The organism is Rubrivivax albus, from assembly GCF_004016515.1.
Classification (GTDB): domain Bacteria; phylum Pseudomonadota; class Gammaproteobacteria; order Burkholderiales; family Burkholderiaceae_C; genus Rubrivivax; species Rubrivivax albus.
The window spans coordinates 1,240,516-1,339,087 of sequence record NZ_SACT01000001.1 but is presented as its reverse complement, the minus strand read 5'-3'; the positions used below and the strand labels follow the sequence as shown (position 1 = coordinate 1,339,087).

Sequence of the window (98,572 nt, the reverse complement as noted above, 5' to 3'; positions counted from 1 at the left end):
AGGGGCAAAAAAACCGTGCTTTGCGACTGAAAGCAGGCGATTTTGAGGGGTTGACTTTCAGGATACGGAAAAATGCGGCTACAGCCGCTGAACAGGTTCGGACGCTGGGGAGTATTTCAGCAGCCTGCTAAGCACATAATTGCTCACAGCCAAACTATCAGGTCAAGTCTGCTTTTATTATTTTTAAGCGTGCATAATAAGCCCTACACAAATTGGGAGATATATCATGAAAGGCTGGCTTTTTCTTGTTATCGCAATAGTTGGCGAAGTAATCGCAACATCCGCATTAAAATCTAGCGAGGGCTTTACTAAGCTTGCCCCTTCCGCCGTTGTCATAATCGGTTATGGCATCGCATTTTATTTTCTTTCTCTGGTTCTGAAATCCATCCCTGTCGGTGTTGCTTATGCAGTCTGGTCGGGACTCGGCGTCGTCATAATTACAGCCATTGCCTGGTTGCTTCATGGGCAAAAGCTTGATGCGTGGGGCTTTGTAGGTATGGGGCTCATAATTGCTGCCTTTTTGCTCGCCCGATCCCCATCGTGGAAGTCGCTGCGGAGGCCGACGCCATGGTGACGGTGTTCGGCATTCTGAATCTCACCGAGGACTCCTTCTTCGATGAGAGCCGGCGGCTAGACCCCGCCGGCGCTGTCACCGCGGCGATCGAAATGCTGCGAGTCGGATCAGACGTCGTGGATGTCGGACCGGCCGCCAGCCATCCGGACGCGAGGCCTGTATCGCCGGCCGATGAGATCAGACGTATTGCGCCGCTCTTAGACGCCCTGTCCGATCAGATGCACCGTGTTTCAATCGACAGCTTCCAACCGGAAACCCAGCGCTATGCGCTCAAGCGCGGCGTGGGCTACCTGAACGATATCCAAGGATTTCCTGACCCTGCGCTCTATCCCGATATTGCTGAGGCGGACTGCAGGCTGGTGGTTATGCACTCAGCGCAGCGGGATGGCATCGCCACCCGCACCGGTCACCTTCGACCCGAAGACGCGCTCGACGAGATTGTGCGGTTCTTCGAGGCGCGGGTTTCCGCCTTGCGACGGAGCGGGGTCGCTGCCGACCGGCTCATCCTCGATCCGGGGATGGGATTTTTCTTGAGCCCCGCACCGGAAACATCGCTGCACGTGCTGTCGAACCTTCAAAAGCTGAAGTCGGCGTTGGGGCTTCCGCTATTGGTCTCGGTGTCGCGGAAATCCTTCTTGGGCGCCACCGTTGGCCTTCCTGTAAAGGATCTGGGTCCAGCGAGCCTTGCGGCGGAACTTCACGCGATCGGCAATGGCGCTGACTACGTCCGCACCCACGCGCCTGGAGATCTGCGAAGCGCAATCACCTTCTCGGAAACCCTCGCGAAATTTCGCAGTCGCGACGCCAGAGACCGAGGGTTAGATCATGCCTAGCATTCACCTTCCGGCCGCCCGCTAGCGGACCCTGGTCAGGTTCCGCGAAGGTGGGCGCAGACATGCTGGGCTCGTCAGGATCAAACTGCACTATGAGGCGGCGGTTCATACCGCGCCAGGGGAGCGAATGGACAGCGAGGAGCCTCCGAACGTTCGGGTCGCCTGCTCGGGTGATATCGACGAGGTTGTGCGGCTGATGCACGACGCTGCGGCGTGGATGTCCGCCAAGGGAACGCCCGCCTGGGACGTCGCGCGGATCGACCGGACATTCGCGGAGACCTTCGTCCTGAGATCCGAGCTCCTAGTCGCGAGTTGCAGCGACGGCATCGTCGGCTGTTGCACCTTGTCGGCCGAGGATCCCGAGTTCTGGCCCGACGCCCTCAAGGGGGAGGCCGCATATCTGCACAAGCTCGCGGTGCGACGGACACATGCGGGCCGGGGTGTCAGCTCCGCGCTGATCGAGGCTTGCCGCCATGCCGCGCGAACGCAGGGGTGCGCCAAGCTGCGGCTCGACTGCCACCCGAACCTGCGTGGCCTATACGAGCGGCTCGGATTCACCCACGTCGACACTTTCAATCCCGGCTGGGATCCAACCTTCATCGCAGAACGCCTAGAACTCGAAATCTAACGTCCGTTCGGGCATCGAGGTCCATGTCGGGGTGGGACGGGCCCGTGGCTTCAAGATCACTTGCAGTCCGACCGCGATGTCTTGGTTGCGCGAGAGGTTGTCGACAGACACGCGCCCGAACCTGCGCCGCGAGATGGAGGATAGGAAGCGCCGCTTCGACCTGCGCGAGGACGTCTATCCGTTCATCAAGGACAAGCTGCGCTTCGCCAGCGGCATCTTTGGCGGAATCCACGTCTTCACTGGCTCGGCCGACGTGCCGGACGATTGGCAACTGCGCCTTGTGGTGCTCGCTCCCGAGGCCACCTTCTCGCGCTCGGCGCAAGCTGCGGCGATCGACGCAGCTACCGCGATATTGAAGACCCGAGGCGACCAGCCGCGGCAGAAGCAGAACCGGCTGATCTTCCTGGCTCCCGACTCCGACTCGATGTCGCGGCTCAAAGACCAAGTCACTTCGGTGCTGGCCTGGAAGTCCATCGTCGACGACGTGAAGGAGGGGCGCCTCAACCTCGACGTCCACCAAAGTAAACTCGCAGGCCACAGCCACGACCAAACGTCGGAGGCCTTGAGCCGCATGATGCGCGAGACCTACAAGTGGCTCTTGGCGCCGTTGCAGGAGGCCAAGCCGGGCAAAGGCATCGGCGAGCTGCAATGGGACCACTTCCAGATCAATCCGGCCGCGGTCAACCGCATCGAAGAGATCGAGAAGGTTCTGCGCGAGCACGAGCTTCTCATCACAGAGTGGGCTCCCATCCACCTGGCGAAGATGCTGCAAGCGTGGTTCTGGAAGGAAGGCCAGCCTGCCGTGTCGGCAGTCGATGCTTGGCAGAAGACCTGCTGCTACCTCTATCTGCCCCGGCTCAAAGATGACCACGTTCTGCGCAACACCATAGGAGCGGGCGTCTCGTCGCGCGACTTCTTCGGCGTCGCCTATGGCGAGGAAGATGGCCGCTATCAAGGCTTCCACTTCGGAGAGCAGACGACGGTGATTTTCGATGACGCTCTGTTGCTCGTCGAACCTTCGTCGGCATCTCAGTTTGCGGATCTGTTGGCGAAGGAAAAGGCGGAGCGCGAGGCCAAGGCGAAAGGCGATGCTGGCGGCCAGGGCGGCGGAGCCGGAGGCGGAGCAGGCTTGGGCGGCGATGGCAGCGGCGGGGCCGGGGCCGGAGGCGGTAGCGGTGGAGGAGCAGCAGGCGGGGGCGGCAACCCGCCCAAGACGCCCGCGGCGAAGAAGACAGTGTTCTTCGGCCAGGTCGAGCTCGATCCGGTCAAGGCCAAGCTCCAGTTTTCAGATGTCGCCGAAGAGGTACTCATGCTCTTCACCTCCAAGCCTGGCGTGAAGGTCAAGGTCAGCCTGGAAATTCAGGCGGAGGCGCCGGCGGGTTTCGACGAGTCGACCCAGCGAGCGGCCCGCGAAAACTGTAATCAGCTCAAATTCAAAAATCACGGCTTCGAGGACTGATGGCCCTCATAGGCCGGAAGCTCGCCTACCCGTTCAATTGGTACGGCGCCAAAACCCCGATTTTTCGCCACCCCCTTCCTGCCGTACCACGACGAAAAAGTCAGGAGGTTCTGAGACGAAACTGGGTTTGAGACGGGTTTCGGGCGAATTTTCCTGAAGCGCAGTCAGGAGCCCATAGCAAAAAGCCCCGCGTGGTGCGGGGCTCTGAGCGCCTTCAAACTTGGCTGAGCAAGTTAGCAGGACTTGTTTTGGCGGAAAGGGAGGGATTCGAACCCTCGGTACTGCATACACAGTACGCCGGATTTCGAATCCGGTGCATTCGACCACTCTGCCACCTTTCCTGCGTGTGGTCTCGCGCGAAGCGAAGCCGAGGATTGTAGCTCAGCCGGTGAACTGGACCGTCAGGCCGCTCAGGTGGTCATCGTCCAGCCGCGTCGTCCAGGTCTCGCCCACCGCCACGGGCCAGGCGTCGGTCAGTGTCCCGGTGGTCACGCACTCGCCAGCCCGTACACGCACGCCCGGTGTCTGGTCGGCCATCGCCGTCAGCCAGGTCCTGAGCGCGCTGAGCGGTCCGTCGAGCACGTTGGCGCCCTGCCCACGATCGCGCTCGACGCCGTCACGGGTCAGCACCACGCCCAGTGCCGCCAACTTTGCTGCCGGCCGGGTGAAGGCCTGCAACGGCACGCGGGGCCCGACGATCAGGCGGCCGTGCAGGCCGAAGTCGGCCACCGGTGCCGCCGGGCCATCGAAGCGCCAGCCGACATGCGTGTGCACGATCTCGATGCCGTGGGCGACCCAGTCGATGCAGGCCGCGAGTTCGCCCTCGTCCATGCCCGGTTGCGGGTCGCGCTGGAAGCCGAACACGATCTCGGGCTCCAGCCGCGGCTCGACCAGGCCGGCCAGCGACACCTCGCCCACCGTGCCCTCCAGCAGCGTCAGCGTGTCGTCCCACACCCGACCCCAGATCGGCTGGTGCACACCGTAGCGGGGCCAGATGCCACGGTTGGTGAAGCCGATCTTCCAGCCGCGTGGCGTGCGTCCATCGGCCCGCAGGCGCTGCTCCGACAGCGCCGAAACCTTCCAGGCCGTGGCCAGGTCCAGATCAGCCGGCAGCACCAGCGGCCGGCCCTGCGCGCGCGCAGCGAGCAGCGCCTCGGCCATCGCCGCCGGGCTCACGGGCGCAGCACCTCGGCGCCACCGAGCCAGGGCCGCAGCGCCGCCGGCACGGCGATGCTGCCGTCTGGCTGCTGGTGGTTCTCCAGCACCGCCACCAGCGCCCGGCCCACGGCCAGGCCCGAGCCGTTGAGCGTGTGCACGTACTCGGGCTTGCCGGCGGCGTTGCGGTAGCGCGCCATCATGCGCCGCGCCTGGAACGGCCCGCAGTCGCTGCAACTGCTGATTTCGCGGTACGTGCCCTGTGCCGGCAGCCAGACCTCCAGGTCGTAGGTCTTGGTGGCGCCGAAGCCCATGTCACCGCTGCACAGCAGCACCACGCGGTAGGGCAGCTCCAGCGCCTGCAGGATGGCCTCCGCATGGCCCACCATCTGTTCCAGCGCCGCCGCGCTGTCTTCGGGCTTCGTGACCTGGACCATCTCGACCTTGTCGAACTGGTGCTGGCGGATCATGCCGCGCGTGTCGCGCCCGGCGCTGCCGGCCTCGCTGCGGAAGCAGGGGCTGTGCGCCGTCAGCTTCACCGGCAGCTGTGCGGCGTCCAGGATCTGCTCGCGCACGGTGTTGGTCAGGCTGATCTCGCTGGTGCTGATCAGGTACTGCTCGGCCTGTGCCTCGTCACCGCCACGCAGCACCCAGAACATGTCCTCCTTGAACTTGGGCAGCTGGCCCGTGCCTTCGAGGATCTCGCGGTTGACGATGTAGGGCGTATAGCACTCGGTGTAGCCGTGCTGCTGGGTCTGCGTGTCCAGCATGAACTGCGCGAGCGCCCGGTGCAGCCGCGCGGCCGGGCCACGCAGGAAGCTGAAGCGCGCCCCGGCGAGCTTCACGCCGGTGTCGAAGTCCAGGCCCAGTGGCGCGCCCAGGTCCACGTGGTCCTTGACCGAGAAATCGAAGCTGCGCGGCGCGCCCCAGCGGCGCACCTCGACGTTGCCGTTCTCGTCGGCGCCATCGGGCACGTCGGCCTGCGGCAGGTTGGGCAGCTGCATCAGCATCTGCTGCAGCTCGTCCTGAATCTGCGCCAGGCGATCGGCGCCGGCCTTCATCTCGTCGCCAATGCCGCCCACCTCGGCCATCAGAGCCGACGCGTCCTCACCCTTGCCCTTGGCGACGCCGATCTGCTTGCTCAGGCTGTTGCGGCGCGCCTGCAACTGCTCGGTGGCAGTCTGGATCTGCTTGCGCTCGGCCTCCAGGGCCTGGAAGCGCGGCACGTCGAGGAAAGGCTGCGGCTGCTTGCGGCGGCTGAGCTGGGTGACGACGGCATCGAGGTCGCGGCGCAGCAGGGTGATGTCGAGCATGGGAATCTCCGTGTTGGGGCAGTCTGGGCCCCGCGGGTCGGGCCGGCGGGGCCGCGGGGCAGGCGGCAGGACGTCACGGCGGGCCGGGTGGGCCCGCCGGGTCAAGATCGGCTGGAGGCCCCGGCCGACGTGTCGGCGGCGGCAAGCGCGGCGGCTTCGGCCATGCTGCGGTCGCCCAGCCCGCGCGGCAGCGGGAAGTGCACGGTCTCGGTCACGCCGTCCATCTTGCGCACCGCGGTGGCCCCCAACTCGCGCAGGCGCAGGATCACCTGCTGCACCAGCACGTCGGGCGCCGAGGCGCCGGCGGTCAGGCCCACGCGCTGGCGGCCCTCGAACCACTGGGGCTGCAGGTCGGCCGCGGCGTCGATCATGTAGGCCGGCGTGCCCAGGCGCTGGGCCAGCTCGCGCAGGCGGTTGCTGTTGCTGCTGGTGGGGCTGCCGACGACGATGACCACGTCCACCGCCGGCGCCAGCAGCTTGACCGCGTCCTGCCGGTTCTGGGTGGCGTAGCAGATGTCCTGCTTCTTGGGTTCGCGCACGTGCGGAAACGTTGCCTTCACCGCGGCCAGGATCTCGGCGGCGTCGTCGACGCTGAGCGTGGTCTGGGTCACGACGGCGAGCTTGTCGCCGCGCGGATGCACGCGGGCCACGTCGGCCACGTCCTCGACGAGGTAGATGCCGTCGCTGAGCTGGCCCATGGTGCCCTCGACCTCGGGATGCCCCTTGTGGCCGATCATCAGGAACTCGTAGCCTTCCTTGGCCAGCTTGGCCACCTCGACGTGCACCTTGGTGACGAGCGGGCAGGTGGCGTCGAAGACCTGGAAACCGCGCCGCGCCGCCTCAGCGCGCACCGCCTTGGGCACACCGTGGGCGCTGAAGACCAGTGTGGCGCCTGGCGGCACGTCGGCCAGGTCCTCGATGAAGATCGCACCCTTGGCCTTCAGGTCGGCCACCACGTAGGTGTTGTGCACGATCTCGTGGCGCACGTAGATCGGCGCGCCGAAGCGCTGCAGCGCACGTTCGACGATCTCGATGGCACGGTCGACGCCGGCGCAGAAGCCGCGCGGCTCGGCCAGCAGCACCTCCTGCAGGGTGTCGGGCTGGGTCATTGGCGTACCTTCGCCCCTGACGGGCTCCGGAGTGAGCGCTTGGGAGCGGCCCGGCGCACTCACAGCACCCCCAGCAGCTGCACCTCGAAGCGCACGGGCTGGCCGGCGAGCGGGTGGTTGAAGTCGAACAGCAGCGAGTCTTCCCCCACCTCGCGCACGACGCCGGCGTAGGCGCCCTGGCCATCGGGCGTGGGGAACTGCACCACGTCGCCGACGTGGTACTCGGCGTCGGGATCGCCCAGTTCGCGCAGCAGGGCCCGCTTCACGCGCTGCAGCAACTCGGGGTTGCGGTCGCCGAAGGCGGCGCCGGGCGCCAGTTCGAAGCGCTCGTGCGCGCCCTCGGCCAGGCCGACGAGCAGCGACTCGATGGCCGGGGCCAGTTGCCCGCTGCCCAGCGACAGCGTGGCCGGCTTGTCGGCGAAGGTGGAGACCACGTCGGCGCCATCGGGCCCGCTGAGGCGGTAATGCAGGGTCAGGAACGACCCGGGCTGCACGGTGTTCACGAGGGGTATTCGGCGCGGCGGGGCGCACGGATAGACTGGGCCGTCATTCTACGAAACCCGCCCTGACCCCATGGGACCCAAGCAGCTGCCCGCCGACCAGCGCCCGCGCGAGAAGCTGCTCGCGCGCGGTGCCGGCGCGCTGGCCGACACCGAGTTGCTGGCGCTGCTACTGCGAACAGGGCTGGCGGGCCGCGACGTGTTCGGGCTGGCGCAGGACGTGCTGGACCACTGCGGCGGCTTTGCCGGCCTGCTGCAGCACGACCCGGCCGGCCTGCACGACGTCAAGGGCCTGGGCCCGGCCAAGGTGGCGGAGCTGGCAGCCGTGGCCGAGATCGCGCGCCGGGCACTGGCCCAGCAGATGGCGCAACGCCCGGTGTTCGACGCGCCGCAGAAGGTCAAGGACTACCTGGCGCTGCAACTGGCCGGCCGGCCGCAGGAGGTCTTCGCGGTGCTCTTCCTCGACGGCCAGCACCGCCTGATCCTGTGGCGCGAACTGTTCCAGGGCACGCTCACGCAGACCAGCGTGTATCCGCGCGAGGTGGTCAAGGCAGCACTGGCCCACAACGCCGCGGCCGTCATCCTGGCCCACAACCACCCGTCTGGTGTGGCTGAGCCGTCGCGCGCCGACGAGTACCTGACAGCGACCCTCAAGAGCGCACTGGCCCTGGTGGACGTGCGCGTGCTCGACCACATCGTCGTCGGCCGCGGGCAGACCGTGTCGCTGGCGGAAAGGGGCCTGCTGTGAAGGCCGGTTCGCTGCAGGAACTGGGCGCCCTGCGTGAGGCGCTGCGCCGCCGTCAGGCCGAGGATCGCGCCGCGGCCGAACGCGAACGCGCCCGGCGCGAGGCCGAAGCCGCGCAGCGCGAGGCCTTCGCCCGCGCCGTCGGCCCAGTGCACGCCCTGCCCGACCGGGGCCGCGCACTGGTCTCGCCACCGCGCCCGGCGCCGGAACCGCTGCAGCGTCAGGCCGACGAGCGCGCTGCCCTGCAGCAGGCCCTGTCCGACGAGGTCGACGTCGAGTCGCTGCTGCTCACCGACGACGGGCTGAGCTTCCGCCGGCCCGGCGTGGTGCCAGACGTGGTGGCGAGGCTGCGCCGCGGCCAGTGGTCCATCCAGGGCCAGATCGACCTGCATGGCCACACACGCGAGGAAGCGCGCGAGGCGCTGGCCGCCTTCGTGCGCGAGAGCCACCAGCAGGGCCGACGCTGCCTGCGCGTGGTACACGGCAAGGGACATGGCTCCCCGGGCAAGCGCCCGGTGCTCAAGGCCAAGGTGCAGCGCTGGCTGGCGCAATGCACCGAGGTGGTGGCCTTCACCCAGGCCAGCGGTCACGAAGGCGGCGCGGGTGCCCTGATCGTGCTGCTGGATCGACGGCGTTGACCGCTGGCGTGAGGACGCCGGCGGTCAGTCCGGCCGGTTGCGCATCCAGTCGGCCGTGCCCATGAAGGCCTGGGTCAGGCGCTGCGCCAGGGCATCGTCGACACCCTCCTCCTCCATCGCGCGGATCATGCAGGCCATCCACTGGTCGCGCTCGGCGCTGCCGATCGGGTACGGCAGGTGTCGTGCACGCAGCCGTGGGTGGCCGAAGCGCTGCTGGTACAGGTCGGGCCCGCCCAGCCAGCCGCTGAGGAACCAGTGCAGCTTGTCGCGCGAGCCCGAGAGGTCCTGCGGGTGCAGCGCGCGCAGGGGGGCCAGCACCGGTTCCAGGTCCATCAGGTCGTAGAAGCGGTCCACCAGGCGGCGCACGCCGGCATCGCCCCCGAGCAGGGCGTACGGGGTCGCGGCCTCGCTCACCGGCCGGCCAGCATGCGGGTGGCCGTCTGCACGAGACCCAGCGCTGCTGCGCAACCTGGCAGGTGCTCCAGCAGCAGTTCGCGCCGCAGCACGCTTTCGCGAACCGCCGGGTCGGACGGCACCTCGCCCAGCAACTGCAGGTGGACGGGCCCGTCCAGCGTGGGGTTCACGTAGCGGTCCACCACCTGCTGCAGTTGCTGGCGCACGGTGCGCCCGTCGCCGAGCCGCCGCGCCTGGTTGACCACCACCTGCAGTTCACGCCGACCCTGCGTGGTCGCCAGCACCTTGATCGTCGCGTAGGCGTCGGTCAGCGAGGTCGGCTCGGGCGTGGCGACGACGATCACGTCGTCGGCCAGCGACACGGTGTACAGCACCACGTCTGAGATGCCCGCGCCAGTGTCCAGCAGCACGTGGTCGTAGCGCGGTGCCACCTGCTCGATGACCTTCTGCAACTGCTCGCGCACCTCAGGGGTCATGCGCGAGTACTCGACCATGCCCGAGCCGGCCAGCAACACCGAGAAGCCGCCGGGCGCGGGCAGGATCGCGTCGTCTAGCTTCGCGTTGCCGCTGAAGACGTCGTGCAGCGTGATCTTCGGGAACAGATTCAGCACCACGTCCAGGTTGGCCAGGCCGAGGTCGGCGTCGAGCACCAGCACACGCCGGCCCTGACGGGCCAGCGCCGCCGCCAGGTTGGCCGCGACGAAGGTCTTTCCGACACCGCCCTTGCCGCTGGTGACGGCCGTGATGCGTGATGCGCGCGCGTTCATTCGAAGTCCAGGAACTGCGAGGTCTCGAAGAGCATGCGACGCTCCTCGCTGCTGACCAGCGAGACGGCGGTAGGCTCCAGGCAGACGAGGTTGCGGCCGCGCCCCTTGGCGCGGTAGAGCTGCTGATCGGCACGCTCGAGCCACAGGTGGGCACTGGAGCGTACCCACTGCGGCGCAAACGCGCCCCCGATGCTGACCGTGGCGCTGATCCGCTCGCCGGGCGCCACCTGGATCGGAAGCGCCTCCACACGACGGCGGATGCGCTCGGCCACGGCCTCGCCGAAGGCCGGCGCACAGTTGGGCAGCACGATGGCGTATTCCTCGCCGCCGGTGCGCGCCACCAGGTCCATGGGACGGACGCATTCGTTGAGGACGCCGGCCACGGCGCGGATGACCCCGTCGCCCGCACCATGGCCCCAGGTGTCGTTGACGCGCTTGAAGTGGTCGATGTCCAGCACCAGCAGCAGTGCAGGTTCGCCGCTGCGCGCGACGCGGTCGATCTCGCGTGCCAGGGCCAGCTCGAAGCTGCGCCGGTTGGCCAGGCCCGTCAGCGGATCACGGCTGGACAGGTCCACCAGCGCGTCCACCAGCGCCTGCAGGTACGGCACGCTGCCCACGGGTGCCGTCGGCTCCGCGACGCCGGCCTGCATCAGCAGCTTGCGTGCGTTGTCCAGCCGCAGTTCCGTCGATGAGCTCGAGCAGTCCACGAAGGCGTCGGGTTGTAACAGTGGGCGCAGTCTATCAGTGCGCTGTCAGCTGCCCGGTCAGAGATGAGGGCCATGCAGGGGCCTGATCGAGCGATCGATGTCGGCGGCACCGCGGACACTGGCAAGACCCCGGGATCCCGTCATGACCACCTTGCCCACCGCCCCCATCGCCGTCGAGTCCGAGTTCAGCTTCTCCGCTGCCGACTTCGAACGCGTGCGCCAGCTGATCTACCAGCGCGCCGGCATCAGCCTGCACGCTGGCAAGCAGGCCATGGTCTACAGCCGCCTGTCCCGCCGCCTGCGGGAGACCGGGCACCGCAGCTTTGCCGACTACCTGCAATGGCTGGAGCGCGCCCAGGGACCGCAGGCCGACGCCGAATGGCAGGAGTTCGTCAACTGCCTGACCACCAACCTGACGGCCTTTTTCCGCGAGGAGCACCACTTCCACGCCTTGGTGCAGGACCTGCATGCGATGTCGGCCCGGCGTGCAGGCAAGCCCATCCGCATCTGGTGCAATGCCGCCTCCACCGGCGAGGAGCCCTATTCGCTGGCCATGACGGCGCTGGAGGCTCTGGGCGCCCAGGCACCGGTGCGCATCCTGGCCAGCGACATCGACACCAAGGTGCTGGAGACTGCCCGCCGCGGCGTCTACGCCGCCGACAGCCGCGGCCTGGAGCCGGAACGGCTGAAACGCCACTTCCTGCGCGGCACCGGTACCAACGCCGGCCACATCCGGGCGCGCCCTGAGCTGGCCCGGCTGCTGGACTTCCGCCCGTTCAACCTGATGTCGCCCAGCTGGAGCAGCCTGGGTGACCCATTCGACATCGTGTTCTGCCGCAACGTGATGATCTATTTCGACAATCCCACGCAGCGCAAGGTGCTCGAGCGCATGCATGCGGTGATGAACCCGGGCGGGCTGCTCTACGTGGGCCACTCGGAGAACTTCACCGAGTCGCGCGACCTCTTCCGCCTGCGCGGCAAGACCATCTACGAGAAGGTCTGACGCACGCTCGCCGGACACCTCAAGTCTCACGGCCCGCGGCCGACATCCAGACATGACCTCCGTGGCCCCCCTCGCCGCGCCCCGCCCTGCGCTGGGCAGCACGCCGCGCCTGCAGCGGCTTAAGTCCGCCTCACGGCGGCCCGGCGAGGCGTCGTTCTTCTTCTACGACGCCCACTTCAAGAACGAGGCGGTCAAGATCCTGCCCGGCGAATACTTCGTGCACGACGAGGACATCCTCATCATGACCACGCTGGGCTCGTGCATCGCCGCCTGCATCTGGGACCGCCAGCTGCGCATCGGCGGCATGAACCACTTCATGCTGCCCGAGGGCAGCGGTACCGGCGCCGACGCCGGCCGCTACGGCAGCTACGCTATGGAACTGCTGATCAACGAGCTGGTCAAGCGCGGCGCCACGCGCTCGACGATGGAGGCCAAGGTCTTCGGCGGTGGCGCGGTGATCAGCGGCATGAACAGCATCAACGTGGGCGAGCGCAACACCAAGTTCGTGCTCGACTATCTGTCCACCGAGCGCATCACCGTCGTCTCCAAGGACGTGATGGATGTCTACCCGCGCAAGGTGTGCTTCCTGCCGCACAGCGGCAAGGCCATGGTCAAGCGCCTGGCCGCCACCAACACCGACGCCCTGCTGGCCCAGGAGCGCGCCGCAGCGGCCAAGCCGGTGCCCGCCGCATCCGCGGCCGGCTCGGTGGACCTGTTCTGAACAGAGGAACCCATGGCGAAGACCCGCGTCATCGTCGTCGACGACTCGGCCCTCGTGCGCGGGTTGCTGTCGGAGATCATCAATCGCCAGCCGGACATGCAGTGCATCGGCGCCGCAGCCGACCCGCTGGTCGCGCGCGAGATGATCCGCAACCTCAACCCGGACGTCATCACGCTGGACGTGGAGATGCCGCGCATGGACGGCATCGACTTCCTCTCGCGGCTGATGCGGCTGCGGCCGATGCCGGTGGTGATGGTCTCCACGCTGACCGAGCGCGGCGCCGAGGTCACGATGAAGGCGCTGGAGCTGGGCGCGGTGGACTTCGTCGCCAAGCCCAAGATCGGCGTGTCCGACGGCCTGCGCCAACTGGGTGAGGACATCACCGACAAGATCCGCACGGCCGCACGTGCCCAGGTACGCCGGCTGTCGGCGCCGGCGCCTGCAGCGCCAGGCACGGTGGCGGCCAAGCCGGCGCCGTCGTCACTCGGTCGTCTGTCGACGGAGAAGATACTCTTCATCGGCGCCTCCACCGGCGGCACCGAAGCCACCCGCGAGGTGCTGGTGAACCTGCCGGCCGACTTCCCGGCGGTGATGATCACCCAGCACATGCCGCCCGGCTTCACGAAGAGCTATGCCGCGCGGCTGGACAGCCTGTGCCGCATCAGGGTCAAGGAGGCCAGTGACGGCGAACGGGTGATCCCGGGCCACGCCTACATCGCCCCGGGCGGGCTGCACCTGTCGGTGGAACGCTCGGGCGCCAACTACGTGGCCCGCGTCCGCGACGGCGAACCGGTCAACCGCCACAAGCCCTCGGTGGAGGTGCTGTTCGACTCCGCCGCACGCGTGGTCGGCCCCAACGCCCTGGGCGTGATGCTCACCGGCATGGGCGCAGACGGCGCGCGTGCGATGAAGACCATGCGCGACGCCGGCAGTTGGAACGTCTGCCAGGACGAGGCCAGCTGCGTGGTCTTCGGCATGCCGCGCGAGGCTATCGCCCACGGGGCGGCGCACGAGGTGATGCCGCTGACGCGCATTGCGCCGGCACTGATCGAGCGCCTGCGCAGCACCGCCGGGCTGCACACCAGCCGGGTCTGACGGCAAACGCAGGAGACCGCGCCCGGCGTCGGCACGCCGGTCCGGTCGTCGCCGACCCCAGGCGTGGCCCCCGTCGCCGGCGAACGCCTGCCCCCCCGTGAGTCCGGGGAGCAGCCTGTGCGCCCCGCTGTCGTGGCGGCCGACGCCTGCGATGATGCGCGCCGCACGCTGCCATGGCCGACCGGACCGCCCCACTTCCCTGGCGTCTTCGCCTGCTCGGCACATTTGCCCTCGAGCGCGGAACGCAACGCCTGACGCGCTTGCACAGTCGCGCCGCGGTGCTTCTGCTGGCACGCCTGGCGCTGGAGCCACACGTTGCGCACGCGCGTGAGATGCTGGCCGAGTGGCTGTGGCCACACGCCGACGCCGCCACCGGTCGCGCACGCCTGCGGCAGACGCTCAGCACGCTCAAGGCCACGCTGGAACGCCCGGCCGATGGCACACGTTCGATCGCCATCCTGGCCGACCGGCTGACGCTGCAGCTGGCACCGGGTGCGGTCGTCTGCGACGTTGTGCGATTCGAATCCGCAGCCCGCGACGGTGACCGGGCCGCTGCGGCAGCGGCCTGGGGTGGCGAGTTGCTGCCCGGCCACTACGACGAATGGGTGCTGGACCTGCGCCGGCGCTTACAGGCCCTTGTCGACAGGCTGGATCTCGAGGCCCACTCGATGCGTTGCAGCGAGCCTCCATCCAGGGGCCCGAGCACCGCCCCGGACGATGGCCTGCCCCAATACCTGACGCCGCTGATCGGCGGCGAGTCGGCCGTGCGCGCCCTGGCTGACGCTGCGGCCAAGACGCGCTGGCTCGTCGTCCTCGGCCGTGGCGGCCTGGGCAAAACCCGCCTGTCGGTGCAGGCCGCACGCAGCCTGCTCGCCGACGGGCAGATTGATACCGCACGGTTCGTGGCCTGGGCCGGCTGCACGACGGTCCACGACGCAGTGTCCCGGGTGCGCCTGGCGTTGACCCAGGGCAGCGCGCCAGCGGCGCATGCGCGGGCCGACACCGCCGCCCTGCTCGATGCAGCGGCCGACATGGCGATGGTGGCACTGGCGGGTCGCCGAGCGCTCCTGCAGTTGGACAATGCCGAACAGTTGCCGGACGCCGCGCTGGCGCTGGTGCCTCGCCTGCTCGCACGCCTGCCAGGCTTGCGCGTCATCGTCACCACCCGCCGCGCCCTGGCGACCGACGGTGCCCGCACCTGGTGTCCCCGGCCGCTCCCCGCGGACGGCCCGGCCAGCGCGGCACTGCAGTTGTTCATCGACCGCGCGCGTGCCGTAAGGCCGGACTTCCAGTGCCACCCGGGGAACGAAGCGGCCATACGGTCGATCTTGCGCAGGCTCGAAGGCCTGCCGCTGGCCATCGAGCTGGCGGCCGCCAAGGTGCGCATGTTGCCGCCCGCCCAACTGGCCGAACACCTGGACGAAGAGGGGGCCGAACGTTGGCGCCTGTTGGCCCGGCGCGGCCCCGGTGTGATGGACGAACCCCGTCATGCGTCGCTCGATGCGGTGGTGGCCACGAGCCTGGCGCTGCTGACGCCTGCCGCGCGGCGTCTGCTGGACCTGATGGCCTCGGCCCGGGCACCGGTGTGCCTGGCGCTGGCGCAGCATCACCCGGCGGCGAACCCGCCGGTGGAGCCGGCCTGGCAAGAACTGGTGGCCGACAGCCTGCTGGTAGAGGCCGGGGACGATGGCCATGGCCGCTGGTGCACACTGCCCGAGCCGGTACGCGATCTGGTGCTCGAGCCTCTGGCCGACCCCGAAGTGGCCACCCTTCAGGCAGGCTGGGCCGACGCGCTCGCGTCCTGGGCCGGCACCCTGGCACCTGCCTGGCCGCTGCCGCGGGTGGAGCAGGCGCTGCCGCTGCTGCTGTCGCTGCTGGCGGACACCAGCCTGGCGGCCGACGACGCAGAGCAGCGCACCCGGCACCTGATGCTCGCCTTCGCGCCGGCCTGGCAGGAACGCCATCCGCCGGCCTCGGCCCTGGACGCGCTCGACCGTGCCGTGGACGGCATGGCCACGCGTCCGCAACCCGGGCAGGACAGCGCCGTGGCCGCCGCGGCCACCGTGCTGGCCACGAGCCTGGACCTCGCTGCAGGGCGCGGTGCCCGTGCCCGCGAGCTCGCGAGTCGGATCGACCTCGACGCACTGGAGCACGCGCCCGCCCGCGCTCAGGCACGGCTGCTCCAGGCCCGCGTGGCCTGGCGCGTGGACGCCGACGCCGTCGGCGCCCGCGCCCGACTGGCCCAGGCGCGAACCGAAGCGCCCGATCATCCGGCCACGATGGCGGCACTGCTGAGCCTGGAGGCCACGCTGGCCAACGAGGCCGACCGCGATCCAGCGCGCGCCGCAGACGCCTATCGGATGGCGCTGCACTGGCTGGCCGCCGAACCCCGGGCCCATGCCCATGCCCGGCGGGGCCTGCGCTACAACGTCGCCATCACGGCGATTTACCACGGCAATGCCGGCACCGCGCTGCCCGACCTGGCAGCGTTGGCCACCGAGGCACGTGCAGTCGGCGACCGCCACCTGCTGTCGCAGGTGCTCAACGCCACCGGCAGTGCGCTGGATCTGCTGGGCCGCACGGCCGACGCAGAACAGGCGACGCGGGCCGCACTGACCGAGGCCTGGGCCACCCTGGAGACCGAGAACGTGCTCTACGCGCTGTGGAACCTGGGCCCGCTGGCGCTGGCGCAAGGCGATGCGCGGCGCGCGGCACGCCTGATGGGCTTTGCCGACCGCTTCTGGCGCATGCACTTCGGGGCGCTGGCGGCGCAGGATGCGCGCGACGTGGCGCGAACGCGCCGCCGCTGCCGCCTGCAACTGGGGCGTGAAGCCGGCCAGCGGGCGTGGGACGAGGGCGCAGCGCTGCCACTGGCCAGCGCCGTGTCGCTGGCGCTGGCTTGACGGCGCTCAGGCAGAGGTGCGGCGCCGGCGGGCCATCCAGCCCAGCGTGGCCAGTCCGGCTGCCAGCAAGGCGCCCGTGGTCGGCTCCGGGATGGGCGCGGAGAAGGCGTCGGCGCTGATGCTGAGGTTGTCCACCGCGTAGCTCGCGCCGGGCACGAACCCGTTGAAGGTGTAGCTCGACAGGGAGAGCCGCATGTCGCGCGTCTCGGTGGTGTCGGCGAGCGTGACCCACTCGCTGCCGGCCAGGAACTGCAGGCGAAGCTGCTCGCCGCTGCGCCACAGGCGCACCGTGCCACCGTCATCCAGGGGGTTGAACGGGCCGAAGCTGCAGCAGGCGCCGGCCGCGGCCGCGTACAGGTACTGCTCCTGGGCATAGCCGATGGTGGAGCCGAAGGCCGGACCTTCGCCCACCGGCGTCACGCTGAGCCCGAAGCGGTCGCCGCCGCCGAAGGTCGACGACCAGCCGGTGACGTCGTAGTCCATCCGCACGTCGAAGTCCCCCTGCAGCAGTGGCGCCAACGTCAGCAAGGCGTTGCCGCCATTGCCGCGCACGAACACCAGCCGGCCCTCGTCGACGAACCAGGTGTTGCCGGCGTCGTCCAGTGTCCAGAGCGACGGGTTCAGGCTGCCGTCGAAGTCCTCCAGGAGGCTGGCGGCGTGTGCGCCCGTGGCCAGGGACAACAGCGCGACGGCCAGGGCTGCGCGTGGCGAGTGTGGCGTGGTGGTGGGCATCGTCGACCTGCCTGGTGAAGTTCGGAATGACAGGATGCTGGCCGCCCACCGTTCGGCAAACGTTGCGGAACGCCCCCCGCGTCCGCGGGGTCCCAGTCACAGGAACAGCTGCTGCAGGTCCGACAGAAAGTCGAAGCCACGCGCCGTGGGCCGCGCATGGGTCAGATCCACCGCCAGCAGCCCGCGCCGCTCGGCCTCGGCCAGCGCCAGCTCGATGGCCGACAGCGGCAGCCCGGTGCGCTCTCTGAAGTCCTGCAGCGCAAAGCCTTCACGCAGGCGCAGCGCATTGAGCATGAACTCGAACGGCAGGGCCTCGCGGGCCACCTCGTCCTCGTTGGACAGTGCGCGCCCGGCCAGCGCTTCTGCCATGTAGCGCGCCGGCTCGCGCCACTTCACCTGGCGCACCACGCGGTGCGGAAAGCTCAGCTTGCCATGCGCGCCGGCGCCGATGCCCAGGTAGTCGCCGAACTGCCAGTAGTTCAGGTTGTGCGCGCAGCGGTGGCCGGGCCGCGCGAAGGCCGAGACCTCGTAGCGCTGCAGGCCCACCGTGCCCGTGGTGTCGACGATGAGGTCGAGCATGGCGCTGGCGGTGTCGTCGTCGGGCAGCACCGGCGGCCGGTTGGCGAAGACGGTGTTCGGCTCCAGCGTCAGGTGGTAGATCGACAGGTGCGGCGGCTCAAACGACAGCGCTGTCGCGAGATCTTGCTGCAGCGCCGCTTCGTCCTGGCCGGGCAGCGCGTACATCAGGTCGAGATTGAAGGTGTCGAAGGCATCGGCCGCCTCGGCCACCGCGGCACGCGACTGCGCCCCGTCGTGCACGCGGCCGATGCGTTTCAGCGCCGCGTCGTCGAAACTCTGAACGCCGATCGACAGCCGCGTCACGCCTGCGGCGCGAAAGGCGCGGAAGCGTTCGCGCTCGAAGGTGCCGGGGTTGGCCTCCAGCGTGACCTCGCAGCCCGGCTCCAGCGGCAGCAGGGCGCGCACGTCGGCCAGCAGGCGGTCGATGCCCTCGGGGCTGAACAGGCTGGGGGTGCCGCCACCGATGAACACGCTGTGGATGCGCCGGCTCCAGACCAGGGGCAGCGACTGTTCCAGGTCCGCACGCAACGCATCGAGGTAGCGCGCCTCGGGCAGATCGCCCTTGGACTCGTGCGAGTTGAAGTCGCAGTAGGGGCACTTGCGCAGACACCAGGGCAGGTGCACGTAGAGCGACAGGGGCGGCGGCGCGCCCAGCTGCAGCGTGCCCGGGCGCAGGTAGTGCTCCACGGCTGTCTGACCGGCGCGCGAGCCTAAAGGCCCCAGGCCTGCTGCATCAGCGTGCGCATCTGCTGCGCCGCCAGCGCCCGGTGGCTGTGCCGGTTCTTCACGTCGGCCGGCAGTTCGGCCACGCTGCTGCCGAGTGCAGGAATCCACATCAGCGGGTCGTAGCCGAAGCCGCCCTGCCCGCGTGGCGCCGCCAGGATCTCGCCCTCCCAGCGGCCGAAGGCGATCAGCGGCTCCGGGTCGTCGGCGTGGCGCAGTGCCACCAGCACGCTGACGAAGCGCGCGCGCCGGTCGGCCTGGCCCGCCAGTCGTTCGAGCAGCCAGGCGTTGTTGGCGGCATCCTGCACGCGCCGCGTGGCTTCGCGATCGCCCTGCGCCGGCACCACGCCGGCGGCATGGGCCGACACCACGCCGGGCGCACCGCCCAGCGCCGAGACGCACAGTCCGGAGTCGTCGGCGATGGCCGGCGCCTGGGCGGCGCGCGCGGCATGGCGGGCCTTGGCCAGCGCGTTCTCGACGAAGGTGAGGTGGGGTTCCTCGGCTTCCGTCACGCCCAGCGCGCCCTGCGCCACCAGCGCCAGCGGCAGGCCATCGAACAGCACCTGCAGTTCCGCCAGCTTCTTGGCGTTGTTGGACGCCAGCACCAGGCGCATGGCCGCCGCCGCGGTGTTCAGGCGGCCAGCGCTGCGCGCTGCAGCGCCACCAGCTCGCGAATGCCCTGGTCGGCCAGGCCCAGCAGGGCATCCATCTCGGCCCGCGTGAACGGCGTGCCCTCGGCCGTGCCCTGCACCTCCACAAAGCCGCCGCTGCCGGTCATCACCACGTTCATGTCGGTGTCGCAGCCGGCATCTTCCACGTACTCGAGGTCGAGCATCGGCGTGCCCTGCACGATGCCCACCGACACGGCAGCGACGGCGTCGCGGATGGGGCTGGCGGTGATGCGGCCCTGGTCGAGCAGCCAGCGCACTGCGTCGGACGCCGCCACCCAAGCCCCGGTGATGGCCGCGGTGCGTGTGCCGCCGTCGGCCTGCAGCACGTCACAGTCGAGGTGGATGGTGCGCTCGCCCAGCGCCGACAGGTCGAACACCGCGCGCAGCGAGCGCCCGATCAGCCGCTGGATCTCCTGCGTGCGGCCGCTCTGCTTGCCGCGTGCGGCTTCGCGGTCGCTTCGGGTGTGGGTGCTGCGCGGCAGCATGCCGTATTCGGCCGTCACCCAGCCCTCGCCGCTGCCGCGCTTGTGCGGCGGCACGCGCTCCTCCACCGACGCGGTGCAGAGCACCTTGGTGTCGCCGAAAGCGACCAGCACCGAGCCTTCGGCATGCATGGTGTAACGGCGAAGAAGCTGCACAGGGCGCAGCGCATCGGCGCGGCGGCCCGCGGTTCGTTCAAACATCGGTGGTCCTATTTGCGCTTCTGGGACGAGCGCTGGATGGCTTCGTTGATCTCGCGGATCGAACGTTCGATCTCGGCTTCGTCGAGGTCGTCCGCCGCGTCGCCCAGGCTGGCCTGGATGGTGGATGCGAAGACCTCGTCGCCGAGATCCTTGGTGGACACCTGGGGCACGGCGTCGGTGTCCTCGGCCGACTCCCACTCGACGGCGAGCACGGTGACGTTGTCGCTCTTGGCACCGGCCGTGCGCAGGGCTCGCTCGACCAGTTCCGGTACCGCATCGGCGATCGGCCGCGACGCCAGCTGCTCGGTGATGTCGCCGTCGCTGACGCTGCCCCAGAGGCCGTCGGAACACAGCAGCACGCGGTCACCAGGCTGCATCAGCAGCGGCCCGGCGGTGTCGACCACCGGCTTGCCCGGACTGCCCAGGCAGGTGAAGAGCACGTTGCGGTTGAAGCGCTCGCCCATCGGCACCACCTGCGAGAGCGTCTCCTGCAGTTCGCTGTAGGAGTGGTCCCGCGTGCGGGCGATGAGCTTGTCACCGCGCACCAGGTAGAGCCGCGAATCGCCGCAATGCGCCCAGTAGGCCGTCTTGCCCTGCAGCAGGCAGGCCACGACCGTGGTGCGCGGCGTGTCCATCAGCGCACGCTCGGTGGCATAGCGCAGCAGCTGGTGGTGGCCCGCGATGATGGCTTCCTGCAGGAAGCGCAGCGGGTCGGCCAGCACCGGCTTGGCCTCCTTCTGGAAGCGGGCGGCCAGGGTCTGCAGCGCGAGCTGGCTGGCGACCTCGCCCTCCGGGTGCCCGCCCATACCGTCGGCCAGCGCGAACAGGCCCGAATCCCGCGTGTAGCAGTAGCCCATGCGGTCTTCGTTCTTTTCCCGGCCGCCCTTGCGCGAGACCTGATAGACGGCAAACCTCATCCGCGTCGCCTCGACGTTCGGCCTGCCGCTTCGGGCAGCACGGGGGTGGTCCCGGGCTGGCGCACCGGGCGGATCGAACGCAGGCGCCCCATGCTCAGGCTTTCTGACCGTTCTTGAGGGTTTCGATCTGCAGCTTCAGCCGTTCACTGAAGCTGAGCTTGGTGTAGCGGCGCTCGGTCTCGCGGCTGAGTTCCTTCTGCAGCGCGAACACGCTCTGCGGCCGGCTCAGCGGGTCGAGCGACATGCACCATTCCGTGACCTCGATCAGGTTGTCGGAGTACACGTTGCGCAGGCGGGAGAGGCTCAGCGCCAGTCGATCCTTTTCGAGCCGCTGCGGCGCGTCGTTGGGCGGGTAGCCCTGCATGCAGGCGTAGATGCAGGCGCCGATGGCGTAGATGTCGGTCCAGGGGCCCAGCGCCCCATCCCGGCGGTACATCTCCGGTGCAGCAAAACCCGGCGTGTACATCGGCCGGATGAAGTTGCCTTCCTTGCTCAGCACCTCGCGCGCGGCGCCGAAGTCCAGCAGCACGGCCTTGTTGTCGTTGGTGACGAAGATGTTGGCCGGCTTGATGTCCAGGTGCAGCATCTTGTGCTGGTGCACGATGCGCAGGCCACGCAGGATCTCGTCGAACAGGCTGCGGATGGTGCTCTCGCGGAATACCTTGTCGCGCTTGAGGTCGCGCGCGGTGACGATGAAATCCTGCAGCGTGTCGCCCTGCAGGTAGTTCATCACCATGTACACGGTCTCGTTCTCGCGGAAGAAGTTCAGCACCGAGACCACGCTCGGATGGCTGATCTGCGCGAGGCTGCGCCCTTCCTCGAAGAAGCTCTTCAGGCCCAGGCGGTACAGCGGCTGCTTGTCGGGCTTGATGGTGGGCTTGAGTTCACCGGCACGCCGGTCGGCCAGCGACGCGGGCAGGTACTCCTTGAGCGCCACCAGGTGCCGCTGCTCGTCCTCCGCCAGGTAGACCACGCCGAAACCACCTGCGGCCAGCTTCTTGACGACCGTGTAGCCGCCGACCACGGTGCCGGCGGGCAACGGGGCTGGTTTGGTCTTGGGCGGCGACATAATGACTGGTTTGGACGTGGAATCAGCGATGGCAGTCTACAGCATGACCGGTTACGGAAGCGCCTCCAGCGGGGCGCCTGCGACCGGCCCATCTGGGGATGGCGCAGGCGGCGTGACCGTGGACATCCGCTCGGTCAACGGCCGCTTCCTGGACCTGGTCCTGAGGCTGCCGGACGACCTGCGGGGGCTGGAACCGGCGCTGCGCGAACTGCTCGGCGGCGCCGTCCGGCGCGGCAAGATCGAACTGCGCCTGAACGTTCAGAAGGATGCCGACGCCGGATGGCCTCAGCCTTCGCCGGACCAGCTCAGCCGGCTCTCCCAGCTGGAGTCCGGTGTGCGCTGCTGGCTGCCGACGGCGGTCCCGCTGTCGGTGCACGAGGTGTTGCAGTGGTGCCGGGGCGGCACCCCGGCCGCGAAGCAGGACGGGGCCGCGATGGCGGCGGCGCGCCTGGCCGTGGCCGACTTCGTGGCCGCGCGTGAACGCGAAGGCGCCCGGCTGGCGACGCTGCTGCGCGATCAGATCACGCACCTGCGCACGCTGGTGGCGCAGGCCGAACCCCTGATCCCGGACGTCGTGGCACGGCAGCAGCAGCGTTTCCTGGACCGCTGGAACGAGGCCCTGGCCCAGGCCAATGGTGGCGCTGCCGTATCGGCCGAGGCGATTCAGGAGCGTGCGCTCAACGAAGCGACGGCATTCGCCATCCGCATCGACGTGGCCGAGGAACTCGCGCGGCTGCGGTCCCACCTCGACGAGGTCGAGCGCCTGCTCGACCGCGGCGGCGAACTCGGCAAGCGGCTGGACTTCCTGATGCAGGAACTCCACCGCGAGGCCAACACGCTGGGCAGCAAGTCCGCCGCGCTGGAACTGACCAACATCTCGGTGGACATGAAGGTGGCCATCGAGCAGATGCGCGAACAGGTGCAGAACATCGAGTAGCCGGGGCAGAAGACCCTGGACCCGCAGCGGCAGCCACCAACGGCAGCCAAGTCAGGAAGTTGCAACGTGTGGCGGGGTCGCGACCCGGCGCCTTGGCCTCACTCCCACTCTATTGTCAACAGGCAGGCGCTTCTCATAGGCAAGAGCCGAGCTTTGTTGGCCGGAAATCGGTCGGATACCGACATCGCGACCGTCGCGCGGCGATGCATGACAACGGTCGTCCTGATGACCTGGGGCGATGAGGACCGCTTCTGGCATGGCGGCAAGGCGAAACATGCCGTTCTGGCGCAAGGTTGACGGTATCGGAACTGCCGTCCCGCGAGCCAATGACGGTATCGCGAGCAGGCGCCTTTCTCGAAGGACAAGCTGAGCCTAAGGTCGAAGGCCCGTGACAGGTCCCGGCGCGATGTCCGGCGGTCGTCATTCCCGATGAGCCTGTGCATGACGCCAGCCGAGTTCGGCCAACGGCCGAACACGTGCGGCAGCGGCAGTGGCACGGGTGTTGGATGCTGTGCCTTGCCGTGCGCGATGGGCGACGCCTTGCAGGATCGACGCCACCCGGAAGAGGTTGTAGGCCAGGTAGTAGGACCAGTCGTGGCGGATCGCGTCCGCATCCCACGCCATGCGCCGCGCATAGGCCTGCACGTACGCCGCTTCGCTTGGGATGCCTTCGGTCAGTGGATCCAGGCCCAGCAGCCCGCGGCCCTCCGCGTGCGGGATGTGCCAAGCCATACAGTGGTAACTGAAATCGGCCAGCGCATGGCCGCGGGTGGACAGTTCCCAATCCAGCAAGGCCACTACCCGCGGTTCGCTCGGGTGGAAGATCAGGTTGTCCAGGCGATAGTCGCCGTGCACGATGGCCTCTGCCTGCGTGCTGTGCGCGCTTTCTGGTAGGTGTGCCGGGAGCCAGTCCATCAGGCGATCCATCGCGACGATCTCTTCGGTCGTCGTCGCCCGGTACTGGCCGCTCCAGCGTTCGACCTGCCGCGCCACGTAACGCTCGGGCCGCCCGAAATCCTGCAGGCCAAGCCCCACGGCGTCCAGCCGGTGCAGTGATGCGAGCACGCGATTCATCTCGTCGTAGACGGCCGCTCGTTGAGGGGCAGGCAGATCGGTCAGCGTCTGATCCCAGAAGACGCGGCCTTCGACATGCGCCATGATGTAGAAGGCCCGACCGATGACGGCCTCGTCCTCGCACAGCGCATGCACGCGAGGCACGGGCACCTCGGTCGGCGCCAGCGCCTGCATCACCCTGAACTCACGCTCGATCGCATGGGCCGTCGGCAGCAGGCGCGCCGCCGGCGCGGGTTTGGCGCGCAGCACGTAGCGACGCGTCGGTGTCTGCAGCAGGTAGGTCGGATTCGACTGCCCGCCGTCGAACTTCCGCACCGTCAGCGGCCCGCCGCAGCCGTCGACGTGGTCGCGCATCCATCGCGCAAGTGCCGATGCGTCGAGGCGATGCCCTTGCTCGGCCAGGTCGACCGATTCGGTTCGAGGCTGCACGGGCTGCCGCCGGCAGTTGCCCGAGATCAGCGCTCGACGATCACGACGTCCTGCCCGTCGGCGACGCCGTCGCCTTCGGTGACGCGGACCTCACGCACGGTGCCGGCGCAGGTCGCGGTGATGGGAATCTCCATCTTCATCGACTCGATGAGGATCAACGTATCGTCGGCGGCAACCTGCGCGCCGGGCGCCACCAGCACCTGGAACACGGTGCCGGTGACTTCTGAACGGATGGTTTCGAGGGCCATGGAGACTCCTGAAGGTGGACGAACCGTCTGACCCGACTCAGGCGGGCGATACGCCCGGCCACGCAGTCGGGGCGAGGCGATACAACGCGACAGCGTTGTCCACCAAGACCTGCCGGCGCGCGTGCGGATCCGGCAGCCAGTCGTGGAGCAGCGCCAGCAAGTCCGCATAGGGCGGCGCGGGCGCCTGCAGATTGACGTGCGGCCAGTCGGATCCCCACAGCACGCGCTCAGGCGCGTGCTGTGCCAGGGCACGTGCCAGGGGCGTCACGTCGCCGTACGGATAGGTGGTGGTCTGCGACAGGCGCATCGGCGCCGACAGCTTGACCCAGACATGGCCTCGGTCGAGCAGGCGGCGCAGGCAGTCGAACGCAGGGTGCCGCGTGCCGATGGCGGCCGGGATGCGCGCCATGTGATCGATCACGAGCGGCACTGGCAATGCCTGCAGTTCGGCCTCCAGCATCAGGAGCTGATCGGCCTCCACATGCAGTTGCGCATGCCAGCCACGCTCGGCCAGGCAGGCCACCCACTGCGGCTGCAAGGCCATGCCGGCTCGTGCCGTGCGGGTGTACGAAAACCTCAGCCCACAGACCCCCGTCCGATGCCATGTGTCGAGCTCGTGCGCCGCAGGTTGTTCGAGGGGTGGCAGTACCACGCCTCGAAAGCGTGTCGGGTGCTGCGCCAGGGCGTCCAGCGTGCGCCGGTTGTCCCGACCGCTCACCGCGGCGTGCACGATCACCGCATGCTGGAGGCCGGCAGCGTCCATGCAGGCCAGCAGATGGTCCGGTCTATCGTCCGGCACGGCATACGGCGCGTCGGCGTCGACGGGGTACCGCGCCAGCGGCCCGAACACGTGTACATGCGAGTCGCAGGCACCCCGGGGCACCCAGGTCTGCAGGGGTGCCTGCGGGGTCACTTGTTCGTGCTCGCCGCGCCGGTCGCCTGGATCAGCTTGCCGTAGCGCGCGTATTCGCTGTTCACAAAAGCGGCGAACCCCGCCGCCGGCAGGTAGCCTTGCGGCACCCGCAGATTGCGCAGGATCTGCTCAAACTCGGGGGTGTGTGTCGCCGCGGCGCAGGCATTCGACAGCCGATCGACGATGGCCGCCGGCGTGCCCTTGGGCACGATCAGGCCGCCCCAGCCCGCCGAGTTCAGCGTGTAGCCTTGCTCCTTGAAGGTCGCCACATCGGGCAGCGCCGGGTTGCGCTCGCTCTGCAGAATGCCCAGTGCTCGCAGACGTGGCGCCAGTTGCACGTAGGTCTGCACGCCGGCCACCCAGCCGGTGATCTCGCCCCCCAAGGCAAGGCGAGCCGCATCGGAGTCGCCCTTCGACGGCACGTGCAGCCACTGGAAGCCGGCCAGCTGGCCGAACTCGACGGCCGCCAGATGCGGCAGCGAACCGATGCCGGTGGACGACATGACCACCTTGTCGGGGTTGGCCTTCGCGAAGTCGACGAACTCCCTGAGCGTCTTGAACGGCGAGCTTTCCGGCACCACCAGCACCTGCGGCGTGACATGGGTGCGGCAGACGTAGGTGAAGTCGTCGACGCCGTAGCTCAGCTTGGCCATGTGCGGCTGGGTCGTGAGCGGCCCCACCGTGGTGATGCCGATGGTGCGGCCGTCGGGTGCCGCGCGGGCCACCCGCGCGGTGCCGATCGTGCCGCCAGCACCCGGCATGTTCATGATGACCAGCGCTTCGCCCCCAAGGGAGTCCTTCATCCCGTTCTGCAGCGCACGCGCGATCGGATCGACGCTGCCGCCTGGGGGAAAGGGCACGATCAGCTCGATGTTGTTCCCGGCGGTTTGCGCACCAGCGCCAATGGCGAGGGTGCATGCAATGGCCAACAGGGCGGTCTTGAGGCAGCCGACTTTCATCCAACGTCTCCTTTCATGGTTGTGCCCGCCCGGCAGGACGGGTGGCTTGCAGCACTTCATAGGCGTCTTCGATCCAGTCGCACAGGATCGACCGCGTCTCCCGGGGGTCGATCACGTCCAAGATGCCGAACTTCTCGGCCGTGCGGAACGGCGAGGCGAGGCGGTGGTAATAGGCTTCGATCTCGTCGCGCCTGGCCGCAGGGTTCTCGGCCTGCGCGATCTCGGCGCGGTAGGCCGCGGCAACGCCGCCTTCGATGGGAATCGATCCCCATCTCGCGGATGGCCACGCAAAGCGGTGGTTCAGCTGCGGGAAGAACTTAGGCGCGTGCAGACCGCCCGCCATGCCGAAGGCGCGGCGCATGATGATCGACACCCACGGCACGCGGATGGTCTCGATGGTGGTCATCACGCGCACGGCACCGAGCAGGGTGCCAGCCAGTTCGGCCTCCGGGCCGGTGGCGTTGCCCGGCTGGTCGACCAGGTTCACCACGGGCAGGCCGAACGTGTCGCAGAGCTTGGCCAGTCGTTCGACCTTCCACGCGGCCGCCAGCGTCATGGCGCCGCCGGCCACCCGCGGGTCCCCGCACATCAACGCGATCGGATAGCCGTCCAGCCGAGCCAGCCCGGTGATGATCGAGCCACCCTGGTAGCGGCCGATCTCGAAGAAGGAACCCGCATCGACGATCGACGCAATGATCCGGCGCGCGTCGAAGACCCGACGCCGGTCCTTCGGGATGGCGTTCTTCAGCCAGTCGTCCGCGCGGTCCGGGTCGTCGCTGCAGGCCTCGCGCCGCGGAAGGGCGGCTGCATGCTGTGGCAGATACGACAGGAAGCGACGCACCTGCTCGAAGGCATCCTCCTCCGACGTAGCTTCGTTGTGCACCAAAGCGCTGCGGCGATGCACCTGATAGCCACCGAGTTCGTTTTTTTCGATCTCGATGCCATAGGCCTGCTTGACCACGGGCGGCCCGGCTGCGAACACCTGGGCCTGGTCGCGCACCATGACCGAGAAGTGCGTCAGCAGCACCTTCATGGCCCCGAGGCCGGCGCACGAGCCCAGCGCGACGCCGACGACCGGCACCGTTCGAAGCAGTTCCACCACCGGCCAGTTCGGGTATCCCGGAATCTTGCTGCTGCCCTGTTGCTCCAGGAGCTTGACGCTGCCACCGGCGGTGTCCACCAGACGTATCAGCGGCAAGCGCATCGTCATCGCCATGCGCTCGGCATAGATCCACTTGTCGGAGATGGTGGCTTCCGACGAACCGGCGCGCAGCGAGTAGTCGTCGGCCGAGGCCACGACCTTGCGGCCGCCGACGCGGCCCGTGCCGATGATCGCGTTGACCGGGCTCTGGGCGATGAACCTGCCCTGCGCGTCGTAGCTCGCCTTGCCGGCAATGCGGCCCATCTCGCGGAAGCTGCCGTCGTCCAGCAACACGTCGAGCCGCTCGCGCGCGTTCATCCGCCCCATGGACTTCATGCGCGCGAGGGCGTCCTCACCGCCCATGGCCCTGGACTGCTGTCGACGGGCGGCCAGTTCCTGCAGTTCCTCGGCCCACTCGCCGTCGGGGGGGAACTCCTGCTGTTTCAAGCGCTTCATCGTGTCGGCTCGGCTACGGTGCCGCGATCCATCAGTTGGTCGATCCGTGCATCGTCCAGACCCAGTTCGGCGAGCACGCGCCGGGTGTCGGCACCGGTGTCGGGGCCGGTGTGGCGCACCACGCCCGGCGTGCGTGACAGCCTAGGCACGACGCCGATCTGGGTGGTGTGACCCAGCTTGGGATGCGGCACCTGCAGCAGCATCTGTCGCGCCGCGTAGTGCGGATCCTGGTAGATGTCCGCGATGGTGTAGATGCGCGACGTGGGCACACCGGCGCCGCGGAGCAAGAGCTCCAATGCCGCGCCCTCGTGGCGCGACGTCCATTCGCCGATGTGCGCGTCCAGCGCCTTCATGTTCGCGGCGATGCCGCGTGCCTTGATGGTCGCGAAACGGGCGTCACTCAACAGTTCGGGCATCTGCATCAATGCGACCAGTCGGCCATAGACGGCGTCGCTGTTGGCCGCGATCAGGATCCAGCCACCGTCACCGGTCGGGTACAGGCTGTTGGGCGCCATCGTCGGCAGGTTGGGCCCCACGCGCGCCGGCACGAAGCCGGTCTTCTCGTAGGTGGGCACGTAGGACTCCATCTGCGAGAACGCGGTCTCGTACAGCGCGGCATCCACCACTTGACCCAGGCCGCTGCGCTGGCGTTCGTGCACCGCCACCAGCGCACCCATGGCGGCATACACGGCGGTCAGGTAGTCGGTGGTCGCCAGGGCCACCCGCGCCGGCGGACGGTCGGGGTCGCCCGTCATGTGCCGCACGCCGCCGAAGGCTTCGCAGATCGCGCCGTAGCCGGGCCGATCGGAGTAGGGGCCATCCTGCCCGTAGCCGCTGATGCGCACCATGATCAGCCTGGGGTTCAGCGCGGCCAGCGTGTCGTAGCCCAACCCCAGGCGTTCCATGACCCCGGGGCGATTGTTCTCGACCAGGATGTCGGCACGCCGGATCAGTTCGAGCGCGATGTCGCGCCCCTGCGGCGTCTTCAGATCGAGGGCGACCGAGCGTTTGCCACGCATCAGGCTCGCGGCGTAGAGCGACACGTCCTCGACGTGGAAGCCCATCTGCCGCGCCCCGTCGCCTTGCAGTGGTTCGACCTTCGTCACTTCGGCACCGAAATCCGCCAGCAGCCGAGCGCAGGCCGGGCCGGCGATCGTGCTGCAGATCTCCACCACCTTCAGGTCCTGCAACGGGCCTACTGGTTGTGGTTGTGTCACTGCCAATTGCGAGTTCTCCACGATGCAAGCACTCCTGGCGAGGCGGCTGCCGCGGTGGGTCGCGATGCCGTCTCGATTTCAGTCTAGGAAGAACTGGCTGATCCGTGAAACTCGAACTGTCGATGGACTTATCGATGAGATCGATAGATCTAGGTGGCTGTCCGTGAGCTGGAAGAAGGCGCTGCACGCTGAAGCCGCAGTGAAGCCGGACCTACACCCGGGCTCGCGTGTGTCAACATGCCAATAGGCGATGGTCCGTGCTGAAAGCAGGAGGCACGCGTGCTGGCGACGTGCGCAATCGAGCCCGGGTAGCCGGCAGCGGTCGGGGAAACTTGCGCCGTGGATGGGCTGATACAAGAGCGCCATGAACTTCTCGATCCGTCAGTTGCATGCGTTCCTTGCACTGGCCGAAACGCGCAACTTCACGCGCGCGGCGGCCAAGGTGCATCTATCGCAACCTGCGTTGAGCGCGGCGATCCGGTCATTGGAGGACAGCGTCGGCGCGCGGCTGTTCCATCGTGACACCCGCCACGTCGACCTGACGGCCGAGGGGCAAGCGTTCGAAGGTGCGGCCCGGCGCATCGTGCGCGAGGTGGATACCGGTCTGGACGGCGTTCGCGACGTGCTGGAGCGGCGACGCGGCAAGGTGGCCGTCGCGCTGCTGCCTTCGCTGGCCGCTGGCTGGCTGCCGCCGATCCTGGCGCTGTTCTGCGAGCGCTACCCCGACATCGAAGTGAAGGTCGACGATCTGCTCTCCGAGGCAGCCCAGGCGCGTGTGCTGGAGGGTCACGCCGACTTCGCGATCGTGGCCACCCCGCTCAATGAAGCCATGCTCGAGACGACGGAGTTCTGCAGCGACCACTTCGAACTCGTGTGCCGCCATGAACACCGCCTGGCGGCCTCGGACCACATCGCGCTGAAGGATCTTGCAGGCGAGCGGTTCATCTACCAGGTTCGCCACAGCATCGTCGGGCGCTACCTGGCCTCCAAGCTGCCTGCACATCAACCGCGCCAGACGATGGAGGTGCACCAGCTCGCCACCGTGATCGGCATGGTGCGCGCCGGGATCGGCATTGCGGCGATCCCCGAACTGAACCTCTACGACTTTCACCATCACGACCTGGCGCGCCGAAAGTTGCGGCTGCCGGGTCTCGTGCGACGACTGCATGTCGTGCAACCAAGGGGACGAACCCTGTCCTCCGCGGCCCAAGCATTGCTCGATCTGTGTGAGGTGCACAGGCCGCAGGCAAAGCTGCGTCGCTGATGAACACAACCGTGCGAACGTTCCTCGAAGGCTCGGGGCCGTGAGTCATGCGCGTGGCAATGGTACGCAGCATCTCGCTTGGCGAAGGACGGACAGAAGCCCTGGTCGAGCGCGCGTGGTGTCAATGTCACCGGCAGCCCACCGGGTCCTGGTCAGCCGTTTCCTGGCGCGGTGCCGAGGTCAAATCCGTCGACGCGCCCGCGTCATCACGCGGACCGCGGCTCACGTGCCGAAGCGTCGCGCCAGCGCCATGCGGTCCACCTTTTCCACCGAGGTGCGAGGCATGACGTCGATCAGGGTCACGGCCTTGGGCACCTTGTAGTTGGCCAGCCGTTCGCGGCACCACGCCAGCAGCTCCGCGGGGTCCAATGCCCCGCGGGGTTCGATGAAGGCATGGCCAACCTGGCCCCAATGTGCGTCGTCGACGCCGAGTACCGCGGCGGCGCGCACGTCCGGGTGCGTCTCGAGCAGCATCTCCACCTCGCGCGGGTAGACGTTGTAGCCGCCGGACTTGTACATATCCTTGCTCCGGCCGCGGAAAACCAGCCAGCCGTCGGGCCGCAGCAGGGCGCGGTCGCCGGTGCGCAGGTAGCCGTCGGCGGTGAAGGCCTCGGCGGTCGCCGTGGGGTTGTCCAGGTAGCCAGCGAACGGGTGCGGCAGGCGCACCTGCACCTCGCCTTCGCTGCCGGCGGGCAGCGGCTGGTCCTGCGCGTCGGCGATGCGCAGCTGCAGGCGCGGGTCGGGTCGGCCCGTGGTCTCCAGCAGCAACGCGGTGTCGCGCGTCGGCGGTGAATAGACGATGGGCCCGTTGCTCTCGGTCATGCCGTACTGCTGCGAGCACTGCGTCGCCGGCATGGCGACCAGCAGCTGCCGCAGCACCTCGGGCTGGATCGGCCCGGCCCCCCAGCCGACGAACTTCACCGACTGCAGCGGGGTGTGGGCGAAGTCGGGATGCGCCACCAGGCGCGCCAGCATCGGTGGCACGCCGCCCAGCACGTCCAGCCTCTCCTGCGCCACCGCGGCCAGCGTGGCCGCGGGGTCGAACTGCTCGCGCATCACCAGCAGGCCGCCGGCCACCAGCGACACCCCGATGCCGCTGGCCAGCGCGCCGATGTGGTTGACCGGCAGGTCCAGCATCTGCCGCACGTGCGGGATCGGACGCCGGTCGTGGTGCAGCGTGTGGGCCCGAAAGGCGAGCCCGGCGTGCGTGATCAGGGCGCCCTTCGGCCGGCCGGTCGAGCCGGACGTGAAGATCACGACCGCAGGTGACTGAGGGTCGAGCCGGGCCGTGGCGGCGACCCAGTGTGCGAGCGCCGAGTCGTCGTCGATGGCCGGCGGCAGGTCGCCTTCACCGAAGGCGGGGCCGAAGCGCAGCGTGGGCAGGCGCAGCGCGTCGGCGTGCGCCTCGAGGTCGGGCGTCATGTCACGGGCACCGTCGCGCACCACCGAGAGCAGCGCCTTGGGCCGGGTGTCGTCCAGCAGCTGGCGCTGTTCGTCTCGCCGGTAGCGGGGGTTGAGCCCGACGGGCACGGCACCGACCAGCCAGCAGGCCAGCAGGGCGATCACCGCTTCGGGCCGTGGCGTGAACATCGTGGCCACCCGGTCGCGTGGCTGCACGCCCAGGGCCTGCAGGCGGTCGGCGAGCGCGCTGGCCCGGGCCGCCATGGCGCGGTAGGTCAGCCGCACGTCGCCGAAGGCCATGGCCTCGAGGTCGCGCCCCGGTGCCAGCCAGGGCTGCACGGCATGCAGCAGCGACGGTGGCGGCGCGGGCACGGTCGCGGACACGGTCTCTGATGGCGCCATCATGCGGTGGCCTGGCTGGCGCGCATGGCGGCATCGCCCTGGACCACGTGCCAGGCGTCCTCGATCCAGTCGCACAGCACCATGCGGGTCTCGCGTGGGTCGATCACGTCGAGCACGCCGAACTTCTCGGCCGTGCGCATCGGCGAGGACAGGTTCAGGTAGTGGCGCTCCAGTTCGGCGCGGCGGGCAGCGGGGTCGGGCGCGGCCTCGATCTCGGCCTTGTGGGCCGCCATGACACCACCTTCGATGGGGATCGAGCCCCAGCGCGCCGATGGCCAGGCGAAACGGTGGTTCAGCCGGTCACCGCCCTTCGGGCCATGCAGCGAGCCGGCCATGCCGAAGCAGCGCCGCATCAGGATGGACACCCACGGCGAGCGGCAGCCGGCCAGCGTCTCGCCCACGCGCACCGCTCCCAGCAGCGTGGCCGCGAGCTCGGCCTCCGGGCCGGTGGCGTTGCCCGGCTGGTCCACGAAGTTCACCACCGGCAGCCCGAACTGGTGGCACAGCCGCACGTGGCGCTCCATCTTCTGCGCCGACTGCACCGTCATCGCCCCGCCCTGCACCTTCGGGTCGTTGGCCAGCACGCCCACCGGCACGCCGTTGAGGCGGCCGAGCATGGTGACCACCGACCCGGCCTGCCAGCGGCCGATCTCGAACAGGCTGTCGCGGTCCATCACGGCGGCCACGATGCGGCGTGGGTCGTGGATCTTGCGCCGGTCGTGGGGAATGGCGTCCTTCAGCCAGTCGTCGGCGCGGTTGGGGTCGTCGTCGCAGGCCGTCACCGGCGGCAGCTCGTACACGCTGCGCGGCAGGTACGACAGGAAGCGGCGGGCCTGCGCCAGCGCGTCGGCCTCGTCCACCGCCTCGTTGTGCACCATGGCGCTGCGGCGGTGCACCTTCCAGCCGCCGAGGTCGTTCTTGTCGATCTCCACGCCGTAGGCCTGGCGCACCACGTGCGGCCCGGCGGCCATGACCTGGGCCTGGTCGCGCACCATCACCGAGAAGTGCGAGCTCAGGACCTTGATGGCGCCCTGGCCCGCACAGGCCCCGAGCGCCACGCCCACTACCGGCACCGTGGCCAGCAGCTCGTGGGTCGGCCAGGTGGTGTACTCCGGCAGCTTGGTGCCGCCGATCTGCAGCAGGAGCTTGACGCTGCCGCCGGCCGAGTCCACCAGCCGCACCAGCGGCATGCGCAGCTGGTAGGCCAGGCGCTCGATGTAGATCCACTTGTCGGCGATGGTCGCTTCGGAACTGCCGGCGCGGATCGTGTAGTCGTCGACGTGCAGCGCCACCTTGCGGCCGTCGAGGCGGCCAGTGCCAATGATGGCGTTGGTGGGGTCCACGTGGGTGAACCGGCCGTCGGCGTCGTAGTGGCCCTTGCCGGCCAGTGCGCCCATCTCGTGGAAGCTGCCCGGGTCGACCAGGGCCGCGATGCGCGCTCGGGCGTCCATGCGGCCACTGGCGTGGAACCGGGCCAGCGCCTCGGGCCCGCCCATGGCCAGTGCGGCGTCGCGCCGGGCCTGAAGCTCCTGCAGCTCGGCAGCCCATTCGCCGCCGGGTTCGAATCGCTGGTCCCAGCGCACGGTCTTGCTCATGTCGGGTCTTCCAGGGTGGCGCACGCGCTGTCGCCGGGGTCTGTGACCTGGGGCGGTGCCGCCCCGGTCAGGGTCGACGCATTGAAGCATCCACCTCTAGAAATTGTCAACAATCACAACGTTGACGCAAACCCGAGGTCGAAGTCGGCTGGGCGGGTGCCTGACGCGCGCCACTGGCGGGTGGCCGCAGACCTGCCTTGGCCCCGCGGCCATCACGGACGCGGCGGCACCTCTGACCGGCACCCGGCCGATGCCCCCGCACTCGCCGGCCGGCTCAGGTTGGCGCCAGGCGGGTCGACGCTTCCTGGGCGGACTCTCGGGTGCGCTGGTGCACCAGGGCCACCACCTGCTCGGTGTCGCCACGCTCCATCGCCGCCAGGGCCAGCGTCCACAGCCGGATCGACTGCCGCCGCCGCTCCGGTGTGGCCAGCCCCAGGCGGCTGTAGCGCAGCGTCTGCAGCGAATGGCTGACGATCAGCCGCCGCAGCCGCTCGTTGCCGGCGAAGCTGCCGGTGATCTGGGTCAGTCGGTGCACCATCTCGGCATAGGCGGTGCCGTCATCGGGCGCGTCCACCAGCGATTGAAGGCGCCGCACGCCGGCCCGCATGACGGCCAGCAGCTCCGGCGGCCAGTGGTGGCCGATCCGGCGCACGGCCATCTCGTGCAGGCCGGCGCGCACCTCGAACAGCTCGCGCAGTTCGGTCGCCGACGGCGCCGAGACGATGGCGCCGCGGCGCGCCAGCACCGTCAGCAGGCCCTCGCGTTCGAGCAGCCGGATCGCTTCGCGCACCGGACCGCGGCTGACCCCGAACTCATCCGCCAGTTCCTGCTCGCCGACGCGCTCGCCCGGGTCGAGCTGGCCGCGCACGATGCGTTCGCCCACGCGCGCCGCGATCTGCTCGGGCACCGTGAGCGTGCCGCCGCGCGCGTCCGTGAAGAGCCGGAAGCTGATGACGCGCTCCCAGCGCGCCAGGGCGTCGTCGTCCGTGCTCGAGGTGTCCATGGCGGCTGCGGGCGGTCTTGGCAGGGGGCAGATTCTCGTTGATCCGGCCGGCTGTCCCGGGCGGCCGTAGATGTAGTTCGCCGTTCAGGGTAAGCACGAGGACAATCAGATTGTTGACAATCGTACAGTGCTGGCATGCATGAGATCCTCTCCGAAGTCACCGGCACCGTCTGGCAGGTCATGGCGCCGGTCGGCAGCCGGGTTGCCGAGGGCGACACCGTGCTCGTCGTCGAGTCGATGAAGATGGAGATCCCGGTGTGCGCGCCCTGTGCCGGCACCGTGGCGGCGCTCGACGTAGGTGAAGGCGACCCCGTGTCCGACGGCCAGCGGGTGGCAGCGATCGCGCCATGAAGCCGAGCCGTGACGGTGAACCCGCACCGCACTGGGAAGGTGCCGTCGCATTTCGCCTGTTTGCCGACCGGCCCCGACCCACGCTCACCGTGGCCGAGCAGATCGCCGCGCAGGTGGGCGAGCGCATCCTCGACGGCCGCCTGCCGCCGGGCGCGCGCCTGGACGAGCAGCACCTGGCCGGCGAATTCGGTGTCAGCCGCGGCACGCTGCGCGAAGCCACGCGGCTGCTCGAACGCGAAGGCCTGGTGCGCGTCATACCCCGGCATGGCGCGATGGTGACGGCGCTGAGCGCCGACGAACTGCGCGAGATCTACGAGGTCCGGGCTGCCCTGTTCGACAGCGTGCTGCGCAAGCTGGCGAAAACGCGACCCGCGGCCCTGTTCGCCCTGCAGCGCGATGGCGTGGCGCGGCTGCGCACGCTGGCCGATGGCGTACAGGACGGCGACGAGTACGCCGAGACGATGCACCGGCTGTTGCTGGTGACGGCCAGCCATGCCGGCAACCGGCGCCTGCAGCGCCTGCTGGCAGGCCTGTCGCTACAGACACTGCGCTACAGCAAGCTGGCCCTGCGCAGCGTGGCCCGCCGCCAGCGCTCGCTGGCCTTGTGGACGCAGGCGCTCGAGGCCCTGGAGCGCGGCGACGCCGACACCGTGGCCGCGCTGTCTGGCCTGCATTTCGAGGAGTCGGGCGCCGAGGCGGCGCGCCTGCTCGCAACAGACCCCGCACAGGAGACATGACATGACACTGCCCCTTGCCAGCCGGCGCCCCGCCGACGCCAGCGCCAACGGCGCGCGACCCGGGCCGCGTGGCCTGCGGGTGCGCCTGAGCACCGCCATGTCCGGCACGCTGCTGGCCGCAGCGGCCTGCGGCATCACCCTGGCCACGTTGCCGGCGGCGGTGCTGGCGCAGGGCACGGCGCTGCGCTTCACCACCAACGCGCCGTTGAAGTCGCCCTGGGGCGGACAGATCGAGCGGCTGGCAGCCACCGTCGCCGCGCAGAGCGGAGGCAGCGTCAAGATCGAGCCGTTCTACGGCGCCCAGCTGGGCAACGAACTGGACACCATCCAGCAGGTCGCGCGCGGTCGCATCGACATGGGCAGCTACTCGCTCGGTGCCGCCACGTCCGTGGTGCCGGAACTGCAGATGCTGATGTTGCCGTTCTACTTCGACAACGCAGCCCAGCTCGACTGCGTGCTCGACAAGCACATGGTCGGGCAGGTCGATGCGCTGTTCGCGGCCAAGGGGCTCAAGCTGCTGGGCATCAACGACGTGGGCGTCATCGACGTCGCGGGCAAGAAGTCGCTGGCGGACGTGGCCGCCGTGAAGGGGCTCAAGGGCACGGCCTACTCCCGCATCCAGGGCATGCTGTGGTCCGCGGTGGGGGCCAACTCCACCTTCATCCCGGTGCCGGAGTGGGCGTCGTCGCTGCAGACCGGGGTCATCGACTACACCACGTCGCCGGTGGCGGTGTACGTGCCCACCGGGCTGAACAAGGTCGCACCCGTCTACACGCGCCTGAACCTCTGGTACACGCCCGGCGTGATCCTGATGAACAAGGCCGCCTACGACCGACTGGGCGCCGAGCAGCGCGCGGCGCTGCAGCGCGCCTTCGAGGCCGAGTCGGCGCCGAAGCTGCGCGCCGAGATCCGCGCGGTGGAGGAGAAACTGCGCCAGGCCCACGTGGCCGCCGGTGGCCAGCTGGTGGACCTGACGCCCGCGCAACGTACGGCGTGGCGCCAGGTGGCCGCGGGCCTGTGGCCGGAGATGGTTTCCGCGGTGGGCGGGCAGGCCGCCGGCTTCCACCGCGCCGTCGAGACGGCCCGCGACAGCTGCCGGTGACCGACGCCCCACCCGCCGCGGTACCGCCGGCGGTGCGCACGCTGGCCGCCGGCTGGCACCGGGCCGAGTGCTGGCTGGCCATGGCCGCCTTCGCCTGCGTGGCCGCGCTGCTGATGTTCGACGTGCTGGGCCGCGAGGTGTTCGCGCCGCTGCTGCGTGCGCTGGGGGTGTCGGTGGGGGCGACCACGGTGCCGGGCGGTCCCAAGATCGCCGTGTTCGCGATGGTGGTGGGGGCATTCTGTGGTGTCGGCATCGCCACGGCCACCAACGCGCACCTGGTGCCGCGGGTGGGTTTCGGCTGGGTGCCGGCCGCCTGGGCCCCGGCGGTGGCCCGCGCCGGTGACCTGTTCACCGGCGTCTTCATGCTCGGCGTGGCCTGGTACGGCCTGCAGTTCGTGCTCGCGTCCAAGGGCACCAGCATGCGCGCCCCGGTGCTGAACTGGGAGGTGTGGCCCTTCCAGCTCGCTATCCCGGCCGGCTTCGCGTCGGCCGCCCTGCGCTACCTGATGTTCGCGGCCTGGCCGGGCCTGAAGCCGCCGCCGCCCGAGGTTCAGGAATGATGGCTGGTGCACGGCACCGGTGCAGCCGATGAGCGCGCTGGCGATCCTGCTCGGCGTGGCGGTGCTGCTGGTGCTGCGCCAGCCGCTGCTGGTGATCCTGCTGGCGCTGGCGGCGGCGGTGCAGCTGATTTGGGGCCGGGGCCAGCTCGACTACATCATCGAGGACATGTGGGTCGGGCTCGACAAGGAGCTGATCCTGTCGATCCCGTTGTTCCTGCTGTGTGGCGCGGTGATGACGCGCGGCAGCACCGCGCAGCGCATCATCGCCGTCATGGAGGCGCTCACACGCCGCCTGCCGGGCGGGCTGGGCGTGGCCTGCATCCTCACCTGCGCGCTGTTCGCGTCGATCTCGGGGTCGTCCATCGTCACCATGCTGGCCGTGGGCACCGTGATGTACCCGGCCATGCGCGACGCCGGCTACGACAACCGCTTCGCCCTCGGCGCGGTGATGGCCGGCGGCACGCTGGGCATCCTGATCCCGCCGTCGATCCCGATGATCCTCTACGGCCTGGTGACCGAATCCTCGATCACCGACCTGTTCCTGGCCGGCGTGGGACCGGGCCTGCTGCTGACGGTGGTGCTGTGCACCTATGCCATGTGGGTCAACCGCCGGCTGCCGACGCAGGCCTTCAGCGCCGCGGCGCTGCTGGTGGCCCTGCGCCACGGCGTCTGGGCGCTGCTGACGCCGGTGATCATCCTCGGCGGCATCTACTCCGGTTTCTTCACCACCACCGAGGCCGCCGCCGTGGGCCTGGCCTACGCGCTGCTGGTGGAGTCCCTGGTGCACCGCCACTTCGGCTGGGCAGACCTGCGGCACGCCGTGCTCGAGACCGCCAAGCTCGGCGGTTCACTGTTCCCGCTGCTGGCGGTGGCGCTGTCGCTGAACCTGGTGCTCATCGAGCACCGGGTACCGCAGGCGCTGGTCGAGAACGTCCAGGCCTGGATCGACAGCCCGGCCGCCTTCATCGTGCTGGTCAACCTGCTGTTGCTGGGCGTGGGCTGCCTGATGACCACCGGCGAAGCCATCCTGGTGCTCGCCCCGCTGCTGGCGCCGCTGGCCGAGGCCTACGGCTACGACAAGGTGGTCTTCGGCCTGATGATGATCCTGAACCTCGAGATCGGCTTCCTGACCCCGCCGGTGGGGCTGAACCTGATCGTCGCGCTGACGGCCTTCAAGCAACCGTTCGGCGAGATCTGCCGCGCGGCCGTGCCCTTCATCGTGCTGATGCTGGGGGTGCTGGCGGCCGTGGCCGTCGAGCCCCGCATTGCGATGGCGCTGGTGGGCCCCTGACGGGGCCAGCACCGACACGCGCACCCTACTGCCCCGGACCATGACCGAGCCCACCGACATCGACCGCAGCGAGCCCATCGTGGATGCCCACCATCACCTGTGGGACCTGTTCGCGCTGAACTACCCGTGGTCGAAGGCGCCGCCGCACGATGTCGGCTGGGGCGATACACGTCCGTTGTACGCCGACTACCTGGTGGGCCATCTGCGCCATGACGCCGAACGGCAGAATCTGATCAAGTCGGTGCACGTGCAGGCCAATGTCGACCCCACCGATCCGGTCCGCGAGACCGAATGGCTGGAGCGCGTGGCCGACCTGCCCGACTCGGCCGGCCTGCCCACGGCCATCGTCGCCTACGTCGACCTCAGTTCGCCGGCCGCTGCCGAGCACCTGGCCCGGCATGCGGCCCACCCCCGAGTGCGGGGCATCCGCCAGGTGCTCAACCGCCATGCGGACGCGCGCCTGAATCGCGCACCGGCCGACTTCCTGGCCGATCCACGGTGGCAGGCGCAGTTCGGCCTGTTGCGCAATCACGGCCTGAGCTTCGATGCCCAGGTCTACTGGCAACAGATGCCGGCACTGGCGGACCTGGCGCGCCGTCACCCCGACATTCCCATCGTGCTCGACCATGCCGGCATGCCCGTCGAACGCGACTCCCCGGCACTGGCCGGCTGGGCGCAGGGCATGCAGCTGCTTGCCACCTGCCCGAACGTCTGCGTCAAGCTCTCCGGCTACGGCATGAGCGACCTGCACTGGACGCCCGACTCCCTGCGCCGGTTCGTGCGTGATCCGATCGAGTGGTTCGGCCCCGACCGCGCCATGTTCGGCTCGAACTTTCCCGTCGACCGGCTGATGTCCAGCTACGACCGGCTGTGGGACACCTACCGCCTGTTGGTGGCGGACCTGTCCAGCCAGGACAGGCGCGCCCTGCTGCGCGGTACGGCCGAACGCTTCTACCGGATCTGACGCGCGCGGGGCTAGGCCCGCGCGACCCGGTACGTCGCCAGGGCGCACTCTCAGCGCGGGGCACCCCAAAAAACGGCCATGCAGTGGCGCGATGCGCGCCGCGTGCGCCGATGCGTCGTGGCGGGGAGGGGACGGGTCTCGATGCGGGCGAACGCGCGCCCGCGTGTTGCCTACGCGCGCAGAGGCGTCGACGCGCCGGGGGCGTCGCCCACGCCGCAGCCGGCGTGACCGTCGTCTGCTGGACACTCTAGTGGCCTCAAGCAATGCATGGTGGGGCGCTCACCTGGGTGTTCAGTAGCCCGGCATCCGGCGCAGCCAACGCACCTCCTTGTCGCGCCCTGCAGGTGCTCACGGGTACTCCAGGGCGCATCTGAAAACCCCCATGCGCCCATCCATCGGAGCGGCGAACCCGGTCAGCACTCGCTGTGGACATGGGTCAACTGGTTCGGCAGCAATTTCACGATGGCGTTGTGGCTCTGTGACCACGGCGGTCAACGCATGGACGGAGTGATCGGAGGGCACACCGGCAACGCATCAAGTACGCGGGTGTGATCACTCTGATTGCGTACATCCGGTGGCGATCAACAGGAGTGGACAGGACCCGCCAATCGAAATCGTCAAACGGGTCGATGGACGCTCGGATTGCGACAACATGCTCCATGGGTCTCGCTGAAGTGCATGTGATCGAAGCACGCTCGAATGCATGGTCGACTCCCGCATTGCGGCCTGATGCGACCGACGGCTCCTGGCCGATCGCAGGTACTCAGCACTTCACTGCGGCCTGCGGTAGACGCAACGAGCATCGGGCTTCAGCGTGCGTCGTCAGGCAGTCTCTCGTACCGTCAGATCGACTTCCCAAGCTGTCTTGACGAGGGTTCGGAGATTCGCCTCTACAAGGGGCGCTGGCCCGTTCACAATGCGGCCGGATCATCAACGATAGACTGCAAGCCTTTGATCTATAACACTTTTTCGACGCCCGTCACTCCCACTCTATTGTCAACAGGGAGGTCGCGCTCATAGGTAGATCGGGCACCGCGGCGGCCCGTCGGGAGCGAACTACCGACATTCTTACCGTCTGTGTATTGGCCGCTGGGAGACGTCCGGGTCGTCGGTCCGGTCCATCAGGACCGACAACTGGATTGCCATGCGGATCACTTGAAATCAACTGAGACGACATTGACGGTATCGACCTGCTTGTTCCGCAACCCGATGACGGTACCCGCAGCCGGGCTGACGGTATCGGCGATCTGCCCGCCCGAGCGATCCAGACGCAGAACCCTGTGTCAATGGTAGTCGTCCTCCAACTGGTGACGCACGGCGAGAACGGCCACCTGGCTGTCGTCCTCGATCTCGAACAACGCGACGTAGCCCGATCGTCCGAACGGCACGATCAGTTCGCGGAGAAACGGGCTTTGTCCGGCTTTACGGCACGTGAACGGCGACGTCTTCAGGGTGGCGATGCCTGATCGCAGCGCAGCGATCGCTTGACCCGGTAGCGCGAGGTCACCGCCATCGCGATTGAGCTCGCGTTCCAGCAGATGGTCGAAGAGCCGGCCCAAGTCCGCTTCGGCGTCCCGGGTCAGTCGGACCTTGAACGTCACTTGCCCGTCTTCACCACGCGCACACGCGCGGCGTCGAGCTTGCGTTGCAGTCCGTCGATCACCACGTCGGCATCGACGTAGTCACCCGTTCGCCGCGCGGCGTCGCGCGAGCGAAGCCCGCGTGCGATGAACTCGGCCTGCATGCGACGGCGTTCGACACTGGCACGCACCGAGGCTTCGACGAACTGGGATAGCGTCTCGCCCTCGGCCAGCACCGCTTCCACCTCGGCGCGGAAGTCGGGCTCGACTCGGATGGACGGGATGGTGGTCGTCTTCATGCCCGCAGTGTATCGCAATTGCGTCACGAGACGGCGGACCTCCCGGCATCGAGCACTCGACTCCGGCCAATGCCCGCTGCTCGTGGAAAGCGCGTCTGACCGGATCCGGCCACGAGGAGTCGCCAGCGGTCGGCGGCTTTAGAGCTCACCACCTGCGGGCGATCCGGGACCGCCCAGTGATCACAGTGCCGCTACCTCGTCGCCCGAAAGGGCTCGGGTGAAACGGCTGGCGGTTGGTCCAGCATCTGGTCCACCAGTAGTGCGGCCGAGCCCATGGCCAGCGTCAGACCGAGGTGTCCATGCCCCGTGTTCAGCCACAAGCCCTTGGGCCCCGCGGGGCCGACGAAGGGAAGCCCGTCGGCGCTCATGGGTCGAAGCCCCGCCCACGGGGTGCCCGACGAACGGTCGACGCGAGATGCAATCTCGGGGTACAGGCGTTGCAGCAGGGCGAACAGGTTGTCGAGCCGTCGCGCATCAAGCGAGAGGTCGTCACCCGCGAACTCGGCGGTTCCGACGGCGCGCAGCCGCCGGCCCAATGGCGTCACGGCAGCGTGCATGGCGTCGTCGATCACCGGTAACGAAGGCAGCGGCGTCAGGGACGACAGATGCCCCACATCGAAGGTGAGCGAGTAGCCCTTGGCGGGCCGGACCGCGAGCCGCAAGCCAAGTGGCCGCAGCAGCGCCCGGCTGCCGCAGCCACCGGCGACGACGACGCGGCGGGCTGCGATCCAGGCGCCTTCAGTCTCCACGCCAGTGACCTCTCCCTGCCAAACAACGATGCGCTGCGCCGCTACGGACGTGCGAACCTGCGCCCCGTTGGCCCTGGCCAGCCGGGCGAGTTCGCGCGTCAACGCGCAGGCATCGGCCGCCACGTCATCGGGAAAGTGGAGCGCTGCGGCGACCCTGCTGCTGGCCGCTGCCAGCGCGGGTTCGCGTTCGACGGCCTGCGCTGCGGACAACACGCTGAATCGCAATCCCAGAGCAGCCAGCCGCTGGGCGATTCCTTTCGGGCCGTGCAAGTCGCGCGGCCTCGCGAACAGCTTGAGGGTGCCGCCGAACGAGGCATCGCAGCGCAGGCCCTGCGAGCGGATCAGCTGCCGGGTCCGTTGGGTCGAGTCCAGCGCCAGACGAAAGCTGGCTTCGGTGGCCGCTGCATGCCGGGCGGGTGACGAATGGCGCAGAAAGCGCAGGCCCCAGCCCAGCAGGTCGGGCAGTGCGTGCAGGCGCAGCTTCATGGCCGCCGTCGGATCGACCAGCGACGCCATCAGGTGGCGGCCGACGCCCGGGCTGTTCCACGGGTCCGACATCGAAGGCGTCAGCATGCCGCCGTTGGCGAAGCTGGTTTCCGTTGCAAGCGCCTCCTTCGCCTCAAGCAGGAGCGCAGGCTCGCCGCGCGAGGCCAGTTCGTACAGGGTGGCCGCGCCCAGCAGGCCGCCGCCGATGACCACCGTGGGCAGGCTGCCGGACATCTGCCCGCGATCAGTGGGCCGCTTGCTGGTTGGGCGCTGGCGGTGGCAGCACCTTGCCCGGGTTCAGGATGCCTTTCGGGTCCCACGCTGCCTTCAGGCGGCGCATCAGGTCCACGCCCGCTTCGCCGAACTCATCCAGCAGAAGTTCGCGTTTGTGGCGGCCCACGCCGTGCTCGCCGGTGCAGGTGCCTCCGAACTGCAGTGCCCGCTGCATGGTGCGCTGGTTCAGCTGCTCGGCCGCCGCCATCTCGTCAGCATCGCCGGGGTGTGCCAGCACCAAGCAATGGAAGTTGCCATCGCCCACATGGCCGAACAGCGGGCAGGTCAATCCGGTTTCCCGGATGTCGATCAACGTCGCTTCGATGCAATCGCCAAGCTTGGACATGGGCACACAGGCGTCGGTGGTGAAGGCGCGTGCTCCCGGCTTCAGCTGCAGGCAGGCAAAGAAGGCATGGTGCCGGGCCGCCCACAGCCGCGAACGCTCCTCGGGGTTGGCCGACCACTCGAACGATCGGGCACCGTTGTCGCGGGCCAGCGCCTGCACCGTCTGCGCCTGTTCCTGCACCGATGCCGCGCTGCCGTGGAATTCGAGCATCAGCGTGGGTACCTCGGTCAGCCCGGTGCGGCTGTGGGCATTGACCGCCCGGATGGTCAAGGCGTCGACGAGTTCGGCGCGGGCCACCGGCACGCCGACCTGAACCGTCTGCATCACCGTGCGCACCGCGTCCAGCACGCTGTCGAAGCCGCACAGGGCCGCGGCGATCGTCTCGGGCTGCGGGTACAGCCGTACCGTCACTTCGGTGATGATGCCCAGAGTACCTTCGCTGCCGACGAAGATGCGGGTCAGGTCGTAGCCGGCCGACGACTTCTTCGTGATGCGCGAGGTGCGCAGCAGCCGAGCCTCAGCGGTGACGACGGTCAGGCTCAGGGTGTTCTCGCGCATCGTGCCGTAGCGGACCGCATTGGTGCCGGAAGCACGCGTGGCCGCCATGCCGCCGAGCGAGGCATCGGCGCCCGGGTCGATAGGGAAGAACAGCCCCAGGTGCCGGCACTCGGTGTTGAGTTGGGTACGCGTGGCGCCGGCCTGCACGGTGGCCGTCATGTTCTCGGCGTCGATCTCCAGTACGCGGTTCATGCGGCTCAGATCCAGGCACACGCCCCCCTCGAAGGCCAGGAAGTGGCCTTCGACCGAACTGCCCGCCCCGAAGGCGATCACCGGCGTGGCGTGCTCGTTGCAGGCCCGCACGACCGCGATGACGTCGTCCGTCGACTCTGCAAACACAACGGCATCGGGTGGCGTGGTCGGGTAGGGCGACTCGTCGCGCCCATGCTGGTCGCGCACGGCCTGCGCGGTGCTGAAGCGCTCGCTCAGGCGCTCGCGCAGCGCCGAGCTCAGCCCAAGTGGCAGCGGCATAGGGCAACGGGGCTCAATGGTCCCAGCGCAGGCTCACGCCGACGGTGCGCGGCCGCACCAGGAAGTAGTCCCGGTACGGATAGGCAGCATCGGCCAATGCGCCCACCACGCCGCGCTGGTCGGTGGCGTTGTTGGCAAAGAGCGTGAGCTCCCACGCATCGCGGGCCAGGCTCAGTCGAAGGTCCATCGTGGTGTAGCCCGGTGCCGACCCCGAGCCGGCGATATCGAAGTTGCGCGCACCGATCTGGCTGATGACCGAGCTGACCCTGCCTGAGGTTCCGGCAGGACCCGCGAAGCTGTAGCTCGGCGCCAGGGTCACCTGCGTGCGGGCGCTGCCGGGCAGCCGTGAGCCGCTGGGCACCTTGCCGGCCGGTCCGTCGTAGGCCACGGTCGTCTTGGCGTCGATGAAAGCCGCGGCCAAATCGACGCTGAAGCTCGGCGTGGCGCGCCACCCGACGCTCAGCTCCAGGCCCTTGCTCTTCGCGGCGCCGACATTGCTGGTGTCCAGGAAGCCGCCGTTGAGCGTGGTCACCTGCACGTTCTTCCAGTCGAGCAGGAACACAGTGGCGTCCACGCGCAGGTCCTTGCTTGGCAACAGGCGCACGCCGGTCTCGTAGTTCGTGAGCTTGTCGGACTTGTAGGGCGTCTGCGAACGGAAGTTGACGCCACCGAACCGGTACCCCTGCGAGACCAGCGCGTACCACTGGTGGGCACCGAACTTGTGGCGCAGCGTGGCCTTGGGCGTGAAGCCGTCTTCGCTGAGCGAGGGGCTCCTGAACGGCGCATTCGAGGGAAGGTTGGACAGGAACGCAATGTTGTAGTTCGTCTTGGTGCTGTACGCTCGTCCACCCAGCCCGACGGTCCAGGCCGGCGTGAGGTCGAAGTCGCCATCGAAGAAGAGCGCGTTCTCGCTCATCCGCGCCGTGCCGGTTTGCAGACCCAGCACGTCGTTGGGAAACAGGGCGCCCAGACCAGCGTCGACTGCCCCGACCGCGCGGATGGGGCCGTCCAGCTCGAAGCGGGTGCGCGAAATCAGCGCGCCGACCAAGTAGCGCAGCGGTCCTTGTTGTGAAGACGCCAGGCGGATCTCCTGTGAGACCATGTCCGAGTTCGAGGCCTCGTCGGCCACGTACGCCGGGAGCACGATGCCGCTGGGCCGGAAGGCCGGGTCAAATAGACGCGTCACGTCGCTGTGCGAGTCGTTCTCTTTCCGCCAATAGCCGGTGATCGAGGTCAGCGTGTGGGACCCCAGCTCCGCGTCGATGGTGACATTGGCGAAGTCGAGCGTCGAACGCCGTGTGCTGGCCGTCGGGTTGCTGGCCGTCAGTTGACGGGGGTCCGGAGCCACCGCCATGGTGTCGTCGAGCTGATTGCGCTGATGCATCACGTTCGCGGAGATGGTCAGCGACCTGTTCGGCTTCGCAAGCCCCGACAGTCGCGCCCCTGAGGTGTGGGACCGGTTGGCTCGTTCGGCCTGGGTGCCCAGGTTCTTGATCCACCCGGCATCGACACGATCGAACGCCATCACACGCACGCCGGCGACACCCTTCGCCAGCGGCTGGTTGCCCATCAGGTAGATCGCATGGTCGGTTCCACCGCCCACGACACGGCTGCCGGAGGCCAAGACACTGAAGGCCTGAGCCTGCAGTTCCGGTTCGGCCAGCAGGTACCGCACAGCGCCACCCAGCGACGATGACCCATACAGCGCGCCCTGCGGGCCTCGCAGTACTTCCATACGCTCGAGATCGAACGGTGCCACGTCGGCCGCGTTCATGAACGCGAACGGGTCGGTCATCGGCACGTCCTCGATGTAGATGCCGGTGGTGCTCTGCTGGAACCCGAGCGTCAGCGTGTTGGCGTTGGTGCCGATGCCTCGGATCGCCGGCACATTGCGGCCCGGATCGCCCTTGTTCACCTGCACACCGGGGGTGAGCTTGAAGGCCCCTTCCTGGTCGGCCACGCCGTTGGCCTCGAGCGCACTGCCCTGGATCACGCTGACCGTGCCCGCCACGTCCGCAGCCGGCTGCTTGCGCTTGTTGGCGGTGACAACGACGGTCTGGGTGTCGGATGATTCTGCAGCAGCCGCCACGGCGGCCTGGGCCCGGACCACGTCAGGCCCACAGACCAGCAGGCTGGCCACGGCGATGGCGTGCATGGCGGGAAACTGGACAATCCTACGGACGCTCATCGTTCACCTCGATCGCTTGGATGGGTCGCTCGAGCATAGGAGGCCTGTCGAAGACCGAACTTAGGCAGGCCGGCCAATGGGTTTGGGGAAGTGACCCGACACCGGGTATGCCCGTAGCCACGCAGCCAAAGCGAAGCGCCGATCCGCGGTAGCCCGGCAGCGGATGGCGCACCTACATTGAGCCCAGCACCGACAGAGGCCAAGATCGATGCGGATCGAAACCCGACTTCCTCATGGCACCAGCTACCTGCTGCCCATCCTCGGCGGCGAGGTTCGCCTTCGTCTGGACGTGATGCCGCCGGCCCCGATCGCGTTCGGGCCGCCGATGACGGACGGGCCGCATCCTCTGCTTCTGTTGCTCGACGCGGACCTGCACTACCCCGTTGCCGCCGGCCTGTCCCGGCTTCTGCAGGTGACCGGCGAGGTGCCACCGCACTGGGTGGTGGGCCTGGGCTTCGAAGGAGGTGAGGCCATCGACGTCTACGCCGAGCGCCGCATCCGCTATTTCAGCCCGTGGCCGATTGCACTGCCGGCACCCTACCCGCAGAACTGGGTCAGCGGCCAGGGGCTGCGCTTTCGCCAGGCGCTTGTGGAGGAGGTGCTGCCGTTCATCGAAGCGACCACCCAAGCGAAGCGATCTGCCTTCAACCTGATTGGCGTGTCGCTTGCAGGACTCTTCGTCACCCGCCTGCTGCGGGACGCGCCGACCCTGTTCAGGGGCTACGGGATCATCAGTCCGCGACTTGGTGACCAGGACCGCCGCATGATCCGCGAGTTCGACGGCCTGTCCGCCGGATGGTTGCCCCTGGACACGCGCATCGTGATCTGCGCGGGTGACCGTGAAGACGTGCCCGGCACCGATCTGGAGTCGATGACGGCCAACGCTGCAGAGCTGGCCGGAGCGCTACAGGGACTGCACGGCAACGTGCAACATCACGTTCATCCCGGTGAGACTCATGCGTCCGTGCTCGGTGCCGCCCTGTCCCGTTCCATCCGGGCGTTGATGGCGCTGGGTGAGCAGCCGAAGTAGCTGCTGAAAGCAGCCGTGAAGCTGCTGTGGTGCTTGTAACCGGTGAGGTAGGCAATCTCGGAGACCGTGTGCAGGCCTTCCTGCAGCAGCTTCATCGCCCTGTCCATCCGAAGCTGCATCCGGTGCTCCGAGATCGAAACACCGAAGTGTTGCCGATAGAGCTTGCGCAGCTTGGTCTCGGTGGTGGCCACTCGCACGGCGAGCGCGGGAATCGACAAGGCGTCTTCCAGGTGCAGTTCCACCAGGCTGCGCGCCGTGGCCAGCCTTTGTTGGTCTTGCCACTTTGCTTGCCGCGCATCGCTGGGCGGTTGCTCCGCACGTGCCAGCCACGGCAACATCAGGTTGCCCAACAGTTCGAGAGCCTTGCCTTCGAGCAGCATCGTCCCGAGCGGACTCGCTGGGTCCGTCCCGATGATCTCGTTGGCCGTCTTCACAGCCGCGCGATCCAGCGGCATGACCTGCGGCGCCGCGAAGACCTCCCGCAGCCGATCAACGCCGCCCGGAAGGCCGAAGTCGTCGGCAAGACGCTGGGGTGCGCACGATAGTCGTATGACTCTGAACGGAGAACCTGCGGGTAAGTGCGCCGCATAGGTGCGACCCGGCTCACGGATCGACAGGGACGCCTGCCCCGCCGCGAAGGCGTGAGCGCCGGCCTGCGCCCCTTCGCCGTCGCCTTCGGCTGTCCGTTCGACTTCCAGGCGTCCTGCCACCACGACGTGCAGCACAAACTCGTTGTTGCCTTCGCTGCTGATGCACAGCGGCGTCGTGGGGTCCATCTCCACGACGGCCAGGTCCATCCCATGCGACAGGCGGCACACCAGCCCCTGCCAGGCGGTCTTCTCCAGGCGGCCGCGCAAACGCACGACGCCCGGCCCGACGTCGATGATCTCGGCGCCACCTGTCGTGGTCCATGCGCGAGGCAGTCGCTTGCGGTCGCCCAATAGCTGCGCGATCGCATCGGCTGCATGCTCGTGACGATGCTGCGCGGAAGAACGGGCGTGTCTCAAATCGGATTCGGTCAGTCGGGTGCGCCAGATAACGGCCACTTGGGCCTGCGCACATTCTGATAAGGCATGCGGGCCACGTCAAAGCTCAGCGCGCCTGGGGCGCCGACGTAGATGACGCGAGATGCCAGCGGTGCAAACGCCGCGTGGAAGTGCTGCATCGACTTCAGGACGATGAGCCGTTGTTCCTGCAGCTTGCAGCCGAGCTGGGTGAACAGGTCCGTGTGCATGGCCTGGTTGCGCCCACTGACCAGGACGATCTGCACACCGGCGCTGTCGCCCGCGCCTTCAATCAGGGCGCAGTCGCCCATGGGCGTGGCCGACCCGCCCAGGCCGGTCATCACGAGGTTCTCGCGCAGGGCCATGACCGTGCAGCGCAGGTCCACCGGATCGCCCGATTCCGGCCCCATCTTGCCGCCGATGCGCAGATGAAGGTGGGACCCGACGCCTGCCTCGAACGCGACCCGGACGGCAATCGGGTCCCACAGCGGCCCGAACGCCGCCGGCCGGATCTGCCGCTCGAGCACGCGGCGCAGGATGAAGGTCGAATCCGACGGCGCGCCGCCGCCCGGGTTGTCGGCGCCATCGGCGAGCACCACCGGGCCGGCAGGGCTCACCAGGGCCTGGTCCAGCGCTTCGTCGATGGTCGGGTACACCACACGCAGTTGTTCCCGCATGTCGATCAACTGATCAGCCAGCCGGCGGGCACATCGCTGCGCGGCTGCGGCGTCGCCATCGGCGTAGACGAGCATCTGGGTGCCCATGTCCGCCACGTCGCCCCAAGGAAAGCCGTGCACGATCGAGATTGATACTATGCCGTCGCGGCCCTCCAGCGCCTTGATGCGTTCCACAAAGCCCCGTGCCGGTTCTCGTGTCGTGTGCATCGTGACGATCATCTGGCAGTCCACGACCGCCGCCACGGGCCTCAGGCGCCCGCGAGCCTGGGCCTCGCACAGGTGCAGCAGATCGAAGGCCCGCTCGGCGATGTCGGTGTGCGGGTATTCCTTGAACGCGACCAGCACGTTGGCGCATTCGACCATCGCCGGGCTGAGATGGCAGTGCGGGTCGAGCTCCGCGCCGACGACCACGTCGCGGCCCACCAAGGCCCGCACGCGGGACAGCAGGTCGCCTTCGCAGTCGGGGTAGCCGTCGGCCACCATCGCGCCGTGCAGGCCGAGCGCGACCACGTCCACCGGCATCGCGCGCTTCAGGTCTGCAAGCAGCTGATCCCGCAAGGACTCGTAGGTCGATCGCGTCGTCGGCCCGGCCGGTTGCGCCGCCGCGACCAGACCTTCGGCTAATTGCCAGCCCCGCTGCGGCGCCAGCTGCCGGGCGGCCCACAGCGGCCCGGCAAACAGGCTCATTTCACGCGGATGCGTACCAGCCGGAAAGTAGGCGAAGTCGCGGTAGGCCTGCATGCCCGTGGGCATGGACGCGAAGGTGTTCGTCTCGGTGGCGAGGGTGGCGGTGAAGACTTTCAAGGGCGCGATCCTCCGTTTACGGCCGCCGCTGTCGGTCGGATTGTCCGGTGCGGGTGTATCGCAGGCTTAGGCAAAGCGGGTGGATGCTTTGGGAGCCCCGTGCTCCGGGTTGGCGCGTCAGGCGATCGCTGGAACATTGAGGCGACATGAGTGTCGCCCACTACCCACCGCCTTCGACCACCACCTGGTCACCCCAGACAGACGCACCGATGACGGGCGCAGCGTTACTGATTCGTACCTTGCTCGACCTCGGGGTCGACACCGTGTTCGGCTATCCAGGCGGCGCCGTGCCGCCCTTGTTCGACGCTTTGCATGCAGAACCTCGTTCCTGATCGCCACCCACCCCGAGGAGCCGGAGAAGCGGGTGTTCGGCCGCGACCTGCTGGCCGTGCGCGTGCTGGACCCCGATGGCAGCAAGCTGCTGACCATCTACAACACGCACCTGAAAAGCCACTTCGTGCCCCATGACGAAGACCCGGTCGAAGGCGCGGCCCGGGCCAACGCACGCCGGCGGCGGCAGGCAGAGTCCATTGCCCGCATCCTGTCGGCCGAGGAGCGACGGGGTGCGAAGTTCATGCTCGTCGGCGACATGAACGACCCACCGGACAGCCCGTTCCTGGCCCCGATGCTCTCGGTCGACGGCGACCCGCTGGTCAACGCTTTGGCCGCCGCGGTCGAGACGCGGCCCGCCAAGGCCGAGACGCCAGGCCAGGGCCCGGGACCGGCCAGCCCCGTCTGGACCCACCGCTACAACCCGCCCGGGGCGGAGCCGCCCCGCTACGAACTGTTCGACCAGGTGTGGCTCTCCAGCACGCTGGCGCCCAGGCTGCTGTCAGCGCACATCGACCGGCGGACAAGACACGGCGGTGATGGCTCGGACCACGATCCTGCATGGGTGGTGCTGGATCTCTGAGCCCAGACGCCAGGCTCGTTACTGACCGTACCCAAGCGATTGACGGCAAGAAGCTTCAGGCGCCAAGGGTACCGAACCCCGCTTGCGCCGCGCGAGCCGCTGGGCCGGTCGTCCGCTGACCGGTCCTGGACATGCGGGGCCCTAAAACTCGGTTTCCCCACACCACCAACAGCGGAAGTAGCGCCACTGCGGGTCTCGCCCAACAAGGGCGCCCATTCAGGCAGCGGCGCCCCTTGGATCGGTGACGCACTCGGCATGCCTCGCCGCAGACACCGTTTGGACATAGCGGTGCTGGAGAGGCAGAAGCAACAACATGGACAGGAGCATGGCCAGACAAGTCACGCCCACCATCGCCAGCAACAGACCATTGGGCTGCTCCTTCAGGCGGTCGGACACCGCGCCGACCACGGCCGGTCCGAGCGAGCCCAGCACGATGTTGAGCGTGACCGCGATCGCCGCCAGCCGACCGCGCAGCGGCGCTGGCGCCATCTCCTGCAGCGCCAGCGGGAACAGGAGTGTCCCTGCCATCACGGTCGTCATGAAGAGTCCGACGCAGACGAACAGTTGCGTCGGAGACCGGGCCAACAGCACGCCTGCGGCCATCAGCAGCCCGAGCGCGGCGGCCGCCAGCAGGCTCATGGCCGGCAAACGCGGACCGAGGCGTGGCAACAGTTGCCGGTATCCCACCTGGGCGATCAGGAAGCCAGTCACGGTGGCCACGAGCATGGCCGCGCCCATCGTGTTGGCCACCTGCAAGGGCGTGGCCGACATCTGCCGCATTGCGACCACGGGGGCGAAGTTCATCACCGCGCCAATGCCGAGGACCATCGACGCGACGCCGAAGTAGAAGCTGGCGAACGCCAGCTTGTGGCGAGCCAGGAAGGGCAGCACCGCCGTGCCCGCTGGCGCGACGCTTGCGTCCCGACGGCTTGACGCCAGCGCATCCGGCACCTCGTCCGGTCCGGCCGCCCGCCGGGCGCGCAGGAGTGGCATCGTCAGGATCAGCGGCACCAGCACAAGGCCAGGCAGCGCAGCCGCCAGCAGGGTCAACCGCCAGTTGGACAGCGGCTGCAAGGCATCGGGCAGCAGGCCTCGCCAGGTGTCGACGGCAACGAGCAGCCAGCCGCACATTGCGACGACCAGACCCACGCCCAGCCGCCCCGCCAGCAGCATGAGCGAGTTGGCCAGATGCCGTTTCTGGCCGCGGAACAGCTCGGGGATCAGCGCCAGAGCGATGGCCATTGCCGCCGTCGCTGACCTTGTACGCCCGCTCGCGTGGCGCCAGGTCGCGCAGCTTGGCGTCCGTCAAACCCTGTCGAGCCTTCGCGCTTGCGGGCGTGGGGCGCGCCCGATCCGCCGAGATGTCCATGAGGTCTCCAATCCACTGCCTGTCGCAGGGCCGGGATACCGTCACGGAGTCCGACGGTATCGCCGATGGCCTGCAAGCGTAGGTGCTCGGATACCGTCAGATCAACCGTCAGAACGTCTGGGACCGCACTGGATCGTGCGAGACGCTTCTGGACTCTAAGTCCTTGTCCCTACAGTGAAATCGGATTGCTCTGGGATGACCGGAAACACCTTGGGACGATGTTGGCTCATTCCCACTCGATCGTCGCCGGCGGCTTGGAGCTCACGTCGTAGGTCACGCGGTTGATGCCGCGCACCTCGTTGATGATGCGGCCGGAGGTCTTCTTCAGCAGGCTGTACGGGAGCTCGGCCCAGTCCGCGGTCATGAAGTCGCTGGTCTGCACGGCGCGCAGGGCCACCACGTAGTCGTAGGTGCGGCCGTCGCCCATCACGCCCACGCTCTTGACCGGCAGGAAGACGGCAAAGGCCTGGCTGGTCAGGTCGTACCAGCTCCTGCCGGTGGCCGGGTCGATGGCGGCGCGCAGTTCGTCGATGAAGATGGCGTCGGCGCGCTGCAGCAGTTCGGCGTACTCGCGCTTGACCTCCCCCAGGATGCGCACGCCCAGGCCCGGGCCCGGGAACGGGTGGCGGTAGACCATCTCCGGCGGCAGGCCCAGGGCCACGCCAAGCTCGCGCACCTCGTCCTTGAACAGGTCGCGCAGCGGCTCCAGCAGCTTCAGCCCCAGCGTCTCGGGCAGGCCGCCGACGTTGTGGTGGCTCTTGATCGTGGTGGCCTTCTTGGTCTTGGCGCCGCCGGATTCGATGACGTCGGGGTAGATCGTGCCCTGGGCCAGCCACTTGGCGTTCGACAGCTTCTTCGCCTCGCGCTGGAAGACCTCGACGAACTCGCGGCCGATGATCTTGCGCTTCGCCTCGGGGTCGGACACACCCTGCAGGTGGCCGAGGAACTGCTCGCTCGCGTCCACGTGCACCACCTTGGCATGCAGCCGGCCGGCGAACATGTCCATCACCATCCGGCCTTCGTTCAGCCGCAGCAGGCCGTGGTCGACGAAGACGCAGGTGAGCTGGTCGCCGATGGCGCGGTGGATCAGCGCCGCAGCCACGCTGGAGTCGACGCCGCCGGACAGGCCCAGGATCACCTCCTCGTCGCCGACCTGCGCGCGGATGGCCTCGACCGCCTCGGCGATGTGGTCGCGCATCACCCAGTCGGGCTTGGCGCCGGCGATCTGCAGCACGAAGCGCTCGAGCATCGCGCGCCCCTGCGCCGTGTGCGTGACCTCCGGGTGGAACTGCACCGCGTAGTAGCCGCGCGCCTCGTCGGCCATGCCGGCGATCGGGCAGCTGGGCGTGCTGGCCATCAGCTTGAAGCCCGGCGGCAGCACGGTGACCTTGTCGCCGTGGCTCATCCACACCTTGAGCATGCCGTGACCCTCGGCGGTGCGGAAGTCCTCGATGCCGTCCAGCAGTTTCGTGTGGCCACGCGCGCGCACCTCGGCATAGCCGAACTCGCGGTGGTCGCTCCATTCCACGGTGCCGCCGAGCTGCGCCGCCATGGTCTGCATGCCGTAGCAGATGCCCAGCACCGGCACGCCCAGGTCCCACACCGCCTGCGGCGCGCGCAGCTGGTGGTCCTCGTAGGTGCTGGCGTGGCTGCCGCTGAGGATGATGGCCTTGGGCGCGAACTCGCGCACGAAGGCATCGTTGACGTCGTTCGGGTGGATCTCGCAATAGACGTGCGCCTCGCGCACGCGGCGCGCGATCAGCTGCGTGACCTGGGAGCCGAAGTCGAGGATGAGGATGCGGTCGTGGTTCATGCGGGCTGGGCCGCGGCTCGGCGCCGGGCGGTGAAGAAGCGGATCGCGATGACGGCGGCCGCCGCCTGCAGCAGCGCGCAGGCGAAGAACGGCAGGCCGATCAGCCAGTCGTCGGGTTGGCGGTGCGAGATCAGCACCAGCAGCGGCCCGGCCGTGGCCGGCGCCAGCACGGCCATCAGGCTGTTGACCGAGGCCAGGGCGCCCATGACCTCGCCCTGGCGCTCGGCGTCGGCGGCGTTGGACACGATGCTCTGCAGCGAGGCCGTCGCCCCGCCGCCCAGCAGGGTGCCGACAACGATGACGACGTACATCATCCAGCCCTCGGTGATGGCGCCGAAGGCGGCGTAGGTGACGGCGCCCATCGCCAGCCCCCACGCGGCCAGCCGGCGCGGCGAGAAGCGTTTGAGCAGGTGGCGCAGCAGCACGCCCTGCACCAGGGCCGACATCAACCCGACGACGAACAGCGACCAGCCCACCTCGGCCGGCCCCCAACCGAAGCGGAAGTGCGTGTACAGCACCCAGCTGGAGTGCATCGTGAACTGCGCCAGCGTGGCCAGCGCGATGGCCGCGGCCAGCCAGCCGATCCCGGGGTTGCGCGCCAGCGTCTGCATGGCCGCCAGCGGGTGGGCTCCACGCCAGGTGAAAGGGCGCCGGCGCGCCTTGGGCAGAGACTCCGGCAGCACGAAGTACCCGTACAGGCCGTTGGCCACGGCCAGCGCGCCGGCGGCAAAGAACGGCAGACGCACGTCGATGTCACCGAGCACGCCGCCCAGGGCGGGGCCGAGGATGAAGCCGACGCCAAACATCGCACCCACCAGGCCCATGCGCGCGGCCCGCTGCTCTGGCGTGGAAATGTCGGCCACGTAGGCGTTGGCGATGGCGGCGTTGGCCTGCATGGCGCCGGCCACCACGCGCACGGCCACCAGCATCCACAGCGCGGTGGCCAGACCGGTGACGAAGAAGCTCAGCGCCAGGCCGCTGAAGCCCAGCAGCAGCACGGGTCGGCGGCCGAAGCGGTCCGACAGCGCGCCGAGCACGGGCGCGGCGACGAAGTTGGCGGCACCGAAGGTGAAGGTCACGATGGCGAACCAGCGCGCCTGGGCCTCGGCGCCGTCGGTGAACTGGCCCACCATGTAGGGCAGTACCGGCACGATCAACCCGATCGCGATCATGTCGATCAGCACCGCGATCAGGATGAACGACATGGCCGCCCGCCTTTCGGCTGGGCGGCCATTCAAGGCCTCGGCGTTCAAGGTCAGTCGGCGCGGTAGTTCGGCGCTTCCTTGGTGATCTGCACGTCGTGCACGTGGCTTTCGCGGATGCCGGCGGTGGTGATCTGCACGAACTCCGCGCGCTCCTTCATCTCGTCGATGGTGCTGCAGCCGCAGTAGCCCATCGACGCCCTCAGGCCGCCGCCCATCTGGTGCACGATGGCGATCAGCGAACCCTTGTAGGGCACCCGACCCTCGATGCCCTCGGGCACCAGCTTGTCGGCATTCGGGTTCGTGGTCTCGTCGTTTTCCTGGAAGTAGCGGTCGGCCGAGCCGGCCTTCATGGCGCCGATGGAGCCCATGCCGCGGTAGCTCTTGTAGCTGCGGCCCTGGAACAGGATGACCTCGCCCGGCGCCTCTTCCGTGCCGGCGAACATGCCACCCATCATCACCGTGCTGGCGCCGGCGGCGATGGCCTTGGCGATGTCGCCGGAGTAGCGGATGCCGCCGTCGGCGATCAGCGGCACGCCGCTGCCCTTGAGCGCCGTGGCCACGTTGTCGATGGCGGTGATCTGCGGCACGCCGACGCCGGCGACGATGCGCGTGGTGCAGATCGAGCCCGGGCCGATGCCGACCTTGACCGCGTCGGCCCCGGCCTCGCACAGCGCCAGCGCGGCCGCGCCGGTGGCGATGTTGCCGCCGATGACGTCGACCTGCGGGTAGTTCCTCTTCACCCAGCGCACGCGCTCGATGACGCCGGCGCTGTGACCGTGGGCGGTGTCCACCACGATGGCGTCGACGCCGGCCTTGACCAGCAGTTCCACGCGTTCCTCGGTGCCCTCGCCCACGCCCACGGCGGCGCCGACGCGCAGCTTGCCTTGCGCATCACGGGCCGCATTGGGGAAGCTGGTCTGCTTGGTGATGTCCTTCACCGTCATCAGGCCGCGCAGCTCGAAGGCGCTGTTGACCACCAGCACGCGCTCCAGGCGGTGCTTGTGCATCAGTGCCTTGCCCTCGGCCAGCGATGCGCCTTCCAGCACGGTGACGAGGCGTTCGCGCGGTGTCATCACGTCGCGCACCGGAGCGTCGAGCCGGGTCTCGAAGCGCAGGTCGCGGTTGGTGACGATGCCCACCACGGTGCGCCCCTCGACCACCGGGAAGCCGGAGAAGCCGAACTGTTCCTGCAGCGCCATCACCTCGCGCACGGTCTGATCCGGCCGCACGGTGATCGGGTCGCGCAGCACGCCGGACTCGTAGCGCTTGACGCGCGCCACCTCGGCGGCCTGCTGCTGCGGCGTGAGATTCTTGTGCACGATGCCGATGCCGCCTTCCTGGGCGATGGTGATCGCCAGGCGGGCTTCGGTGACGGTGTCCATGGCCGCCGACACCAGCGGCAGGTTGAGCGCGATGTTGCGCGTCAGGCGGGTGGCAAGGGAGGTGTCGCGCGGCAACACCTGCGAGAACGCCGGCACCAACAACACATCGTCGAAGGTGAGCGCTTGGCCAAGAAGGCGCATGGGGAAAGCTCCAGACGCAAAGCACGATTATACGGACCGTTACCACGCCCCCTGCCGCGCGTGACGCATTGCACGCGAGCCCCGGTGCCGACGCGGCCTACACTTGCGGGATGACGATGCGCCCTGCCCTGACCGCGCTCACCGCCGCCCTGGCCCTGACCCTGCTGGCCGGGCCCGCCATGGCCCAGTGGAAGTGGAAGGACGCCAACGGGCGCATCACTGTCAGCGACCTGCCGCCGCCGCGCGACGTGCCGCCGCAGAACATCCTTCAGCGACCCGACCCGGCTGCGGCACGCGCAGCAGCTGCGTCGCCCGCTGCTTCGGCGGCGTCGGCCCCGGCCGTGGTGCCGCGCGTGGACCGCGAGCTGCAGGCCCGCAAGGACGCCGCCGCGCAGGAGCAGGCGGCCAAGGAGAAGGCCGAGGCCGCCAAGCTGGCAGAACAGCGCGCCGAGAACTGCCGCAATGCCCGCGCCCACCTGGCGGCGCTGGATTCCGGGCAGCGCATCGCGCGCTACAACGACAAGGGCGAGCGCGAGATCCTCGATGACCGCCAGCGCGCCGCCGAGACGCGCCGCGCACGCGAGGTCATCGCGTCGGACTGCCGCTGACGGCGCCACCCGTGCCGGTCTTGCCGCGCTTGCGGTAGCGCTGCCGGCGCGCTTCCTTGGGGTCCACGGTCAGCGGCCGGTAGACCTGAACCTGGTCCTGGTCGCGCAATGCCTGCCGCAGCGTGCAGGTCTTGAACCAGACGCCTACGTCCACCGTCGCCAGGTCCAGGCCATGGCGCGCCAGCACCCCGCTGTGCTGAAGCGCGTCCTGCACCGTGGCACCTTCATCCAGTTCCAGCGTCGTCAGGTCGACCTGGTCCGACGGCCCCGCCACCGGGCAGTGGACAACCTCAACGCGGACCATGCACCTGCTCCGCCCGCTGCACGAAGCTGTCGACGAAGGTGTTGGCCACGCGGTCGAACACAGGGCTGACCACGGCCTCCAGCGCCGGGCTGGCGAAGGCGTAGCGAAGGTCGAACTCGATCTTGCAGGCCTCGGCCTCGCTGCCGGGCCGGCCCAGCGGATGGAAGAGCCAGGTGCCGTCGAGCAGCGAGAACGGGCCGTCGACCAGCTGCACTTCCACCGAACGGCCCGGCACCTGCACGTTGCGGGTGGTGAAGGCGTGTCGCACCCCCATGTAGTGCAGGCCGATGCGCGCGGTCATGCCGTCGTCGTGCTGCGTCAGCACCTCGGCCCTGTCGCACCAGGGCAGGAAATCCGGGTAGCGGTCGACACCGGTCACCAGGTCGTACATCTCCTGCGGCGTGTACCAGAGCAGGACCGACTTCTTCACGTGCTTCACAATCGCGGATTCTAGTTTTCCCCCGCCCATGCCCCCGATCGCCGAAAACCGCCGCGCCCGCCACGAGTACCACATCGACGAGAAGTTCGAGGCGGGCGTGGTGCTGCAGGGCTGGGAGGTCAAGGCCATCCGCGCCGGCCAGGTGCAGCTGACCGACGGCTACGTGGTCATCCGCGACGGCGAGCTCTACCTGATCGGCCTGCGCATCAACGCACTGCGCACCGCGTCCACCCACGTGCACCCGGAGCCGGACCGCACGAAGAAGCTGCTGATGCACAAGGACGAGATCCGGCGGCTGATCGGCAAGGTGGAGCAGAAGGGCTTCACCCTGGTGCCGCTGGACCTGCACTACAAGGGCGGCCGCGTGAAGGCCGAGATCGCGCTGGCCAAGGGCAAGGCGCAGCACGACAAGCGCGAGAGCGAACGCGAGAAGGACTGGCAGCGGGAAAAGGGGCGCCTGATGCGCCACAAGATCTCGACCAAGTGACGCGCCGCCGGCTGCGGCTGGCGATCAACCCAGACCGGCGAGCGCCTGGGCCAGGTCAGCGCGCAGGGCTTCGTCCTCTTCGAGCCCGATCGAGAACCGCACCAGCGTGCCGTCGTACGGCACCGGGTTGCGCATGGCCTTCAGGTCGTAGGGCACGACCAGGCTCACTGGCCCGCCCCAGGAGTAGCCGAGCTTGAACAGCCGCAGCGCATCGCAGAAGCCGTCCACCTGGGCCGGTGTGTAGCGCGGTTCGAAGACCACAGAGAACAGCCCGGCCGCCGCCGTGCACAGGCTGCGCCAGTGCTCATGGCCCGGCGAGCCCTCCAAGGCCGGGTGCAGCACGCGCGCGATCTCCGGCCGCTGCTGCAGCCAGGCGGCCAGCGCGCGCGCGGCGCGGTCATGCGCGTGGTAGCGCAGCGCGATGCTGGGCAGCGAACGCAGCACCAGCTCCGCGTCGTTGGCCGCCACGCCCAGGCCCAGGCGCATGTGCGCCAGCTTGATCTTCAGGTGCAGCGCCTCGTCGCGCGTGGTGACCGAACCCATCAGCACGTCGCCGCCGCCGGAGGGGAACTTGGTCAACGCCTGCATCACGACGTCGCAGCCCAGGCCCTGGCCGAGGTCGAAGCCGTCGAAGGCGATGCCCGCGCCCCAGGTGTTGTCCAGCGCCGTGCGCACGCCACGCGCCCGGGCCACCGCCACCAGCCCGCGCAGGTCGGGGAACTCCATCGTCACCGACCCCGGCGCCTCCAGCCAGACCAGCTTCGTGGCCGGGCCGATCATCGCGTCAAGACCCGCGGCATCCAGCGGGTCGTAGAAGCGGTGCGTGATGCCCCAGCCGGCCAGCTGCTGCGCCGCGAAGTCCTTGCCGGGCCCGTAGGCGTTGGCCGGGATCAGCACCTCGTCGCCATGCTGCAGCAGCGCCATGTCCACCAGCGCGATGGCCGCCAGGCCGCTCGGGGCCAGCACGCACTGCAGGCCGTGCTCCAGGTGCGCGATGCGCTCCTCCAGCGTGAACGTGGTGGGCGTGCCGTGAAGGCCGTAGGTGTAGCCGTGCTTGTGCTTCCAGTCGCGGGCGCGCATCGCGGCCACGTTCGGGAAGATCACGGTCGAAGCCTTGAAGACCCCCGCCTGTGGCGCCTCGAAGCCGGCTGGCGGCTGGTACGGGTGATGGATCAGGGCGGTGGGGTCGTGGGCAGCCATGGTCGTCGTGCGGAGGATGCGGTCAGAACGGCACGCCGACGAGGTCATGCCCCTCGGCAGCCACGATGCGGGCGCGTGTGAACTCGCCCACCTTCAGCGTCTTCGATGCCTTCTCAGGCGGCAGCAGGCGCACCGTGCCGTCGATCTCCGGCGCATCGGCATAGCTGCGGCCGACACCGCCACGACGGCCCAGCGCCGGCGCGCTGTCCACCAGCACCTGCATCTCGGCGCCGATGCGCTGCTGCAGCTTGGCCGCGGACACCTCCTCGGCCACGGCCATGAAGCGCACGCGGCGCGCCTCGCGCTCCTCGGCCGGCAGCGCACCCGGCAGGTCGTTGGCCGTGGCGCCTTCGACGGGCGAGTAGGCAAAGCAGCCCGCGCGGTCGATGCGCGCCTCGCGCAGGAAGTCCAGCAGATGCTCGAACTCGGCCTCGGTCTCGCCCGGGAAGCCGGCGATGAAGGTCGAACGCACGACGATCTGCGGGCAGATCTCGCGCCAGCGCTGCAGCCGCTCGAGGTTGCGCTCGCCGCTGGCCGGGCGCTTCATGCGCCGGAGCACGTCGGGGTGGGCGTGCTGGAACGGCACGTCCAGGTACGGCAGGATGCGGCCGCTTGCCATCAGCGGCAGGATCTCGTCGACGTGCGGGTACGGATAGACGTAGTGCAGCCGCACCCAGGCGCCGTGCGCTTCGGCCAGGTCGCCAAGCTGCTCGCACAGCTCGAACAGCCGCGTCTTCACCGGCTTGCCGTCCCAGAAGCCGGTACGGTACTTCAGGTCCACGCCGTAGGCCGAGGTGTCCTGGCTGACGACCAGCAGCTCCTTCACGCCTGACTCGAACAGGGCGCGCGCCTCGCCGAGCACGTCGCCCATCGGGCGCGAGACCAGGTCGCCGCGCATGCTGGGGATGATGCAGAAGGTGCAGCGGTGGTTGCAGCCTTCGCTGATCTTCAGGTAGGCGTAGTGCCTGGGCGTGAGCTTGATGCCTGCGGCGGGGACCAGGTCCACGAACGGGTCGTGCGGCTTGGGCACGTGGCGGTGCACCGCGTCCATCACCTCCTGCGTGGCGTGCGGCCCGGTGACGGCCAGCACCTTGGGGTGCACCTGCTGCACCAGGGTGCCAGCGCCCTCCCCGCCATCCGTCGCGGGCTTGGCGCCCAGGCAGCCGGTGACGATGACCTTGCCGTTGGCGGCCAGGGCCTCGCCGATGGTGTCCAGGCTTTCCTGCACCGCGGCGTCGATGAAGCCGCAGGTGTTGACGATGACGAGGTCGGCGCCCTCGTAGGTCTTGCTGGTGCGGTAGCCCTCGGCGGCGAGCTGGGTGAGGATGAGCTCGGAATCGGTCAGCGCCTTGGGGCAGCCGAGCGAGACGAAGCCGACGGTGGGCGCGGTTTCAGGCATCACGCGATTTTCACCCAGCCCGGCGCCGGGGCCAGTGGCACGTGCGCCGCAGGGTTCAGCGCTTGGGCGGGAAGCCCGGGAACACCGCGCCGGCCTGCGTCATCTGTTCCTGCATCTTGTCGAACATGGCGCGCGACTGCTCCAGGTAGCTGCCCATCAGGTTCTGCATCAGCGGCGCCTGCCCGCTGACCAGCTGCTTCTGCATCTCGGCAAAGGCCTGCAGGTTGCGCTCGAGCATGCTGCCCATGGCCCCCTGCATCGTGTGGCCGTAGAAGCGGATGATGTTGGCCAGCATGGACGTGCTGAACATCGGCACGCCACCGGACTCCTCTTCCAGGATGATCTGCAGCAGGATGCTGCGCGTCAGGTCCTCGCCCGTCTTGGCGTCGCGCACCTCGAAGTCCTCGCCCGCCAGCACCATGCGCTTGACGTCGGCCAGCGTGATATAGCTGCTGCTGCGGGTGTCGTAGAGCCGGCGGTTGGGGTACTTCTTGAGGACGCGCGGCCCCTGTGCGGCCGCCTCGTCGGGCTTGGACGAAGCGTGTCGGGGCGACGGCATGCGCGGATCTCCTGCGGGCTGGACGTGGAACAATCCATTCTAGAAGGCGGTCTCGCCGGGCCCGCGGAGGGTTTCCCCCCGAGGATCAGCGGCAAAGGCCTCGATCGCCTGCGTGCACGGGCCGGGCATGCCCAGGCTGTCGTTGAGGTCGCCGTGCCCCAACGGCAGCGGCAGCACGGCGGCCGACCCGCCGCAGGCGCGCGCGCGCTCGGCGAATCCCTGCGCCGCGCGCCGCGCATCGTCGCGGGCTGCACCGTGCACCAGCAGCACCGGCGTGGCCGGCGGGCCGTCCAGCACCCGCGTGGCCGACACGGCGGCCCAGTAGGCGGGGTCGGGGCCGAAGACCGGGTCGTAGAAGCGGTAATGCGGGCGCTGCATCACCTCCACCATGTCCAGCGCCGCAGTGTCGACCACCACGGTACCTCGCCAGGGCACGACACCGGCCGCCGCCACGCGCGCAGGCGACGCCACCAGCAGCGCCGCCAGCTGCGCGCCGGCGGAGTGGCCGACCAGCATCAACCGGGAAGGGTCCAGCGCCAAGGGCTGGGCCCGCCGCTGCAGGAAGGCGATGGCCTGTGCAAGGTCTTCACACTGCGCCAGCACGTCTGCCTCGGGCCAGAGGCGGTAGTTCATCGCCGCAAAGGCCCAGCCCCGTCTCGACCAGTGCGCCGGCTTGTGGTCCAGCAGGCGCGGCAACGCCTTGTCGCCCCGGCGCCAGCCGCCGCCGTGCACGTACAGGATCAGCGGCAGCGGGCCGCCGGACGTTCCGTGCGGCCGGTACAGGTCCAGGCGCTGGCGCGGGTGCTCACCGTAGGCCAGGTCGCGCTGGCAGTCCGTACCCGGCTGCGGCAGCGGGTCGCCGCCCTGATCGCCCCACGCTCGCCGACCATCGGCGCCACGGCGCGCACGCGCCAGGCGCCAGAGCAGCCCGGTGTTCACGGCCGGTGGCCGAGGAAGACCTCGCAGCCGCCGCGCGGGTTGAAGACGTAGCGGTCGCCGTCCAGCGGCATCAGGTTCGGCCCCCAGGGATTGGCGGTGCCGGCGAACAGCCCGTAGGGCGTGGATTCCAGCGTGCGCAGGCCCATGTTGTGCGGGTTGCCCAGGCCGTTGTTCGACACCGGCACCCAGTTTTCGCCGTCGTAGCTGCGGTACATGTCGAAGCCGGTGGTGTTCTCGAACATCGCCTTCGGCGTCACGTAGGCCATCAGGTTGGCAAACGCGCCGGGCCAGCGGCTGTGCTTCACGTAGCCCAGCCAGCCGCTCCATTCGAAGGTGCCGATGTAGAGCCAGCCCTCGTGCTCGCACATGCGCCAGAAGTAGCCGTTGAAGAAGGTGTCGAAGCCAGCGCGGCGGCCCGACAGCGGCTCCTTGCGGCCGTCGGGCGTGTCGCGCGGGTCGCCGACGATCAGGTCCCAGCGGCCGTCCTCGTGCACGCGGATCAGTTCCGCCGGCGCCGGGCCGATGTTGTTGAGCTTGTCGATGCCGCCGCCCTGGATGCCGGTGCCGATGTACAGCGCGTCCTTGAACACGCACATGCTCAGCACGCCCTGGTTCTCCTTGCCGCGCCAGGCGCCACGTTCGAGCACCTTCTCCCATTCGTAGGGCGGCTCGCCCTCGCAGCGGCTGCGCCAGAGCTGGAAGCCGCTGTGGTTCAGCGTGCCGGCGTAGAGGTAGTCGCCCCAGCCGCAGAGCTCGTGGATGGACTTGTTGCTCAGGTCGCCGAAGGCGAAGTCGCAGACCGGTTCCCACTGCCCGGCCTGCGGCTCGCGGCTTTCGTAGATGACGACGTGGCCGGAGATGTTCTGGTTGCCACCGCGCGAGCCGGCCGGCGTGGTGTACAGGCGGCCCTTGAACGACACCAGCGAACGGATGGTGGTGACCTGCAGCCCCACCAGCCCCGGCTCGCAGGTGCGCTCGAAGCGCCGGCCGTCGTCGCTGCGCAGGACGATCGGCCCAGGGCCGCGTGCCGGCGACCAGGTGCAGGCGTAGAGCACCGGGTCGCGCCCAGCGGCCTCGCGGTGCGTGGTCATCGCGCGGTAGCTCACCTCGCGCGGAATCATGCCGCCACCGGTGCCTTCGATCATCGGCGACTTGAACGCGCGCTCCCACAGGTCCAGGCGCGGGTCGTAGGCCCAGATCTCGGCGCAGAGGTCGAGTTCGAACGGGTCGACCGGGCCTTCCACCGGCCAGACGTCCAGGCCCAGCGAGCCGGCCTGCCGCTTGCGCATCAGCGAAAAGGCGCCGCGGATGGTGCTGACATACAGCCGCCCGTTCCACCACACCATAGAGTGCGCGTAGGAGTTGTGGCCGTCGCCGAAGCCACCGTAGGCGATCAGCTTGAAATGGTCCTTGTTCAGGCCCGGGTGCATGCCGAGCCGGTTCACGTGCGGCATCAGGAGGCGACTTCCGACAGGAAGCTGGCAAGGTGGTCGGCTGCCGCGTCGCGGCTGGCGAACGGGCCCATGCGCTCCTCGTTGCGCGTCGTGAAGTACCAGCCGTCGGTGGCCTGGAACACGCGGTCGCTGCGGAACCAGCCCCGTCGGGGCTCGCCGGCCCGCGGGCGGCGATGCGAGTGATCGAACTCGCCGTCCCAGAAGCGCAGGCAGTCGGCCAGCACCTCGGCCGGCCGCACGGTGGGGAAGAAGTGACCAGCGTCGCGCACGCGGCGGAAGGTGGCGTGCGGCCAGATCTCCAGCAGTTCGGCCCCCGACAGGCGGGCTGGCGAGTTGTCGCCGTACATCGCGATGATCGGGAACTGCAGCGCCTGCAGGCGCTCGAGCGACAGACCGTCGTCCACCGTCATCTCGCGCTCGGCCGAGGTCGTCTTCATCAGCTTGAGGAACTCGCCCGACGTGCGCCGGCCGGTCTTGCCCAGCAGCGGGCTGACGAGATCGCCGAGTTCGTGCGGGATGTCGAAGCCGTTGATCTGCCACTCGGCCACGCGCATCAGCAGGCGGGGGCCGAAGTACGGGTCCTGCGCGTCCAGGTCGAGCCCGTACATGTCCAGCACCGGCTGCACACGACGGCCGAAGGCCCACTCGGCACGGGCATGGATGCGCCGGCCGGCCGAGAAGTGCGAATCCGCCAGCACCAGGCTGTGCACGCGGTCCGGGTGGGCGCAGGCGAAGTTCAGGGCCACCACGCCACCGAAGCTGTGCGCCAGCAGGTGGGCCTTCCGGATGCCCAGGTGGTCCATCAGCGCGGCCAGGTCCTCGCCCAGCGTCGCCGGTGTGTAGCCGCTGTCGGGCATCGCCGAACGGCCATGGCCGCGCAAGTCGTACAGCGTGACGCGGAAACGCTGCGACAGCGGTACCGCGTACTTGAAGTACCAGAACGCCATGTTCGTGGCCAGCCCGTGGACCATGATCAGGTCCTCGCGCGGGGCCCCGTCGCCCTCGTCGAGCTGCAGGACGTTCAGGTCGACGCCGTTGACGTGCACCATCGGCATGGGCTTATTCCACGTACCCCAGCATCTGCAGCTGTTCCATGATCTGTTGCTTCTCGTCGTCGTCCATCGCCTCGGTGGAGCCGGCGTGGCTGCCCTGGGTGGCCGCGCCGATGCGGATCGGGTGCGACTCGCGGTGCGCGGCGGTGAACATGTTGGCCGGCACCACACCCTCGAAGTCCGACGGCACGTCCAGCCCCAGGCTGTACAGCAGGGTCGAAGCCACGTCGGTGATGTGGCGGCGACCCAGCAGCTTGCCCTTCTCGATGCCCGGGCCGTAGGCCATCATGACGCCCTCCGGGTGGTGGGTGCCGACGATGTAGTTGCGTTGCTGCACGATGGGCAGGATGTTGCGCACCGAGACGAAGCCGAAGTCGCGCAGCACCAGCTGCAGGTCGGGCGCGTCGCCCATCGCGCTGCCCGGGAAGACGTCCTCGCGCTTGTGGATCTCGGTGACGATGCGCTCGCCGCTGTCCGGATCCTTCAGTTCCTCGAGGTCGCGGATCAGCTGGTTGCGGAAGCGCTCGTAGTCCTGCGGCTCGATGCCCGTCTCGCCCGGGTTGCGCTTGACGCGGATCGTGATGCCGTTGCAGCTGGGCGTGCGGCAGTAGGCCGTGGTCTTCGTCCAGTCGAGGTAGGCGAAGTAGCTCTTGCTGACGTTGTGCCCGGCCTGCCCCTCGGGGATGGGCTTGAAGCCCACGTAGCCCTTCTCCGCCAGGTAGGCGTTGATGCGCACGATCTCGTGCGACGCGGTGAAGCCGTGGTCGGAGGCGAAGAAGACCTGCACGTCCGGGCCGGCCGCCGTGACCAGACGCTCGATGAACCCGTCGAGCTGCGCGAAGTAGCTCAGCGACAGCGCACGCATGCGCAGGTGGAACTCGCCCATCGAGGCATGGTCGACCGCCGGGTCCAGGTACTGCCAGGCCTGGTGCTGCAGCTTGTCGACACCGTCGAACAGCACCGCCATCAGGTCCGGTGACTCCTCGGACATCAGGTACTCGGCCACACGGAACCACTGCATCTCGCGCGGCAGGTGGTAGCGCACCCACTCCTCACGGTCGTGGTCGCTGAGCTCGTTGCCGGCCTGCTGTTCCTGGTCGAAGTCCCAGGCCAGTTCCTGCGCCTTGAAGCCGGGGATCTGCTTGAGCCGGTCGTACAGGTCGGCCGGGTACGTGTTGCGCCGCAGGTGCTTCCAGGGCACGAAGCCCGGCAGGATGAAACCGTTGAGGTCGGGCGGCGGCGGCGCCGTGAAGGGGAAGTTCAGCGCCGCCACGCGCTTGCCCTGGCGGCTGGCGATCGACCAGATGGTCTCGACCCGGCAGTCCCGCGCGTCGTACAGCGTCATGAAGACCTGGTCTCCGCGCTCCTCGGCTCGCACGAAGTCGTACACGCCATGGTGCCCTGGGCCGCGGCCCGTCATCAGCGACACCCAGGCCGGCGGCGTCAGCGGGTTGGGCGTCGAGCGCAGCTTGGCGCGGCTCCCCTCGGCAAAGATCTTGCCCATGAACGGCATCACCGCGGGCGTGTCGCCCTGCGGTTTGACCAGTTCGTTGAGCACGGTGAACGTCGCCCCGTCCAGGCCGATGAAAAGGGTGCGTACGGTCATGTCCTCGACTCCTCGTTCCAATCCAACACATCCACGCTGACGCCATCGCCGGCCAGGGCCACGACCCGGCCCGACTCATTCAGCCACTGCACACCGACCTGCGAGCCGCCATGGGTCACCACGGCAGCGTCGTAGCCTGCATCGACGGGGCTCACCCGCCAATCCCACGGCCGGCCCTGCAGGCCGCTGCCCAGGCTCTTGGCGGCGGCCTCCTTGGCGCACCACAACAGCAACTGGCGGTGCTCCAGGTCATCGCCATGCAAGCCCTGGACCAAGCTCAGCTCCTCCGGCGCCAGGGCCTGCGACAGCAGTGCAGGGTCCTTCAGCCGTCCGGACTCTTCCATGTCCACGCCGATACGTTGCCCCGCCGGTGCAACGGCGGCAATGCAGTGGCGGGCATTGTGCGACAGCGAGACCGCCGGCGCCGCGCACAGTGTCCCGGTCCACGCCCCCTGAACGAAGGGCGCGCCGAGCGCGTCGTGCCCGACCACGATGTCGCTGGGGTACAGCAGATGGCCGGTGCGCGCCTGCACCCAGGCCCGCACCGCCTCCTTGATCGCCGCGCGGCCGAACAGCCACTCGCGGCGCTTGCGCAGCGGCCCGGTCACGGTCTGCCAGGCCTCGCGCTCCGGTGCGGACAACACGGCGTGCGCCAGGATGCGCAGGCAGATCGCACCGGACTGGGCCAGGAAGTCCTCGCCCATCATCGGCACGTCCCAGAGCAGCACGTCGCCCGATTCGGCCAGCGGCGCACCGAACCAGCCCTGCTGCGGGTCGGTGCGCACCTCGTGGTAGGCGGTGGGGACGCGGAAGAACAGGTTGACGAGCTGGTCACCGCGCATCAGCACGCGGCCGTCTCCATCCACGCAGTCGAACTGCCAGACGCGGGGCGCAGCGAGGTCGGTGGCCGCCGGGTCCACCGGGCGCTGGCGCATCTGCATCACGATGCCGGCGCGGTCGGCCGGGCACGGCTCGTAGAGTTCCAGGCGCTGGATCGTCGACGGGAAGGCATGGAACTCGGTGCCGACGTACTGCACCAGCCAGCACGCCACCAGCTGGCCCATGGCGTCCAGCAGCACCGGGTTGAGCACCAGTTGCGGGCGCTGGCCCGGGGCGAAGAAGCCGTCCAGCGTGACGTCGGACAGTTCGACGTCGATGCCGGCGTGGTCCCAGCCGCGCACCCAGCGCATGCTCTGGAACACCGGCCCGTGGAACATGCCGGTGGCGTAGAGGTACGGCGCGTTCAGGCAGGACGCGCGCGGCTCCGGCAGTGGCGCCACAGGGCCCAGCGTCGGTTCGGCCTCGAACAGGAAGTCGGCCATCAGCACCGGGCCCCGCGCCGTGACCACGCGCGCCGTGTAGCGCGCCGCCGCGGCGTCCGCCACCTCGGCCTGCACCTCGAATTCGAGCGCACCGTTGTCCAGCGCCACCCAGTCGAAAGTACGGACGTTCTCGATGACCTTGACGTCCACCCGCCCGGCGAGCAGCGCGCAGGCCTCGGCCATCACTTCCAGGCTGACGGTGAACGGCACGCAGGACAGTCCGAACAGCGACGGATCACTCTCCGACACCGGGCCGGACATCACGTGGTCGCGGATGAAGGCGTCGTTGGACAGCGAGACGCGACAGCGTGCGACCACGTGACGGTCGTCGTGCGCCACGATCTGATCGAGCAGGGGCGTGAACCCGGGCCGCACGTGCGTGGACACCGCGTCCGCGCTCGGTGAAGGTAGCACCGCAATGCCGGCGTCGCCAGCATCACCGGCCCGTGCCATGACGCCCTCGGGCCGCGATGCCACGAGTGTCGACTGATGGTCCAGGAACCCTCGCATCAGCGCGAAGTAGTCCGCCATAACTGCCGCGCGAGGATCGTCGCCGACAGCATCTGCGACGGGCTCGACCCCGGCAGCCGGCACCGGATCGGGGCTCGCCACCGCTGGCGATGCGGAGCCCTGCGTCGCCGACAACGGCGGCGGCAGTGGCGCGGCCAGTGCCGCCAGCCGAGCCCGGTCCGCTTCATCAAGCCGAATCATCGGCAGCGTGTTGTCCAGCAGCACGCCGTGCGGGGGCGGCGGGCTGCCGGCGAGGTCGATGGCATCGATGCGACGGCCCTCGAACAGCCGTGACAGCACCGGACCACGCCCCAGCACCCAGAGCTGGCCGAGCACCGCCAGCAACTGCTCGACACCATTGCGGCGGCGCACGTTGGTCGACAGCGCGGTGAACTCGCGGTCGATCAGGATGTCGTTGACGAAGGCCGTGAGCTTGGCCGACGGGCCCACCTCGACGAACAGCCGCACGCCGTCGTCGTGCATGCGCAGGATGGTCTCGCGGAAACGCACCTTGGCCGACCACTGGGCCGCGGCCAGCTTGCGCACCGCCGCCGGCGTCTCCGGGAAGCGCCCGGCCGACGCGCAGGAGTACATCGGCACCCGCGGGCGGCCGAGCTTGACGTCCTTGTAGTACTGGCCGAACGCTTCCGCCGCGGCCGTGAACGCTGGCGTGTGGTAACCGCGGTCGAAGGGCAGCGGCATGCAGATCGCGCCCTGCGTCGTCAGCCGCTGCTGCACCTCGGCGATGCGCGCCGGCGGGCCGTAGAGCACCATCTGGTTGGCGCAGTTGTCCATCGCCACCACGACCTCGGGCACGGCGGAGATCTCCGCCTCGACGGAGTCGGTGGGCAGCGCGCCGACGGCCAGCAGCGCGCCGGTGGGGATCTGGTCGTCGGCCAGCAGGCGCTCGTAGACGGCGTAGTGCTTGGCGATGCAGGCGGCCCGCTCGGCCGGCGTGCGCGCCGGGTTGGCGCCCGAGGCGCCGAGCGCGGCCGACTCGCCGGAGCTGTGGCCCAACATCACGTCGGCCTCCACGCCCAGGGCCTGCAGCAGTTCGTGCATCGCCATGCCGCCGATGAAGACGGACTCGGAGCCGACGTCCATGTCGTGCAGGCGCTGCTCCAGTTCGCGCCGGCGGGTAGCGTCGATCTCGGCGCTCGGGAACACGATGTCGGTGCGCGTCTGGCCGCTGGGCAGGTCGTACAGGCCGTGCCAGAAGTCCAGCCATTGCTGGATGGGTTCGAAGCACAGCGCCAGGTCAGCGAACATCTCCGGGTACTGCGAGCCTTCACCCGGGAACAGAAAAGCCAGCTGGCCACTTTCGCGCGCACGGCTGTAGTGCACGCCGCCGCGGGCCGTCCAGCTGGCCTTGGTGGCCGGTTCCGCCAGGCGCTTGAGCGCCTGGTCGATGGCCTTGGCCAGGCCAGCACGGTCCTTGGCGACGATGGCCAGGCGGTGGGGGCCGTCGGCGGCGGTGGCAGCCAGGGCCGCGGCCACTTCCGCCAGCCGCCATAACGGGTTGCGGATCAGCCCGTCGCGCAGCGTCTGCAGCGCGGCGACGAGGCCCGCATCGTCGTCGGCCGCGAACACACACAGTTCGGCCGGCCAGTCGGTCAGCCGCGATGGTCGGCGGGCTTCGGGCGGCGCCTGCTCGAGGATGGCGTGCGAATTGGTGCCGCCGAAACCGAAGGCGTTGACCCCGGCCCGCCGCGGCTCGCCCAGGCGCGCCATCCACGGCCCGGTCTGCGTGTTGACATAGAACGGCGTGTGCTCGATGCCGAGCTCGGGGTTGACGGCGTCGCACAGCGTCGGCGGCAGCGTGCGGTGGTGCAACGCCAGCGTGGCCTTGATCAGGCTGGCCACGCCGGCAGCCGGGATGCAGTGGCTGATCATCGACTTCACCGAGCCCAGCGCCTTGGTGCCGATGGGCGCGCTGCGCTCGCCGAAAGCGGCCTTCAGCGACGCGATCTCGGTGCGGTCGCCCAGCGGGATGCCGGTGCCGTGCGCCTCCACCAGGCCCACGCTCTGCGGGTCGACGCCGGCGGCCGCGTAGGTGCGGCGGATGGCCAGCGTCTCGCCGTCCTGGCTGGGTGCCAGCAGGCCGGTGCCGCGGCCGTCACTGGACTGGCCGACACCGCGGATCACGCCGTAGACGCGGTCGCCGTCGGCCAGGGCGTCGGGCAGCCGCTTGAGCACAACGACACCCAGGCCCTCGCCGAGCAGGGTTCCGTCGCTGCCGGCCTCGAACGGGCGCACCTTGCCGCGCGCGCTGAGCGCGCCCAACTGCGTGAAGATGGTGGTCACGTCGGCCGGCAGCGACGCGTTCACGCCACCGGCCAGCATCATGCGGCTGCGTCCTGCCCTGAGTTCGTCGATGGCCGCGCCCACGGCCAGCAGCGACGACGAGCAGGCGGCGTCGACCAGGTAGTTCGGGCCCTTCAGGTTGAGCCGGTTGGCGATGCGCCCGGTCATCACGTTGGGCACCAGGCCGGGCGCCGTGTCGGCGTTCATCGGCGGCACCTTCTTCGCCAGCATGGCGCGCATCTCGGCACGCTGCTCGGCCGTGAGGTGCGGCATCGCCGCCTCGACCAGCGCCATGGTCTGGTCGATGACGATGTCGGTCTGGATCACCGTCACCTGCCCGCGGTGCAGGTAGGTGCTGTGGCCCAGGATGACACCGGTGTCGGTGTGGTCGGCGTGCGGGCCGAGGTAGCCGGCATCGGCCAGCGCCTCGGCGGCGATCTTCAGCGCCAGGAACTGGTCCGGTTCGCCACCGTCCATCGAGTTCGGCATGATGCCGAACGCGCGAGGGTCGAAGCGGTACAGGTCCTTCAGGTAGCCGCCGTACTGGGTCTTGATGCGGCCCGCGTCGAGGTAGCGCTGCGCGTCCCAGTTCGGCACCGGCTCGCCGATGGCGTCCACCTTGGCCAGGATGTTGTTCCAGAACGTGCGCAGGTCCGGCGCCTGCGCGAAGGTGCAGGCCATGCCGATGATGGCGACGGGCGTGGCTTCGCTCATGAGGCGGGTTCTTCCGCAGTGCGGGCCGTGCCGCCCAGGCGGTTCAGCGCGGCGCTGGCGATGCTGTCGAGCTCCTCGACGGCGAGCACCGGTACGCCGTCGGCATCGAAGAAGGTGACATGGCCGCGCACCAGCGTGGGGTCTTCGGCGGCCACGCGCTGGTACTCCATGTGCAGGCGCTCAGGCAGCCGGTCGCGGTAGCGCACCACGCGGCCGAAGCGCGCCGGCAGGGCCGATTCGTCGCGGAAGGCACGCGCCCAGAGCCAGGCCATCTGCGCCGCGGCGTCCAGCAGCGCCGGGTCGAACACCCAGCCCGGCCCGTCGGCCGCCTCGTGCGCCAGCCAGCGGGACGGGTGGGTGGAGACCACCTGGGCCGCCGCCCCCTGCGCCGAGAGCCCATCGAAGGCCGTGATGACCTGGAACCGCGGACCATGGAACAGCCACTCGCCGTAGGCCTGTGCCGTGCTCAGCGTGCGCTCGCCGTGGTGCACGCGCGGCATCGGCGCCGGTGCCGGCCAGACCTGCTCCAGCCGCACGGTGGCGCGGTAGTGCGTGAGCCAGCGGTCCGGGGCGATTTCGCTCTGCAGCTGCGCGCTGACCTCGAAGCCTTCGCTGCTGCCGTAGGGCGGCGGGCTGAGGAAGACGCGCAGCGCCCGGCCGGCGGCGTCGAGCTCGACGCCCTTCATCAGCCGGTGTTCGTGCACCTCGGTCACTTTCCAGCCGGGCCACAGCGCCGCGGCGGCTTCCGCCACGATCTCCAGGGCTGCGGCGGCGGGCAGCACGTAGCGGTTGTCGAGGGCGTGCTCCTGAAGGTACAGATGGCGCGTCGGGTCCAGCCGCACCGGCACCAGACGTTCCCCTGTGGGCAGCGACGACGGTTCGGTGGCGCCGAGCAGCGGCGCCAGCGCCGGTGCACGGCGGATCACGCCCTTGGCGGCCTCGTGGCGTTCCCAGTCGGCCTCGCCGAACACGACCTCGACCGCCCCGCCCGCGGCACGCGCCAGCTCGCTGCGGAACAACCGGCGGCCGAGCGACGCCGACACCAGCCGCACGCCCTTGGCAGCGAACTTGGCCTCGGTCTCGGCCGTCACCATGCCGGCGCCGGTGGAGGTCGGGCCCCACGGCCCCCAGCACATGGCGCTCACGACCGTGTCTTTGCCCCAGCGGGCCTGCAGCGCCGTGCAGAGCCGGTTCATCAGTTCGTTGGCCGTCGCGTAGTCCGACTGACCGCTGTTGCCGTAGCGCCCGGCCACCGAGCTGAAGGCGGCGAAGAACTTCGGTGCCTTTGCGCCAAGCGCCTGCACCAGGGCGAGCAGGCCCAGCACCTTGGTCTCGACCACGCGCGACCAGGAGTCGCCGCGCTTGTCGGCCAGGCGCTTGTCCTCGATGACACCGGCCCCGTGCACGACGCCGTCGACACGGCCATGGCGGTGCACCACGTCGGCCACCAGCGCGGCGACGGCCACTGCGTCGGTGACGTCCACCGGGTGGTATTCCACCGTCGCGCCGGCGGCGCGCAGCGCCTCGAGGTTGGCACGCATCTCGCGCTGGTCGAGCACGCCCTGCACCTGGCGCTGGATCTCGCCGGGGGTGAGTTTGAGCGCTCCGGCACGCACCTGAGCGACGAAGTGCTGTCGCAGCGCCGCCGCGTCTGCGCAGGCGGCGGTGTCGGCGGCCTCGACCTCGACCAGGCGGCTGCGGCCGGTCAGCACCAGCGTGCTGCCCGGGGCCGCCAGTTCACGCAGGACCTCGGCGGTGATGCCGCGCGCCCCGCCGGTGGCGAGGACAACCAGGTCGTGCAGCGCGGCCTCGCGCGACGGGTCCGCTGTGACCGCCACACCCACGCTGCGGAAGGTGGTGCGCAGACCACCCGGGTAGCCGACCTCCTGCCGGCCACCGTCGAGGCGCAGTTCGTCGAACAGAGCCCGGGCCTGCGCATCGGCCGGCTGCGCCGGGTCCAGATCGACAGCCTTGACGCGCAAGGTGGGTCGTTCCTCGCCGTAGGACTTCAACGCCCCCACCGCGCCGCCGACGAGTCGCAGGCCCTGGCCTAACGTGCCGTCGCGGCCGAACAGACCCCCCAGGTCGGTGGCCGCCAGCACATGGCCATCGGCCGCGAGCCGGCCGTCGAGTCGGTTCAGCAGCAGGAACAGGGACTTCTCGTGCCGCAGCAGCGCAGACCGCCAGCCATCGGGGGAATCGCCCAGCCCCGGCGAGGCCAGGGCGGCGAGGTGCAGCACCCCGGCCGCCGGCGCATCGCCAAGGGCTTGCGCCCAGGCGTCGAGCGCGGCTTCGTCGGCCAGGTTGGCATCGACGATGGCGACGCTGCGGCCCTGCGCCTGCAGCAGGCCCGCCAGTGCATCGGCCACACCAGCGGTATCACGTGTCAGCACGTAGCGGCCCGCCGCGAGAACGGTGCCGGCGCCGGCCGGGATCGGCTCGGCGACGGCTTGCATGACCTGCCGGGGCGGGTGGCCGGCGACCGCAGTGCGGTCGTCGACCCGTGACTCCCCCCCGGCACGATCAAAAGGGACGGCGACGGCGCCTCCCACTTCGGCCGCGGCCACCAGGTCCAGCATCCCGTTGAGCGTGGACTGGGTGTTGAGCTGGCTGCGCTTGTCGGTCAGCGCGTCGCGGTGCGCGGCCGGCAGCTGTTGCAGCAGCGCGCCGACCACCTCGATGCGCTTGATCGAGTCGATGCCCAGGTCGGCCTCGAGGTTCTGGTCCAGGCCCACCATGTCGCGCGGGTAGCCGGTCTTGTCCTCGACGATGGCCAGCAGCAGGTCGACCAGCTTGGCGCGTGTCAGGCCTTCGCCTGCCGCCGCAGGCGCAGGCGCGGCCACCGGCGCCGGGGCTGTGGGAACCGGCGCCACCGGCACCGGGGCGACGGCCGCGGGCGCCGGGGCAGGTGCCACCGTGACCGGCGCTGACGCCACCGGCGCCTGCACGGCAGGGACCGGCGGCACCACGACCGCGGGCGCCGGCACCTCGGCCACGCGCGGCAGGGCCGCGGTGATGGCCCGCGACATGCGCAGCGCCGGCCGGGCCGGTGCCATGTCGGCACCCAGGAAGCTGGCCATCACGCGCTCCTGGGTCTCCAGGAACTGGCGCATCGTGGCGAAATAGTCGGACATGACGGACGGGTCCGCTGGTCCGGAGGGATGTCGTCGTTCGTCCATGGATCGACCTTTTCTCCAGGGGGGGGTGACAGGGGACAACGCCGGCGAGGCGGCCGGCGCCGAGGCAGTTGGCATGGCAGATGGTGGCAGCGCAGACGTTGCCGGCATCGCCGCAGGCTGTGCGGGCGGCGGTACGGACGCCGCCTGCTCCAACGTGACGCCGATCTGCCGCACCGGTTCGCTGGCGCGGCGGGCGCCGCTGCCGTTGAGCATCCAGGCGTGCGGGGACACGGGGGTCGGCAGGCGCAGCGCCACCGGATCGGCCGGGTCGCCCAGCCGGCAGTCGCGGCCTTCGAACAGCTTCGTCACGGCCAGCGGGACCCCGGCGCAGACCAGCTGAGCCAGGCCGGACAACAGGCCGGGCAGGCCACTGCCGTCGTCCATCGCCACCGCCAGGTGCGGCCGCCCATGCAGGATGCGGCCGGCCAGCCGCGCCAGCACGGCCTTCGGCCCGAGTTCGACGAACAGCGTGGCACCGTCGTCGGCCATCGCCTCGACCTCGGCCACCCATTCGACAGGCCGCACCAGGTGCTCGGCCATCTGCTTCTTCACCCGCACCACGTCGGCGGCATGCGGCCGCGCCGTGGTGTTGCTGTACACCGGCAGCATGGCAGGCGCCCAGGGCGTGGCCTCGATCTGCGCCGACAGTGCGGCCTGCGCCGGCCGCACGAGCACAGAGTGGAAGGCCGCCGCCACCGGGATTGGCGTGACCTCCAGCCCGGCCTGCTGCAGCTTGGCCGATGCGGCCTGCACCGCTTCGCGCGTGCCCGACAGGATGCTCTGCGTCGGCGCGTTGTGGTTGGCGATGATCACGCCTTCCAGGTCGGCGATGGCGTCCTCGACGTCCTTGCGCGGGGCACTGACCGCCGCCATGGTGCCCAGTTCGGCGCCTTCGGCCTTCGCCGCGTCGACGATGAAGCGGCCGCGGGCCGCCGACAGTTGCATCAGCGACGCGAAGTCGATCGCACCGGCGGCGTGCAGCGCGACGAACTCGCCATAGCTGTGGCCGGCCACCATGTCCACCGGCAGCCCAAGCCCGCGCAGCAGGCGCCAGAGCCCGACCTCGATGGCGCCCAGCGCGGGCTGGGCCACGTCGGTGCCCGTCAGCCGGCGCCGCGCGGCGTCCTTGGTCGCGTCGTCGTAGGCGCCCCGCGGAAAGACGAATTCGCTCAGCCGTGTGCCGGCACCGAAGCGCTCGGCGAAGTCGGCCGCCAGGGCCTCGTCAGCTTCCTCCAGGGCGCTGCGCAAGGCCTCGAAGTGCAGCGCCGGCTCGCGCAGCATGTCGGGGTACTGCGAGCCCTGGCCCGAGAACAGCACGGCCACCTTGCCCGCAGGCGTGGTGCCCTCGCCCAGGTGCACGCCGGGCGGCAGCGGGCGCGCATCGCCGCGCAGCTTGGCCACCGCCGCAGCGAGCTTGCTGCCCAGATCCTCCACGCTCCGCGCGACGATCGCAGCGGTGCGACCGCGTGGCTGGAAGCGCGCCGCCAGGCTGGCCGCCAGGTCACGCAGCTCGATGCCGGATACCGCCGCGAGCCGGGGTTGCAGCGCTTCCAGGCGCGCAGCCAGCGCCTCGGCATCGGCCTCGCTCCACAGCAGCAGCTCGGCGCTCCAGCGGTCGGCCGCCGGGGCGCGCAGCCAGTCACGGTACTCGCCGGCGTACTCCTCGAGCACGACGTGGAAGTTGGTGCCGCCGAAGCCGAACGCACTGCAGGCCGCGCGCCGCGGATGCACGCCAGCCAGCCAGGGCATCGGTGCCTCCAGCAGGTACAAGGGCGCGTCCGGGTCGGCGAGCACGGCGTTGGGCCGCTGCACGTTGCGGTGCGGCGGCAGCACGCGGTGCCGCAGCGCCAGCGCGGCCTTCACCATGCCGGCCACACCCGCCGTGGCCTTGGTGTGGCCGATGTTGGTCTTGACCGAGCCGATCACCGCCTGCCGGGGCCTGGCGCCCTCCTCCCGGATCAGCCGCGTCGTGCTTTCCAGCTCGGCGGTGTCGCCAGCCACGGTGCCCGTGCCGTGGGCCTCGAACAGGCCAACCGTCGACGGCCCGAAGCCGGCCATGCGGTAGGCGCGACGCATCGCGCGCAGCTGCCCCGCCGGCAGCGGCGCCGTCAGGCCCTTGGCGTTACCGTCGCTGCTGGCGCCCACGCCCTTGATCACGGCGTAGATGCGGTCGCCATCGCGTTCGGCGTCGGCCAGGCGCTTGAGCGCCACCATCGCGATGCCTTCGCTGATCACGATGCCGTCGCCCTCGGCGTCGAAGGTGGAACAGCGCCCGCGCGGCGACAGCGCCTGGGTCTTGCTGAAGCACAGGTAACCGAACGGGCCCTGCACGGTGTCCACGCCGCCGGCGATGACGAGGTCGCTGCGGCCGGCCACCAGCTCGGTCACGCCCTGGTAGACGGCCGCCAGCGACGAGGCGCAGGCGGCGTCCACCGCCAGGTTGATGCCACCGAAGTTCAACCGGTTGGCGATGCGCCCGGCCACGACGTTGGGCAGGATGCCGGCGAAGGAGTCCTCGCTCCATTCCGGCAGCCGCGCCGCCACCTCGGCCGGCAGGTCGCCGGTGAAGCGCGGCAGTTCCGAGCGCAGGCCGTACTGCAGGCCATAGTCGCCGGCGCCGCCGCTGGCACCGACGATGACGGAGGCGCGTTCGCGGTCGAAGGCGCGGTCGGCGTAGCCGGCATCGGCCAGCGTGCGGCGGGCCACTTCCAGGCCCATCAGCTGCATCGGGTCGACGGCCTGGATGGACTTCGGCGGCATGCCGTAGCGCGTGGGGTCGAACGGCAGGTCGTCGAGGAAACCGCCCCACTTCGAGTAGACCTTGTCCTTGGCCTTGCGGTCAGGGTCGAAGTACAAGCGCCAGTCCCAGCGGTGCGACGGGATCTCGGTGATCGCGTCGACGCGCTCGAGGATGTTCTGCCAGAAGGCCGGCGCGTCGTTGGCCTGCGGCACGACGCAGGCCACGCCGATGATGGCGATGTCCGCCGGCGGCAGCGCCGGCTCCGTGGCCGCGGGCAGCACCTCGTCGGTGGCCAGCAGCGCGGCGGCGCCGTCGGTGACTTCCGCGTGCAGGCTGGCGATGTCGGTCACCGCGCTGCGCAGTGTCGCGACCTGGCCAAGCATGTACATGCCCTCGGCCAGCTGCTGCTGCGGGTCCAGCCGCTGCAGCGGCGCGTTCAGGCCTTCGCGCTTGGTGCCCTTGCTGGCGATGCGCAGACGGCCCAGGATGAGGTCGTCGAGCACGCGGCGGCTCTCGTCGCCGGGAACGCCCTCGCGCTTCAGGCGCTGGCGCTCGCGGAAGAAGTCGGCGGCGAATGGCGTGTAGGCGCAGCGGCTGGCGTGCCCGGGGCCGGACTCCAGGTTCACCGTGTGGTCGCACGCGATCACGGCCTGCTGGAAGGGCTCGACGATGGCGCCGCTGTCGACGATCTCGCGCGTGAACAGGTAGGCGCTGCCCATCAGCACCCCCACGCGCGCGCCGGCCGCGGCCAGCGGTGCCACCAGCACCTGCAGCATGGCCGAGGACAGCGCGTCGTGCACGCCACCGGCGAACAGCAGTTCCACGTCGGCCGCCGGCACCTTGCCGGTGCCGAGTTCATCGGTCAGCTTGTCGACCATCGTGCTCCAGAGCACGAAGCTGGACAGCGGGCCGATGTGGCCGCCGCACTCACGGCCTTCGAAGATGAAACGTCGTGCACCCTCGGCCAGGAAACCGGGGATCAGGTTGGCCGACGGCACGTGCAGGTAGGTGGCGACGCCCGCACGCTCCAGGTGCACCGCCTGGTCGGGCCGGCCGCCGGCGATGATCGCGTAGCGCGGTCCGAAGCGGGTGGCGATGGCCAGTTGCTCGTCGAGCAGCGCCTGCGGCGCGAAGCCCAGCAGGCCGATGCCCCAGGCGCGGTCGCCGAGCAGTTCCGTCGTGCGTACGAGGAGCTGTTCCAGCGCCTGGCCCTTGAGCATCGCGAAGGCGATCATCGGCAGCGCACCGCCCTCGGCCACGGCGCGGGCGAACTCCGCGCTGTCGGACACGCGGGTCATCGGGCCCTGCACCACCGGGTAGCGGATGCCCAGGGCCTCGGCCAGCGGGCCGTGCTCCCGCAGCACGGGTTGGGCGCGGGCCAGCGCCGGCTGCGCGTCGATGGCCTGCCGGATGGCGCCCAGGATGCCGGCCAGGCTGCCGTGGCGGCGCCGCCAGGCGGCCGCGAAGACGACCTCCTGCCCGATCGGCAGCAGGCCCTCCGCCGGAGACTGCCAGCCCGCATGTCCGACCATGCGGGCACGCAAGGCATCGGCCCGCAGGCCTTCGCCCTCCGTCACGAAGCGGCGCGCCGCGGCGAACGCCGGGCGCACCAGCACGCGCAGGTAGTCGCCGGCCTCGCCATCGCCCACGGCGACGGTCTCGCTGCCCGACAGGCTGCCCAGGGTCTGCCGCAGCAGGTCCGGCAGGCAAACTTCGTCGAGCAGCAGCAGCTGCGACTCCAGCACGCCGCCAGCGGCACCGACAGCGTGGATGGCGGCCGCCACGGCCGGCGTCAGCCCGCCGCGAAGCACCAGCGGCAGCTGGGTGGCCCGCAGCCACTTCTGAAGCAGGATGAAGCTGGCATCCTCGCCCACCAGGCCCGGCGCCTCGTTGCCCTTGACCACCAGGCCATCGATCTGCGCCTCGGCGCCGGCGGGCAAGGCGGTGGCATGGCGCACTTCGGCCAGCACGCGCACGCCGGCCTGGCGCCAACCGGCAACGACGCCGGCGTGCGTGGCCAGCAACGGCAGGTCCACGACCATCCACAGGCCCCCGCGGCGAGCGGCCAGCACGGCCACATCGGAGGCCAGCGCATCGTCGATCGCATCGAGCTTGAGGCCAATGTCACCGCGCCCGAGTTGTGCCAGTCTCGCCAGCGCCTGCCGGGCTGCGGCCGTGCCGTCGTCGAACTCGGCGTTGTAGATACCAACGGCGCCCGCCCGGCTGGCGGCGATGGCGAGGTCTGCGTGCCCGAGCCCGGCCGGCGTGAAGACGAAGGTGGTGAAGGCGTTCATCGGGCGGTCTCGCAGACGTGGCGACAGGTCGGGCGACAGAGCATCCGGCACGTTAGCAAGCAGAAACTGCGCCGGGTCTCCCTAGATTCTGTTACTGGCACGGCGACAAACGCGCGACACGCGACGCTGCAACGTGAACAGCGCACGCCCCTGCGCGCGAAAGCCCGTCAAGCGGTGATGGAGAGCGGCGACGCCACGGCCTGGGTCGCCACCCGTTTGAGGGGGCCGTTTGCCGTGGCTTGGGAACCACACAGCGGCCACTCGGGCCGAAGGCGCGCTCGCGACCGCGTCCCTTGCGGACCGGGTGGGCACCCTCATGACACCGGCTGCACCGGCGGTGTGCGGCTCAACGGCCGTTGAAGAAGTCCCACATCATGTCAGTGGCCGAGAAGGCGGTGGAACCCGGCTCGCCGGTGCGCACCTTGATGCCGCCGGGCCAGGAGTGGCCGCCGGTCTCGGTGACGCACAGGCGCACACGGACGCCGTCGTTGCAGCCCTCATACTGGTCGCAGTACGCGCCGGGCTTGTCGAGCACCCGCCGTGGCGTCGGGTTGCAGGCGTTGCGCCGCACCCAGCGCGCCACGGTCTCCGGCGTGGAGACGAAGTCCGCCAGGGTCTTGCTGTTTTTGCCGGCACCACCGTTGAACTGCACGAAGTCGTCGTCCTTGGCGTGGATCTCGAGGATGTTGACCGGCCGCGACGGCTGGCAGCGTGCTGTGCCGTCAGAGCCGGCCACGGAGGCGATGCCACGGAAGGTGTCGGCCATCTCGCAGGCCAGGCGGTGCGAGAACAGCGCGCCGTTGGACATGCCGCTGGTGTAGATGCGCTGCGCGTCGACGTTGAGCTGCGTCTTCAGGTGACGCACGACCTCGCGGATGAAGCCCACGTCGTCGATGTTCTTGTCACGCGCGCCACCGCAGCAGTTGCCGGCGTTCCAGGTGGCGAGCTTGCCGGACGGGAACGGGCTGTAGCCGTTGGGGAAGACGGCCACGTAGCCGGCCTCGTCGGCCTTGGAGGCCAGGCGGTAGTAGCGGTCGTCGGCCTGGATGTCCATGTTGCCACCGCCGCCGTGGAACGAGAACAGCAGCGGCGTCGGCTGCGACGGCGAATATCCTTTGGGCACATGAATTCGGTACATGCGTTTGAGGCCGCCGTGTTCGATCTCGAACCGGTAGTCTCCAGGCCGCTCGATGCGCTGGGTCACGGGCGTGAGCGCCGGGTCGGCGGACGACTCCTTCGCGGCCTGCCGCTCGGCGATCTTTTCCTTCAAGCGCTCACGCAACGTACCCTCGCCGGACGCGCCGCAGGCGGTCAGCAGCAGGCCGGCGGCCAGGGCAACCGGGAACAGGGCCGATCGGCAGGTCGAACGTTCAGGCGTCATCGCGGAGGCTCCAGGCGGTACGGTCTCTTGCCGCGCCGCCCGGACGCTCAGCGTCCAAGCAACCCGGCGTCTGCGCGGTACACGCCTTCGGAGCAGTCCGCGCACAGGGGGTGGTCGGGATCGATGCTGGGATCGTAGCGGTTGTAGTAGATGTACGGACCGCCGTTGCGGGTGATGAACACCTCGGGGTCGTTGCGCACCCGGTACGGCTCGTCGACGGTGATCTTGCGCAGCAGCGGGTTGGCCGCATCGATGCTCGACAGCCAGATCTCGGTGGGGTACTCGAGACCGTCGACGTAGGCCACCATGAACACGTAGGACTTGCCGTTGTAGGTGAACCACTCCGGCGAGCCGGCCAGGCGGCCGCCCGGCAGCGTGGCGCTGTACACGGGCGTCCAGTGCATGAGCCCGTCGTCGCCCAGCATGCGGCGGTAGATGCGCAACTCAGAGCCATCGACCACGGTGGACAGCACGAGATCGTTGCCGAACTCTGGCGCCGGCCACACCCAGGGCACGGTTCGGTTGAGGTCCTTGGCACCGGCGTCGGTGGTGAGCTGCACGCGCACCTTGTCATCGAGCATGTAGGCGAAGACCTGCGGCACGCCGTCCACCTCTTCGGTGTACAGGAAGGCGCGTACGCCGGTCGCAAAGCGCCAGGCCTTGTTCGACGGCGGCACCATGTCCAGCAACTCTTCCGACGCCGGGTTCTTCAGGTTGCGCCAGTACTGGTTCAGGTCCGGATCCAGGTAGCGGATCATCGGGTTGGTGTCGCCCGGGTTCTTGCTCGCCACGTGCGCCATGCGCGGCACGTCCGGCGTCAGCGCCTGCGTCACCCACTGGCCGGTGGCGTCCGTGGCCGCGATGGCCATGCGGGTGTTGCGCGCGGTGCGTGGCTTGTTGGGCAGGTAGAAGCTGTAGTAGATCTGGTCGCCGCTGGCGGTGGAGATCCACTCCGGACCGTTCCACATGAACATGTTCCAGTTGGCCACCGTGTTCGTGGCCAGCAGCTGTCCCCGGCCGCTGGCCGGCTCGAAAGCACCGGTGTCACGGTTGATGCCGGCCAGCCACATGTTGCCCTTGGGGTCGGTCCAGGCAATCTTGGCGCGCTGCTGGCTGATCTCGTAGTCCACCAGCCCACGGTGCGGCGACACGCGCACTTCCGTCGGCGTGAACTGCGCCAGGGCCGGTGTGGCCATGGCCAGGCCAAGCACGGCCAGTGTGACCGCATGCGCCCAGCGCCGAGCCATGGGGACTGGGCGGTGAATGGGCGATGTGCGCGTGGTCATGATCGTCTTCCCTGCATTGTCTGTACTGCCCGCCACTCTAGACGCTCCGCGCGGTCTGCACACCCCCAGCACCGATGAACGCGCATGGAACGGTCGGATTTCCATCCCCCAGATGCATGGGTGGCGCTTCGATCCTCAGGGCGTGGGCGTCGTGGCCGTCACCACCTGCCCGGTCAACCAGGCCTGGCGTACCAGGCGCCCGCACTCGGCGGAGTGGTAGCCGGCGGCCGCCTCGGTCGCGGTTTCGCGGGCCAGGATGCCGTAGAAGGTGCGGCCGGCATCGATCCACGGGTAGAAGCCACCACCGCCCGCGCTGCTGAAGGCATGGTCGCCGATGGCCGGGTCATCCTCGACCCAGTGCCCTAGGGCGTAGTTCCAGCGCTCGGTGCCGATGCTGTCAGGGGTGTAGGCGGCGTTGCAGCCCGACGCGGTGGACTGGGCGCACACCTTGTGCGCGCCGAGTTGTCCCCCCAGGCGCAGGGTGCCGTCGAGCAGCCGGCGCAGGAAGGCGCCGTAGGCCGATGGCGTGGCCAGCACGCCGGCCGCCGGCTGCTGCACCCAGTACGAGAACCCCAGGTTGCCCAGCGTGGTGTTCAACTCGGCGGCCAGGTCGCCGTTGTCGTAGCCGCCGAAGCCCATGACCTCGGCGGCGTGGACCTGCATGTGGCCGCTGTCGTAGGCGAAGCGCCCGTCGGCGGCGGCGTCGAAGCCGTCGCGGCCGATCAGGCATTCGTCGACCGTGTCACCGACACACACCGGCGCATTGCCGAATTGGGTGTAGCCGCTGGTGAAGTTCAGGTACTTCACATCGTCGGTGAAGTCGGCATGGCGCTGCAGCACGCTGGCCGCATACAGCCACTTCGACGCCGAGTACACCCGCATCGCCGTGCCTGCGCCCGGCGGGCTGAGCCCGACCCGGCCGGACGCCAGGGCACCGCTGGCGTCGCCGATCTCCCAGTAGTAGGCGCCCAGCGTGGACACACTGCAGCGGGGGTTCGTTCCGACCGTCGCCGTCGCGGCGCTGACCCGATCAGCCAGCGTGATGCCGTCGTCCGGGACCGAAGCGGTGCTGCCTCCCCCGCCACAGGCACCAAGCGCGAGGGTGGCGGCCAGCAAGGTCAGAAGCTTGGAGCCGTTGGGCGTCATGGTTCCATTCTCCACGGCAAGTGCGAGGTCGTGGTCCTCATCACCCTTCAACGGATGAATCCCCTGCCCGGACGACCGCCAGCGACAACAAGGCGAAACAAGCTGTCTCGGGAACCGCTCACCCAGCCCGCCCTGCCATGGCGCTCAGCCGGCTTCCGCGGCAGGTTTGCCGCCGCGCCGCCGCCGCGCCCCCACCGGCGCGATCACCGGGCCCACGATCATCGTGTCCTCGGGCTGAAGCAGCATGAAGACGATCAGATCGGCCACGCGCTCGGGCGGGATGGCGTCGCCGGGCATCGGTGCCGGCTTGTTCTGCTCCCACATCGGGGTCGCGATCGCCGCCGGCATCAGCGCCTGCACCTTGACGCCGTAGCTCTTGACCTCGTCGGCCACCGCCTGCGAAAAGCCGATGACGCCGAACTTGGACGCACAGTAGACGCTGTCGTACGCGCGGCCCTGCAGGCCCTGCACCGAGGAGATGTTGACGATCAGCCCACCACGCTGCGCCACCATCGTCGGCAGCACGGCGCGGTTGGCCAGGAAGGTGCCCTTGAGGTTGATGCCCACCACGTCGTCGAACTCCTCCGTGGTGGTGTCGACGAGCAGCTTGGGCGGCGTCCCGCGCAGTCGCAGGATGCCGGCGCAGCAGATCAGCGCGTCGATGCGGCCGAAGCGCTCCAGCGTGGCCTGCACCATGCGGGCATGGTCCGCTTCCTGGCGCACGTCGATCGCCACGCCCAGCGCACCAGGGCAGCCGGCCTCGGCCCCGTGCCGGGCCACCTCGTCGGCCACCTCGGCGACACGGCCGGCATCGAGATCGGCGACCACGACGGCTGCGCCGAGCGCCGCGACCGCCTGCGCGGTGGCCAGGCCGATGCCGCCGGTGCCGCCGGTGATGAGCACGACCTTGCCACGCAGGTCTTCGGCGGCGCTGGTGAACGGTGAAGGCATGGTGGACTCCTTGCGGTGACGGTGGACAGGGGTGGCGTTCCAGCCGGCGCCGCCGGCGGACTGCAGGGGTTCGATCAGGGGCGACAGCAGCCGGCAGTCGTCGGGCAGGCGCAGCATCCAGCGGATGGCATCGGCCACCCGTTCGCCCGGGGGGATGTCGCCCGGCTGCGGCAGGCCAATCTGCGACAGCACCTCGGTGGCGAACTTGCCGGGCAGCAGCGCCTGCACACGCACGCCGCGATGCCGCGCCTCGTCGGCCAGCGCCTCGGTGAAGCCGACGACACCGAACTTGCTGGCGCAATACGGCGCGTCGTAGGCCAGCCCGATGCGGCTGGACCGCGAGCCCAGGTTCAGGATGTCGCCGCGGCCAGCGGCCAGCATCGCCGGCAGCACGGCACGGTTGGCCAGGAAGGTGCCGCGCAGGTTGATGTCCAGCACCTCGTCCCACTCGGGCAGCGACATGGCGGCCACGGTGTTCATGCCGGCGCCGGCGGCGCGCAGCACCCCGGCCGAGTGGACCAGGGCGTCGATGCGGCCATGGCGGGCCAGCGTCGCCTCGGCCATCTGCTGCATCTGGGCCTCGTCACGCACGTCGAGCGCCAGCACCAGAGGTTCGGCGGCCCCCGGCGGCGCCACCGCGGCGGTCTGCGCCACGGTGTCGTTCAGCCGCGCCGCATCACGACCGACGAGCACCAGCGACGCGCCGTCGCGCGCCAACGCCACCGCCGTGGCCCGACCCAGCCCGCTGCTGGCGCCGGTGACGATGGTGACGAGGTCGCGCAGGCTCCTCAGCGCCATCGCGGTCGCGGCGTTGCGGTCCTGGGGGCCTGGTTCAGGCGGCGAGCGCCTTCTCGAGGAACTCGGAGATTTGCTTGACCTGCAGTTCCTGCACGTAGCGGCCATCGACCATCAGCAGGTGCTCGAAATGCATCTGGCGTTTCTTGAAGTGGCCTTCGATGGCCACCACCAGCTGCACGACGTCGATCGACTCGAACGCCAGGTCGGCCATCAGCCGGGTCTCGCCGTTGATCGGCTCGTCGTACTCCAGATCCCAGTCCGTGGTCATGTCGGTCAGGATGGTGCACAGGTCGGCCTCGATCTGGTCGCGGCTCAGCGGGGTGGCGGGGGTGTCGGACATGGAGAACTCCAGGCAATCAAAGACGGTGGTGAGGCTCAGCGCTTGACGGCGACGACTTCGATCCAGTTGTGCTGCACGGCGTCGACACCCGCGGTGTCGAGCGCGGCGCGGGCGGTGACCTCCAGCGCCTGCGCCGCGATCTCGGTCGGGTAGCCGCTGAGCTGGGCTTCGGCCAGGCCGGAATACGAGCCCACCTTGGCCAGCGAATCGTGGTCGAACATCACCGGGCGTTCGGCCAGGTCGCGCACCTCGAAGCCGTGGCTGGCGAGCGTGGCGCGCCATTCATCGGGCGTCAGCCAGCGGTTGCCGTAGGCCACCGCCGACAGCTGCGACTTGCCGCGCTGGCGCTTGATCGGTGGTTCGCCGCGGGCGACGCGTTCGGCGCTTTGTTCGGCAATCCAGGCGGTGGCGGCCTTCAGCCACTCGTAGTAGACCTGCTGGGTCACCGGCGGCCAGCAGCCGGCGTAGAAGCCGGAACTGAAGCTGTAGACGCCGCCGGGCTGCAGCACGCGGGAGATGGACGCGAGCAGGCCGTCCTTGTCGCCGATCAGATGGATGGCGTTGGAGATGTTCACCGCGTCGAACGTGGCATCGGGAAAGCCAAGCTCGGTGGCCGAGCCGACGATCAGGCCCACCGTGCGCCCGTCCGGAAACGGCAGCGCCGAGGCGGGGTCCGCAATGCGGCGCACGGTGTAGCCCAGGCCGCGGTAGTTGGCTTCGGCCAGCCCGATCTGCACCGGGTCGAGGTCGATGCCGACGTAGCTCGCGCCGGTGGCGCTGGCCAGCATGATCTGCCCGACGGCGCCAGTCCCGCAGCACAGGTCGAGGATGCGCATGCAGCCCTGGATCGGCAACCGCGCCACGAAGGCATTGTTGGCCTGCACGTAGGCCTGGTCGGCCGCGAAGCGCGTGTAGGTGGTGTCGACGGTCTCGGACATGGTCAGCTCCAATGCGGCACGTTCAGGGGATCCACGACCAGACCTGGACCTGGAAGAAGCGGGTGAGCGCCAGCGTGAACGCCCGCCACACGGGCATCGACGCACCCAGCACCTTGGCGCGGCCGGCCATGCCGGTGCGCAGCAGGCCGTCGTGGTTCTCGATGGTGGCCTGCACCTTGATCACGTTGCCGGTGGGCTTGGGCGTCACGTTGCGGTCGATCAGCGCCACCTTGCCGTGGAACTCGCGGTCGACGGCAAAGGACACGGCGCGGATGCGCACCTCGTCGCCAACGTTGACGTAGCCAATGTCGCCTTCCTGGATCTCGATCTCGGCCGTTACCGTGCTGCTGTCCTCCACCGTGGCGAAGGTCTCACCCTTCTGCAGGAAGGTGCCGGTCTTGTTCTTCAGGTTCAACGTCAGCACGTTGCCATCGAAGGGCATGCGCAGGTCGGAACGCTGGACCCGGGCTTCGTAGGTGGCGCGCTCCTCGACCAGGCTGGACAGCCGCGCCTCGGCGGCAGCGATCTGCGATGGCGTGACCGGCACCTTCACCAGTGCCAACTCGGCCTCGCGCTGAAGGATCTGCTGGCGGTCGGCCATCGCTTCGCGCAGGGCCGCCTCGTACTCCTCGCGCGAGACGGCCTCGATGGCGACCAGGGGCTTGAGCCGCTGCTCGCGCTCGGCGCTGAAGCGGGCCTGCACCTGGGCCAGCGCCAAGCGCTCCTCGGCCAGCCGCACCTCTTCCTTCTTCGGCAGCGAGCGCAGGTTCTGCACCACGGCCGCCTGCTCGGCGATGCGCGCGGTCAGCACGTTGATCTGCGCTGCGTAGTCGGCGTTGACCACGCGCGCGATCAGCGTGCCGGACTTCAGCGTCTCGCCACCGGCATAGAAGACCTCCGACACCAGGCCGCCCTCGTCGACGGTGACGATCTGCTTGCGGGCCGGGTAGATCAGCACGTTGCCGCCCGGCTCGTACGGGTAGGGCAGGAACAGCGCGACCACGAGCGCCACGATCACCGCGGTGGGCCAGTAGCGGGTCTTCGTGCGCTCGACCTCGCCGGCCTCGTCCTTCAACGGCACGGTGCGGCTGCGCCAGCGGTCGAACTGCAGCTGGCGCTCGTAGGTTTCGCCGAACTTCTTCAGCGACACATAGTTGCGGTAGAGCGCCCAGAGCACGAAGCCTGTGACGATCAGCACCGCCGAGCCGCCGATCTCGACCTCGCCGAAGACGAAGCGACCCAGCATGCGCGCCAGCAGCAGGATGACCAGCACCACGTAGGTGGAGGTCAGCAGCGCGTAGATGGCCAGCAGCGTGCTGTCGGATGCGCGGTAGACGCCGCCCTTCCACTTGTTGAGCAGCGCGGCATACGCCTTGCCCCGCAGGTGCGGCTCGTTCAGGAAGGCCGACAGCAGGTAGTAGCCGTGCGACTTGACCAGTGGGTTGCCGGACTCCAGCACCAGACCGGCAAAGCTGCCGAGTGCCAGCAGCAGCCCGAACTGCGACATCATGAAGTTGTTGTCGCGGGCGTTGAACCAAGTCAGCACACCGACGGAGAACAGCGCCAAACGCACGAGCAGGTTGCCGCCGTGCAGCCACATCGTCTGGTTGCGCGTCAGCCGCTCGGCGCCGACCATCTTGAGCGTCCAGCGCGGGATGAAGCCGAAGGCCAGCGTCAGCCCGACCTTCTCCGGCGCCAGATGGTAGTGCTGCCCGATGAGCCCGGAGGTCATCGTCGTGAAGAAGCGCACCGTCAGGAACACGAAGACCAGATACTGGAAGAGCGTGAAGTCCAGGTGCAGGCGCTGCAAGTCCTCGGTCAGCAGATGCCAGTAACTCGACAGAAGCATGATCGCCGCGAGCACCAGCAGCGGCACCACGTACACGGCGTGGCGCAGCGGCCGCAGCAGGGGCAGCAGCAGACGGAACAGCGGGCGCGGGTCGAACAGGCCGAGCATGCCCTCGGTGCTGCGGAAGTCCAGGCCCAGGGCGTCCTGCACGCCGGCGGGCAGTTCGGCGTCGGCCGCAGGCGCAGCGGCGGCCGCCGCCGCTGGGGCCACTGGTGCCGCAGCGGGCGCCGCCGGCGCCGCGCTCTCGATCGCCGGGCGAGGCACGGCCTTGCCGTCCTGGACCTCGAAGGTCTTGCGCATGAAGCGCTTGATCAGCGCGTGCTCGCCAGCCTCCTCGACGAAGAGCTTCTGGTCCACCACCGACGCGATGAACTCGTCGAACTGCGCCCGCGTCAGTTCGCGGTCGAAGCGGTCGACGAAGGCGGCCTGGATCTTGTCGAACTGCTCCAGGCCGGGCAGGATCTCCAGCAGGTAGAACTGCCACGCGTCGAAGTCGTAGGTGCGGCCCTTGACCTTGTCGCGCAGCAGGTAACTGGTGCTGTCGCCCTTGACGACGCGAAACGCCTCCAGCCGGCGGACCAGGTAGCCCGGCAGGACGATCTTCTTGGTGTTTTCGCTCATTTCGGCGCCTGTTCGGTGCTGTCGGCAGGCACGAGCGCACGCGCCTGCCGTTCCGGGGTGGCCGCGTCGCGGCGCTGTTCTTCTTCACGCATCCAGCCACCGCCCATGGCCTTGTAGACGCCCACCATGGCCAGCAGGCGGTCACGGCGGTACTCCAGGCGGGCGATCTCGGCGTCGCGGAGGTCGATCTCGGCGTTGAACAGTTCGATACGTTGCGCCTGGCCGCCCTCCAGCCGCGCCCGCGTAAGGTCGCGCACGTCGGCGAGCGCGCGCACGCGGCGGTCGCCAACCGCCTCGCGCTCGTCGGCCAGCACGCGCGTGGCCAGGGCGTTCTCCACCTCCAGCAACGCAGTCTGCACCAACTTGACGAACTGCGCCTGCGCCTCGGCGCGCACGGCCTCGGACTCGCGCACGTTCGCGGCGGTGCGGCCGCCGTCGAACACCGTGCCGGCCAGCGCAGCGCCGAGGCTGGCCGTACGCGCCGTCTCGGCGAACAGCCATTGCAGGTCGTCGGCCGCCAGACCGATCGCGCCCAGCAGGGACAGCGTCGGGAAGTACGCCGTCTTGGCCACGCCGATGCGGGCGTTGGCCGCCACCAGCGCCTGTTCGGCTGCAGCCACGTCGGGCCGGCGCACGAGCACGTCTGCCGGTACGCCCGCGGGCAGGCTGGGCAACGTCAACGCATCGATCGACCGACGGACGATGGCGCCGGGCGGCCGACCCAGCAGCTGCGCCAGCGTGTGCTCGGCCACCGCCATCTCGCGCCGGATCTCCGGCAGCGCCGCGGCCTGCTCCTCGACCGCGGACTGCAGACGCGCCACGTCCAGCCGCGTGGCGGAACCGCCCTTTCGCTTCTCGTCCATCAGCGCCAGTGCCTTCCTGCGCAGTGCCAGCTTGTCCTCCACCAGCGCCAGACGCTGGTCGATCTCGAGCAGCTTCAGGTAACCGGCTGCGACGTCGGCCACGACCGTCAGCATGACGCCGCGGCGAGCCTCCTGTGAAGCCAGCAGCTCAGCCCGCGCTGCTTCATTGGACCGACGCACGCGACCCCAGAGATCGAGTTCCCAGCTGACGTTGCCGCCGAGTTCGAAATTCGACAGCGTGGGGCTCTGACCGGGGCGCAATCCGTTGGGGCGCTCCTGGCTGCGCAGTTCGCGCGTCCCGCCAATGGCGTAGCCCACCGTCGGGTAGCGTGCCGACTCGCTGGCACCCAGCCGCGCCGCGTACTGCTCGATGCGCGCCGCGGCGACGGCCAGGTCCTGGTTGGCGTCGATGGCTTCGTCGATCAGGGCCTCCAGCGCCGGGTCGCCAAAGCCCTGCCACCAGCGCGCGTTGACGAGGCCGGCGTCGTCACCGGCGTTGCCGCGCCAGGCGGCCGGCAGCGGCACGTCGGGCCGCTGGTAGTCGGGTCCGGTCGTGCAGGCCGCCAATGCGAGCGCCAGCGTGGCGACCGCCAGACCGAGTCGAGGAGAACCGCCGTGCCGCATCAGTCCTCCGGCGCCGCACGGGAGAGCATCTCCAGCGCGTAGTCCTCCATCTCGCGCACCTTCACGAGACGGTTGTTCAGCTCGAGCACGATGCCCTCGAACCACTTGAGCTGGTACTCCAGCTTGCGACGCTCGTCGATGATGTCCTCGAGCGGCATGTTCTCCGGCGGCCGGCCCTTCTCGTCGAACAGGAACTTGATCCCCTCGGCCAGGTCGCGGTTGATGTTGATGTGGTTGACGTGGCGCTCGATGAAGCGGCGCGCCTTCTTGGCACTGAAGGCGTCCATCATCGCGCGCCGCAGCGCCTGCTGGTGCTCGTTCAGCGTGGCGGCGTCGGGGCGGCCGGTCTCCGGGTTCTCCGCCGCCGGCGACAGCCGTTGGCGCTCGGGCTGGTCAGGCATAACCGAACTCCTGGGCCATGGCCACCACTTCGGGGTACAGGCCGCGGCCGTCGCTGCGCCACGGCACCGGCTGGTCCAGGCGGGGCACCTTGGGCTTGTGCGGGCGGAAGGTCGGGCCGGCCAGGAAGTTCGGGTCGTTGCCGAACATCGCGTTGACCGGGCCGAAGCAGGCATAGGGCGAACGCTCCGGGTGCATCATCTCCAGCACCGCGTCGTCGTCGTCGCGCAGCCCGGCCCAGCGCGCGATCTCCGCGAGCTTGGTCTGCGGGTCCGCCATGATGTCCTCGCCGCGCATGCGCAGCTGGCGCTCGGCTGGCACCTCGCGCAGGAAGTTGAGGATGTTGACGTTGATGTCGTGCCAGGCGATCTGCGGCTCGATCATCGCGTAGTCCTCGGTCAGCTCGAAGGCTTCGATCTTCAGGCAGAAGGCGCCGTCGTTGATCGCCATCAGCGACTTGCACTGCGCCACCGGGTGGCGCACCAGGTGCAGGAAGCGCGCGTCCGGGAACGCCCGGTGCATGGCCTGCATGCGCTTGACCGACATGGTGTAGGACGGGCTCTTCTCCACCGCCACCAGCGGGTGGATCCTGTCGACGATCTCGCGGTAGACGTCACCGGTGTCCATCAGCTCGCGGGCCGACGCCCAGGAGAAGGCCATGTTGACCGTGTTCACGCGCTGCTCGCCGCCCCAGAGCTCGGCCACGGCCCGCATCAAGCCGTGGCGCACCATCGAGCCGTTCTCCGAGATCTCGCCGGTCGTTCCCTTCCAGAGGTCGAGCAGCACGTCGACGTTGAACAGGCACAGCTCCGGCAGCCCGTACATCTGCGGGTGCTGGCCGAGCATGGCATTCACCAGCGAGGTGTAGGACCTCGGCGGCGCCAGCAGGAACAGCGGGGGCGCCATCGTCAGCGCTGCCCCCCGACCCGTCCCTCGACGAACGGCACCTCGAAGCACTTCTCGTGCATGATGGGCCCGTGGCCGAAGTAGCCCTCCTCGCCGAACAGTTCGCCGTGGTCGGCGGTGACGATGAAGTGCGTGTTCGGCGGCGTCAGGTCCATCAGCCGGCCGATCTGGCCGTCGACGTATTCGACGCACTTGATCTGCTGCTGGCGCAGCATCTCCATCTGGCCCGCGTCGAAGCCCTGTGAGGCACTGGTCGCGACCTCGGTCTCGTCCATCGCCTTGAGCGCGCCGTGCACGCCGGAGATGCGCGGCAGCTTGGAACCGTCGAGCATGTACGGGTAGTGCGTCTCGCCCAGGTTCAGGAAGTAGTAGTGGGGTTCGTCGGGGAACTCCATCTCGTCGATCATCTTCGCGAAGTCGTTGTGCGACTTCATCAGCTTGTAGTCGTCGAAGTCGCGGCTGATCAGCGTGTTCTTGTTGAGCACCGGCATCGACACCTTGGCCACCGTGCGATAGCCCAGGTTGCGCAGCACCTTGGGCAGCGACAGGTCAGGCAGGAAGGCCTTGAACTCAATGGTGTCGCAACCGGTGCGCGCCTTCCACTGCACGTACTCGTCCTTGTAGACCTCGGAGGCGAACACGTCCTTCGGACTGCGGTGCGGCATCAGGCCCATCACGAAGGCATGGTGCGACGGTGCCGTCCACGACGCGTAGCTGTAGCGCTTCTCGGCCACCCCCAGGCGATCGATGTTCGGCGTGCGTGCGGCGACGAAGCTGTCGTGCCGACAGCTGTCCATGACGATGAAGACGATGTGGTTGAGTTCCATGCAGGGCTCCGCGCGATGAGGCGCGTTCAGGGCGGCAGGACGATCTGAAGGCGGCCGGCGGCCGCGCCGGTGGCGTCAGGGTTGCCGAAGGTCACTGCCAGCGGCGCCGCCTGCATGACCCAGATGCGACCGTTGCCGCTGGCCAGCGGCCCGCTGCGCAGGTTCTGGACCGCCGGGTCGGTGGTGCCGATGGTGGCGCTGTCGTTCTCGGTGCCGGCGTCGGTGACGAGGTAGCTGCTGGGCGTGATCGTCAGCGTCGGCAGCCATGCGCCGCTGGTGCTGGCGCCGCCCAGGGTGCCGCCGATCAGGGTGTTGCGCGAAGGCAGACCGATGCGCATCTGGGCCCCGCCGGCACCGCTGCCGGTGGCGCCGACGAGTACCGTCGACCCACCGCTGCGGGCCACGAAGAAGCGGAAGCTGCTCCCACCGCCGGTGGGCGTCGCAGTGAACACGCCGTTGGACACGGCCAGCGTGTAATCCGCCGCCAGCGCCGACGGACATCCCGGGCCGGGCACGCGCAGCACGGTGGCTGCCTGGCTGCACACCGCCATCTGATTGCCGCTGATGATGGCCGCCGTCGCGCGCGTGGCCGGGCTGCCGCCGGCCGGCAGGTCACGAATGGCGATGAAGTAGGTGCCGGCAGCCTCGGCCAGCGTCGTGACCAGGTTGCGCACCGCGACGTACGGCGTGGCACCGGCGCCGAAATCGTGCGCCCCGACCAGCAGATCCTCGGCCACGCGGAAGCGGATCGCGCCACCAACGGTGTACTCACTGCCCACCGGGGCACCGAAGGCCTGTGCCGCGCCGGCCCCGGCCATCGTGTACTGGCCCGCGTCGAAGTCGATGCTCAGGTCGTAGACATTGCCATCCGTGGCCACGGCCTTGTAGGCGCCATTGCGGGGGTCGCCGACCGTGACCGTGGTCGCGGCCGTGTTGTTCGCCAGGTCCGGGTCGCCGTCGGCGGTGAGCGAGAAGGTGTTGGTCAAGGCGCCGCGGGTGCCCGCGTCGGTGAGCACGGTGACGACAAAGCTCAGCGTGCTGCGGGCTGGCAGGCTGGCCACGGTCATCGACGGCCCGATCGCCGGGCAGGTGGCGGCCACCGAGGGCGTGCAGGTGACGCTGGCCACCAGGCCGGAGGCAGCGGCACCACCGATTGCCTGCGTGATGCCCACCGGCCCCACGGCCTGTGTGCCCGGGTTGGCCACCACGGCCGTGAAGCTGGCGGTCTCGCCGGCGCGCAGGGCGGGTGCGGCCACCTGGCTCACCGACAAGTCGGTGCTGACGGCGAGAAAGCCTACCGTGGCACTGTCGTCGCCCGGCCTCGGATCGCCGGCCGTACGGGTCGTCATCGTGCCGGAGACCGTGCCATTGGTGCCCGCGTCCACGGTGAAAGGCACCCGCAGGCGCAGCCGACCGTTGGCGGGCAGCGAGGGCACGTTGAAGCTGGCGCCGTCGATCGTGGGACAGGTGGCGCCCACGGCCTGCACGCAGCTGATGGTGCCAGCCGCCGACAGGCCGGCGGACAGGACCTGTTCGACATCGACACCCAGGGCAGTGCCGGGCCCCGCGTTGGCGATCTCCATCAGGAACTCGCCGCTCGCGCCGCCAACCAGCGAGCCGGCCGGGCCGCTGCCCGTCACGGTGACGTTGGCCGCATACGCACTGCCCACGGCGACGCCACTGGCCTGTTGTGTGGCGCCACCGGCGGTGGTGGTCGCCGTCAAGGTATTGACGATGGCGCCCTGGGTGCCGGCGGCGACCGTGGCGGTGACGTCGAAGGTCACGCTCGCCCCCACCGGCAACGCCGTGAGGTCCATCAGCGCACCCGGCACGGCAGGACAGGTGGCTCCGCCTGCCGCGTCGACGCAGCGCACGTCGGTCAGGGTCAGGTTGCCGCCGACGGCGTTGGTCAGTCGCACCGCGCCCGCTGCGTCCGGACCATCGTTGACGACCGCCATCCGGAAGCTGGCGGCACTGCCCGCGGGCACGGCAGACGCGGGCGCGCTGCCGGTCACCGTCAGCCCGCTGACCGCTGACACGGCGGTGCCGACGGCGATCACGCTGTTGCCGCTGCCTGCAAAGACGTTGTCGCCGGTGACCAGCAGGGTGTTGGTGATGGCGCCGTTGGCACCGGCGTCGACGCGCGTGTCGACACCCAGCGTGAGCTGCCCGCCCACCGGCAGCGACGGCACTTCGGTGACCACCCCCACGCTGCCGGGGCAGACGGCACCTCCGGCGGCGCTGCAGCGCACGGCCAGCAGGCTGAGGTTGCCGCTGGGGGTCTGGCGCAGGCGCAGGCCTGTGGCGGGGTCTGGGCCGGTGTTGACCACCTTCATGTCGAAGCTGGCCAGGCCACCGCCGGCCACCGAATCGGCCGGACCAGTGCCACTGAGCGTCAGCACGGCCCGCGGCGTGCTGGCCGTGGCCACCGCGGTGGCGGTGTTGTCGGTGCGGTCGGCATCGTTCGCCGCGGTGGCGGACATGGCGTTGGTCAGCAGTCCGGTCGTGCCAGCGTCGACGACGGCATCGACCTCGAACTGCAGCGCGGCGCCGGCCGGCAACGTCGGCACCGACATCACCGGACCCAGCGTTGCCGGACAGGTGGCCCCGGCCGTTGCGTTGCAGCGCACGGCGGTCAGGGTCAGACGCGCCCCGACCGTGTCGACGATGTTCACCGTGCCCGACGCATCGGGGCCGGCATTGCCGACGGTCATCACGAACGTGGCCACGCCGCCACCGGCTACGGTGCCGGCCGGACCGACGCCGGTGACGAACACGCCCGAACGCGGCGTGACCACGGTGGCCTGCGCCGTGAAGCTGTTGTCGAGGCGGTCGCTGTCGGCGTCGGCACTGACCTGCAGCGTGTTGGTGACGATGCCGTTGAGGCTGGCGGCCACGGTGGCCGTGACCACGAAGTCGAGGGAGCCCCCGGCCGGCAGCGTTCCGACGTCCATCAGCGCACCAGGCACGGCCGGACAGGTGGCGCCACCGCTGGCCGTGCAGGCGATGCCCTGCACCACCAGCCCGGAACCGCCCTCGTTGAGCACACGCACGCCGGTGGCGTCGTCCGGCCCCTCGTTGCGCACCGACATGTCGAACGCGACAGTGTCGCCGCCGGTGACGGTGCCGGCAGGCCCACTGCCGATGACGACGAGGTCGCTGCTTGGGCTGTACGCGGTGGCCGTGACCGTGGCCACGTTGTCGGCGCTGTCGGTCTCGTAGGCGAAGCTGGCGGCCATGCGGTTGAACAGCGTGCCGCGCGCCGATGGGTTGGCCAGGGTGGTCACCGTGAAGCGCAGTGTGCCGCCGGCCTTCAGGCTGGGCACGCGCATCGCGATGCTCGGAGCCTCAGGGCAGACGGCGCCACCTTCGGCGGTGCAGGTGATGCCCATCAGCGACAGCTGGCCGCCGGCCTCGTTGGTGATGGCGACGTCCTCGGCCGCGTATTCGCCAGCGTTCTTCACCTGCATCTCGAAGACGACTTCGCTGCCGCCAGCCACGGTGGCCACCGGGCCGGTACCCGAGACCTGCAGGTCGGTGCCGGATCGGCCACTGCCGCTGCCGCATCCCACGATCGCCGTCAGGACAGCAGCGGTGGCGACCAGGGTCGCACGTCTCAGACGGTCAGGACAGCGCATGGAGCAGTTCAGGCGACGAAGGAAAGCGAATCGGAGGATGGTAGCTGCCCGCCAAGCAGGATCGATGCCACCAACAACCCACCGGCGGCGGGATGCGTGAACAGTACGCGCCACGCCGGCACGCCGCGCCCGGCGCGATCACCCGAGCTCAGCGGCGGCGGCGAAATGCGGGTTGTCGAAACCCGGTTTGCCATACCGCAGCGGCGCCCCCTGAAGGTCACGCACGCTGCCGCCCGCAGCCGACAGCACGGCGTGCCCGGCGGCGATGTCCCACTCCATGGTGCGGCCCAGCCGCGGGTACAGGTCGGCCTCACCGGCGGCGACCAGGCAGAGCTTGAGCGACGAACCGGCGCTGGCCAGCGCGGCCACCTTGCGCCCGGCCAGGAAGGCATCCAGCGCCGCCGCGTCGCCGTGCGAGCGGCTGGCCACCACCGTCAGCCCGGCTTCCGGCACCGGCCGGCAACGGATCTCACGGCGGCCCGCAGCGTCCTGCATCCACGCGCCCCGGCCCACATCGCCGAGGAACATGCGGCCCAGGGCCGGGGCGTACACCACGCCGAGCACGGGTCGGCCTTGGTGCACCAGGGCGATGTTGACGGTGAACTCGCCGTTGCGGCTGATGAACTCCTTGGTTCCGTCCAGCGGATCGACCAGCCAGAAGAGATCACCAACCGCCGGCACGTTGCCGGCCGCCACCGCCTCCTCGGCCACCACGGGCACGCCGGGTGCCAACGCCTGCAGCGCCGGCACGATGAGCTTCTCTGCGCGCTCGTCTGCTTCGGTGACCGGTGACTGGTCCTGCTTGCCCCGCACGGCGAAGTCGGTGCGGTAAACCTGCATGATCAGCGCACCGGCGTCGGTCGCGATGCGCTCCAACCCCTCCAGCCAGACCTCGCGCTGCTGTTCCCAACCCATCCATGTTCTCCTGGGCGGCCCTCTCGCCGCGTGATGGGCCGCGAATGTACCTGCCGCAGCGGCGCTTGCCGACACCTTGTTCACAAGGGGGGGCGTGGCCAAGCCGTGATAGAAGCCACGCCGTTCACGGCCCGAGCGCTGGTTCTAGGGACCCTGTCGGCGCCGTCCGGGCCAGCCCGTGCGCCATACTTGGGGCTACGTCGGCGGTCCGCCGACGACCGCCGCCTGCGGTTGGCACGGAGCTTGCCACGCTGCACAGGCCGACCCACCCCAGATGACTGCCATGACCGATTCTTCGGCGCCCGTGCGCCTGACCCATCTGCAGCGGCTCGAGGCCGAGAGCATCCACATCCTGCGCGAGGTGGTGGCCGAGGCCGACCGCCCGGTGATGCTGTATTCCATCGGCAAGGACAGCGCAGTGATGCTGCACCTGGCCAAGAAGGCCTTCTGGCCCGCCCCGCCGCCCTTCCCGCTGCTGCACGTGGACACGACGTGGAAGTTCCGCGACATGTACGCGATGCGCGAGCGCATGGCGCGCGAGCTGGGCATGGAACTGCTGGTCTACCAGAACCCCGAGGCCAAGGCCCAGGGCATCAACCCCTTCGACCATGGCTCGCAGATCCACACCGACATGTGGAAGACCCAGGGCCTGAAGCAGGCGCTGGACCTGCATGGCTTCGACGCCGCCTTCGGCGGCGCACGGCGCGACG

80 protein-coding genes, 1 tRNA gene and 1 pseudogene (1 of these 82 cut by a window edge) are annotated in these 98,572 nt (G+C 69.4%); 24 read left to right on the top strand and 58 right to left on the bottom strand.

Annotation, left to right across the window (positions count from 1 at the left end):
- Positions 1-226 precede the first annotated feature (226 nt).
- The 4 genes from ENE75_RS06200 (at position 227) to ENE75_RS06180 (ending at position 3,494) form a co-directional block, all read left to right on the top strand.
- Entirely contained in the window at positions 227-574 is a 348-nt protein-coding gene (locus ENE75_RS06200; RefSeq protein WP_000679427.1) for a quaternary ammonium compound efflux SMR transporter QacE delta 1, read from the top strand.
- Positions 568-1,407, top strand: a complete 840-nt coding sequence (gene sul1, locus ENE75_RS06195) for a sulfonamide-resistant dihydropteroate synthase Sul1 (RefSeq protein ID WP_000259031.1) — start codon at positions 568-570, stop codon at positions 1,405-1,407. The genes ENE75_RS06200 and sul1 overlap by 7 nt, the downstream gene beginning before the upstream one ends.
- Positions 1,408-1,534: 127 nt before the next feature.
- A complete protein-coding gene (locus ENE75_RS06185; RefSeq protein ID WP_000376623.1) occupies positions 1,535-2,035 on the top strand; it encodes a GNAT family N-acetyltransferase in 501 nt (166 codons plus the stop codon).
- A gap of 76 nt (positions 2,036-2,111) precedes the next feature.
- The gene (locus ENE75_RS06180) at positions 2,112-3,494 is read left to right on the top strand and encodes a hypothetical protein (RefSeq protein WP_233258937.1); all 1,383 of its coding nucleotides are present in this window, start codon (positions 2,112-2,114) and stop codon (positions 3,492-3,494) included.
- A 249-nt stretch (positions 3,495-3,743) separates the two neighbouring features.
- On the opposite strand, the gene ENE75_RS06175 is transcribed toward ENE75_RS06180, so the two are convergent.
- The 5 genes from ENE75_RS06175 to ENE75_RS06155 form a co-directional block, all read right to left on the bottom strand.
- Positions 3,744-3,835: transfer RNA gene (locus ENE75_RS06175), tRNA-Ser, on the bottom strand.
- A 40-nt stretch (positions 3,836-3,875) separates the two neighbouring features.
- Positions 3,876-4,670, bottom strand: a complete 795-nt coding sequence (locus tag ENE75_RS06170) for a 2-keto-4-pentenoate hydratase (protein WP_233258936.1) — start codon at positions 4,668-4,670, stop codon at positions 3,876-3,878.
- On the bottom strand, positions 4,667-5,962 hold the full coding sequence (serS, locus tag ENE75_RS06165) for a serine--tRNA ligase (RefSeq protein ID WP_128196639.1): 1,296 nt from the start codon (positions 5,960-5,962) through the stop codon (positions 4,667-4,669). The genes ENE75_RS06170 and serS overlap by 4 nt, the downstream gene beginning before the upstream one ends.
- 101 nt (positions 5,963-6,063) lie before the next feature.
- Positions 6,064-7,071, bottom strand: coding sequence for a 4-hydroxy-3-methylbut-2-enyl diphosphate reductase (ispH, locus tag ENE75_RS06160; protein ID WP_128196637.1), 1,008 nt, complete (start codon positions 7,069-7,071; stop codon positions 6,064-6,066).
- A 59-nt stretch (positions 7,072-7,130) separates the two neighbouring features.
- Positions 7,131-7,574: an FKBP-type peptidyl-prolyl cis-trans isomerase gene (locus ENE75_RS06155; RefSeq protein ID WP_128196635.1), complete on the bottom strand. Its 444-nt coding sequence runs from the start codon at positions 7,572-7,574 to the stop codon at positions 7,131-7,133.
- 70 nt (positions 7,575-7,644) lie between these two features.
- Between ENE75_RS06155 and radC the strand changes: the two genes are divergently transcribed.
- Positions 7,645-8,319, top strand: coding sequence for a RadC family protein (gene radC, locus ENE75_RS06150; protein WP_128196633.1), 675 nt, complete (start codon positions 7,645-7,647; stop codon positions 8,317-8,319).
- The gene (locus ENE75_RS06145; RefSeq protein ID WP_128196630.1) at positions 8,316-8,954 is read left to right on the top strand and encodes a Smr/MutS family protein; all 639 of its coding nucleotides are present in this window, start codon (positions 8,316-8,318) and stop codon (positions 8,952-8,954) included. Before radC ends, ENE75_RS06145 begins: the two co-directional genes overlap by 4 nt.
- Positions 8,955-8,978: 24 nt before the next feature.
- On the opposite strand, the gene ENE75_RS06140 is transcribed toward ENE75_RS06145, so the two are convergent.
- From ENE75_RS06140 to ENE75_RS06130, 3 genes are read right to left on the bottom strand one after another with little or no spacing between them, the layout of a single operon-like run.
- Entirely contained in the window at positions 8,979-9,368 is a 390-nt protein-coding gene (locus tag ENE75_RS06140; RefSeq protein WP_128196628.1) for a group II truncated hemoglobin, read from the bottom strand.
- Positions 9,365-10,135: a MinD/ParA family protein gene (locus tag ENE75_RS06135; protein ID WP_128196626.1), complete on the bottom strand. Its 771-nt coding sequence runs from the start codon at positions 10,133-10,135 to the stop codon at positions 9,365-9,367. Before ENE75_RS06135 ends, ENE75_RS06140 begins: the two co-directional genes overlap by 4 nt.
- Positions 10,132-10,842 (bottom strand): GGDEF domain-containing protein, encoded by a 711-nt coding sequence (locus ENE75_RS06130; RefSeq protein ID WP_375138464.1) that lies wholly within the window; start codon positions 10,840-10,842, stop codon positions 10,132-10,134. The genes ENE75_RS06135 and ENE75_RS06130 overlap by 4 nt, the downstream gene beginning before the upstream one ends.
- Positions 10,843-10,984: 142 nt before the next feature.
- On the opposite strand from ENE75_RS06130, the gene ENE75_RS06125 reads away from it, so the two are divergent.
- The 4 genes from ENE75_RS06125 to ENE75_RS06110 all read left to right on the top strand — a co-directional run bounded on the left by ENE75_RS06125 (position 10,985) and on the right by ENE75_RS06110 (position 16,564).
- On the top strand, positions 10,985-11,845 hold the full coding sequence (locus tag ENE75_RS06125; protein ID WP_233258935.1) for a CheR family methyltransferase: 861 nt from the start codon (positions 10,985-10,987) through the stop codon (positions 11,843-11,845).
- Positions 11,846-11,897: 52 nt separating this feature from the next.
- Positions 11,898-12,566, top strand: a complete 669-nt coding sequence (gene cheD, locus ENE75_RS06120; RefSeq protein WP_128196622.1) for a chemoreceptor glutamine deamidase CheD — start codon at positions 11,898-11,900, stop codon at positions 12,564-12,566.
- A gap of 12 nt (positions 12,567-12,578) precedes the next feature.
- Positions 12,579-13,661 (top strand): protein-glutamate methylesterase/protein-glutamine glutaminase, encoded by a 1,083-nt coding sequence (locus ENE75_RS06115; protein ID WP_128196620.1) that lies wholly within the window; start codon positions 12,579-12,581, stop codon positions 13,659-13,661.
- Positions 13,662-13,921: 260 nt separating this feature from the next.
- Complete coding sequence (locus ENE75_RS06110) at positions 13,922-16,564, top strand: ATP-binding protein (protein WP_158288869.1); 2,643 nt, start codon at positions 13,922-13,924, stop codon at positions 16,562-16,564.
- 6 nt (positions 16,565-16,570) lie between these two features.
- Here ENE75_RS06110 and ENE75_RS06105 read toward each other — a convergent pair whose 3' ends face one another.
- The 6 genes from ENE75_RS06105 to ENE75_RS06080 form a co-directional block, all read right to left on the bottom strand.
- Positions 16,571-17,296, bottom strand: coding sequence for a PEP-CTERM sorting domain-containing protein (locus ENE75_RS06105; RefSeq protein ID WP_128196616.1), 726 nt, complete (start codon positions 17,294-17,296; stop codon positions 16,571-16,573).
- Positions 17,297-17,392: 96 nt separating this feature from the next.
- Positions 17,393-18,598: a radical SAM family heme chaperone HemW gene (hemW, locus tag ENE75_RS06100; RefSeq protein WP_375138469.1), complete on the bottom strand. Its 1,206-nt coding sequence runs from the start codon at positions 18,596-18,598 to the stop codon at positions 17,393-17,395.
- Positions 18,586-19,212 (bottom strand): non-canonical purine NTP pyrophosphatase, encoded by a 627-nt coding sequence (locus ENE75_RS06095; protein ID WP_128196612.1) that lies wholly within the window; start codon positions 19,210-19,212, stop codon positions 18,586-18,588. The genes hemW and ENE75_RS06095 overlap by 13 nt, the downstream gene beginning before the upstream one ends.
- Positions 19,213-19,229: 17 nt before the next feature.
- Positions 19,230-19,952 carry a ribonuclease PH gene (gene rph / locus ENE75_RS06090; RefSeq protein WP_128196609.1) on the bottom strand — a complete coding sequence of 241 codons (723 nt, stop codon included), beginning with the start codon at positions 19,950-19,952 and terminating at the stop codon, positions 19,230-19,232.
- Positions 19,953-19,960: 8 nt separating this feature from the next.
- Positions 19,961-20,869, bottom strand: coding sequence for a PP2C family protein-serine/threonine phosphatase (locus ENE75_RS06085; RefSeq protein ID WP_128196607.1), 909 nt, complete (start codon positions 20,867-20,869; stop codon positions 19,961-19,963).
- A gap of 94 nt (positions 20,870-20,963) precedes the next feature.
- Positions 20,964-21,938 (bottom strand): serine/threonine protein kinase, encoded by a 975-nt coding sequence (locus tag ENE75_RS06080; protein WP_128196605.1) that lies wholly within the window; start codon positions 21,936-21,938, stop codon positions 20,964-20,966.
- 28 nt (positions 21,939-21,966) lie between these two features.
- Between ENE75_RS06080 and ENE75_RS06075 the strand changes: the two genes are divergently transcribed.
- Complete coding sequence (locus tag ENE75_RS06075; protein WP_199232215.1) at positions 21,967-22,875, top strand: YicC family protein; 909 nt, start codon at positions 21,967-21,969, stop codon at positions 22,873-22,875.
- A gap of 420 nt (positions 22,876-23,295) precedes the next feature.
- Here the strand turns inward: ENE75_RS06075 and ENE75_RS06070 are convergent, their stop codons facing one another.
- The 6 genes from ENE75_RS06070 to ENE75_RS06045 are packed head-to-tail and all read right to left on the bottom strand — an operon-like array spanning position 23,296 to position 29,285.
- A complete protein-coding gene (locus tag ENE75_RS06070) occupies positions 23,296-24,378 on the bottom strand; it encodes a phosphotransferase (RefSeq protein WP_233258934.1) in 1,083 nt (360 codons plus the stop codon).
- 26 nt (positions 24,379-24,404) lie between these two features.
- Complete coding sequence (locus ENE75_RS06065) at positions 24,405-24,626, bottom strand: biotin/lipoyl-binding carrier protein (protein ID WP_128196601.1); 222 nt, start codon at positions 24,624-24,626, stop codon at positions 24,405-24,407.
- Positions 24,627-24,663: 37 nt separating this feature from the next.
- Positions 24,664-25,509: an amidohydrolase family protein gene (locus ENE75_RS06060; RefSeq protein WP_259371702.1), complete on the bottom strand. Its 846-nt coding sequence runs from the start codon at positions 25,507-25,509 to the stop codon at positions 24,664-24,666.
- Positions 25,510-25,535: 26 nt separating this feature from the next.
- Complete coding sequence (locus tag ENE75_RS06055) at positions 25,536-26,498, bottom strand: tripartite tricarboxylate transporter substrate binding protein (protein WP_158288867.1); 963 nt, start codon at positions 26,496-26,498, stop codon at positions 25,536-25,538.
- A gap of 13 nt (positions 26,499-26,511) precedes the next feature.
- The gene (locus ENE75_RS06050; protein ID WP_233258933.1) at positions 26,512-28,086 is read right to left on the bottom strand and encodes an acyl-CoA carboxylase subunit beta; all 1,575 of its coding nucleotides are present in this window, start codon (positions 28,084-28,086) and stop codon (positions 26,512-26,514) included.
- 5 nt (positions 28,087-28,091) lie between these two features.
- Positions 28,092-29,285, bottom strand: coding sequence for a CaiB/BaiF CoA transferase family protein (locus ENE75_RS06045; RefSeq protein ID WP_233258932.1), 1,194 nt, complete (start codon positions 29,283-29,285; stop codon positions 28,092-28,094).
- 391 nt (positions 29,286-29,676) lie between these two features.
- Here ENE75_RS06045 and ENE75_RS06040 point away from each other — a divergent pair, with 391 nt between their 5' ends.
- Positions 29,677-30,576, top strand: coding sequence for a LysR family transcriptional regulator (locus ENE75_RS06040; RefSeq protein WP_128196588.1), 900 nt, complete (start codon positions 29,677-29,679; stop codon positions 30,574-30,576).
- A 222-nt stretch (positions 30,577-30,798) separates the two neighbouring features.
- On the opposite strand, the gene ENE75_RS06035 is transcribed toward ENE75_RS06040, so the two are convergent.
- The 3 genes from ENE75_RS06035 to ENE75_RS06025 form a co-directional block, all read right to left on the bottom strand.
- Positions 30,799-32,361 (bottom strand): class I adenylate-forming enzyme family protein, encoded by a 1,563-nt coding sequence (locus ENE75_RS06035; protein WP_158288866.1) that lies wholly within the window; start codon positions 32,359-32,361, stop codon positions 30,799-30,801.
- Between the two features lie 17 nt (positions 32,362-32,378).
- The gene (locus ENE75_RS06030; RefSeq protein ID WP_128196584.1) at positions 32,379-33,974 is read right to left on the bottom strand and encodes an acyl-CoA carboxylase subunit beta; all 1,596 of its coding nucleotides are present in this window, start codon (positions 33,972-33,974) and stop codon (positions 32,379-32,381) included.
- A 274-nt stretch (positions 33,975-34,248) separates the two neighbouring features.
- Positions 34,249-34,977, bottom strand: coding sequence for a GntR family transcriptional regulator (locus ENE75_RS06025; protein WP_128196582.1), 729 nt, complete (start codon positions 34,975-34,977; stop codon positions 34,249-34,251).
- Between the two features lie 135 nt (positions 34,978-35,112).
- Between ENE75_RS06025 and ENE75_RS06020 the strand changes: the two genes are divergently transcribed.
- Genes ENE75_RS06020 through ENE75_RS05995 form a run of 6 tightly spaced genes read left to right on the top strand, consistent with a single transcriptional unit; the run spans position 35,113 to position 39,982 of the window.
- Complete coding sequence (locus ENE75_RS06020) at positions 35,113-35,328, top strand: biotin/lipoyl-binding carrier protein (protein WP_128196579.1); 216 nt, start codon at positions 35,113-35,115, stop codon at positions 35,326-35,328.
- Complete coding sequence (locus tag ENE75_RS06015) at positions 35,325-36,065, top strand: GntR family transcriptional regulator (protein ID WP_128196577.1); 741 nt, start codon at positions 35,325-35,327, stop codon at positions 36,063-36,065. The genes ENE75_RS06020 and ENE75_RS06015 overlap by 4 nt, the downstream gene beginning before the upstream one ends.
- Before the next feature lies 1 nt (position 36,066).
- The gene (locus ENE75_RS06010; protein WP_128196574.1) at positions 36,067-37,167 is read left to right on the top strand and encodes a TRAP transporter substrate-binding protein; all 1,101 of its coding nucleotides are present in this window, start codon (positions 36,067-36,069) and stop codon (positions 37,165-37,167) included.
- Complete coding sequence (locus ENE75_RS06005) at positions 37,164-37,727, top strand: TRAP transporter small permease (RefSeq protein WP_128196572.1); 564 nt, start codon at positions 37,164-37,166, stop codon at positions 37,725-37,727. Before ENE75_RS06010 ends, ENE75_RS06005 begins: the two co-directional genes overlap by 4 nt.
- 28 nt (positions 37,728-37,755) lie before the next feature.
- On the top strand, positions 37,756-39,018 hold the full coding sequence (locus ENE75_RS06000; protein WP_128196570.1) for a TRAP transporter large permease: 1,263 nt from the start codon (positions 37,756-37,758) through the stop codon (positions 39,016-39,018).
- Positions 39,019-39,058: 40 nt separating this feature from the next.
- The gene (locus ENE75_RS05995; protein WP_128196567.1) at positions 39,059-39,982 is read left to right on the top strand and encodes an amidohydrolase family protein; all 924 of its coding nucleotides are present in this window, start codon (positions 39,059-39,061) and stop codon (positions 39,980-39,982) included.
- A 1,283-nt stretch (positions 39,983-41,265) separates the two neighbouring features.
- On the opposite strand, the gene ENE75_RS05990 is transcribed toward ENE75_RS05995, so the two are convergent.
- The 5 genes from ENE75_RS05990 to ENE75_RS05970 form a co-directional block, all read right to left on the bottom strand.
- Positions 41,266-41,583, bottom strand: coding sequence for a type II toxin-antitoxin system RelE/ParE family toxin (locus ENE75_RS05990; RefSeq protein WP_128196564.1), 318 nt, complete (start codon positions 41,581-41,583; stop codon positions 41,266-41,268).
- A complete protein-coding gene (locus tag ENE75_RS05985) occupies positions 41,580-41,861 on the bottom strand; it encodes a YlcI/YnfO family protein (RefSeq protein ID WP_128196562.1) in 282 nt (93 codons plus the stop codon). Before ENE75_RS05985 ends, ENE75_RS05990 begins: the two co-directional genes overlap by 4 nt.
- Positions 41,862-42,052: 191 nt before the next feature.
- Positions 42,053-43,330: an FAD-dependent oxidoreductase gene (locus ENE75_RS05980; protein ID WP_128196560.1), complete on the bottom strand. Its 1,278-nt coding sequence runs from the start codon at positions 43,328-43,330 to the stop codon at positions 42,053-42,055.
- Between the two features lie 10 nt (positions 43,331-43,340).
- On the bottom strand, positions 43,341-44,744 hold the full coding sequence (locus ENE75_RS05975) for an FAD-binding oxidoreductase (protein WP_128196557.1): 1,404 nt from the start codon (positions 44,742-44,744) through the stop codon (positions 43,341-43,343).
- A 13-nt stretch (positions 44,745-44,757) separates the two neighbouring features.
- Complete coding sequence (locus tag ENE75_RS05970) at positions 44,758-46,899, bottom strand: TonB-dependent receptor (protein ID WP_158288865.1); 2,142 nt, start codon at positions 46,897-46,899, stop codon at positions 44,758-44,760.
- Between the two features lie 241 nt (positions 46,900-47,140).
- Between ENE75_RS05970 and ENE75_RS05965 the strand changes: the two genes are divergently transcribed.
- Positions 47,141-47,962, top strand: a complete 822-nt coding sequence (locus ENE75_RS05965; RefSeq protein WP_128196553.1) for an alpha/beta hydrolase — start codon at positions 47,141-47,143, stop codon at positions 47,960-47,962.
- Here ENE75_RS05965 and ENE75_RS05960 read toward each other — a convergent pair.
- Complete coding sequence (locus ENE75_RS05960) at positions 47,887-49,008, bottom strand: helix-turn-helix transcriptional regulator (RefSeq protein ID WP_128196551.1); 1,122 nt, start codon at positions 49,006-49,008, stop codon at positions 47,887-47,889. The two genes, ENE75_RS05965 and ENE75_RS05960, sit on opposite strands and share 76 nt — an antisense overlap.
- Positions 48,981-50,447 carry a M81 family metallopeptidase gene (locus ENE75_RS05955; protein WP_128196549.1) on the bottom strand — a complete coding sequence of 489 codons (1,467 nt, stop codon included), beginning with the start codon at positions 50,445-50,447 and terminating at the stop codon, positions 48,981-48,983. Before ENE75_RS05955 ends, ENE75_RS05960 begins: the two co-directional genes overlap by 28 nt.
- A gap of 146 nt (positions 50,448-50,593) precedes the next feature.
- Between ENE75_RS05955 and ENE75_RS05950 the strand changes: the two are divergent.
- Positions 50,594-50,773 (top strand): annotated as a pseudogene (locus ENE75_RS05950) (thiamine pyrophosphate-binding protein); the annotation flags it as partial.
- 2 nt (positions 50,774-50,775) lie between these two features.
- Positions 50,776-51,360, top strand: a complete 585-nt coding sequence (locus ENE75_RS05945) for an endonuclease/exonuclease/phosphatase family protein (protein ID WP_510645184.1) — start codon at positions 50,776-50,778, stop codon at positions 51,358-51,360.
- Positions 51,361-51,576: 216 nt separating this feature from the next.
- On the opposite strand, the gene ENE75_RS05940 is transcribed toward ENE75_RS05945, so the two are convergent.
- From ENE75_RS05940 to guaB, 4 genes are all read right to left on the bottom strand, one after another.
- Entirely contained in the window at positions 51,577-52,602 is a 1,026-nt protein-coding gene (locus ENE75_RS05940; RefSeq protein WP_128196545.1) for an MFS transporter, read from the bottom strand.
- A gap of 353 nt (positions 52,603-52,955) precedes the next feature.
- Positions 52,956-54,542 (bottom strand): glutamine-hydrolyzing GMP synthase, encoded by a 1,587-nt coding sequence (guaA, locus tag ENE75_RS05935; protein ID WP_128196543.1) that lies wholly within the window; start codon positions 54,540-54,542, stop codon positions 52,956-52,958.
- A complete protein-coding gene (locus ENE75_RS05930; protein WP_128196541.1) occupies positions 54,539-55,747 on the bottom strand; it encodes an MFS transporter in 1,209 nt (402 codons plus the stop codon). Before ENE75_RS05930 ends, guaA begins: the two co-directional genes overlap by 4 nt.
- Before the next feature lie 50 nt (positions 55,748-55,797).
- The gene (gene guaB / locus ENE75_RS05925) at positions 55,798-57,270 is read right to left on the bottom strand and encodes an IMP dehydrogenase (RefSeq protein ID WP_128196539.1); all 1,473 of its coding nucleotides are present in this window, start codon (positions 57,268-57,270) and stop codon (positions 55,798-55,800) included.
- 110 nt (positions 57,271-57,380) lie between these two features.
- Here guaB and ENE75_RS05920 point away from each other — a divergent pair, with 110 nt between their 5' ends.
- Positions 57,381-57,878, top strand: a complete 498-nt coding sequence (locus ENE75_RS05920; protein WP_128196537.1) for a DUF4124 domain-containing protein — start codon at positions 57,381-57,383, stop codon at positions 57,876-57,878.
- On the opposite strand, the gene ENE75_RS05915 is transcribed toward ENE75_RS05920, so the two are convergent.
- Both ENE75_RS05915 and ENE75_RS05910 read right to left on the bottom strand, forming a co-directional pair.
- Complete coding sequence (locus tag ENE75_RS05915) at positions 57,856-58,182, bottom strand: RnfH family protein (RefSeq protein WP_128196534.1); 327 nt, start codon at positions 58,180-58,182, stop codon at positions 57,856-57,858. The genes ENE75_RS05920 and ENE75_RS05915 overlap by 23 nt on opposite strands.
- The gene (locus tag ENE75_RS05910; protein WP_128196532.1) at positions 58,169-58,621 is read right to left on the bottom strand and encodes a type II toxin-antitoxin system RatA family toxin; all 453 of its coding nucleotides are present in this window, start codon (positions 58,619-58,621) and stop codon (positions 58,169-58,171) included. The genes ENE75_RS05915 and ENE75_RS05910 overlap by 14 nt, the downstream gene beginning before the upstream one ends.
- Before the next feature lie 28 nt (positions 58,622-58,649).
- Between ENE75_RS05910 and smpB the strand changes: the two genes are divergently transcribed.
- The gene (gene smpB / locus ENE75_RS05905; RefSeq protein WP_128196529.1) at positions 58,650-59,108 is read left to right on the top strand and encodes an SsrA-binding protein SmpB; all 459 of its coding nucleotides are present in this window, start codon (positions 58,650-58,652) and stop codon (positions 59,106-59,108) included.
- A gap of 24 nt (positions 59,109-59,132) precedes the next feature.
- Here smpB and ENE75_RS05900 read toward each other — a convergent pair whose 3' ends face one another.
- The 22 genes from ENE75_RS05900 to cysQ form a co-directional block, all read right to left on the bottom strand.
- Positions 59,133-60,308: a cystathionine beta-lyase gene (locus ENE75_RS05900; RefSeq protein WP_128196527.1), complete on the bottom strand. Its 1,176-nt coding sequence runs from the start codon at positions 60,306-60,308 to the stop codon at positions 59,133-59,135.
- Positions 60,309-60,330: 22 nt separating this feature from the next.
- Positions 60,331-61,707: a 30S ribosomal protein S12 methylthiotransferase RimO gene (gene rimO, locus ENE75_RS05895; protein WP_128196525.1), complete on the bottom strand. Its 1,377-nt coding sequence runs from the start codon at positions 61,705-61,707 to the stop codon at positions 60,331-60,333.
- A gap of 55 nt (positions 61,708-61,762) precedes the next feature.
- Positions 61,763-62,266, bottom strand: a complete 504-nt coding sequence (gene phaR, locus ENE75_RS05890) for a polyhydroxyalkanoate synthesis repressor PhaR (RefSeq protein WP_128196523.1) — start codon at positions 62,264-62,266, stop codon at positions 61,763-61,765.
- Positions 62,267-62,305: 39 nt separating this feature from the next.
- The gene (locus ENE75_RS05885; protein ID WP_158288864.1) at positions 62,306-63,205 is read right to left on the bottom strand and encodes an alpha/beta hydrolase; all 900 of its coding nucleotides are present in this window, start codon (positions 63,203-63,205) and stop codon (positions 62,306-62,308) included.
- On the bottom strand, positions 63,202-64,659 hold the full coding sequence (locus ENE75_RS05880; RefSeq protein ID WP_128196519.1) for a hypothetical protein: 1,458 nt from the start codon (positions 64,657-64,659) through the stop codon (positions 63,202-63,204). The genes ENE75_RS05885 and ENE75_RS05880 overlap by 4 nt, the downstream gene beginning before the upstream one ends.
- Positions 64,659-65,714 (bottom strand): alpha/beta fold hydrolase, encoded by a 1,056-nt coding sequence (locus tag ENE75_RS05875; RefSeq protein WP_128196516.1) that lies wholly within the window; start codon positions 65,712-65,714, stop codon positions 64,659-64,661. The genes ENE75_RS05880 and ENE75_RS05875 overlap by 1 nt, the downstream gene beginning before the upstream one ends.
- 4 nt (positions 65,715-65,718) lie before the next feature.
- Positions 65,719-67,317 carry an alkaline phosphatase family protein gene (locus ENE75_RS05870; RefSeq protein WP_128196513.1) on the bottom strand — a complete coding sequence of 533 codons (1,599 nt, stop codon included), beginning with the start codon at positions 67,315-67,317 and terminating at the stop codon, positions 65,719-65,721.
- Positions 67,314-72,167 (bottom strand): type I polyketide synthase, encoded by a 4,854-nt coding sequence (locus ENE75_RS05865; protein ID WP_128196511.1) that lies wholly within the window; start codon positions 72,165-72,167, stop codon positions 67,314-67,316. Before ENE75_RS05865 ends, ENE75_RS05870 begins: the two co-directional genes overlap by 4 nt.
- A complete protein-coding gene (locus ENE75_RS05860; RefSeq protein ID WP_128196509.1) occupies positions 72,164-80,380 on the bottom strand; it encodes a type I polyketide synthase in 8,217 nt (2,738 codons plus the stop codon). The genes ENE75_RS05865 and ENE75_RS05860 overlap by 4 nt, the downstream gene beginning before the upstream one ends.
- Positions 80,381-80,726: 346 nt before the next feature.
- Positions 80,727-81,761 (bottom strand): CE1 family esterase, encoded by a 1,035-nt coding sequence (locus ENE75_RS05855; protein ID WP_128196507.1) that lies wholly within the window; start codon positions 81,759-81,761, stop codon positions 80,727-80,729.
- A gap of 47 nt (positions 81,762-81,808) precedes the next feature.
- Positions 81,809-83,008 carry a hypothetical protein gene (locus ENE75_RS05850; protein ID WP_128196505.1) on the bottom strand — a complete coding sequence of 400 codons (1,200 nt, stop codon included), beginning with the start codon at positions 83,006-83,008 and terminating at the stop codon, positions 81,809-81,811.
- Between the two features lie 174 nt (positions 83,009-83,182).
- Positions 83,183-84,193, bottom strand: a complete 1,011-nt coding sequence (locus ENE75_RS05845; protein WP_128196502.1) for a hypothetical protein — start codon at positions 84,191-84,193, stop codon at positions 83,183-83,185.
- Positions 84,194-84,337: 144 nt separating this feature from the next.
- Positions 84,338-85,942 (bottom strand): SDR family oxidoreductase, encoded by a 1,605-nt coding sequence (locus ENE75_RS05840; protein WP_158288863.1) that lies wholly within the window; start codon positions 85,940-85,942, stop codon positions 84,338-84,340.
- Positions 85,943-85,976: 34 nt separating this feature from the next.
- Entirely contained in the window at positions 85,977-86,282 is a 306-nt protein-coding gene (locus ENE75_RS05835) for an acyl carrier protein (protein WP_128196499.1), read from the bottom strand.
- Between the two features lie 35 nt (positions 86,283-86,317).
- A complete protein-coding gene (locus ENE75_RS05830) occupies positions 86,318-87,220 on the bottom strand; it encodes a class I SAM-dependent methyltransferase (RefSeq protein WP_128196497.1) in 903 nt (300 codons plus the stop codon).
- A gap of 22 nt (positions 87,221-87,242) precedes the next feature.
- On the bottom strand, positions 87,243-89,690 hold the full coding sequence (locus ENE75_RS05825; RefSeq protein ID WP_128196495.1) for an HlyD family secretion protein: 2,448 nt from the start codon (positions 89,688-89,690) through the stop codon (positions 87,243-87,245).
- A complete protein-coding gene (locus tag ENE75_RS05820; RefSeq protein WP_128196492.1) occupies positions 89,687-91,177 on the bottom strand; it encodes an efflux transporter outer membrane subunit in 1,491 nt (496 codons plus the stop codon). The genes ENE75_RS05825 and ENE75_RS05820 overlap by 4 nt, the downstream gene beginning before the upstream one ends.
- The gene (locus ENE75_RS05815; RefSeq protein WP_128196489.1) at positions 91,177-91,578 is read right to left on the bottom strand and encodes a hypothetical protein; all 402 of its coding nucleotides are present in this window, start codon (positions 91,576-91,578) and stop codon (positions 91,177-91,179) included. The genes ENE75_RS05820 and ENE75_RS05815 overlap by 1 nt, the downstream gene beginning before the upstream one ends.
- Positions 91,571-92,482 (bottom strand): sulfotransferase family protein, encoded by a 912-nt coding sequence (locus tag ENE75_RS05810; RefSeq protein WP_128196487.1) that lies wholly within the window; start codon positions 92,480-92,482, stop codon positions 91,571-91,573. Before ENE75_RS05810 ends, ENE75_RS05815 begins: the two co-directional genes overlap by 8 nt.
- Before the next feature lie 2 nt (positions 92,483-92,484).
- Positions 92,485-93,309, bottom strand: a complete 825-nt coding sequence (locus ENE75_RS05805; protein ID WP_128196485.1) for a sulfatase-like hydrolase/transferase — start codon at positions 93,307-93,309, stop codon at positions 92,485-92,487.
- A gap of 26 nt (positions 93,310-93,335) precedes the next feature.
- Positions 93,336-96,947 (bottom strand): beta strand repeat-containing protein, encoded by a 3,612-nt coding sequence (locus tag ENE75_RS05800; RefSeq protein ID WP_128196482.1) that lies wholly within the window; start codon positions 96,945-96,947, stop codon positions 93,336-93,338.
- Positions 96,948-97,085: 138 nt separating this feature from the next.
- Positions 97,086-97,862 (bottom strand): 3'(2'),5'-bisphosphate nucleotidase CysQ, encoded by a 777-nt coding sequence (cysQ, locus tag ENE75_RS05795; RefSeq protein WP_128196480.1) that lies wholly within the window; start codon positions 97,860-97,862, stop codon positions 97,086-97,088.
- Between the two features lie 283 nt (positions 97,863-98,145).
- On the opposite strand from cysQ, the gene cysD reads away from it, so the two are divergent.
- On the top strand, positions 98,146-98,572 hold the 5' portion of the coding sequence (gene cysD, locus ENE75_RS05790; protein WP_128196477.1) for a sulfate adenylyltransferase subunit CysD. 494 nt of this gene lie beyond the right edge of the window; 427 of the gene's 921 nt are visible here — the first part of the coding sequence; the start codon lies at positions 98,146-98,148; its stop codon lies beyond the right edge, outside the window.

Bases quoted from the DNA above. Each gene is read 5' to 3' on its own strand.
- ENE75_RS06200 (WP_000679427.1), top strand. From the start codon at position 227: ATGAAAGGCTGGCTTTTTCTTGTTATCGCAATAGTTGGCGAAGTAATC.
- sul1 (WP_000259031.1), top strand. From the start codon at position 568: ATGGTGACGGTGTTCGGCATTCTGAATCTCACCGAGGACTCCTTCTTC.
- ENE75_RS06185 (WP_000376623.1), top strand. From the start codon at position 1,535: ATGGACAGCGAGGAGCCTCCGAACGTTCGGGTCGCCTGCTCGGGTGAT.
- ENE75_RS06180 (WP_233258937.1), top strand. From the start codon at position 2,112: ATGTCTTGGTTGCGCGAGAGGTTGTCGACAGACACGCGCCCGAACCTG.
- serS (WP_128196639.1), bottom strand. From the start codon at position 5,962: ATGCTCGACATCACCCTGCTGCGCCGCGACCTCGATGCCGTCGTCACC.
- ispH (WP_128196637.1), bottom strand. From the start codon at position 7,071: ATGACCCAGCCCGACACCCTGCAGGAGGTGCTGCTGGCCGAGCCGCGC.
- radC (WP_128196633.1), top strand. From the start codon at position 7,645: ATGGGACCCAAGCAGCTGCCCGCCGACCAGCGCCCGCGCGAGAAGCTG.
- ENE75_RS06135 (WP_128196626.1), bottom strand. From the start codon at position 10,135: ATGAACGCGCGCGCATCACGCATCACGGCCGTCACCAGCGGCAAGGGC.
- ENE75_RS06125 (WP_233258935.1), top strand. From the start codon at position 10,985: ATGACCACCTTGCCCACCGCCCCCATCGCCGTCGAGTCCGAGTTCAGC.
- cheD (WP_128196622.1), top strand. From the start codon at position 11,898: ATGACCTCCGTGGCCCCCCTCGCCGCGCCCCGCCCTGCGCTGGGCAGC.
- ENE75_RS06115 (WP_128196620.1), top strand. From the start codon at position 12,579: ATGGCGAAGACCCGCGTCATCGTCGTCGACGACTCGGCCCTCGTGCGC.
- ENE75_RS06105 (WP_128196616.1), bottom strand. From the start codon at position 17,296: ATGCCCACCACCACGCCACACTCGCCACGCGCAGCCCTGGCCGTCGCG.
- ENE75_RS06095 (WP_128196612.1), bottom strand. From the start codon at position 19,212: ATGCGCCTGGTGCTGGCGTCCAACAACGCCAAGAAGCTGGCGGAACTG.
- rph (WP_128196609.1), bottom strand. From the start codon at position 19,952: ATGTTTGAACGAACCGCGGGCCGCCGCGCCGATGCGCTGCGCCCTGTG.
- ENE75_RS06085 (WP_128196607.1), bottom strand. From the start codon at position 20,869: ATGAGGTTTGCCGTCTATCAGGTCTCGCGCAAGGGCGGCCGGGAAAAG.
- ENE75_RS06080 (WP_128196605.1), bottom strand. From the start codon at position 21,938: ATGTCGCCGCCCAAGACCAAACCAGCCCCGTTGCCCGCCGGCACCGTG.
- ENE75_RS06075 (WP_199232215.1), top strand. From the start codon at position 21,967: ATGGCAGTCTACAGCATGACCGGTTACGGAAGCGCCTCCAGCGGGGCG.
- ENE75_RS06065 (WP_128196601.1), bottom strand. From the start codon at position 24,626: ATGGCCCTCGAAACCATCCGTTCAGAAGTCACCGGCACCGTGTTCCAG.
- ENE75_RS06055 (WP_158288867.1), bottom strand. From the start codon at position 26,498: ATGAAAGTCGGCTGCCTCAAGACCGCCCTGTTGGCCATTGCATGCACC.
- ENE75_RS06040 (WP_128196588.1), top strand. From the start codon at position 29,677: ATGAACTTCTCGATCCGTCAGTTGCATGCGTTCCTTGCACTGGCCGAA.
- ENE75_RS06030 (WP_128196584.1), bottom strand. From the start codon at position 33,974: ATGAGCAAGACCGTGCGCTGGGACCAGCGATTCGAACCCGGCGGCGAA.
- ENE75_RS06025 (WP_128196582.1), bottom strand. From the start codon at position 34,977: ATGGACACCTCGAGCACGGACGACGACGCCCTGGCGCGCTGGGAGCGC.
- ENE75_RS06020 (WP_128196579.1), top strand. From the start codon at position 35,113: ATGCATGAGATCCTCTCCGAAGTCACCGGCACCGTCTGGCAGGTCATG.
- ENE75_RS06015 (WP_128196577.1), top strand. From the start codon at position 35,325: ATGAAGCCGAGCCGTGACGGTGAACCCGCACCGCACTGGGAAGGTGCC.
- ENE75_RS06010 (WP_128196574.1), top strand. From the start codon at position 36,067: ATGACACTGCCCCTTGCCAGCCGGCGCCCCGCCGACGCCAGCGCCAAC.
- ENE75_RS06000 (WP_128196570.1), top strand. From the start codon at position 37,756: ATGAGCGCGCTGGCGATCCTGCTCGGCGTGGCGGTGCTGCTGGTGCTG.
- ENE75_RS05995 (WP_128196567.1), top strand. From the start codon at position 39,059: ATGACCGAGCCCACCGACATCGACCGCAGCGAGCCCATCGTGGATGCC.
- ENE75_RS05985 (WP_128196562.1), bottom strand. From the start codon at position 41,861: ATGAAGACGACCACCATCCCGTCCATCCGAGTCGAGCCCGACTTCCGC.
- ENE75_RS05980 (WP_128196560.1), bottom strand. From the start codon at position 43,330: ATGTCCGGCAGCCTGCCCACGGTGGTCATCGGCGGCGGCCTGCTGGGC.
- ENE75_RS05975 (WP_128196557.1), bottom strand. From the start codon at position 44,744: ATGCCGCTGCCACTTGGGCTGAGCTCGGCGCTGCGCGAGCGCCTGAGC.
- ENE75_RS05970 (WP_158288865.1), bottom strand. From the start codon at position 46,899: ATGCACGCCATCGCCGTGGCCAGCCTGCTGGTCTGTGGGCCTGACGTG.
- ENE75_RS05965 (WP_128196553.1), top strand. From the start codon at position 47,141: ATGCGGATCGAAACCCGACTTCCTCATGGCACCAGCTACCTGCTGCCC.
- ENE75_RS05940 (WP_128196545.1), bottom strand. From the start codon at position 52,602: ATGGCCATCGCTCTGGCGCTGATCCCCGAGCTGTTCCGCGGCCAGAAA.
- guaA (WP_128196543.1), bottom strand. From the start codon at position 54,542: ATGAACCACGACCGCATCCTCATCCTCGACTTCGGCTCCCAGGTCACG.
- ENE75_RS05930 (WP_128196541.1), bottom strand. From the start codon at position 55,747: ATGTCGTTCATCCTGATCGCGGTGCTGATCGACATGATCGCGATCGGG.
- guaB (WP_128196539.1), bottom strand. From the start codon at position 57,270: ATGCGCCTTCTTGGCCAAGCGCTCACCTTCGACGATGTGTTGTTGGTG.
- ENE75_RS05920 (WP_128196537.1), top strand. From the start codon at position 57,381: ATGACGATGCGCCCTGCCCTGACCGCGCTCACCGCCGCCCTGGCCCTG.
- ENE75_RS05915 (WP_128196534.1), bottom strand. From the start codon at position 58,182: ATGGTCCGCGTTGAGGTTGTCCACTGCCCGGTGGCGGGGCCGTCGGAC.
- smpB (WP_128196529.1), top strand. From the start codon at position 58,650: ATGCCCCCGATCGCCGAAAACCGCCGCGCCCGCCACGAGTACCACATC.
- ENE75_RS05900 (WP_128196527.1), bottom strand. From the start codon at position 60,308: ATGGCTGCCCACGACCCCACCGCCCTGATCCATCACCCGTACCAGCCG.
- rimO (WP_128196525.1), bottom strand. From the start codon at position 61,707: ATGCCTGAAACCGCGCCCACCGTCGGCTTCGTCTCGCTCGGCTGCCCC.
- phaR (WP_128196523.1), bottom strand. From the start codon at position 62,266: ATGCCGTCGCCCCGACACGCTTCGTCCAAGCCCGACGAGGCGGCCGCA.
- ENE75_RS05880 (WP_128196519.1), bottom strand. From the start codon at position 64,659: ATGCCGCACGTGAACCGGCTCGGCATGCACCCGGGCCTGAACAAGGAC.
- ENE75_RS05875 (WP_128196516.1), bottom strand. From the start codon at position 65,714: ATGCCGATGGTGCACGTCAACGGCGTCGACCTGAACGTCCTGCAGCTC.
- ENE75_RS05870 (WP_128196513.1), bottom strand. From the start codon at position 67,317: ATGACCGTACGCACCCTTTTCATCGGCCTGGACGGGGCGACGTTCACC.
- ENE75_RS05865 (WP_128196511.1), bottom strand. From the start codon at position 72,167: ATGAGCGAAGCCACGCCCGTCGCCATCATCGGCATGGCCTGCACCTTC.
- ENE75_RS05860 (WP_128196509.1), bottom strand. From the start codon at position 80,380: ATGAACGCCTTCACCACCTTCGTCTTCACGCCGGCCGGGCTCGGGCAC.
- ENE75_RS05855 (WP_128196507.1), bottom strand. From the start codon at position 81,761: ATGACGCCTGAACGTTCGACCTGCCGATCGGCCCTGTTCCCGGTTGCC.
- ENE75_RS05850 (WP_128196505.1), bottom strand. From the start codon at position 83,008: ATGGCTCGGCGCTGGGCGCATGCGGTCACACTGGCCGTGCTTGGCCTG.
- ENE75_RS05845 (WP_128196502.1), bottom strand. From the start codon at position 84,193: ATGACGCCCAACGGCTCCAAGCTTCTGACCTTGCTGGCCGCCACCCTC.
- ENE75_RS05840 (WP_158288863.1), bottom strand. From the start codon at position 85,942: ATGGCGCTGAGGAGCCTGCGCGACCTCGTCACCATCGTCACCGGCGCC.
- ENE75_RS05835 (WP_128196499.1), bottom strand. From the start codon at position 86,282: ATGTCCGACACCCCCGCCACCCCGCTGAGCCGCGACCAGATCGAGGCC.
- ENE75_RS05830 (WP_128196497.1), bottom strand. From the start codon at position 87,220: ATGTCCGAGACCGTCGACACCACCTACACGCGCTTCGCGGCCGACCAG.
- ENE75_RS05825 (WP_128196495.1), bottom strand. From the start codon at position 89,690: ATGAGCGAAAACACCAAGAAGATCGTCCTGCCGGGCTACCTGGTCCGC.
- ENE75_RS05820 (WP_128196492.1), bottom strand. From the start codon at position 91,177: ATGCGGCACGGCGGTTCTCCTCGACTCGGTCTGGCGGTCGCCACGCTG.
- ENE75_RS05815 (WP_128196489.1), bottom strand. From the start codon at position 91,578: ATGCCTGACCAGCCCGAGCGCCAACGGCTGTCGCCGGCGGCGGAGAAC.
- ENE75_RS05810 (WP_128196487.1), bottom strand. From the start codon at position 92,482: ATGGCGCCCCCGCTGTTCCTGCTGGCGCCGCCGAGGTCCTACACCTCG.
- ENE75_RS05805 (WP_128196485.1), bottom strand. From the start codon at position 93,309: ATGGAACTCAACCACATCGTCTTCATCGTCATGGACAGCTGTCGGCAC.
- ENE75_RS05800 (WP_128196482.1), bottom strand. From the start codon at position 96,947: ATGCGCTGTCCTGACCGTCTGAGACGTGCGACCCTGGTCGCCACCGCT.
- cysQ (WP_128196480.1), bottom strand. From the start codon at position 97,862: ATGGGTTGGGAACAGCAGCGCGAGGTCTGGCTGGAGGGGTTGGAGCGC.